Here is a 98,057-nt window from a genome sequence, read left to right as displayed (position 1 = left end):
CATCGGCGTCGCCCGCGGCGCTCGCCCTTCCTGGCGGACAGGCGCAGGGCGGGCCGCTGGCTTCCCTGCACCCGTCGGGGGCAGAGGCTGCGCAACCTCTGGCCGTTGCCTCGGCGCCGCCGCCGCCACCGTCTGCCGCACCGCCGTTTCGCGCCGCGCCGCCCGATGCCACCTTGCGTGCCGTGCTGGCACGCTGGGCGGATGCCGCGGGCTGGACCTTCCAGCCGCAGCACTGGGCGGTCGATGTCGATATCCCGCTGGCCGCCACGGCCGATTTCCCGGGCGATTTCAAAGCCGCAGTGCGCGGCTTGCTCGCCTCGACCGAGTTGGCGGACAAACCGCTGCAGCCTTGCTTCTATGGCAATCGGGTATTGCGCGTTGTGCCGCTGGCGCAGTCGTGCACCCGGTCTATCGCTACCCCGGGGGCCGCATGAACCGCCGCCCGCTCATCATCCTGGCGCTCTTTGCCCAACTCGCCGGGTGCGCACTGACCCAGCAGGTCACCGACCTGCGCCGCGCCGCCGAGCGCAAACAGGCCGACGCTGGCGCGCGCCACCAGGCGTTTGCCGACAGTCTCACCGACCGCAATGCCCGCCAGTCCGCCCAAGAGGTGGCCACGCCCTGGCTTGCCGGCAAGCCGCAACCGTTGGCGCGAGACGTCTCCCTGCCGCCGGCCTTGCGCGAAAACGTGCAGACCACCCTCATGCTGGCCGACGATGCCGACTTGTCCACGGTGGCCCAGCGGCTGGCCGCGGCCACAGGCATGCCGGTGCGTGTCCGCCCCGATGCGCTGCTGCCGCTGGATCTGTTCCTGCCGCGTCTGGCCGTCAATGGCGCCCTGGACGCTGCCGTTGCGCAACGCTTTGAGGTCCGCGCCGGCGCGCAACCGCTGGCCGACCTGCTCGATGTCGTGGCGGCGCGCTATTCCGTGCATTGGCGCTATGAACACAACGCGCTCGAGTTCTACCGCACCGATACCCGGGTCTTCGATCTGCGCGCCTTGTCGCTGGCCAGCAAGGTGGATGTCCGCCTGGGCCGCGCGGGCCGGGCCGAGGCCGAAGGCTTCGAGAACACCTCCAGCACATCGCTGTCGGGCGGCGAACATAAAGCATTGGCCATCCTGCGTGCGCACGCGCAGGCATTCCTGACCCGTTCGGGCGTCATCGCCGATCCGGTCGAAGGCGAAACGGCGCTGGTCATCACCGATACGCCCGAGGCCCTCGAACGGGTAGGGCGCTATTTCGAGCGCGAGAACAAGGCGTTGACGCGCCGGGTCAGGCTCGTGTTCGAAGAAATCACCGTGATTTCCCGCGATTCGGCATCCGGTGGCATCGACTGGAACGCGGTCTATGCGGCAGCAGGGGGCGCGGCACGCCTGGCCATGCCGGCAATGCCGGTAGCCGGCGCCGGGGCACTGGAAGTGGCTGCCGGCCGCGGTCCGTTCGATGCGTCCCGGGCCATTCTTTCCGCGCTCAGCGCCTCGGGGGCAGTCGTGCGGCACAGCAGGGTGCCTGTGCTGACCCTGAACCGCCGGCCCGTCACGCACGCCGTGCGCACTACGTTCTCGTATATCGACCGCGTCCAGAGCACGGCCGTGCCGGGCATGACGGCGGACGGCGCCAACAGCTCGCTGCCCGCGGTGTCCATCAGCCAGAAAGAAGAAACCGTCGGTTCGTTCCTGACGTTGGTGCCGGATATCCAGGAAGACGGCCAGATCCTGCTGTCCATCGCCTACGACAACGCGGTGGCCCAACCCCTGAAAACGGTCACCTTCGGCGAACGGGGTAACCAGGTCCAGGTGCAGCAGATCACGGTGGACGGCAATGGCACCGTGCAGCAGATCGAACTGCGGCCCGGTCAGCCCGTCATCGTCTCCGGCTTTGATCGCAGCCAGGATCAGCATGACCGTCAGCGCCTGACCCCGGGGGCACCGTTGGTGGCGGGTGGCCAGGACAGCGCTACCTCAGAGCGCGTGACCACCCTGATCCTGGTCACCGCCCAGGTCGAAGAGGGTTTCTGATGCCCACACTCTCCAGGACGTCGGTATGACGCGCGCTCCGCAATTCCACCTTGTCGACTGCCCAGGCACGGATCGTGCGCTGGCGTTCGGTTTGCGCTGGCACGCGCTGATCGGCACCGACGTGGCCGCGTTGGCCCGTTCGCGCGGCCGCCGTCTGCGAGCGACTCATTACGTCGTGGCAGGCTCGCCCGCCACGGTCGCCGGGTATGGCCGCGGCGCGGTGCGCCGGGCTTGGCGCTGGCGCCGCGCGGGCGCTGGCAAACCCGCGCCACGCTGGCTGGCGGCCGCTCAATTGTTCGCGCTGCGCTACCCCGATGGCGGCCATAGCCTGGTTCGCCTGCCGGATGGGCAGCATTGGCTGGTGGCGGCTTATGCCGGCACGGTGCTGTCGCAGGCCGATCGCCTGTTCGGGTCGCACGACGAGGCGCTGCGCGAGCATGCCCGCCTGTTGCTCGCGCGGCCCGAGTTGCCGGGCCGCGATGGCGGCGACGTTTACGCCGCGTTGCTGCCGATGGGAGATGCCGCCGCACAACTGGCCGCGCTGCCGTCGCGCTGGAACACGCTGCCGCGGGCCTTGCGTCTGTTCCTGGCGTGCCTCGCGCTGTCCGTGGTTGCGCCTGCCTTGTGGCGGCAATTCCTTGCGCCGCCTCCGCGCACGACGGCGCCGCCTGTCGCGCCGCTGGAAGCGGCCGAGGTTGCCGCCCGCGCACGGCTTGCCCTGTTGAACGCGATTCCGGTCCATGGCCCTAATGAAATCGCCCGCGTGCTGGTGGGGTTGGTGAAGGTGCCGATCGAAGTCCAGGGGTGGGCCCTGCGGCGTGCGCAGTGCGATGCGCAGGCCCGGCACTGGACCTGCCGCGCCGACTACGCCAGAGCGCATCCGCAAGCGACCAACCAGGGCCTGTTCGCCCGGCTGCCTCGTGGCTGGCGCGTGTCGTTCAATCCGCTCGAAGACGCCACGCTCTCCTGGCAGGTGGCATCCGATGCCAGGACCCTGGCCGATCTGCCGCTGCCCACGCCCTTGCAGGTCGATACCGGCGTGGCCGTGACGCTGCAGCAATTGCGGCCGGCGTTCAGTTCGATCGTCATGGCGCCCGCGGTGCTTGCGCTGCCGGCAGCGGCAGGCATGGCCGCGGCGTCCGCTGCCGCCGCCGCGCCGATGCCCGCGATACGTTCCCGGGCGATCACGCTCGCCGGGCCGTTGCGGTCCTTTGCCTTGTTGCCGGGCCGTCTTGGCGTGGCGCGCTGGTCCCGGCTGGCCTTGAACATCCAGCCTCAACTTCGCTCCAGCCTCGCTGCAAGCACGCTGGTCGCAGAACTGCAGGGAGTCCTCTATGAACAGGAATAAGCTTTGGCGGCGGTCTTGCCGTGCCATGCCATGGCGTGGGGTATGGGCTGTCGCAGGCGCCGCGGTGTGGGCCGCGGGGGCGCAGGCGCAGCCCGCCGTTGACGCTGCCGACCCGCAGGCGTGGCCTGAAGCCGAGACGGTGCGCACCCTGTTGCGCGCCGACGCCGCCGCCGCGCTCACCGAGTGCCGGGTGCCAGGTATCTGCCCGGCCAACGGCGCCACGGCATCGCGCGCGCCCATGCCCGCGCCGGTTCCCGACGACGTGCGCGTGGCGGCCATCTTCGGCGTGGCGCGGCATCTGCAGGTCGACCTGCTCGTCAATGGCGCCTTGTTGCGCTACCAGGCTGGCCGGGCCGCGCCGGTGGCCGGGGCCCGGGTGGCGCAGGCGTATCAATTGGTGGCGGTCGACGGCGGTTGTGTGCGGCTGCGCCGCGACGACCGAGATGTCCGCGCGTGCCTGGACGCCGGGAGCCCCACGCCATGAATACGCCGTCCGCTTTCCCAGGCGCGCTGGGCGCTGCCATTTGCCCGCTCGATGCGCCCGAAGACATCGCGCGGCTTGACCCCGCGTTCTCGCGGGCCCTGGGCCGCGAGTTCGACCTTGCCGCGATGGCGGGCCGGTTATGCCCGGTGTTGCTGGAAAACGGCGATGTCGCGATCTTCGCCGTCAAGGAATTCTGCGTGGGGGACGCCATCGACGAGGTCGAGCGCATGGTGCGGGCGCAGGGATACCGACTTGCCAAACCGTCACGCTATCTACTGCCGGCCGCATTGCTGCTGATGGTCGCGCGCGGCCAGCTGGCCGCCCAGGGCCTGTCGCGGCGCGACGGCAGCCGGCAGGCCGCACGCACTTCGGCGTTGGCGGCGCTGTTCCTGGACATCGTGGCGTGGGGGGTCACCCAGGGCGCCAGCGATGTGCACATCAACGTGAACCAGCGGCGCGATGGTTGCGAGATCCGCTACACCATCCATGGGGAATACGTCGTTGCGGAACGATTCTCCGGCTTGTCCAACGCCACCTTGCTGGAAGTATTGGCCGTGGCCTGGATGGATGTGCGGGGCGGCAACGGCGCGGTGTTCGATCCCGCGCTGGAACAACAGGGCCGCATCGCGCTGGAGCTGGCCGGTACGCCGGTGGTGTTGCGGTGGGCGTCACTGGCCACCGACGCCGGGCCTTCGGTATGCCTGCGCATCCTGCGGCTGGACGCTGCGGGCGGGCACGACCTGCACGCGCTTGGCTACCTGCCGGGCCAGGTGGCGACCCTCATGGACGCGCGTGAACGCGAAGGGGGCGCCATCGTGCTGGCCGGCGTCGTGGGGGCGGGCAAGTCCACCACGTTGGCCGCGCTGATGCGCGGCATCGAACCCACCCGCAAGGTCATCACGCTGGAAGATCCGGTCGAATATGTCATCGGCAACGCGTTGCAGAACAGCCTGGGCGGCGCGCTGGCCGTGTCCGGCTGGCCCGCGTTCGACGCCAAGCTCAAGACCATCAAGCGCTCGGCCTTGAACGATCTGCTGATCGGCGAAATCCGCGATATCGACACCGGCCGCGCCTTCATGGACCTGGCCAGTTCCGGCATCAGCCTGTACGCCACCACGCATGCGGGGTCCGCGGCAATGATCCCCGAGCGGTTGGCGTCCGAGGCCGTCGGCGTCTCGCGTGAGCTGCTGGCGGCGCCCGGCATTCTCAAGCTGCTGGTCTACCAGACGCTGCTGCCCAGGCTGTGCCCGGCCTGCGCCTGGCCCGCCGCCCAGCTCTGGGGCGCAGCGCAGCGGCGCCATGCCCCCGGCCAGGCCGAGCACTGGCGACACTGGATGGCAGTCCTCACGCGTACCTTCCTGCTTGATGCGGCCGCGCTCAAGGTGCGAAACCCGGACGGCTGCGCCGATTGCCGCCGGCCGCACATGCCCGAACTGAACGGCACGATCGGGCGCAGCGTGGCGGCCGAAATGATCGAACCGGTACGTGCAGCGGGTTTCCTGGACTGCGTGCGCAGGCGCGACTACGGGCCATTGCGGCCCGCGGCCAGGGCGGTGCCCGACGCCTCCTGGCGTGACGAAGCCACGCGTGGCGCCAAGGCGCTCAACAGCGCGCTGTTCAAAGTGGCTCAGGGCGAAGTGGATCCGCGTGCGCTACCCCGGCGTTTCGATCTGGCGCTGCCTGTCGGCGTGGCAGGCCGGCCGGAGGCCGCGCATGGCTGACTCTCTACTGCGGGCGCTGGCCTGGCGCCGGCATTTCAACATCAACCTGGGCCTGCGCTGGGATGCATGGCGCTTTCTGCCGCACCGCGCCGATTACTACGAATACCTGGCCGACCTGATCGACGGACTGCAGGGCCGCCGGACCCTGCGAGACCTGTTCGAGGACGATGCGCGCCGCTACGGTCCCGGTACCGCCCGTGGCCGCCTGTCGCAGTATTGGGCCGGTGCCTACCAGGATGCCGGCGGCGATCTGGGCGCGGCCTGGCAGGGCACTTTGCCCACGGCGGAATGCCTGCTGCTGGCCTGTGTGCAGGACGAGGGCGGCGATCTTTCCGCCGCGCTGCGTGATCTGGCGCGGGCGGCCAGGCTGGCCGCCGAAGCGCGCTTTGCCTTGGTGTCCACCGCCGCCGCGGGCGTGGTGGCTGCGGTGGTGGCGCTCGCCATGCTTTGCGCTATTCCGTTGTTCACCGCGCCGCGCCTGCAGCAGGTGTTCCAGGCGTTGCCGGCAGAAGACTACGGCCGGCAGACGCGTGCGCTGTTTGCGCTGGCCGCGGCGGCCCGCCAGTGGCTGGCGCCGTGGCTGGTCCTGGTGGCGGGCCTGGGCGGACTGACCCTGTGGTCATTGCCGCATTACACGGGTGCGGCCCGGGCCTGGCTGGACAAGCGGCTGATCTGGCGCCTGCATCGGGATTTTCAGGCCATCCGCTTTCTTTCCCTGCTGGCTGTGCTGGTGCGCCAGCATGGCGCCGCCGATACGCGGCTGCGGCGCGCGCTCACCGTGCAGGGGCGGGGCGCGCAGGCCTGGCTGGCCATGCATCTGGAACGCATGCTGATGCGCATCGACGCCGGCGCGACGGATGCGCAGATCTTCGATACCGGCCTGCTGGACGCGGAAACCTGGTGGTTCATGGCGGACATGATGGGGGCGCTAGGCATGGAGGCGGGACTCGAACGCGTGCGGCACCGGGTTGAATCCCGGCTGCTGGCGCGGGTACGCCTGCAGGCTGCCGTGTTGCGCTGGGCGTTGCTGATCGGTTCAGTCGCCACCGCGTTGGCCATCACGTTGTGGCACTACGCCGTCATCGACGAATTGCGCCTGGCGCTCACGAATTTCTATGCCAGCCGCTGATCGCGGCAGGACTCATTGCGGTAGCGGTTGGTTTTTCACCATGGAGAGGCGAATGGAACAGTTCAGGGCAGGCGTCGCGGGCGGCAGGCGCGAGCGGGGTTTTTCGTTGGTGGAGGTGTCCATCGTGACGGCGATCGTTCTATTGATCGCCATCGTCGGCATTCCGGCCATCGGCAGTTATGTCATTGAAAACAAGGTGCCCAAGGTCGCCGAGGAGTTGCAGCGCTTCATCGTCAGCATGCGGGTCAACGCGCAGGGTGGCGGCGTCACCCCCTATGCCGGCCTGGATACCGGGGCCATGGCCAACATGCTGCGCGACTCCAGCGTGCTGTCGGTGCAGGGTAGTGGCCCGTCGGCGCGCATCGCGCATGGGCTGGGCGGAAGCGGCACGGGCAGCAGCGGCGTGGTGCAGGTGGCTGCCACGTCTCTGGCCGGTGCGGGCGTGGGGGCGGCGTTCACCGTCACCTTGAACAACGTCAGCAACGCTGCCTGCCCGGCGCTGGCGTCCGTGCTGCAACGCGTGTCCGAGGTCATCTCGATCGAAGGCGATAACGGCTCCGGGGTGGTCAAGAATGCTCTGGCCGTGCCGGCCGTGCCGTATCGGGCGGCCTTGGCCCAGACCCGTTGCAGCCAAGGCGACACCAATACCTTCGTGTTCACCGCCAAATGAGTGCCCGCATGAGCGCCAGCACGAGGTTCATCGGTCACGCCGGGGGAACTGGCGAGTCCCCCGGCGGCGCCCTGCCGCGCTCCAGAGGCCGGCAGGGCGGTTTTTCGCTGCTCGAACTGGCCCTGGCGTTAGCGCTGACGGCCATGATTGCGATCTGGGCCTCCAGCCAGGTGGCGCATCGCATCGAAGATTCGGCGTCGCGCGCGACCGGTGTCTGGCTTGCGCAGGTCCGGGGTGCGATGGAACAGGTACTGCTGCGGCATTTCGATCCCTGGGCCGACGGCCGGGGGCCGGCTGCCGCGGACGGTTCGCCGCTATTTGCCGATTCCCTGGCGCCCTCGCTGGATGAGTTGCGCCGGGCCGGCGCGTTGCCCGCCGGCTTTCCGTTGCAGTCCGCCCTGGGCTTCGGCGCGCGTATCCAGATCGTGCGCACGGCCACATGCCCGGGGCAGCCTTGCCGCCTGGACGCGCTGATCTACAGCGACGGGCCGCTCTTGAAATCAGGGACGCAATCCCCCGACCTGGCCGCCCTCGCGGTCGTGATCGAGGCCGCAGGCGGGTACGGCGGTGCGGTGTGGCCGACGGCGCCCGCCGCGTTGCGAGGCGCCGCCTTCAGCTTCGGCAATCCCGTTGCACCGGGCGGGGCGGCCTATCCGGCGGGCACGGTCGCGTCCTGGGCCGGCCTGGAGCGCTCCGAGGCGGACAAGTTCGTCAAGCTGCGCGACGCCCGTGATCCCGACCTGCAAGGCGGCCTGACCGTCGCCGGCCGGCTCAAGGGCGGAGAATACCTGGAACTGCAAGGGCTGGCCGGCGCGGGCCAGGACTGCCGCATGGCGCCCGCGGGTATCGCTCGCGCGGCGTCGGGCGAATTGCTCAGTTGCCAATCCGGCCTATGGCAAGAGGCCAGCGGCGGCGGGTTCGGCGGCGCATTCAGCATCAATCACCCGCGTGGCTGCTTCCAGGTATCCGGCGAATCCACGGCCAATCCGCGCACCGGCACCTGCAACTGCCCGGCCGGCTACTCGGCGGTGATGGTGTCGGCAGGCGGGGCCTGGGATGCCGAAGTGGGCTGGACGACGGGGTATATCTGCATGCGCTGAGGGGCGGGCAGGCCCCGGCAGCGCAAGCCGCCGACTACCCTCTATAATCAAAGATTCGCCTAAATCCTGCTTCATCCAAGATGAAATCCTCCGAGATTCGCCAGCAGTTCCTGCAATTCTTCAAGTCCAAGGGACACACCATCGTTCCTTCGTCGTCGCTCGTGCCGGGCAACGATCCGACCCTGCTCTTCACCAATTCGGGCATGGTCCAGTTCAAGGACGTGTTCACGGGCAAGGAATCGCGGTCGTACACGCGCGCCACGTCGTCGCAGCGCAGCGTGCGCGCCGGCGGCAAGCACAACGACCTGGAGAACGTGGGCTACACCGCCCGTCACCATACGTTCTTCGAAATGCTGGGCAATTTCAGCTTCGGCGACTACTTCAAGCGCGACGCCATCCAGTACGCCTGGGAGCTGCTCACCCAGGTCTACAAGCTGCCCGCTGAAAAGCTCTGGGTCACCGTCTACCAGGAAGACGACGAAGCCTACGACATCTGGGCCAAGGAAGTCGGCGTGCCGGCCGAGCGCATCATCCGCATCGGCGACAACAAGGGCGCCCGCTACGCCTCGGACAACTTCTGGCAGATGGCCGACACCGGCCCCTGCGGCCCCTGCTCGGAAATCTTCTTCGACCACGGTCCCGAGATCTGGGGCGGCCCCCCGGGATCGCCTGAAGAAGACGGCGACCGCTACATCGAAATCTGGAACCTGGTGTTCATGCAGTTCGAACGCGACGCCGCCGGCAACATGCCGCGCCTGCCGCGCCCCTGTGTCGATACCGGCATGGGCCTGGAACGCATCGCCGCCGTGCTGCAGGGCGTGCATTCCAACTACGAAATCGACCTGTTCCAGCACCTGATCGCCGCCGCTGCCCGCGAAACCGGCGTCAAGGACCTGGAAAACAACTCGCTCAAGGTCATCGCCGACCACATCCGCGCCTGCTCGTTCCTGATCGTCGACGGCGTGATCCCCAGCAACGAAGGTCGCGGCTATGTGCTGCGCCGCATCGTGCGCCGCGCGCTGCGCCACGGCTACAAGCTGGGCCAGACCAAGCCGTTCTTCTACCGCCTGGTGCCTGATCTGGTCGCCGAAATGGGCGAAGCCTACCCCGAGCTGACCAACACGGCCGAGCGCGTGGCGCAGGTGCTCAAGCAGGAAGAAGAGCGCTTCGGCGAAACCCTCGAACACGGCATGCGCATCCTGGATACCGCCCTGGCCAACGTGCCCAAGGGTGGCCAACTGGATGGCACCACGCTGTTCACGCTGTACGACACCTACGGTTTCCCGGTGGACCTCACCGCCGACATCTGCCGCGAACGCGAAGTCGACGTCGACATGGCCGGCTTCGAAGTCGCCATGGAACGCCAGCGTGACCAGGCCCGCGCCGCCGGCAAGTTCAAGATGGCCGAAGGCCTGAGCTACGAAGGCGCCGAAACGCGCTTCGAAGGCTACGAAAAACTCGAACTCGACAACGTCAAGGTCACGGCCCTGTATGTCGACGGCACGCAGGTCAAGCAGGTCCAGGCCGGCCAAAGCGCCGTCGTGGTGCTGGACGCCACCCCGTTCTACGCCGAGTCCGGCGGCCAGGTGGGCGATACCGGCCTGCTCGAAGCCGCGGGCGTGCGTTTCGCGGTGGGCGACACCCTGAAGATCCAATCGGGCGTGTTCGGCCATCACGGCACCCTCGAAGAGGGCACGCTGTCGGTGGGCGATACGCTGCTGGCGCGTGTTGACGCGGTGCGCCGCGCCCGCACCGTGCGCAATCACTCGGCCACCCACCTGATGCACAAGGCCTTGCGCCAGGTGCTGGGCGCCCACGTGCAGCAGCGCGGTTCGCTGGTCGATCCCGACAAGACCCGTTTCGACTTCGCCCAAGATGCGCCCCTGACCGCCGAGCAGATCGCGCGCGTCGAAGCCATCGTCAACGCCGAAGTCCTGGCCAACCAGCCCACCGTGGCCCAGGTCATGGCCTACGACGACGCGGTCAAGGGCGGCGCCATGGCGCTGTTCGGCGAAAAATACGGCGACACGGTGCGCGTGCTGGATATCGGTTTCTCGCGCGAACTGTGCGGCGGCACCCATGTCAGCCGCACCGGCGACATCGGCCTGTTCAAGATCGTGTCCGAAGGCGGCGTGGCCGCCGGCGTGCGCCGTATCGAGGCCATCACGGGCGACAACGCCCTGGCCTGGGTGCAGAACCAGAACGCCTTGCTGACCCAGGTGGCCGGCATGCTGCGCAGCACGCCCGCCGACCTGCCGGCCCGCATCGCCCAGGTGCAGGATCAGGTCAAGCAGCTCGAAAAAGACCTCGAGCAATCGCGCAACAAGCTGGCTGCCAGCGCCGGCAACGACCTGGCCAGCAGCGCCGCGGTCGAGGTCAAGGGCATCAAGGTCCTGGCTGCAGGCATCGGCGATGTCGATCCCAAGGCCCTGCGCGGCATGGTCGACAACCTGAAAGACCGCCTCAAGCCCGCAGTCGTGCTGCTTGCCACCGGCTCGGCCGATGGCAAGATCAGCGTGGTGGGCGGCGTGACCGCCGACCTGACCGACCGCATCAAGGCCGGCGACCTGGTCGGCTTCGTCGCCAGCCAGGTGGGCGGCAAGGGCGGCGGCCGCCCCGACATGGCCATGGGCGGCGGCACCGACATCGCCGCCTTGCCGGCCGCGATTGCCAGCGTGCAGAAGTGGGTCGATGAGCGCCTCTGACATGGTTGCCGAGTCCGGCGCGCAAGCGCCGTCCTTCGACCAGGACGTGGATGCCAGCGGGCTGACCTGCCCGCTGCCCATCCTGCGCGCCAAAAAAGCCTTGGCGCAGATGGAAAGCGGGCAGGTGTTGCGCGTCATCACCACCGACCGCAATGCCATCCGCGACTTCCAGGCCTTTTGCCGCCAGACCGGCAATGCCCTGGTTGCCCAGCACGAAGCCGACGGCCGTGGCGTGCACTACCTGCGCCGACGCTAGTTGCTATCCGTCCCCATGAAAAAGGCCAGCCTTTGTCGGGTTGGCCTTTTTGTTTTCCGGCGACGCGCCTATTTGTGAATGGCCGCGGCGACTGCCTGGGTGATGGTGAAGTCCACCAGATCGCCTTCTTTCAGCTGTGCCAGCCGCGCCTGCATGGCGGGGTCCTGCACCTGGATCGTGCGCAGAGCGCCTTGCGGGCCCTTCAGGGTGACCAGGTTGGCGCTTTTGTTGATGTGCCAGATCTCGGCCGTGATACGGGTCTGGCGGCCGGCGGCGCCACCGGGCTTGGCGCCCTTGGCGCTACGGGTGGCGGCGGTTTCGGTGACGACTTCGGGGGCGCCCGTGCCGGCCGGCCGCACGTCCACAGCCACCGATTCGTAGTAGTCCAGCGTCAGCGTGTCGCCGGGCTTGATCTGCTTGAAGTTGCGCACGTCCGGGCCGGCCTGCACGTCGACGACGTTGCCGTTGTTGCCTTGCAGTGTGATGGTCCGGGTAGCGGGGTCTACCGCCGTGACCTTGCCCGTAGTGGTGGTCAGCGCTGCGCCGAGCACCCGGGCCGACGCCGTCAGCGGCATCGCCAACATGCCCGCCAGCAAACCTGTCAAAGCCAGTCGTGCGACAGGGGTGAAGACAGCTTTACGGTTCTTCATGTTGCACCCTCCGGAAGAGGAAGTTTGAGGGAAACGCCGATTTCTACAATCAGGTATATTCTTCAAACGCGCTGACAGGCAGCACAGGGGCGCCCAACGGGCTACACTCTGTCTGCGGCGGGCTCCGGCCCGTATTTAGGGATTTCTAGAATACCCGCATGTGGTGTTTTAGAACACAAATCCCGCGCGACTCCCGATTTTTCAGCACCTGCATTTGCCAGCCGGCTTGTTTAAGTGCTAGAATTTCCCGTTTTTCACAACTAATTCAAGGGATTACCTATGGTGGTGATTCGCCTGGCCCGCGGTGGGTCCAAGAAGCGTCCGTTCTACAACCTGGTGGCCACCGATTCGCGTAACCGTCGCGACGGCCGTTTCATCGAGCGCGTGGGTTTCTACAACCCCGTTGCCAACGAAGGTACGGAAAACCTGCGCATTGCGCTGGATCGCGTGCAGCACTGGACCAGCAACGGCGCCCAGCTGTCGCCGGCTGTCGAGCGTCTGGTCAAAGACTACTCGGCCAAGGTTTCCGCCGCGGCTTAATTGCCCGCGTCGTTTAGCCTGAACCCTGCTAGTTTTTACTACGCTAGATAAAACCGACTGCCCGATACATGTCTGATGCCGCAACTTCCAACGCGGCGCCTGCGGACTTGATCGAGCTGGGTCGCATCACTGCGGCCTACGGTGTGAAAGGCTGGGTCAAGGTGCAGCCGCATTCGGCCAACGCCGAAGTGCTGCTCTCAGCTTCTCAATGGTGGTTGACTCGCCCTGTGCCTGAATTGGCGCGGGGCGCTGTCGCGTCTGCGCCTGTCGCATACAAGATCGTGCAAGTCCGTTCGCAGGGCGCCACCGTGGTGGCGCAGTTGAGCGGCATCGCCGATCGCGACCAGGCCGAAGCCCTGCGCGGTTTTTCCGTGCAGGCGCCGCGGGGTTCCTTCCCCGCGCCCAAAGAAGACGAATACTACTGGGTCGATCTCATTGGCTGCTCGCTGTACACCACGGCGAGCGGCGAATCCGCGCTTATCGGCGTGGTGGACGAAGTCCTTGATAACGGCGCTCATGCCGTCTTGAAGGTCTTGTGCCAGAAGGTGGGGGCCGACGGTCCCGAAACGCTTCTGAACGCCAAGGGAAAGCCCGCCGAAATGCTCGTTCCGTTCGTACGCGCGCACATACAAGCCGTCGACCTGGCCGCTCGCCGCATCGATAGCGACTGGCCCGCGGATCTCTGATGCGCATTGACGTCGTTACGCTCTTTCCCGAAATGTTCGGGGTAGTGCGCGACCTGGGTGTCACCGGCCGGGCGCATGCCCAGGGCCGGTGGTCCCTGCATGCCTGGAATCCGCGCGATTTCACGCACGATATACACCGTACCGTGGACGACCGCCCTTATGGCGGCGGCCCCGGCATGGTAATGATGGCGGCCCCGCTCGAGGCCGCCGTCGGCGCTGCCCAAGCCGCACGCGCGGCACAAGGTCTGGCGCCGGCCCCCGTGGCGCTGTTGGCGCCCGTGGGCAAGCGCTATGACCAGGCCGGCGCCGAGGCCTTGGCCGCCAGTGATGGCCTGATCCTCATCTGTGGCCGCTACGAGGGCGTGGACCAACGCTTCATCGAACGCTGCGTCACGCATGAAATCTCGTTGGGCGACTTCGTGTTGTCCGGCGGCGAAATCGCGGCGCTTGCCGTCATCGACGCCGCCGTGCGCTTGTTGCCCGGCGTCCTGAACGACGGCGATTCTGCCCTGCAGGATTCCTTCAACGACACCTTGTCCGGCTTGCTGGACAGCCCGCATTACACGCGGCCCGAGGTGTACGAGGGCGCATCCGTGCCCGCGCCGCTGCTCAGCGGCCACCACGCAAATATCGCGCGCTGGCGCCGCGAGCGTTCGCTGGCGCTGACGGTCACCCGCCGGCCCGAACTCATCGAATCGGCCCGCGCCCAAGGCTGGCTGACCCTGGCCGACGAGCGTTACCTGGCCGAACTGGCCGGCGAACCCTTGCCCGAGCCGAAGAAAAAGCGTCGTTTCTCCAAGCCCAAGACGGCTTGATCCATTGCCGTGCACCGTGCGCCGTGCTGGCGCACGCGCAGTCCTGCCATGGCCGCGGCGGGCTACGCTGAGGGCACCCTGGTGCCCACCCCCCCCAATCCGAGTTGCCCCACCGCTAGGGATGTTCCTAGGTTGTGGCGCTTGGTCGCGCTCCTTAGTATTGAAAATTATATAAAAATGAAATTTTCATATGAGCCGATCCTCTTCCTCGTTGCGCGTGGATGCGCCGCTGCCCAAGCCGGTGGCGTTGGCGGGGCGTCCCGAGTCCGCGGTGGATCTCTGGCTGGGCCAGCAGTTGCGTCAATTGCGCAAAGGGCAGGGCCGTTCGCTGGCTGATGTCGCCCAGGCCTGCGGAATGTCGCTGGGCCTGCTCAGCCAGATCGAGCGGGGTTTGAGTTCCGCCTCGGTCAAGACGCTGCATCAACTGGCGCGCGAGTTCGGGGTATCGGTCAATGCCTTGCTGCGCAATGCCGAGCACACCGAAGGCGAAGACGGCGGCCGCGTTGCCCGGGCCGGCACGCACCGCTATATCGACCTGCGCGAGAAGGGCATCGTCAAAGAGATGTACACGCCGCCGGCCTGCCGCAGCATGGACCTGTGCCGCTGCACCATCGAGCCGGGTGGTTCGACCGGCAATGAGCTGTTCGTGACGGGGCAGGGCGAGCAGATCGGCGTGGTGCTAAAGGGTTCGCTCGAACTCTGGGTGGGCGACCGCGTCGTCCTGCTCAATGAAGGCGACAGCTTTTGCTATGCCAGCAGCACGCCGCGCCGCTGGCGCAATCCCGGGTCGCAGGCGACCGAGGTCATCTGGGCCATTTCCAATATCACTCAAGCCGCGGGGGACGAGACGCAACGGGCGCCTTGAGCGCGCGGGCAGTAAAGCGGCGCGATGACACTGGGGATCATCCGCCTTCCGGGCAGCGCCCGGAACTCTTTGCCACGATGAGGAAATGTCATGAAATTCAAGACTCTGGTTGTCTCTGTATTTGCAGCATTGTCCACGGCCGCGGGCGTGCAGGCCCAAACGGTGGTGAAGGTGGGGTCCACGCCCACCGGCAGCCCGTTCACGTTTCTCGATACCAAGACCAACAGCATCGAAGGCGTGATGGTCGACATCGTGAAAGCGGTTGGCAAAGAGGCCGGCTTCGAGGTGCAGATCGAACCCATGGCGTTTTCCGCGCTGATCGGCTCGCTCACGTCCAAGCGCATCGACATCGTCTCGGCGGCCATGTTCATCACGCCGCAGCGCCAGCAGGTCGTGAGCTTTTCCGAACCCGTATATCGCTACGGCGAAGGGTTGATGGTGCTCAAGACCGACAACAAGGAATACAAGTCCTTTGCCGACATGCAGGGCATGACGGTGGGCGTGCAGGTGGGCACGGCCTTTGTCGAACCCATCCAGAAAAGCGGCGTGTTCAAGGAAGTGAAGCTCTACGACAATCCGCCGGACATGATGCGCGATGCCAATGCTGGCCGCATCCAGGGTGGCTTCATGGACTTCCCCATCGCCGCCTACATCCTGACCCAGGGCAACTATCCCAACCTGAAAATGGCGCAGTCCTACCAGCCCACCGTCATGGGCAGCCTTGGGCTGGCCACGCGCAAGGACGACACAGCCTTGCTGGACCGCATCAACAAGGCGCTGACCAAGCTGAAGGCGGACGGCTCCATCGACCGCATCCTGAAAAAGTGGGGCCTGGGCGCCTGACGCCGGGGTGAGGGCGGGGCCGCCTGGGCATGCGCCCGACCTGCGTGCAGCGTGCGCGCGGGCGGGCCTGCCATGGCCGGCGCTCGCAAGCGCAGTCTTGTTGGGGTGATGAGGCATGACGGAATTCTTCAAGGACGCGGCGGAATACCTGCCGATATTGCTGCAAGGCGCCAAGCTCACCATTTTGGTGACGCTGGGCTCGCTGGCCTTGTCCACGGTGCTGGGGCTGGTGTGGGCGCTGATGCGCGTCTCGGGCAACAAATACCTGGCCAAGTTCAGTGCCGGCGTGATCAACCTGCTGCGCGGCATCCCGATCATCGTGCTGCTGTTCTACATCTACTTCGTCATGCCGGACATGGGGGTGTCGCTGACGGCCGTGCAGGCCGCCATCATCGGCCTGGGCGTGGCGTATTCGGCCTACCAGGCCGAGAACTTCCGCGCCGGCATCGAGGCCATCGACCGCGGCCAGATCGAAGCCGCCATGGCCATGGGCATGAGCTGGAGCCTGACCATGCGCCGCGTGGTGCTGCCGCAGGCGGTCAAGATCGTGCTGCCGCCTTACGGCAACATCATGATCATGATGCTCAAGGACTCGTCGCAGGCGTCCACCATCACGGTCGCCGAACTGGCCCTGCAAGGCAAGCTGATCGCGGTGTCCACTTTCAAGAACGCCACGGTGTTTTCGCTGGTGGCGTTGATGTACCTGGTGATGTGCGTGCCGCTGATCCTGCTGGTGCGGCACCTGGAAAAAAGGAGCGCCGCCAAATGATCGAACTCAAGGGAGTGCGCAAGAGCTTCGGTTCGCTGGAAGTGCTCAAGGGCATCGATGCCGAAGTCACCAAGGGCGAGGTCGTGTGCGTCATCGGGCCGTCTGGCTCGGGCAAGTCCACCATCCTGCGCTGCATCAACGGCCTGGAACGCTACAACGCCGGCAGCATCACGGTGGATGGTGAGCGGGTGGACTGCGACGCCGCGTCCATCGTCTCGATCCGCACGCAGGTGGCGATGGTGTTCCAGCGCTTCAACCTGTTTCCCCACCGCACCGCGCTGGAAAACGTGGTGGAAGGGCCGATCTACGTGAAGAACGAACCGCGCGCGCAGGCGCTGGAATGGGGGCGCGAGCTGCTGGCCAGCGTCGGGCTGGCCGACAAGGCCGATGCCCATCCGCCGCAGCTCTCCGGCGGCCAGCAGCAGCGCGTGGCGATCGCGCGGGCGCTGGCCATGCGGCCCAAGGCCATCCTGTTCGACGAGCCGACCTCGGCGCTGGACCCGGAACTGGTGGGCGATGTGCTGGGCGTGATGCGCAAGCTGGCCGAGGCGGGCATGACGATGGTGGTCGTGACGCACGAGATGAGTTTCGCCCGCGAAGTCGCGGACCGCGTCATGTTCTTTGACGGCGGCGTGATCGTGGAGCAGGGCGCCGCCCGTGAAGTGCTGAATCATCCGCAGCACCCTCGCACGCAGGACTTCCTGCGCCGCGTGCTGCATCCCATGTAAGGAACCGCCATGTCGCAGACGCCGTTTCCCCTGTCCCCGTCGCTCTGGGCCGCCACGGCCGCGCCGCCGCCCGATACCCAGCCGCTGACGCAGTCGACCCAGGCCGACGTGTTGGTCGTCGGGGGCGGGTATGCCGGCTTGAGTACCGCGTTGCACCTGGCCGAGCAGGGCGTTCGTACGGTCTTGCTGGAGGCGCGCGAAATCGGTTTCGGCGGTTCGGGCCGCAACGGCGGCCAGGTCATCCCGGGGCTGAAATACGATCCGGATGCGCTGGTTGCCATGTTTGGCGCCGAGGCCGGCGAACGCCTGGTGCGCTTTGCCGGCGCCACTGCGGATTCGGTCTTCAATCTGATCGAGCGCCATGCGATGGACGTGCCGCATGTGCGCCAGGGCTGGATCCAGGGGGCGCACAACGCCGCGGCGCTGGAATTGGCACATGCCCGCGCGGCGCAGTGGGCCCGCCACGGCGCCGATGCGCAGCCGCTGGACAAGGCCGAGGTCTCGCGCCTGATCGGCACCGACCGCTATCTGGGCGGCTGGGTCGACCGGCGCGCAGGCGCCATCCAGCCCCTGAGCTACGCGCGCGGCCTGGCCCGGGCAGCCTTGAATGCCGGCGTTGTGATCCACACCGATACGCCCGTTGCCGGCCTGCGCCGCGAGGGCGGCAAATGGACCGCCACCACGGCGGGCGGCGCGACCGTCATCGCCGACCGCGTGGTGATGTGCACCAACGCCTACGGCGCCGACCTGCTGCCGGGCCTGAAGCCCTCGATCATCGACGCCAATACCTTCCAGGTCGCCACCACGCAGCTGCCCGAACGCCTGCGTGCGGGCATCTTCCCGGAAGGCCATGTCACGTCGGATACCCGCAATCTGCTGCTGTACTTCCGGCTGGATCACCAGGGGCGGCTGCTGATGGGCGGGCGCGGGCCTTTCCGTGAACCCAAGGGCCCTGAGGACTGGGCGCACCTGGAGCGGGTGATGGTGAAGATGTTCCCGCAGGTGGCGGGCACGCCGTTCGAGTACCGCTGGTGCGGCCGGGTTGCCATCACCCGGGACTACCTGCCGCACCTGCACGAGCCCGAACCCGGCTTGTTGGTGGATATCGGCTGCCAGGGGCGTGGCGTGGGCCTGCAGACCAGCATGGGCCGCGCGATGGCGCAATACCTGGTCAGCGGCGATGCGAAGGCGCTGCCGGTGCCGCTGTCGCCCGTGACGCCGTTTCCGCTTTACGGCTTGCGCAGGTTGTACGTGAATGCCGTGGTGACCTGGTATCGAATGACCGACGGCGGCGTCTAGCGCGGTGATCGCAAGGCGGATTCAGCGCCGGCTTCGATGGACGAAAAAAAGCCCCGGACCGGGTCCGGGGCTTCGGTGTGCATCAGGCGTGGCGCCCGCCAGGCATCAGTTGCCCAGCTTGCCGCGCTGCTCGCGCACCTTCTGCAGCGTTTCACCGAATTGCGCGACGCGGGCCTTTTCCTGTTCGACCACGGCCGCGGGGGCGCGTTCGACGAAGCTGGCGTTGGACAGCTTGGCGTTGGCCTTGGCGATCTCGCCTTCCAGGCGCGCAATTTCCTTGTCCAGGCGGATGCGTTCGGCCGCCACGTCGATCTCGACGTGCAGCATCAGGCGGCTGGCGCCCACCACCTGCACCGGCGCGCCGGCATCGGGCAGGGCGTCCAGCACGTCGACCTGGCTCAGCTTGGCCAGCGCGGCCAGGTAGGGTGCGTTACGCGTCAGCGTGGGCGCATCGCCCTGGGCGCACAGCGGCACCTTCTGGGCGGGCGACAGGTTCATTTCGCCGCGCAGCGCGCGCACCGCTTCGACCTGGGCCTTCAGTTCGGCCACATCGGCTTCGGCGGCGGTGTCCACGGCGGCAGGGTTGGCCTGCGGGTAGGGCTGGACGCTGACGCTGTCGGCGACGCCTTCCTTGCGCTTGCCGGCCACGACCGAGACCTTCTGCCACAGTTCTTCGGTGATGAACGGAATGATGGGGTGGGCCAGGCGCAGCACGCCTTCCAGAACGCGGATCAGCGTGCGGCGCGTGCCCAGCTGCTGGGCCGGCGTGCCGGTCTGGATCTGGACCTTGGCCAGCTCCAGGTACCAGTCGCAGTATTCGTCCCAGATGTAGCGGTACAGCGCGTTGGCGATGTTGTCGAAGCGGTAGTCGGCAAAGCCGCGTGCCACGTCGGCTTCCAGGGCCTGCAGCTGGCTGACGATCCAGCGGTCCACGAACGACAGTTCGCCGGTTTCCGTGCCGGTGAGGTCATGGCCTTCGGTGTTCATCAGCACGAAGCGGGTGGCGTTCCAGAGCTTGTTGCAGAAGTTCCGGTAGCCCTCGCAGCGCTTCAGGTCGAAGTTGATGTTGCGGCCCAGGGTCGCGTAGGCGGCCATGGTGAAGCGCAGTGCATCGGTGCCAAAGGCCGGGATGCCGTCCGGGTATTGGCGGCGCGTGGCCTTTTCAATGCTGCCCGCCTGCTTGGGGTTCATCAGGCCGTAGGTACGCTTGGCCACCAGGCCGTCCAGGTCGATGCCGTCGATCAGGTCGATCGGGTCGAGCGTGTTGCCCTTGGACTTGCTCATCTTCTGGCCGTCTGCGTCGCGGATCAGGCCGTGCATGTAGACGTGCTTGAACGGAATCTGGCCGGTCAGGTGCGTGGTCAGCATGACCATGCGCGCCACCCAGAAGAAGATGATGTCAAAGCCCGTGACCAGCACGCTGGACGGCAGGTAGCGTTCCAGGTCGGCCGTCTTGTCGGGCCAGCCCAGGGTGGTGAAGGGCACCAGGCCCGACGAGAACCAGGTGTCCAGCACGTCCGGGTCGCGCGTGAGCGCGCCGGTCACGCCGGCAGCGCGCGCCTGTGCTTCGGCTTCGGCCTGGTCGTGCGCCACGAACACCTGGCCGTCTTCCGAGTACCAGGCGGGAATCTGATGGCCCCACCACAGTTGGCGCGAGATGCACCAGTCCTGGATGTTGTTCAGCCACTGGTTGTAGATCGTGGTCCAGTTGTCCGGGTAGAACTGGATGCGGCCGTCGGCCACGACTTCCAGCGCCACTTCGGTGATGCTCTTGCCCGGGTTCAGCGTGCCTTCGGGGGCCGGCTTGCTCATGGCCACGAACCATTGGTCGGTCAGCATGGGTTCGAGCACGACGCCGGTGCGGTCGCCCTTGGGCTGCATCATCTTGTGCGGCTCGACCTTGACCAGGTAGCCCTCGGCTTCCAGCTGGGCCACGACGGCTTTGCGGGCCTCGTAGCGTTCCATGCCCTGGAACTGCTTGGGGCCGTTTTCGTTGATGTGCGCATCCAGCGTGAAGATGACGATCAACGGCAGATCGTGGCGCATCGCGCAGGCGTAGTCGTTGAAGTCGTGCGCGCCGGTGATCTTCACGCAGCCCGTGCCGAATTCAGGGTCGACGAAGTCGTCGGCGATGATGGGGATGTTGCGGTCGCACAGCGGCAGTTCGACCTGCTTGCCCACCAGATGCTTGTAGCGCGGGTCTTCGGGGTGCACGCACAGCGCGCCGTCGGCCAGCATGGTCTCGGGGCGGGTGGTGGCGATGGTCATGCCGCGCAGCGTCACCGTCTGGCCGTCCTTGTCGACGATGGTCTGCGGGCCGTCGACGAAGGGGTAGAGGATGTGCCACATGTGGCCGTCGGTTTCTTCCGACAGCACTTCCAGGTCGGACACGGCGGTCAGCAGCTTGGGGTCCCAGTTGACCAGGCGCTTGCCGCGGTAGATCAGTCCCTGTTTATGCAGGCGGACGAACGTTTCCACCACGCCGCGCGACATGCGGTCATCCATGGTGAAGTATTCGCGCGGCCAGTCGGCCGACGCGCCCAGGCGGCGCACCTGGTCGGTGATCGTGCTGCCCGATTTTTCCTTCCATTCCCAGACTTTTTCCACGAATTTCTCGCGGCCCAGGTCGTGGCGCGAAACCTTCTGGGCGTCCAGCTGTCTTTCAACCACGATCTGCGTGGCGATGCCGGCGTGGTCCGTCCCCGGAATGAATACGGTGTCGTCGCCCAGCATGCGGTGGTAGCGGATCAGACCATCCATGATGGTCTGGTTGAACGCGTGGCCCATGTGCAGGGTGCCCGTCACATTGGGCGGCGGGAACTGGATGGCGTAGGGCTTTGATTCCGTCCCCGTTTTTACGTGCGAACCGGCAGCGAAATACCCGCGCTTGTCCCACTCGTCATACCAGCGGGATTCAAGTTCGGCGGGTTCGAAGCTCTTGGAGAGTTCCTGGGAGTCGTTCGCGGGATTCGCGGCGTTCGGGGGAGCGGCTTGGGTCATTACAGGGTTCCGGCAGACAGGGCGCCCGGTCGATGGATACGGGCAAGCAAACCGCTCATTTTAAGATGTAATGCGGTCGTATCGGCGTGTTAGAATACCGGGTTACTGTAAACCTTTTAGAAGTCCCTGAATTCATTGAAGTTTCGCCAAAAATTTGGGGGGCTCAAAGTCAGAGGCTCAAAGGGTAGGCAGTGTCGAATCCCCGCCTGGGTCATCGTCACAGGCGGCCGGGCCGGTCCGGGGCAAGCATTTGTTCCGAACCGCTTCTCGCGCCCACAGCGCGATGCGCCTTGAAGGGTGACACCAACAAGCGCAGGCCGCACCAGGCAATCATAGAAACCAGTCAGCAATCAGTTTTCGGAGTTCTCATGTCCATCCAACGTACCCTCTCGATCATCAAGCCCGACGCCGTCGCCAAGAACGTCATCGGCCAGATCGTCGGCCGCTTCGAGCAAGCCGGCCTGAAGGTCATCGCCGCCCGCCTGGCCCAGCTGTCGCGCGCCGACGCCGAGCGTTTCTACGCCGTGCACAAAGAGCGCCCCTTCTTCAAGGACCTGGTCGACTTCATGATCTCCGGTCCCGTGTTCGTGCAAGTGCTGGAAGGCGAAGACGCCATCCTGAAGAACCGCGACCTGATGGGCGCCACGGACCCCAAGAAGGCCGCCCCGGGCACCATCCGCGCTGACTTCGCCGACAGCATCGACGCCAACGCCGTGCACGGCTCCGACGCTCCGGAAACGGCCGCCGTCGAAGTGGCTTTCTTCTTCCCCGAAATCAACATCCACAGCCGTTGATTTCCCGGAATACGTTTTAGATATTTAGCGTTACCCAGGTCATGGAATCCGTCGAACGAATCAATCTGCTGGGGCTGGACGGCTCCGCCCTGTCCGAACTCGTCGGGCAGTGGGGCGGCAAGCCGTTTCGCGCCCGTCAGCTGCAGCGCTGGATGCACCAGCGCGGCGCCGATTCGTTCGACGCCATGACCGACCTGGCTCGCGACTTCCGCGGCCAGCTCGCATCGAATTGCCGCATCGAGGCCTTGCCCGTCAATATCGAGCAGCGCTCGACCGACGGCACGCGCAAGTGGCTGTTCGACGTGGGACAGGGCAATGCCATCGAAACCGTCTTCATCCCCGAAGACGACCGAGGCACCCTGTGCATTTCCAGCCAGGCCGGCTGCGTGGTCAATTGCCGCTTCTGCTCGACCGGGCACCAGGGCTTCAACCGCAACCTGAAGACCAGCGAAATCATCGGCCAGCTGTGGTGGGCCAAGCGCGTGCTCGAAGCCGACATCGGCACGGCGCGCCTTGAAGGCGCCCGCGCCACCGAAGACACCCGCGTCATCAGCAACGTGGTCATGATGGGCATGGGCGAACCCTTGCTCAACTACGACCAGGTCCTGCCGGCCCTGCGCCTGATGCTCGACGACAACGCCTATGGCCTGTCGCGCCGCCGTGTCACGGTGTCCACCTCGGGCGTGGTCCCCATGATGGACCGCCTCTCGCAAGACTGTCCGGTGGCACTGGCCGTATCGCTGCACGCGCCCAACGACGCGCTGCGCGACGAGCTCGTGCCGCTGAACAAGAAATACCCCCTGAAGGAGCTGCTGGCCGCGTGCGAACGCTATCTGGCGTACGCCCCGCGCGACTTCATCACTTTCGAATACTGCATGCTGGACGGCATCAACGATACCGACCAGCACGCCAAAGAACTGATACACATTGCACGCCAGATTCGCTGCAAGCTCAATCTGATCCCGTTCAATCCCTTCCCCGCGTCCGGCCTGAAGCGCTCGTCTTCGGCACGCGTCAAGGTGTTTGCCCAGCGTCTGATGGACGCCGGCATCATCACGACCGTACGCAAGACCCGGGGTGACGATATCGATGCCGCTTGTGGTCAACTGGCGGGAGAAGTGCGCGACCGTACCCGAATCACTGAACGGAACGCCGCGCAGCGCCAGACCATACCAATTAAACAGGTGCATGCATGACGCAGGATTTCGCTTCTGCAGTTTCAGAGACGTCCACGGGCGCCGCAAGCGGCTCGGGCAATGTGGGTTCGGCGCTGCGTACGCTGCGCCAGTCCAAGGGTTGGTCGCTCGACGAAGTGTCCAGCCGCATCAAGTTTTCCACCAAGCAGATCGAGGCCCTTGAAAACGAGCAGTGGGCCGATCTGCCCACCGGCGTTTCGCTGCGCGGCCTGATCCGCAACTACGCCCGCCTGCTGGGCGCCGATGCCCAGGCCATCGTGGATTCGCTGGACCCCAAGGCCCGCGCCACCGGCCCCGTCAAGCTCAGCCCGGGCGCGCTGCATTCCGCGCATTCCATTCCCCAGTCCAGCGCCGACGACGACCGCTCGTCGTCCACGTCGTGGGGCTGGCTGATCGCCATCGTGCTGGTGCTTGCCGCCGGCGTCGCCTATGCCTTCTGGCAGGGCTGGCTGCCGCAGCACTGGCTCGCGTTCGACTGGCTTCCCAAGCTGTCCAAGTAATTACCGGTTCCGCCGATGCAAGATTCCTCTCTGCCTTGCCAGGATGCGCCGCCGCCCTCCGTGGGCGCGGCTTCCCGCCGACACACGCGTGCGGTGGCGGTCAAGTGGGGCGACCGTACGGTCATGGTGGGCGGCGATGCGCCCGTCGTGGTCCAGTCCATGACCAACACCGACACCGCCGACGCGATCGCCACGGCGATCCAGGTCAAGGAACTGGCGCTGGCCGGCTCCGAGCTGGTGCGCATCACGGTCAATACCCCCGAGGCGGCCAAGGAAGTCGTGGCCATCCGCGAACAGCTCGACCGCATGGGCGTCAACGTGCCCCTGGTCGGCGACTTCCATTACAACGGCCATAAGCTCCTGACGCAGTTTCCGGAATGCGCGCAGGCGCTGTCCAAGTACCGCATCAACCCGGGCAACATGGGCGGGGGCAAGCGTCGTGACGACAATTTCGCCCAGATGATCGAAGTGGCTTGCCGCTACGACAAACCGGTGCGCATCGGCGTCAACTGGGGCAGCCTCGATCATGAGCTGATGGCCCGCAAGATGGACGAGAACAACCTGCGCGCCCAGCCCTGGGAAGCGCAGGCCGTCATGCGCGACGCGCTGGTCGTGTCCGCCATCAGCAACGCCCAGCGCGCCGAAGAACTCGGCCTGCGCCGCGACGCCATCATCCTGTCCTGCAAGGTCAGCCACGTGCAGGACCTGATCGCGGTCTATCGCGACCTGTCGGCGCGCTGCGACTACCCGCTGCACCTGGGCCTGACCGAAGCCGGCATGGGCAGCAAGGGCATCGTGGCGTCCACCGCCGCGCTGGCCGTGCTGCTGCAGCAGGGCATCGGCGATACCATCCGCATCTCGCTCACGCCTGAACCCGGCGGCGACCGCAGCCGCGAAGCCGTGGTGGCCCAGGAAATCCTGCAGACCATGGGCCTGCGTGCGTTCACGCCCATGGTGGTGGCCTGCCCCGGTTGCGGCCGCACCAGCAGCACATTCTTCCAGGAACTGGCCGACAGCATCCAGTCCTACCTGCGCCGGCAGATGCCGGTATGGCGGGCGCAATACCCCGGCGTCGAAAGCATGAACGTCGCGGTCATGGGCTGTGTGGTCAACGGGCCTGGCGAAAGCCGCCACGCGGACATCGGCATCAGCCTGCCGGGCACCGGCGAGGTGCCAGCCGCGCCGGTATTCGTCGACGGCGAGCGCACGGTCACCCTGAAGGGCGACCATATCGCCGAAGAATTCCAGGCCATCGTTGAAGACTACGTCGCGCGTCGCTACGGCGCGCTCGCCTCTCATTAAAGAAAGGGTGTCGCCGCCAGCGCGCTTGCCAGCGCGTGATGCGGCATGATCAAGATGACTCAAGCTTTCCAGAAAGTCGCCGCCATCCGCGGCATGAATGACGTGCTGCCCGGGCCCAGCGCCCGCTGGGAGCAATTCGAGGAAATCGTGCGCGGCTGGCTGCGCGGCTACGGCTATCGCAATGTGCGTACGCCCGTGCTTGAGCATACGCGCCTGTTCACGCGCGGCATCGGCGAAGTGACGGACATCGTCGAAAAAGAGATGTACACGTTCACCGATGCGCTCAACGGCGAATCGCTCACCATGCGGCCTGAAATGACGGCCGGCATCGTGCGCGCCTCGATCGAGCACAACATGCTGTACGACCGCCCGCAGCGCGTCTACTCCATCGGCCCCGTGTTCCGCCACGAGCGCCCGCAGCGCGGCCGCTACCGCCAGTTTCACCAGATCGACGTCGAAGCCCTGGGTTTCGCCGGCCCTGATGTCGATGCCGAACTCATCGTCATGCTGGCCCGCCTGTGGAAGCTGCTGGGCCTGACCGACGTGCGCCTCGAACTCAATTCGCTGGGGCAGCCGGCCGAGCGCGCCGCGCACCGCGCCGCCTTGATCGCCCACCTGGAAAAGCACAGCGACATCCTCGACGAAGACGGCAAGCGCCGCCTGTATACGAATCCGCTGCGCGTGCTGGACACGAAAAATCCCGCCATGCAGGAAATGGCCGACAGCGCGCCGCGCCTGTTCGACTTCCTGGGCGAGGAATCCCGCGCGCACTTCGACGGCGTCTGCCAGCGCCTGACCGACGCCGGCATCGAATACCGCCTGAACCCGCGCCTGGTGCGCGGTCTCGACTACTACAACCTGACCGTCTTCGAATGGGTCACCGACCGCCTGGGCTCCCAGGGCACGGTCTGCGGCGGCGGCCGCTACGACGGCCTGATCGAACTGCTGGGCGGCAAGGCTGCGCCCGCCGTCGGTTTCGCCATCGGCATGGAGCGCCTGCTTGATCTCTGGGAACAGAGCGTGCAAGTCGAAGCCCCGGCCGAATGCGACGTCTATGTGGTGCACCAGGGTGAAGACGCCCAGCGCCTGGCCGCCCGGGTTGGTGAAGACCTGCGCGATGCCGGTCTGTCGGTGGTCGTGCACGCCGGCTCGGCCAGCTTCAAGTCCCAATTCAAGCGCGCGGACGCCAGTGGCGCCCGGGTTGCGGTTATCCTTGGCGCCGATGAAGTGGCCTCGCAGACCGCCAGCGTCAAATTCCTGCGCGCCGACACCCAAGGCGACGCCGCGCAGCAGCAAGTCCCGTTGGCGGCCTTGGCCGAAGTATTGAATCACAAGGGTTAGGCATGGCATACGATCTCGAAGAACAGGAAAAACTCGACGCCATCAAGGCATGGTGGGCTCGTTACGGCACCTTGATGGTGTCGCTGCTGACGGCCGTGGTGGTGGCGTGGGGCGGCTGGTGGGGCTGGAAGGCCTATCAATCGCACCGCGCGAACCAGGCCATGGGCTACTTCGAAGCCCTGGAAGATGCTGCCCGCCTGGGCGGCGCCGATTCGTCCGTGCGAATCAAGGCGGCTGCGGCGACCTTGCGTGACCAATACGGTTCCACCGGTTACGCCGCCCGCGGCGCCCTGGTGGCGGCCCAGGCGCTGCAAGCCCAGAAAGACCTCGACGGCGCGCGCCAGCAGCTTGAGTGGCTGGCAGGGCAGGCCAAGAACCCAGCCATGCAGGCCGTGGCGCGCCTGCGCCTGGCGGGCCTGCTGCTCGACCAGAAGCAATACGATGGCGCCCTGGCGCAGTTGAACAACGCCCCGGCGGCCTTCGCGGCCTTGTTTGCCGACCGCCGCGGCGATATTCTCGCTGCGCAAGGCAAGCGCGATGAAGCGCGTGCCGCATGGCAAAGCGCCATCGATGGCCTGGGTACGGCAAATCCGCTGACCCAGGTTGTGCAACTGAAACTGGATGCCCTGAGCGGAGCCTGACTGTAATGCGTAAATTTGCCTTTGGCCGTACGTGGCGTGGCGCGGTTTGCCTGACGGGCCTGCTGGCCCTGGGTGGCTGCGGCCTGTTTTCCCATGACGACGGCCGCTACGACCCCGCTCCGCTGACCGAATACAAGGCCGGCATGTCCGTGCGCCAGGTCTGGTCCACATCCATTGGCAGCGGTTCCGGCCTGGGCTTTGCGCCCACCGTGCTGGGCAGCGCGATCTACGCCGCCACGCCCGACGGCTCGGTCGGCAAGTTTGACCTGCAAAGCGGCCGCCCCATCTGGAAGGCCCAGGCAGGCGTCAAGCTCACCGCCGGCGCCGGCAGCGACGGCACCACCACCGCCGTGGCTTCGCCCGACGGCGACGTGGTCGCTTTCGACGACACCGGCAAGGTCAAATGGAAGGTCCGCGCCACCAGCGACGTCAATATCTCGCCGGTGGTGGGTTATGGCATCGTCGTCGTGCGCAGCGGCGACTATCGCATCCAGGCCTTCGACGCCAATAACGGCGAGCGCCTCTGGAGCGTCCAGCGCCCCGGCCCGGCTCTGGCCCTGCGCAGCGTCGCGCAGATGGTCCTGGCCGAAGGCCTGGTCATCACCGGCCTGCCGGGCGGCAAGCTGATGGCCATCGCCTCGGATAGTGGTAACGTCCAATGGGAAGGCACCGTGGCCACCCCGCGCGGCGCCAGCGACCTCGAACGCCTGACCGACGTGGTCGGCGCGCCCCGCATTGCCGGCAACCTGCTTTGCGCGGTGGCCTACCAAGGGCGTATCGTGTGCTTTGACGTCACGGCTGGCGGCCGTCCGATCTGGGCCAAGGATTTCTCCAGCGTCTCCGGCATGACCCTGGACGAGCGCTTTGCCTACTCGGCCGACCAGAACAGCGTGGTCAACGCCTTCGCGCTGGATAACGGCGGCAACGTCTGGAAGCAGGCTGCGCTGAAAAACCGCCAACTGACGGCGCCTGCCGTGTTGGGCGGCGCGCTGGCAGTCGGCGACCTGGACGGCTATGTGCATTTCCTGTCGCGCAGCGACGGCAGCCTGATGGCGCGCCTGTCGGTTGGCGGCGGCGCCGTCGTGTCGCCGCCCCAGACGACTCCCCAAGGTGTGCTGGTCCAGACGGGCAATGGCAATCTCGTCCTGATCGGTACCAACTAAACCCTAAAAAACAAAGCCTTACACCGTGTCCTTCAAGCCTGTCGTTGCCCTGGTCGGTCGCCCCAATGTGGGTAAATCGACCCTTTTCAACCGCCTGACGCGATCGCGCGCCGCGCTGGTGGCCGATTTTTCCGGCCTGACCCGCGATCGCCACTATGGCGAGGGCAGGGTGGGCGATATCCCGTTCATCGCCATCGACACGGGCGGTTTCGAACCCGTCGCCAAAGACGGCATCCTGCTGGAAATGGCTCGCCAGACCCGGCAGGCCATCGCCGAGGCGGATGTGGTGGTGTTCCTGGTGGACGCCCGCGCGGGCCTGAACGCCCACGACCACGAAATCGCGACCTTGCTGCGCAAATCCGGCCAGCAGCGCGTGCTGTTGGCGGTGAACAAGGCCGAAGGCATGGGCCTGGGCCCGGCCATCTCCGAGTTCCACGAGCTGGGCCTGGGGCAACCCTATCCCATCTCGGCCGCGCACGGCGACGGCATCGTCGACCTGATCGAGCTCGCGCTCAAGGATCTGGCCGAACCGCCCGCCGAAGAAGAAGTCGCCGAAGAGGGCGAGCACGATCACCGTATCAAGCTGGCCATCGTGGGCCGCCCCAACGTCGGCAAGTCCACGCTCATCAACACCCTGATGGGCGAAGAGCGCGTCATTGCGTTCGACATGCCCGGCACCACCCGCGATGCCATCGAAATCGATTTCGACCGCGATGGCCGCCGCTACACGCTGATCGACACCGCCGGTCTGCGCAAGCGCGGCAAGGTGTTCGAAGCCGTCGAGAAGTTCTCGGTCATCAAGACGCTGCAGGCCATCGAGGCCAGCAACGTCGTGCTGCTCATGCTGGACGCGCAAACCGAGATTTCCGAGCAAGACGCCCACATCGCGGGCTTCGTGCTGGAAACCGGCCGCGCGGTGGTGGTCGCCGTCAACAAATGGGACGGCCTGGACGGCGAAGAAAAAGAACGCATCGAGCGCGAATTCCAGCGCAAGCTGCGCTTCCTGTCGTTTGCTCGCGTGCACACCATTTCGGCGTTGCGCGGGCAGGGCATCAAGCCGCTGCTGAAGTCGATCAATTCGGCCCACGCGGCCGCGTTTGCCAAGCTGTCCACGCCCAAGCTCACGCGCGAGCTTCAGGCCGCCATCGAGCAGCAGCAGCCGCCCCGCAAGGGCATCTTCCGTCCCAAGATGCGCTATGCGCACCAGGGCGGTCAGAACCCGCCGCTGGTCGTCATCCACGGCAACGCGCTGGACGCCATTCCGGATTCCTATCGCCGCTACCTGGAAACCCGTTTCCGCAATGCGTTCGATCTGGCCGGCACGCCCCTGCGCATTGAATTCAAATCCTCGCACAACCCCTACGCGCAGGAAGACTGACCCATGAGCCGTTTCTGGAGTCCCGTGGTCGGGACGCTCAGTCCGTATGTTCCGGGCGAGCAGCCCAAGCTTCAGAACCTGGTCAAGCTGAACACCAATGAGCATCCTTACGGGCCGTCGCCCAAGGTGCTCGAGGCGATCCGCGCGGCAAGCGACGACACTCTCAAGCTGTATCCGGACCCGTCTTCCGATCGCCTGCGCCAGGCGATCGCGACCACGGTCGGCGTGGAACCGTCCCGCGTGTTCGTCGGCAATGGTTCGGACGAAGTGCTGGCCCATGCCTTCCTGGCGCTGCTCAAGCACGAGCGTCCGCTGCGTTTTCCCGACATCAGCTACAGCTTCTATCCCGTCTATTGCGGCTTGTACGGTATTGCCTACGAGACCTTGCCCCTGACGGACGATTTCCGTATCGACGTCGAAGACTACCTGCCGGCGCGCCATGGTCAGGCAGGCGCCATCATTTTCCCCAACCCCAATGCCCCCACGGGTCGAGCGTTGACGGTCGCGGAAATCGAACGCATCGTGGCCGGCAACCCGGACGCCGTGGTGGTGGTGGACGAGGCCTATGTCGATTTCGGCGCCGAGTCCGTCATTGGCCTGACCGCGCGCTACGACAACCTGCTGGTGGTCCAGACGCTGTCCAAGTCGCGCTCGCTGGCCGGCCTGCGGGTAGGCTTCGCCGTGGGCAGCCCCGAGCTCATCGATGGACTGGAGCGGGTCAAGAACAGCTTCAATTCCTACCCCGTGGATCGCCTGGCTTCGGCCGGGGCGGTGGCGGCGCTTGAGGATACAGAGTATTTTGAGCAAACCCGCCAGGCCGTGATCCAGACTCGCGCACGGATGGCGGCGGGTCTGGTATCGCTGGGCTTCGAGGTGCTGCCGTCGAGCGCGAACTTCGTGTTCGCGCGGCACGCATCCCGGGACGCCGCGGAACTGGCCGCCGGGCTACGCGCACGCAGCATCATCGTGCGCCATTTCCGGCAGCCACGCATAGACCAGTTTCTACGTATTACAGTGGGCACCGATGAGCAGTGCGAACTGCTTCTGAAGGCGCTCTCCGAGGTCGTCTAAACCACGGCCAGCAAGGCTTTTCCGGCGGAAAACTCTGGTGTCATCTTCGCTTTCGACACAAGTGGCACGGGCCGGGAAAACCCTGTAGAGTACATGTTTCGGCGTGCTCCACCAGTACACGGCGCGCCACCACTCAATAACAAACAAATGGAGCCTGGCCAATGAGCAATAAAGGGCAAACTCTGCAAGATCCGTTCCTGAACACCCTGCGCAAAGATCATGTGCCGGTGTCGATCTACCTGGTGAACGGCATCAAGCTTCAAGGGCAAATCGAATCTTTCGACCAGTACGTGGTGCTGCTGCGTAACACGGTCACGCAAATGGTCTACAAGCACGCCATTTCCACCGTTGTTCCCGCCCGCGCCGTGAATTTCCAGGTGGAAGTCCCTGCTGAGTAATCTCGCTCCTGAAGTACCTTTTATTGCCCGCCGGACGGTCGACGTCGGCGGGCATTTTCGCTTTGGCTCCAATATGGTGCATGTATGCGCGCACTGATTATCAGCGTGGATCTCGGTGATCCCGACTTCACGGCCCACGCCGAGGAATTCGCCATGCTGGCGAAGGGGGCGGGCGCCGAAATCGTCGGCACCCTGACCGCCCGCCGCGACCGCCCCGACGCCAAGTTCTTCATCGGTTCCGGCAAGGCCGACGAAGGCGTCGGCATGGCCCAAGCGCTGCTCGCCGATATCGTGCTGTTCGATCAGCCCCTGTCGCCCGCCCAGCAGCGCAACCTGGAACGCCTGTTCAACCTGCGCGTGGTGGATCGCGTCGCGCTCATCCTCGATATCTTCGCGCTGCGCGCCAAGAGCCACGAAGGCAAGCTGCAGGTCGAACTGGCGCAATTGCAGCACTTGTCCACGCGCCTGACGCGCATGTGGAGCCACCTGGAACGCCAGCGGGGCGGCATCGGCATGCGCGGCCCCGGCGAATCCCAGCTCGAAATGGACCGCCGCATGATCGGCGCCAAGGTCAAGACGCTGCGCGAGCGCCTGGACCGGGTCGAACGCCAACGGGTCACGCAACGGCGCGCGCGCGCACGTGGCGGCGCCTTGTCCGTGTCGCTGGTGGGCTACACCAACGCGGGCAAGTCGACCCTGTTCAATGCGCTGACCCGGGCCGACACCTATGCGGCGGACCAGTTGTTCGCCACGCTGGACACCACCACGCGCCGCATCTGGATCGAAGGGGCGGGCAACGTCGTCGTATCGGATACCGTGGGGTTCATCCGCGACCTGCCTCACGACCTGATCGCCGCTTTCCGCGCCACCCTGGAAGAAACCGTGCATGCCGACCTGCTGCTGCACGTGGTCGACGCGGCCAGTCCGCAGCGCGACGAGCAGATTTTCGAGGTCAATAAAGTCCTGGCTGAAATCGGCGCTGCCAACGTTCCGACCATTCTGGTATACAACAAGATCGACCGGGCCGGTTTGGAACCCCGAGTGGAGCGCGACGCCCATGGTACGATTGCGCGAGTATTTGTAAGCGCCACCGAGCGCGCCGGTCTGGACGCGTTGCGCGGGGCAATGGCGGAGACCGGACAGATTGTGGGAAACAATGCCTCGAATTATCAAACTCTTCAATCTGAATGACCCCGGTTGGGGTCGTGGAAACAACAATGGCTCCGAGCCGCCGCCCAAGCGGCCTCAAGGCAACGGAGACGGTCCTCCAGACCTCGATGAGGTCTGGCGCGATTTCAATAATCGCATCGGATCGTTATTCGGCCGTAAAGGCGGGGGCGGCAACAATCGCCCGGGCGGCAATCGGGGCGGCATGACGCCGCCTTCGCCGCGTGGCGCACGCATCGGACTGGGAGTGATCGCCCTGGTCGCGGTCGGCATCTGGGCGGCCAGTGGCTTCTATATCGTCCAGGAAGGCCAGGTCGCCGTCGTCACCCAGTTCGGCAAGTACAAGAGCACGTCGCAGGCCGGTTTCCAATGGCGCCTGCCGTATCCCATCCAAAGCCACGAAATGGTCAACGTGTCGCAGCTGCGCACGTTCGAAGTCGGTTTCCGTGGCGGTTCGCGCAACAAGGTCTTGCCTGAAGCGCTGATGCTCACGACGGACGAGAACATCGTCGACATGCAGTTCGTCGTGCAGTATCGCCTGCGTGCGGATGGCGCACCCGACTACCTCTTCATGACCCGCGACCCGGACGACTCCGTGCGCCAGGCGTCTGAAACCGCCATGCGCGAAGTGGTCGGCAAGCAGTCCATGGACTTCGTCCTGTACGAAGGCCGTACGACCGTTGCTTCGCAGGTCCAGACGCTGATGCAGCAGATTCTCGACCGCTACCAGACCGGTGTGCAGGTCAGCACGGTCGCCATCCAGAACGTGCAGCCGCCCGAACAGGTGCAAGCCGCGTTCGACGACGCCGTCAAGGCGGGCCAGGATCGCGAGCGCCAGATCAACGAAGGCCAGGCCTACGCCAACCAGGTCGTGCCGCTGGCCAGCGGTCAGGCCTCGCGCATGACCGAACAGGCCGAAGGCTACAAGGCCAAGGTCGTGGGCGATGCGCAAGGTAATACGTCGCGCTTCACCAGTATCCTGGGCGAATACGAGAAGTCACCCGTGGTCATGCGCCAGCGCATGTACCTGGAGAGCATGCAGGACATCTTCACGCGTGCCAGCAAGGTCATGGTCGACACCAAGAGCAACAACAACATGCTGTATCTGCCCTTGGACAAGATCATGCATCTGGCGGCTCAAGACGCCAGCAAGTCCGCGGTAGGCAACCCCGGTTCGCCTGCATTGATCAGCCCGCCCGTCCAGCCGCCTCTGCGTGGCAATGCGGTGCCGGTGCCCCAGCCTTCCGGCAGCAGCAATAGCAACGCGCTGCCCCGCGACCGTACGTCGCGCTAACCCGGAGGAGTCCTGATCATGCAACGTCTTATGCCTATCCTGGTCGGCCTGCTCATCGTGCTGGCCGCCCTTTCTTCCTGCGTGTTCGTGGTGCGCGAGCGCGACTACGCCCTGGTGTTCTCGCTGGGTGAAGTGCGCAAGGTCATCAATGAACCCGGCCTGTACTTCAAGGCGCCGCCGCCGTTCCAGAACGTGGTGACGCTGGACAAGCGCATCCTCACCATCGAAACCAACGAAGCCGAGCGTATCCAGACTTCCGAAAAGAAGAACCTGCTGATCGACTCGTACGTCAAGTGGCGCATCGCGGACCCCCGCCTGTACTACGTGACCTTCGGCGGCAACGAGCGTGCGGCGCAAGAGCGCCTGCAAGCTCAGATCCGCGATGCCTTGAACGCCTCGGTCAACGTGCGCACCGTGCGCGACGTGGTGTCGACCGAACGCGACAAGATCATGGCCGAAATCCTGACCAACGTCGCCAAGCGCGCCGAGCCGTTGGGTGTGCAGATCGTCGACGTGCGCCTGCGCCGCATCGAGTTCGCACCCGAGATCTCGGAATCGGTGTACCGCCGTATGGAAGCGGAGCGTACGCGCGTCGCCAACGAACTGCGTTCCATCGGTGCCGCCGAGGGCGAGAAGATCCGCGCCGAGGCCGACCGCCAACGCGAAGTGATCGTGGCCCAGGCCTATGCCAAGGCCCAGGGCATCATGGGTGAGGGCGACGCCGCCGCCGCCGCGATCTATGCGCAGGCCTATGGCAAGAACCCGCAGTTCTACACGTACTACAAGAGCCTGGAAGCCTACCGCGCTTCGTTCTCGAAGCCGGGTGACGTGCTGGTGGTCGACCCCAGCTCCAGCTTCTTCCAGTTCATGAAGGACCCGGCTGGCCAGGCCCTGGCGCCGGTCACCGTGCCCGCCGCGAAATAAGGCTTTACCGCCCGCGGCAACGCAAAAGCCCCTTGGTCAGCCAAGGGGCTTTTTTCTGGCAGATTGCGCAATAGGGGACGGCGTTACGCCCTGGATACCCCGGCTGGCGCTCACCGCTGAACCATGTACAATACCGCGTAAGCTAGAAAACATTCCGCAGCGGCTGAGCGGGCTTACGCCCCCTCAGCCGCTTTTTCGTTTGGGCGACGCCCACGCATCTCTAGGCGTTATTCAGGTAAACATTCATGGGTAACTGGTTGCTGCCCGAGAGCCTTGCCGACGTACTTCCGGCAGAGGCCCGGCGCATCGAGGAATTGCGCCGCGAACTTCTCGATCTGTACCGTACTTACGGCTTCGAGCTGGTCGCGCCGCCCCTGGTCGAGTACATCGATTCATTGCTGTCCGGTACCGGCAGCGATCTGGATCTGCGTACCTGCAAGCTGGTCGACCAGCTGTCGGGCCGCACGTTGGGCGTACGCGCCGACATGACTCCCCAGGTGACGCGCATCGACGCACACTTGTTGAACCGCGCCGGCGTTACCCGCCTGTGCTATTGCGGCAACGTGCTGCATGCCCGCCCGGCGGACTTGCTGTCCAGCCGCGAGCTGCTGCAGATCGGCGCCGAAATCTACGGCCATGCCGGCTTTGAAGCCGACCTGGAAATCATTCAGCTGGTGCTGGAAACGGTCGCCATCGCAGGGGTACGCAATCCCCGGCTGGATCTGTGCCATCCGGGCGTGCTGCGCGGCATCGTCGAATCGGATCCCGCTGCCGCGGCCGTGTCCCAGGACATCATCCGCCTGATGCGCGAAAAAGACGTGCCGGGGCTGGTCGAGCTGGCAGAGCGCAAGCCCGGCATGCGGGCCGAAACGCTCAAGGCGCTGCAACTGCTGCCCAAGCTGTATGGCGGCCCCGAAGTGCTCAAGCAGGCGCGCCGCGAGCTGCCTTTGCTGCCGGATGTGGCTGCCGCGCTGGATGCGTTGCAGGTGCTGGTGGATGCCATGCCCAATGTGGCGTTCGGTATTGACCTGGCCGACGTCAATGGCTACGGCTACCACTCGGGCGTGAAGTTCGCGCTGTACGCCGAGGGCTGGCGCGATGCGCTGGTGTCGGGTGGCCGCTACGACGATGTCAGTCGGGCGTTCGGGCGTGCGCGTCCGGCCACCGGCTTCAGTCTTGATTTACGCAAACTGGCGGCGGGTTTGCCGCCAGCGGAACGGGCGCGTGCAGTTCGCGCGCCCTGGGGGCAAGCCCCCGCCCTGACCGAGGCGGTTCGCCGTCTGCGCCGGTCGGGTGAGATTGTCGTTCAGGTATTGCCCGGTCACGAGCAGGATCAGGACGAATTCGTTTGCGATCGCGAGCTGGCGCTGCAAGACGGCGCCTGGACGGTCAGAACGCTGTGACTAACTCCCTCTCGGTAACGAGGGGGCCGCGGGGAGATTTCCGGATTTCCCGAGAAACTCGATATTGATTCGTAACATGAGCAAGAACGTAGTCGTAATCGGCACCCAGTGGGGTGACGAGGGCAAGGGCAAGATCGTTGACTGGCTGGCGGAATCCGTCCAGGGCGTGGTCCGCTTCCAGGGTGGCCACAACGCTGGCCATACGCTGTGGATCAATGGCAAGAAGACGATTCTTCGCCTGATTCCGTCCGGCATCATGCATCCCGGCGTCACGTGCTTCATCGGCAACGGTGTCGTGCTGTCTCCGGAAGCCCTGCTCAAGGAAATCGAAGAGCTCGAGGCCGCCGGCCTGGACGTGCGCTCGCGCCTGCGTATTTCCGAGATCTGCCCGCTGATCCTGCCGTACCACGTGGCCGTCGACAAGGCGCGCGAAGCGCGCAAGGGCGAAGGCAAGATCGGCACGACCGGTCGCGGTATCGGCCCGGCCTATGAAGACAAGGTCGCTCGCCGCGCGCTGCGCGTGCAGGACCTGTTCAACCCCGCGCTGTTCGACGAAAAGCTCGCCGAAGTGCTGGATTACCACAACTTCGTGCTGACCCAGTACCTGGGCGCCGAAGCCGTCTCGGCCAACGAAGTGCGCGATCAAGCCATGGCTCTGGCCCCGGCGATCGCCCCGATGGTCGCGGACGTTTCCAGCACGCTGTTCGCCATGCAGCAGGAAGGCAAGCGCCTGCTGTTCGAAGGCGCGCAAGGCGCATTGCTCGACGTCGACCACGGCACCTACCCCTTCGTCACCAGCAGCAACTGCGTTGCGGGCGCTGCTTCGGCGGGCGCGGGCGTGGGTCCCCAGTCGCTGGACTACGTCCTGGGCATCACCAAGGCTTACACGACGCGCGTCGGTTCTGGCCCGTTCCCCACGGAGCTGGTCGACGAAATCGGTACGCGCCTGGCCACCATCGGCAAGGAATTCGGTTCGGTCACCGGCCGTCCGCGTCGTTGCGGCTGGTTTGATGGCGCCGCCCTGAAGCGTTCGGTGCGCCTGAACGGCATCACCGGCCTGTGCATCACCAAGCTGGACGTGCTGGACGGCCTGGAAACCATCCAGCTGGGCGTCGGCTATCGCGTCAACGGCGAGTTCCGCGATGTGCTGCCCTACGGCGCCCACGCCGTGGCGCAAGCGCAGCCGGTGCTGGAAGAGCTGCCGGGCTGGAGCGAATCGACCGTCGGCATCACCGAATACGACAAGCTGCCTGAAGCCGCCCGCCGTTACCTCGAGCGCGTGGCCGAAGTCTGCGGCGTGCCGATCGACCTGGTGTCCACCGGCCCCGACCGCAACGAAACCATTGTGCTGCGTCACCCCCTGAAGGGCTGACATCGGGTTATTATTCCCAAGGCCGCCGCCGGTCTCATACCGGCGGCGGCCTTTTCGTATTTTCACGCAGGAGATCCTTGCCTATGAGCGCGCCGACCAATGACGATAGCCATCTGTGGGTGACGTGGGACGACTACAACCGTTTGATCGAACGCCTGGCCTTGCAGGTGCATCAATCGGGTTGGGAGTTCGACAAGATTTTGTGCCTGGCGCGCGGCGGTATGCGTGTCGGCGACGTTATGTCCCGTATTTTTGATGTGCCGTTGGGCATTCTGGCGACCAGCAGCTACCGCGAAGCGGCCGGCACGAAGCAGGGCGACATGGATATTGCGCAGTTCATCACCATCACGCGCGGCACGTTGTCCGGGCGGGTGTTGCTGGTGGACGACATGGTCGATACCGGCAAGACGTTCATGAAGGTGTACGACCACCTCAAGAGCCAATTCGCCGACATCACCGAATTGCGCAGCGCCGTGCTGTGGTGGAAGGGGCATTCCCAGGCGCAGCCTGACTATTACGTCGACAAGCTGCCGACCAACCCCTGGATCCACCAGCCGTTCGAAGACTACGACAGCCTGCGTCCGCATCAGCTCGAGGCCTGGATCCGCAAAGGGTCGAAGGGTTGACGTGTTTCAGGGGACGGAATGCCTGGCAATGTATGGCGCCAGACCGTTCCCCTGGTAGTCAAAACGGCCATGACCATGCTAGAATCGCTGGTTATCGCTAAACCGAACTTGGCTTGTTACTCTTTGGGTAGTCTTTGGGTAACGGAAACAGCCAGCCAAAGTTAGCACTGCAAGGCGTCTGGGGGCAGGGTTTGTCCCCTGCCGGAATCCACACGAAACCATGCAGCGCTGCTGGCAAGCAAGCCAGGTTTGTCATCAACTTTTGTTACCCTACAAGCAGGCCAATCACTTTATGCCTATCGTTCGACTGAAGGAAAACGAACCGTTTGAAGCCGCTCTGCGCCGCTTCAAGCGCACCATCGAAAAGACCGGTTTGCTCACCGAGCTGCGTTCGCGCGAGTTCTACGAGAAGCCCACGGCCGAGCGCAAGCGCAAGCATGCCGCCGCTGTGAAGCGCCACTACAAGCGCATCCGTAGCCAACAACTGCCCCCGCGCCTGTATTGATCTTTGATTCCAGAATCTATTGATTCCAGAATCATTCATCCAGGAACTACTCGCCCGGGTCGACGTCGTCGACGTAGTCGGGCGGTATGTGCAGTTGCGAAAGGGTGGGGCCAACTTGCTTGGCCTATGCCCCTTTCATAACGAAAAAAGCCCGTCGTTCACTGTCAGCCCCACCAAGCAGTTCTATCACTGCTTCGGTTGCGGAGCGCATGGCAGCGCCATCACCTTCCTGATGGAACACACGGGCGCCAGTTTCCCCGAGGCCGTGCGCACGCTCGCGGCTTCGGCGGGAATGACGGTCCCCGAAGAAAATCGCAGCCCCCGCCAACAGCAGGAAACCGCGCGCCGCAAGGCCGAGGAGTCCCGCCATACGCAGGTGCTGGACGCCGCACAGGCCCACTATCTGAAGCAGTTGCGCGCATCGCCTGCGGCGATCCGCTATCTGAAGCAGCGTGGCCTGACTGGCGAAATCGCGGCGCATTTTGGCTTGGGCTGGTCGGGTACCGACCGGCACGGGCTGTCCCAGGTTTTTCCCAATTACGAAGACCCCACCTTGGTGGAGTCCGGGCTCGTCATCGAATCCGAAGACGGGCGCCGCTACGATCGCTTCCGCGAACGGGTCATGTTCCCGATCCGCAATGCGCGCGGCAGCTTGATCGGTTTCGGCGGCCGCATCATCGGCAAAGGCGAGCCCAAGTACCTGAATTCGCCCGAAACCCCGCTGTTCTCCAAGGGCCAGGAGCTGTACGGCCTGTGGGAAGCCCGCCAGGCGATTCGCCAGGAAGGGCAGATCATCGTGGTCGAAGGCTACATGGACGTGGTGGGCCTGGCGCAGCAGGGCATCGCCAACGCGGTGGCTACGCTGGGCACGGCCACCACGCCGGATCACGTCAAGAAGCTGCTGCGTTCCAGCGACAAGGTCATCTTCAGTTTTGACGGCGACGGCGCGGGCCGGCGTGCCGCGTGGCGCGCCCTGCAGGCTTGCCTGCCGGTGTTGCGCGACGATATCGCCATCCGATTCCTGTTCCTGCCGACCGAGCACGACCCGGATTCGTACGTCCGCGAGCTGGGGCCTGAGGCCTTCCGTGCGTGCCTGGGCGAGGCGGTGGCGTTGTCGCGCTTCCTGCTCGACGAATTGGCATCGCGGCACAACATGGACGAGGCCGAGGGTCGAGCCAGTTGCCTGCATGAGGCCAAGCCCTTGTTGGCGGCCATTCCCGAATGCGCCTTGCGCGTGCAGATCGAACGCGAGATGGCCAAGCTGGTGCAACTGACGCCTGAAGAAATGGCGCAGGTGCTGGCGCAGCAGCCGGCCAAGCCTTTCGGTGCACCGGCCAAGCCGGCGGCCGGCGAGACGCATGCGGCCGCGCCGCAGCACGATGGCGGCCATCCGGACGCGGGCTACGATTTTGGCGGCCACGATTTTCATGACATCCCCGCCGACGACGGCGAATACGTCGATGTCGGCCAGTTTTCGTCGCCGGGCGGTGAGCCGGGTGGCGGGGGCAATTGGGGCGGCGGTTCCGGCAAGCAAGACTGGAAAGGCCAGGGCGACTGGAAAGGCAAGAGCGACTGGAAGGGCAAAGGTGACTGGAAAGGCGGCAAAGGCAACTGGAAGCGTCGCGACGACGTTGGCGGCTTCGAAGGCCGCCGCACCATGCCGTCACTGGCCAAGCGCTTGTTGGGACTGCTGCTTGCTCACCCCGAGCTGGTGGACTCCATGGGCGACCAGCAGCTTGAAGTCATCGATCATGGCCCCCATCTAGGATTGGTAAGGGACTTGATCATGCTGGCGCAATCCAGCGGGGCCCGCCATGTGGGAGCCTTGTTGGAAGCGGCCGAGCCGGATTCTGATCTGGCGACTGTGCTCAAGGGGCTGCGTGCCGACATCCTGTCGCAGGAAGATCTGCCTGATCCGCAGACCGAGTGGGACGACGCCCTGCGCAGGATCGAATTCGATTCGGCCAAGGCCGAAATGGCGAAATTGGCGGCCACGGGTTTGACGACGGATGAGCAGCGCAAGCGCTATCTGGAGCTGTCCAGCCGCATGACGGTACTGAAAGGTGCCGGTGTGCGGTAAATGCGGTAAAATCAAGGGTTTTCCGCAGCAAACAGGCGTTGGTAGCAGATTTTGCAGTACTGAATATCAGCTGAATCTGTTGGGAAGCGTCGGGCAGTAGCTCGAGAGTAGAGAAAAGAGAGCAGGGAAAGAGAGCAGGAAAAAATACGGTGAGCGGAATCTATTGCCGCCGCCGGAATCTAATAGTTATGCAGTTTGACGGGCAGGCAGGCTGAAGTATCCGCCAGCAGGTATTGGCCAGCAGTAATGGCAGTAGTGCCTAGTGTCGCCGGTGGCATCGCCAGTAGTTCGGGCGAGAGACCCGGACCAGTACCGGATGATCGGGAAAGTCCCAGGGCGACGCAGCGGAAAAAAAGCGGACGTGCGCGTCAAATTTGTTACATAGTTAATTACTATAGCTGAGCGGTGAATTACGCAGTTCGGCGACGGGTATCTCCGTGTAGCGTTTGTGGTTTGGGTGCTGTGTCTATCTAGCTGCCAAGGGCAATGACCCGTTAGCAAGCACAGCCTATTTATAGGCAGACAGCCCCCCCAACGCCCGGGTTCCGCCGCCGGATGAGGCCATGCACGTCAGGCGCCCAGCCGGTATTGCACCGGAACGGCGCCAAGCGGGCTCGCAAGAGCTGGCGCTGCGAACAACGCAGCCGCAGGGCCTCAGCCGATTCACCAGTTTTACCCGTATTGACGCCGCAAAGGGCCTTTGCCCGGAGGCGGCGTTGTACGGTGCAACATGCCCAAACGGGTTGCGACGACCACGGAAGCGACTATGACCAAATCCACCGGCAAATCCTCCTCTGCAATTGATGCGACCGATACGCAGGCCACGACGGCCAAGCGTGTCGTCAGCATGGCGGCGGAAAAAGCGCCCGCCAAGACGGCGGTGAAGGTCGCCAAGCCTGCAGCCAAGACGGCCGCCAAGAAGGCGGCGGCGAAGACGGCAGCGGCAGACAAGCCCGAGAAGGTGACCAAGGCTCGCGCCAAGAAGGCCGAAGACAAGCTCGCCGACCTGGTCGGCAGCGCGCGTCCGGTCCCCAGCGGCCGCCGCCCGGGCCGTCCCGCCAAGAACGCGAACAACGATTCCGACGGTTTCGATGACGCGATGGACGGCGAAGGCGAAGTGTTGCCTGACCTGAAGCCGCCCAAGCGCGGTGGCAAGCGCGGCAAGGCAGATCCCAAGGATCTGATCGCCCGCGGTCCCGTCACGCCCGAAGAATACGAAGCCCGCCGCAACCGCCTGAAGCAGTTGATCAAGCTGGGCAAGGATCGCGGCTACCTGACCTACGGCGAAATCAACGACCACCTGCCCGACGACCTCGTCGATGCGGAAGCCATCGACGGCATCATCAGCACGTTCAGCGACATGGGCATCGCGGTCTACGACCAGGCGCCCGATGCCGAAACGCTGCTGATGAGCGAAAACGCGCCGGTCGCGTCCAACGACGATGACGTCGAAGACGAAGCCGAAGCCGCCCTGACCACCGTGGACTCCGATTTCGGCCGCACCACGGACCCCGTCCGCATGTACATGCGTGAAATGGGTTCGGTGGAGCTGCTGACCCGCGAAGGCGAAATCGAAATCGCCAAGCGTATCGAAGACGGCCTGAAGCACATGGTCATGGCCATCTCGGCCTGCCCGACCACCATCAACGAAATCCTGGCGCACATCCTGCGCGTTCGTGATGGTCAAGCGCAGATCGACGAAGTGGTCGATGGCCTGGTGGATCCGGAAGACGGCGAAGAATACGCCGGCGCCGGTGTCACCGCCGACGAAGACGAAAGCGACGACGGCCCCGCGGGCGGCATGTCCAGCAAGCAGCTGGAAGACCTGCGCGTGAAGGCGCTGGCCAAGTTCGACGAGGTCAGCAAGCAGTTCGACAAGATGCGCCTGTCGTACGAGAAGGACGGCTACAAGTCGGACGTCTACGTGCGCGCCCAGGAATCGATCCAGAACGAACTGATGGGCATCCGCTTCACCGCCAAGATGGTGGAAAAGCTGGCCGACACGCTGCGTAACCAGGTCGAAGAAGTGCGCCAGCTTGAACGCGCCGTCCTGCACACGTGTGTGGACCGTGCCGGCATGCCGCGCACGCACTTCATCAAGGTGTTCCCGGGCAACGAAACCAATCTGCAGTGGGTCGTGGACGAAGTGGCCGCCGGCCATCCGTACGCCGAAACGCTCGAGCGCCAGATCCCCGCCGTTCAGGAACTGCAGCAAAAGCTGATCGACCTGCAAACGCGCGTCGTGCTGCCGCTCAAGGACCTGAAGGACGTCAACAAGCGCATGGCCACCGGCGAAGCCAAGGCTCGCAAGGCCAAGCGCGAAATGACCGAGGCCAACCTGCGTCTGGTAATCTCGATCGCCAAGAAGTACACGAACCGCGGCCTGCAGTTCCTGGACCTGATCCAGGAAGGCAACATCGGCCTGATGAAGGCGGTGGACAAGTTCGAGTACCGTCGTGGCTACAAGTTCTCGACGTATGCAACGTGGTGGATTCGCCAGGCGATCACCCGTTCCATCGCCGACCAGGCACGCACCATCCGTATCCCGGTCCACATGATCGAAACGATCAACAAGATGAACCGGATCAGCCGTCAGATTCTGCAGGAAACCGGCGCCGAGCCGGATCCCGCGACCCTGGCGCAGAAGATGGACATGCCCGAGGACAAGATCCGCAAGATCCTGAAGATCGCCAAGGAACCGATCTCCATGGAAACGCCGATCGGCGACGACGACGATTCGCATCTGGGCGACTTCATCGAAGACACCTCGACGCTGGCGCCTTCCGATGCCGCGCTGCATGGTTCCATGCGCGACGTGGTCAAGGAAGTGCTAGACTCTCTGACCCCGCGGGAAGCCAAGGTTCTGCGCATGCGTTTCGGTATCGAAATGAGCACCGACCAGACCCTGGAAGAAGTGGGCAAGCAGTTCGACGTCACGCGTGAGCGCATTCGCCAAATAGAGGCTAAAGCGCTGCGCAAGCTGCGTCACCCGAGCCGGGCCGACAAGCTGAAGAGCTTCCTGGAAGGGCAGTAAGTTTCCTGGGCCTCTAGCTCATGCCTGGTTAGAGCAGCGGACTCATAATCCGTTGGTGCCGAGTTCGACTCTCGGGGGGCCTACCAAAGAAAGACGCGGGTCTTGGAGGAATCCAAGACCCGTTTTCTTTTCCGCAATCCTGGGCCTTTTCCGCAAATCGGCTTACCGCGTAGGCGCCGCCTTGTCGCCCTTGCGGCGCCGGACGTACTTTTCGGTCGTCGTGACCGAGCCATGGCCGAGCTGTTTCTGGGCCTGGCGGATGTCGCCCGCGGCTTCGGTCTTGTCGGTGCCGGCCTTGGCGCGCAGGTCGCGGAACTGGAACGCAGCCTTGGGTACGCCGGCCGCCTGGCGGGCCTTGTCGAACCGGTCGCGCAGCGCGCCTGGCGTCAGCGGAAGGCCGGATTCGTTCACCACCAGGTACAGGCTGACCACCTTGTTGTCGGCGCGGTAGCGGGCCTTTCTGGCCTTGATCCGGTCGACCACCTGCGCCAGCTCGCCGGTGATCTCGATGCGCAGCTTCTGGGCCGTCTTGCCCTGGCGCACATGCAGGAAGCCGTCGCGCATGTCCGTCTCCAGAAACCGCAGGGTGTCGGCCGGCCGCTGGCCCGCCAGGTAGGCCAGGTCCATGGCGTCCTGCAGCGGCTCGTCGGCGGCCTTCCAGACCTGCGCATAGGTGTCGTCCTCGACGTAGGTGTCGCGGCCGCGCTCCTTGTTCTTGCGCACGCCCTGGGCAGGGTTCGGCGCGTCGGTCAGGCCGATCTCGCGGGCGTAGTTGAAAATGGCGCTGAACAGCGCGATTTCGCGGTTGGCGCGCACGTGGCCGGCATCGGGCGGCACGGGCCGGCCCTTCTCGCGGAACCAGTCCGCCGCTTTCCCCATGCGCCAGCGGATGTAACGGGTGACGTGGACAGGCTTGATCAACTCCAGCGCCACCGGCGGCTTGTCGAAGATCTCGCACAGGAATTCGAGTTCGATCTGGTTCCCGTCCTGCGTGCGCGGTGCCTTCGTCGGCACGATGTCGGCGAAGTATCGGTTGGCGGCCTGGCGGAAGGTTACCTGGCCGGCGGCGCCGACCGACTGCTGCGTGAGCTGGCCCCAGCGGCGCATGGCCTCGACGAAGTCGGACCCCAGCGGCTCTTCCTTGCGCGGCTTGCCGCCCAGGTCGAAGTAGTAGTACGTCTTGGCGCCGCGGTGGCGCGCGCGCATGCCAGGCGGCAGGCGATTGCGGGTAGGCTTGCGCCCCATGCTCATGCTCTCCAGGCGTCAGGGGTCCATTCGGCGTTGGCCGGCTCGGCCGCGCGCTGGCGCTGGCCATCCACGGCGCTGCGCGCGACTATAGCCCGGCCGGCCCGGTTCACATGCGCCGGGTATCCGTGGGCGAGAAGCCATTCCACCTGCAGGACAGGGTAGGGCTTGCCCTTCGTGCCGCGCCGAATACCGGTCATCTCGGCGACCTCGGCCGGGCTCAGGAACGTCTCGGTAATGGCGCGTTCGGTCATTGGTTCACCTCGTCCGGTTGCATCTGCAGCACGCGCCTGGCCGCCGCGATGCGGATTGCCTGCATGTCGCGGAGTGCCCAGTAGCATCCCAGCGTGGTCCGCTGCACAGGCTCGATGCCAAGGGCTAGCAGGTCGCCGACAGAGGGCTTCATGCCCAGGCGTTCGCCGACCTGCGTGGTGGTCAGTACGGGAATCCCGTTTTGGATCTCGATTTGCGGTCGTCGCATCATTGCTCCTTCGGCGCCGCGGCCGGAGCTTGGTGTTGGGCTGCGTGTGCCATCTACATCTCCTTCTTGTCGGTGTCCGGCTTCATAAACGTCAGCCAGTGGGTCTTTTCGCGCTTGCCGGACTTGTGGCCAAACAGCGGGCGGTGCTCGGTCAGCGCCAGGATCTGGCTGACGGGGATTTGCACCTCGGCCCACTTGAAAATCAGCACGCCGGCCGGCTTCAGCACTCGGAAGCACTCGGCCAGGCCGCGCCGCAGATCATCCTGCCAGTCGTCACCCAGGATTCCGTACTTGGCGCGCAGCCACGAATCCCGGCCGGCGCGGCGCAGGTGGGGCGGATCGAACACCACCAGGCTGAATGAGTCGGCGGCGAACGGCATGGCGCGGAAGTCCATGTTCAGATCCGGCGTGATGTTGAAGGCCCGGCCGTCGCACAGGGTGTGTTCCTCGCTGCGGATATCGCCGAACAGGGCGCGCTGATCCTGGCGGTCGAACCACATCATCCGGCCGCCGCAGCAGGGGTCCAGGATCGCTACGTCACTCATCATGTACCTCCAAAGCCTGCCCCGAGATGCGCCCGGTTTCCTTGAGGGCTTCGAGTTGCAATTGGGCGTGTTCATCGCTGATGGCGTAGATGTGGCATGCATAGGTGCCATCCGGGCTGTCGAAATCGACCGCGTAGGGATGCCACACGCGGCCCTGGGCGTCCTTGCAACTGGTCGGGTAGGGGATGTGGTCATTCATCGCGTTCCCCTTGTTCGGGCTGGGTGGCAGAAAGGGCGGAGCGCTGCCGACGGTGTATTTCGTAGTCGCTCACGAACTCGCCGCAGTCCGGGCAGGCGTAGCCCTGACGATCACCAGCGCGATAGACGCGAGCGTGCTTGCAGTCATCCCCGGCGCGCTGCTGGCCGCCGTCCTTGTCCGCCTGGGTCTTGAGTGAGCGGATAGCTGCGTCGATCAGGCTTGGCGTGCGGTGTGCAGGGTCGGGCGTGTCAGCGTCCGGCATGCGGATGTAGCCAAACTCGATGCCGTTGCGGATGAATCGCTGCGCAGACTCCAGCGCTGCCAGCACCTGGGTGCGCACCGCCTCGCTGGCCTGGGGCGCGGCACGATGAGCAATATGCTTGCGCCAGATCGTGGCCGCCGCGTACAGATCACTTTGCGCCTGTGACCCCGGCGGCTGGTCGTCGGCCATGTTGTCCAGCCGCTCGGCCACGTTTTCGCCTGGGTAGTTCTTCGCCTCCCCGGCTACAGGGGCGCTATCAGGCAGCGTCGGATCTTTCGGCAGCACCCACGGTGAACGCTCGCGTTCCTGGCGGTGGATTTCCTCCATCGTGCCCGGCTCGGCTACAGGGGCGCTTGCCACGGGTGCGGCGAGCCGGCACGACGGGCACCCGGCACCCTGGAACACCGCACCGCAGTTGGCGCAACGATGAGTCAACGGCACATCGGCTACAGGGGCGCTTGCCAGGGCGGCGCGAAACTCGTAGACGGCCTGGCTGATGGTGCAGAGGTTCTCGCTTCCGACCCGCGTTGATTTTCCGCGATAGACGGCGCCCCGCTTGGTCGTGTAGGCGACAGGAGTAAGGGCCAGTGCGAAGCGTTCGGCGAGCGTATCCGCCGCCCGCTCATCGGCTACAGGGGCGCGCACCTGGGACAGCGCCTGCTCAACATGCGAGCGCACGGTGGCGCAGGGTATCGTGGCGTTCGGCCAGGGTTGCGTGAGGCGCATCAGCTCGTTCAGGTGATGCTCTGCCGTCAGCTCGCGCTGGGTGATGTCGTCTTGTTGGGTCATGCTGCTTTCCTTTTCTCAATGCGGCAGCGCCGGGCTACCTCGATAAGCCACGCGGCCAATTGGGGGGGGGTATGCTCACGTTCCGCCTTGGTAATGTGCGGGCGGTAGTCCTGACGCTTGCGGGACTGCACGACGTGGCTTGCTTCTCCCAGAACCAGGGGGACGGGTGGCATATCGACAGGCGCTACACCCACGATGTAGAACCAGGTCGCTTTCTCAGCCTTGTGCCCCCACCACATCTGCGGTGCGGCAAAGGTCCAACCGCCGTACTGATCACGGGTGCCACCAGGCCGCGGCAACATCTGGGCATCCAACAGCGTGCTGCCAGCTGGATGCTCCAGGACGCCGCCGAATTCGCGCACCAGGGCCACGGCTAAGCGGGCAAGGTTCATTTCGTCTGGGCGAGGATTAGCGAAGGCTCGGAGACGGCCCCATGCACGACACGGCGGGTGCGCCACCACGGGCATGCCGCCCTGAAATGTTCGGGCGTCGCGTTCGATGTCGAATACGTCCACGCCGGGCAGCGTCTTGTAGGTACTGTCCTGACGAGCGAACAAGACGGCTACGTCCATGCTCACCTCCCCGCGCCCTGGCCGCTCTGCTGGGCCGAAAGGGCGGCTTTCATTTCGTGCAGTTCGTCTACCGCCCGCTGCAACAGTCGGCCGTAGAAATCAGCCTTGAATTCCGCGACAGACAGGCGATCGGCTAAAGCGGTGGATTTGCGGCCCGCGGCGTACCCGGAGGAATAGCCGTTTTCGTAGACCCGCTCGCTCCTGCTTTTCGGCGTAGAGGCCATCACGCATCCCCCTTACGTTGGGCTGCAATGGCGGCGTCGATGGCCGCGTCGCAGAACTCGGCGACGGCCGAACCGGGTTCAGGCCATCCTGGTATCGAAGCCGGGAGATTGATCGCCTGCATGGCGCACGTTCCATCACCGTTTCCGGTCAGGCACAGCTTGCGGCGAACGAATCTCCACCGAGCCGCATCCAGCGCATCGCCAGCAGCGGGAGCGGCAACGGCAGGCATGAATGCGCCCGGCCAGGTCGCGTTCAAGCGTTGGCAGATTTCCTCCAGGCCATACTTTTTGTCGGGCCAGTTGTCGGCGATGTAGTCGGCCAGCCGGTCGAGAGCCACGGGGCTATCCTGCGAATCCTCTACCGTGGATACGGGGGCAGCAGGGGCGGCGCCAGGCTCGGCTGGCAGCGGCATCCAGTGCGTGGGTGTGATTCGCCAACAATTCGGAATTTCCTCGGCTTCGACGGCGGTTTCGAACCAACCTTCCTCAACATCGTCAGGATCTTCCCAGTGGTTCGCGATGTAGTCGAAGGACATCCACTGCCCACGAACCGTGCGCCATTTGCCGAGGGAATTCCGGTAGCCAAGCAGCAGCGTGCGGCCCGTTTTGGGCGCGCTCTCGATGGGCAGCCAGCCATCGGCCGGCACCGCGGGCGCGGCGCAGTCCGGGCACGGTTCGGCGTTCAGGATGATGCCAACTGCGCCCTGGTCGTTGCAGGTCAGGCAGGCCGGTGCAGCAGGGGCGGCGGCAAGCATGGCGGCGTAGATGAAATACGGCTCGTCCTTGTGCGACAGGCCGGCGTTCACGCCTTCAATGACCATCGCATCAGTCGGTTCAATCGGAACCAGCTTGAAGCCGGCGGGAATGGTGGTCATGTCAGGCTCCAGTGGCGCGCGCGGCGTCCAGTTCGGCAAGGATTTGGGTTTGGCGCAGCAGGTCGGACGCGTCAGCCTGGGTCAGGCCGGCGCCGATGCGGCGAAGGGTGGGTATCTCGGCCTGCAGGGCGGCCATCAGGGGCCCGTCGATGGGCATGCCCACGTCCAAACGGTTGGCAAGCTGGCGCAGCGCTGCGGCCTTGAACGGGCTGCCGTGGCGGGTGGCCCACATATCGAAGAAGTCGGCCATGCCCGAGATAGCCGGCGCGCTGGCGTACCATTCGCCGTCGGCGACGCAGTGGAAAATCGGCGTGCCGCGGGCGTCGGTGGTTATCGTGCCGTCGCGCTCGATCTGGTCGATGATCGCTTCCAGCGGCGCCAGGGTCTGCTGGGCCTTGATCAGCATCGGCAGGCGGGCCGGGCTGTCCGGCCGGCGAGTGGCGCGCACGCGGGCCTGCTGCTTTTCGAGCATGCGGCGCTGCTGGCGGTTCATGGAGGGGTTCATGATCAGCAGGAGCAAGTGAAGAACGAGCCGCGGTGGTCTTCCTGGACCGTTTTGCCGGTCACTGCTTCGTAGTGTGGCCAGAAGGCATTGGGTACGCTTTCACCCTCAAGCAGGCCGCCGAAGCACAGGTATTCACCCCATCCGCCGCGCTCTTGGCTTTCGACGTAGTCGCGCGCGCCGTCCATGACGATGTTGTAGTCAAGCGGGATGGTTGCGCACCAGTCTCGGATCCACTTTTCAGACGGATGCATGCTGGCCGACGCAGCATCAGCGCCTGTTTCACCGGATGCCGGAAAGCTGGGATGCTCCCAGACGTGACGCAGCGAGGTAATCTGGCGCGGATACACCACGAGCCAGAATCGTTCGCCCGTCGATACGGGGCCTTCCAGGAATGGGTCCACGATGCCGACCGGATTGCCGCGCGTGCCGGTGTACGCTTTGCCATCGATGATGCAGATGTGCTCGCCGGGGGAAAGGCGGCTGCCGGCCTCGATCGGCTCCACGCCCAGGTGGATCGCGTCGCGCTTTTCGGCATGCTGGTGGATTTTGCCCAGGGTTTCCAGGGCGTCGGTATGAGGGGTGCGGGTATCTGCGCTCATCGTCGTTCTCTGTGTATGGTGGCCGGCGGGGAGCGCCGCGCCGGCCGTGGGGTTACGCCGCTTCGGGTTCCAGGTTCAGGCCCAGCGAGCCCTGCTTGTCGACGGCGGGCGTGACGCTGATATCGACCTCGCCACCCAGGACCTCGTACAGGCGCTTGATCTGCTCGCCCGTGGGGTTGCACTTGACGCGGAAGCCATAGCGAGCGCTGCCGCCTTCCATCAGGTCCACCGAGAAGTGGTCAACGTCGGCCGTCTCGAAGTCGATGTCGGACGCGCCGCCCAGGCCAAAGCCGATCACGACCTGCGCACCCTTCAGTTCGTGCTTGAGGCGCAGCGCGCCGATCAGGTCGCCGAACTTGCGCACGGTCAGCGCATCAGCCGGGCTGCCTTCGAAGATTTCTTCCTGTTCAGGCGGCGTCTCTTCGCGGCGATACAGCGCATCGCGCAGCACAGGGTGGAACATGGCCAGCAGGCCATTGCTCTCTGTGAAGGCGATCTTCAGGTCCGCGCCGCCGACTTTCTCGTCGCCGTGGTTCTCGGGGCGCACGTTCAGGTGCGCGAGGGTGACTTTCTGGCTTTCCAGGCTGAACATTCGTCAGTCTCCTAGGTTGTGCTGCTGGGGAAGGGTTAGGCGGCCTTGCGGCGCAGGGTGTCGACCATTTCGCACAGTTCAACTTCGAACTGGAGCAGGGCGGTCAGCAGGGTCTTGATGTAGGCCTCATCGCGCGGGATGCGCTGCACGTACAGGCGCCATGGTTCGGCCATGCGCGGGTCGTAGCTGATAAAGTCCCACCACTGGCGGCCGGTCACGAACATGTTTCCCTGCACCTGGGGGATGTGGCCTTCGGGCATGCCCTCCAGCCACGTCTGGATGTGCACCTGTTCGTCGTGCGGGCATTTCGATTCGATGCCGCCGTCTGCGCCGATCAGGCCGTCAGGGCTGGCGCCGATGAACGAATGCACCGGGTGAAGCACGAAGCCGCTTTCCTCCACCAGCGCGCCCTTGTCGACCATGTAGGCTTCCTTGGCGGCGTCTTCCAGGTCGCGGCCCCACGACAACGACTTCGCGCCAACTTCGCGCTTGGGGATGCCTGCCAGGCGCTCGAAGGCCAGCGTGCGCATCAGGCGCGTGCGCTCCAGCGTCGGTTCGGGCTTCTTCGGCTGGCCCTTGCGCGGGCCGGTCTTGTAGACACCCTCGCCGGGCGTGACCGCGATGGCCGCGGCGAAGTTGCTGGCGGTGATCTTGCCCGCGCGTTCCTGCCGCCATTCCTCGGTGCGTTGTTCGGCGGGCGCGTTCATTCTTGGACGCCTTCGAAGGGGTTGTCATCGGTGGCCTGCGCATCCGGCGCGGCGTCCGGCTGTGCGGCCTGCGTGGGCGTGGCGTCCTCGGCGGCGGCCAGGGCCTTGAGGCGCTTGATTTCATCCGCGCCCACTGCCGCGCGCTCGTCCTTGCTCAGCTTCTTCCAGGCAGATTCAAGATCGGCGATGCGCTGCGGCGCGGCGTCGTCGCTGCGCGCGATCATTTCCAAATCGCGGATGACCTGGTCGCGGTCGACCTGCGCTGCCGGCTGCGGCTTAGCAGCCTGCGCGAATTCGGCGGCAGTGCGCGGAGTGATGTCGCGCTCGCGCGGTTGGACGTCTACCAGCTCGTCGGACGTGTACACGCCCAGCAGCGCGCCCGGGGTGTAGGCGCGGGTCCAGTTCTTGACCTGCAAATAGCCCATCTGCTGGCGCGGGTTCGTCTTCCAGAGCGGGGAGTTCTTGGTGGTGACGTCGGAGACCTTGAGCCATTCGCCCCACGTGATGTCCGCTTCGCCAGCAATGACCGCGCCGACGCGGCATTGCAACCCGTTGCCGTCGCCCTGGTATTCGTAGTGGAAACGGCCCGTGATGGCGCCAGACGACTGCACCACTGCGTTGACCAACTGTGCTTCATAGCCAAGCTGCCCGTTCACCAGGTGCGTCTTCTGCGCCACCACGAAGGGGTTCATGTTCCACTGCATCGCCTGCATGATCACGGCCATGCAGTCGGACGGGCTGCCTTGCAAGTGCTTCGGCACCGTGGCGCGCCCGGCTGCCATCATTTCGGCGGCGCGCATCATGCTGTCCATGTTGTCAGCGTGCAGCACCAGCCCGCTGGTGGTGGTGTTGGCCGCCGGCAGGTCCAGGGCGGTGGTTTGGGATTCGATCGTGGTGGCTTCAGACATTGCTTTCTCCTGCCCGAGACTCGGCCGGGCGTAGTGGATGGTTAGGCGGCCAGATCGGCCATTGCGGGGTTGGTGAACTTGGCCAGCCAGGTCAGAACGTGCTCGGGCTCGACGCCGTAGTGCTGCGCCAGCACGGCGACGATTTCGGCGTTGCCCGGGCCGTTGGCCAGAAACTCGGCCTCTTCGCGGCGCGCTTGCTCGGCGAGGCGTTCGCGCTCGGCCGCTTCAGCCTCGGCGCGTGCTGCGGCTTCCTTTTCTTGCTGGGCACGGGCGGCGGCTTCGGCCTTTTCCTGCTCAGCGCGGCGCACGGCGGCCTGCTGCGCTTCGAACTCGCGGCGCTGGCGGTCGATTTCTTCCTGTTGGGCGCGCAGCACGGCGGCGGCCTCATCCTGCTGGCGCTTGAGTTCAGCGGCGGCAGCTGCATCCTTGCGGGCCTGCTCGGCGCGGGCGGCTTCCTGGCGCGCGTCTTCGGCGGCGCGCTCGGCTTGCAGGCGGCGCTGCTGCTCTGCCAGTTCGGCGCGCTCCTTGGCCAGCCGTTCGTCTTCAGCCTTGCGGGCAGCGGCGGCTGCGGCTTCCTGTTCCAGGCGCTGGCGTTCCAACGCGGCGCGCTCTTCGGCCAGGCGCGCGGCCTCTGCTTCCTGCGCCATCGCGGCGGCGTGCATCTGCTCCAGCTTGGCGCTGGTGTCCGCCTGCAAAGCCATGGCTTCGCCCGCGCGGTGTTCGTACAGTTCGGTGGTGATGGGCAACTCGGCCACGGCGGCGAGCAGCGCGGCGATGTCGGCGGCGCTCTTGCCAGCGGCCTGCACCGGGTACTGGCCAATGGCGTTGATGCGCGTCTGGATCGCCTGCTGGCGCGCCAGTTCGGCCGCTTCCTTCGCCGCCTTGATTTCCGCCTTGCGGGCCTCTTCGGCCTTGATCTGCGCATCGATCGGCTCTTCAACCGCCTTCACCTCATCCTTGATGCTGGACAGGATGGCGCGCATTTCGCGCTGCTTGGCCAGCATCGGCTTATTCCAGCCTTCATAGGCGGCATCGGCCGACGTGCGGATGCTGACGCAGCGCGAGCGCGCAGCACGCGCCGCCTTGTCGCCGGCCGTGGTGCTGACGTCGAACTGCACTCCGGCCAGGTCTTTGCGAAGCTCTGCCAGGCCTTTCTGCACGGCGTTGTATTCGGTGATCGCGGCGGGCGCGTCCAGGACTTCGTCTGCAACATTGCTCATGGTGGTGGTCTCTCAGGGTTGGCGGGCGGCGTATGCGGTCTTGCTGCCGCCGTCCTGGGTGGTGTGGGTGGGGGATTGGGCTTGCTCGTCGCGCTGCTGCCGGTCTCCGTAGCCGAAGATCACGGCGGTCAGCACGGCGGCGACGATGAATGCGGACAAGCGGGCGTCGCGGTCACGCAGGAGGCGGCGGATCATTTGGCACCTCGCGCGGCCAGCAGAGAATCAGCCATGCGCCAGCATTTCTGTGCCCAGGCGGCATACTCTTCGTCGGTTTCGGCGCGACCCATGTAATCGGTTGGCGGCTTGATAACTGTGCTGGCCTTGGCCGCGAAGTAGTCGCGCACGCTCAGCCCGTTGAAGTCCGGGTCGTCTTGCAGGCCAGGAATCGGGAAGGCGTTGCCGCCGTCTTTGTCGGTGTTCATGCTTCGCTCCACGGATCGAGGCGGACGTGCAGGCGCGAAAAGAAGTCGCCCACACGGCCCAAGGGGTAAGCGGCGATCAGGCCGCACAGGATGAAGAGGGGGAGGGTCATTTGCGCGGCGCCAGTTCGAACGACACATCAAGCTGGCGCTCGGGATCTTCAATGGCGTCCGCCAGCGTCTCCACGTAGTGCGCGCTCGCGCCGTCCATGAACTTGCTGAACAGCTCGCCGATCCGGCCGAACGTGTCGCTGTGGGCATAGGCCTTGGCCACCGCATCGAATGCCTCGACCAGGGCCTTGTTGCCGATGCTGTCTTCGTAGATGGCGTGCGCCACCGGCTGGCGGTTCGGCTCGGCCACGGCATAGCGCACGACCTCGTGCAGCCCGTCGCGCAGCGCGGCGCGCACGTCGCCGGCCAGGTCCATGCGCAGTTCCTGCGCGGGCGTGATCTTGGGTTGGGCGTAGGCCATGGTCAGTTCCTCCCGGCCAGTTCAGCCTCGCGCGCCAGGCCCTGGTAGTGCGCCAGGGTGGCGGCGTCCGCGCGGTAGCGGTCGAACTCCGGCCGGAATGCTTCCTTGAGGCGCGCCTGGTTCATCGGGTCGGCCGCCTGCCAGGCCAGGCCAACCAGCCGCATGAAGCTGCCGCCGTACGTGACCATCGCCGCCGCGGCATCGCCGTCGGTCGACATGGGCTTTTGCGTGATATCCATGGTTGTCTCCTTGCCCCGGCACCCGGGGCGGGTGAGGAAGGTCAGGCGGCTTCTTGCTGCTCGGCCGGCTTCTCGCCGCCAGGCACGGCCGGCGACATCGTGACAATCGTGTGCAGTACCGGCTTCCACTTCGACCACCACGCCAGCGCCGACGAATCCATGCGGCCGATCTGCTCATCGGTGAACGACCACCAGCGCTCCAGTTCATGGAACTGGCAGCCGATCTGCATGTGGGTCGCGGTGTAGGTGACGGGCCACGTGTCGCACTGGATGGCCTTGATCTCGCGCAGGTTGCCGCTTGTGCCCCAGATGCCGGAGAGGTCGCCCAGGTTGGCACCGCCCAGGTTGGCACCGCCCAGGTTGGCACCGCGCAGGTCGGCACCGCGCAGGTTGGCACCGCCCAGGTCGGCACCGCGCAGGTTGGCACCGCCCAGGTTGGCACCGCGCAGGTCGGCACCGCGCAGGTTGGCACCGCCCAGGTCGGCACCGCGCAGGTTGGCACCGCCCAGGTCGGCACCGCCCAGGTTGGCACCGCCCAGGTTGGCACCGCGCAGGTCGGCACCGCCCAGGTTGGCACCGCGCAGGTCGGCACCGCGCAGGTTGGCACCGCGCAGGTTGGCATCGCCCAGGTTGGCACGGGCCTCCACGGCCTGCTCCAGCGCCACGCGGGTAATCAGCCCACTCTCGGTGCCCTCGGGCACATCAGCCGTGAAGAGCACGGCGCCGGTCCAACGATTTTTGATCTCGTGCTTCAAGGCTTTCTCCCTGTCTTCTCCCCGGGGTGGGGAGGTGTTGGGGGAAATATAGCAACGCTACAGTTTCTGTGCAATAGCTATGCTACAGTTTTTTGTAACGAGCGCAAAAAAGCCCGCTCGTGGCGGGCCGGGAATGGAGGAGGTCGGGTTTAGGAGGGCATATCGATGCCCGCTGCCTTCAAGGTGGCAATTCCCTGACTCAGCTTCTGCGGAAAGTCTTTGGCACTCGTAACCCGGGTAATCGCCTTCAAACATGTCGCGCCTGCTGCAGAGCATTCGGACGGTTTGAGCGCGCTGCTGATGGCTACAACAGCCGCTACAACCTGCGCGGCAGATGGATTGGTGCGAGCATTGCTGAGCAGTATGTCGGTTTGACGAGTGAGCTTGGTTACCTCTGCTTTGGCGACAACCTCGGCCGGAGCGCATTCTTTCAGCATTGCGGCGCCGAGAGTTGCGCCACCACCGTTGCAGACCAGACGCACGCTCTGACCGCGTTGCGCCGTCGCTGCGAAGTCGGTGGAATCCTTTCGAATGGCGGCTTGCGGCGCATCCAAACCCGACCCAAGGACAAAGTAAGGTGCGTCGCCGATGCCGGAATTGATCGATCCGACGCGCCCCGTCACAAGCAACTGTTTGCCTTTGTACGCCTTGTCTGCCGCTACTTCGTTCGATTTGTATGCCTTGGCCAGCGTCTCGCTGGAGACAGCAATGGCGCCGAGACGGGCCCCGATGAGCGAATCCCTGCCGGCCGTGAAGTTCGCCGCCTCATCGTTGACGAGCGTCTTGAACACTTCATACTCTTGCGTCGACAACTGGTATTTGTGCCGCTTTCCTGCCGAAAACTCGCTGATGGTCCGCTCTTGGGCGGTTACCGACAGCGGCGACATCGCCGAGATCGCCAGTGCCGCAATCGTCAAGGAGCGCGAAACAGTGGAGAGGGTATACACGGGTTTTATCTCCCGAGGCTATGGATGTTTGATTGTAGACGCGCCTCGAGGTCTTTCGAGGCAGTCACGTAAGCCTGGTGCCAGTCCACACGACCCGGCCTAAGAGCTGCACCGATACGCCGTTCTCGAGCGTCACATCTCGGTATTTTGGGTTGAGAGACTGCGCCACCCATTTGCCGGTCAGCTTGTCCTTCGCTACCCGCTTTACCATCATCTTGCCGTCGTATCTGATGGCGTAGATGCCCCCGGCGACCAGATTGCGGACCGTCAGGTCTTCCTGAAGAACAACCAGAAGTGCGGCGCCGTCGTTGATGAACGGTTCCATGCTGTCGCCTTTCGCATATACGACACGCCCGCGACTTCCGTCAGCTCCAACGGACCGTAGGAATGATCGACGGAATGGCATTACTCCCGTCTGTTGCTCGGACTCGTTTTCGTGGCCTTCAATGCTGGCGGCCAAGCGGACGTCGCCCAACTCGGGGACGTCGACCAAATCGTCATTTGCAGGGTGAGCCTCTGCGGGCCCTATGTTGGAAACGGCGCCCGATACTTGGGGTGGCGATCGCCGGGCAGCGTCTTCCATTTGCTTGGTGGTTGGGCCGCCATCCCATGGTGGTGGGATTACTGACGCCGGCGGCGCGAACTCATCTGCAACCGCGTCCATATCGACCAGACCGGCAGGAGCAGTGCGCGATGAGGACGTGTGCGCAGGCGATGGCCCAATGCCCAGCTTGAGCTGAGCTATTGCAAGGGCGAGGGCACCCTCCAGGGCATTTAGCTGTGCAGGTGCCAGACTGCGGATCTCCGCTTCAGAGATTGTGGAGAAGGGCCAATAAGGCGCAGAGGGAATTGGGACGATGGGCTGTTCAGACGATAGCGCGGCAGCTTTCTGCGCCTCTATGGCAAGTCGCGGGCTGATCTCCTCCAGCGAGCATTTGAAACCCGCAGCGTAGGCCATTGCCGCTTCGATGCTAATGGGGCGCCTGCCAGTGATGTGCTGGTAGATCATCGCCTGGCCGCCCTTGATCTGATGATCGCGAGCAAATGCGGCACGGTTCACGCCCTTAAAGCGTTCGCGCAGCGCTGTGGCCTCTTCTTCAATCGTCCAAACTTTCATATAGCAATGCTATTCAAATTAATCTGTAGCATGGCTTGCGCTAAAACTGTAGCAACGCTATAGTTTCTGCCATGGACCTGAACAGCTACCTGAACCGGGATGATGCGAGCAGCGCGGCAGCGCTTGCCCGCCATGTGGGCGTTTCCCCAGCGCTCGTGTACCAGTGGCGCACTGGGCGCCGGCCTGTTCCCGTGGAGCATTGCGCGGCGATTGAGCAGGTAACCGGCGGTGACGTCTCCCGTCGAGACCTCCGTCCTGATGATTGGCAACGCATTTGGCCCGAGCTGGCCACGCCCGCGCCGGTCCAGCAGGAGGCGAGCCATGCGTGATCTCCGTCCTTTGCCATCTACTGCCGGGACGTCGATAGTTGTTGTTCGGGATCGTTCTGCTGGTGGAGAAGGCGGGCCAGGTCGATCGCCTGCACGTGGTTTATCGAAAACCCCATCCATCCCAGTCCCGGGTGCCGATAGCACACGACCGATCCATCGGCGAAATCTGGCTGCACCCACCATGCCGGAAAAGCCGCGATCTGCAACGGCTTGCCGATGGGCACTGCCGTGGGCACTGGGGGCTGCATGCGTTCTCGTAGCGCTGAGAGCGCGGCGATGATCTGCTCGACTTCCCCTGCATCTAGCTCGCTTCCGCCCTCGTTGTGCACTCGCACATCGCCCGTTTTTCGCGAGAACGTCAGGACTATTTCTTCCATGGCCGGCTCCTTTGCCGTTGGTGAGTGTGAGAACCACCAGTGTACGGCGCTGGGTTCGGCCGCCAATTTCCGCCGTCATAGCTCAATGCACCGTCGCGCCGACGCGGTCATCGGTGGCCCAGGCCATGCGGTCGCGCTCGATGCGCAGCTCTTCAAAGATGGCCAGGACGGCCGCTTCGCTCGGGTCCACGAAGGTCCTGCGGGCGATGTCCTGGGCGTTTTGCAAAAGCGCTTCGGTTTCGGTGATTTTTTTCATGCCGCCAGTGTGCCCGGCGGCCTATTCCAGGGCATTCCTTTCCTTTTGAGTAGCCATGATTCCCATTGAACCGGCCGGAATGTCCGGTCCCCACATCATCGAGACGGCCTTGCGCTTGGCAATGGCCAACCAGGCCCAGCGCCAAAAGCTGCTGGATGAAACGGGCTGGGACGCCAGCATGCCTTCGAAGATTTGTTCTGGCGCCACCGGCATTACGCTGGAAAAGCTGGATTCGATGTGCCGGGCCCTGGGCCTGACCATCGTCGAGGTCGGCTACATGGACTATCTGGCGCGCGGCAATGAGATTGGCTCGCGCTGCTGCAAGGCCCGGCTGAGCCTGGGCAATTGCGGGGCGAGGTAGGCATGCGTTTTCCGCTCAACCAACGCACGCGCCAGCGCGCGCACCAGGCGATCGACGCCGCGCCCGATGGCTTCTTCTTTGCGCCGCCGGTGGAACCCACCCGCACGCTGGGCCAGTCGGCCAAGCTGCACGCCATGCTCGCTGATGTTGCGCGCCAGGTTGAATGGCCGGTCAACGGCAAGATGGAGCGCTTGACCGTCGATGACTGGAAGTCGGTGGTTGTCGCCAGCCTCATGCAGGAAAAGCGCATGGCGGCCGGCCTGCGCGGCGGCTTCGTCATCCTGGGCAAGCGCACCAGTTCGATGTCGATCCGCGAGATGTCCGAGGCCATCGAGTTTCTGTACAGCTTCGGCGCCGAGAACGGCGTTACGTGGTCTGAGCCGGTTGAAGTACCGGGCTGGGTCCGCTGATGCTGCGCCGCTCGCCCCTGACCCGCAAGACCCCGCTCAAGGCCACCACCGGCCTGCAGCGCACCGCATTCAAGCGCCGCGCGCCGAAGAAGCGCCCTGGCCACGAACCAAAGTACCTGGCCGCATGCCGCGGCGAACCTTGCTACCTCCAGATCCCGGGCGTCTGCCGCGGCGCGTGCGAGCGCGACACCGTGGTGCCGTGTCACGCGAACTGGAGCGACTACGGCAAGGGCATGGGCATCAAAGCCCCCGACATCTACACCGTTCCCGGCTGTGCGCGCTGTCACGCCAGCCTTGACCAGGGCATGACCCTGACCAAGGCCGAAAAGAAGGCGACGTGGGAATGGGCCTACACACGCTGGTCCGCCGCGCGCGCCAGCAAGCTTCTGGAGGCGGCATGAGCCACCAAGCCGTCGAATGGGCGCTTAGCCAGCCCATCAGCCACGCGCCCGCCAAGCAGATTCTGACGGTGATGGCGCACTATGCGCACAAGGATCAGCGTCCCTGGACTGCCTATCCGTCCGTCACACAACTCGTGCGCGATACCGGGCAAGACCGCAAGACGATCCTGGCAAACCTGCTGCGCCTGGTTGAATGTGGCGCACTGCGCGACACCGGCGAGCGCGCCGGCATGACGAAATCGGTCACGGTCTACGAACTTTCCGAGCCGACAAGCGATACCAAAACCGGTACTGCTTCGAGGGTCAAGAGCAGTCCCAAATCCGGTACTACTTCGAACACCCAAGCAGTACCAAAATTGGAACTGCTAAGCAGTCCCGAAACCGGGACATCTTCAGGCGATGGAAGCAGTACCAGTTTTGCTGGAAGCAGTACCAGTTTTTCCGGGAAGCAGTCCCAAAATCCACCCGAAGCAGTACCAGTTTTCCCTACAGAACAGGTAGAACAGGTATTAGGAACAGGTATAGGAACAGGTAATCGCGCACCTGCGCGAGCCCCTTCCGAAAAGGCCCAACGCAAGACCAAACTGCCAGACGGCTTTGGACTCTCTGAACGCGTTCGCCGCTGGGCGGCCGAGAAGGGTCACACGAACCTGGATCGCCACCTCGAGCACTTCATCGGCAGCGCCAAGGCGCGCGGCTATGCCTACGTCGACTGGGACGAAGCCCTGATGAACGCCATCCGCTCGAACTGGGCCAAGGTGCCCGTGGCCAACACGCGGCCCGGTTCTGGCCTGCCGCCCGCGAACACCGAAGCCATCAACGCCGAAGCCAAGCGCCTGCTGTTCGGCGCCGGCGCGCGTACGCAACAGCAGCAGGAGGTCATCGATGTCTGAGGACGATTTCGACCAATTTGCGCAGATCCTGGATGACGTGGCCGCGCTGCGCCAACTGCCGACGCTGACCGCGCGCGGCAAGGCGCTGTTCTTCCAGGCGGTGAGCCGCTACCCGATGCACCTGGTCGAGAAGGCGATTCAAGCGCACCTGATCGACCCGGATGCCGGCAAGTTCAAGACCATGATCCAGCCCGCGCACATCGTGGCGCAGATTGAGGGCGCGGCCGCGCAGGACGGCCGGCCAGAAGCGGACGAGGCGTGGTCGATCGCCATGCAGGCCGACGACGAGGCGGTCACGGTGGTATGGACCGACGAAATCGCCGCGGCGCTGACGGCGGCCCGGCCTGTGCTGGCCCGCGGCGATGAGGTTGGCGCCCGGATGGCGTTCAAGGCTGCCTACGGCCGGATGGTCAGCAAGGCCCGCGCCGAGTTCCGGCCGGTGCGCTGGATCGCATCCCTGGGCCAGGATGCGGCGCAGCGCGCGCAGGTGCTGGAATCGGCCGTGCGGCTGGGACAGTTGCCCGCGCCACACGTGGCCGGCCTGCTGCCGCCACCGGCGGCCGAGTTCGGCATTCCCGACGACGAGGTCGCGGCCGAGAACATTCGCAAGTTGCACCAGATGCTGGCCAAGGCCATCACGCCGTCGGAGAAGCGCCGCCGCGAAGCCGAAGCGGCCAGCCAGGCCGAGCGTGACCGTCTGGACGCCCTGAAAGCACAGACCGCCGCGAAAGTCGCCCAGCACCAGCAAGGGGCCCGTGCATGAGCGCCTACGCCGAAGCCAGCGCCGCCGTGGGCGGCAATGAAAGCGGGGGCTATGGCATCTGCGCTGCCTTCGGCTGTTGCCTGCCGGGCACGATGACCGCCAGTACCCAGGGCACCAAGGACTGGCACTGCCGCCTGCACTTCGGCGCACCTCGCTCGGAATTCGACGACATCAGCGCCCGGGCCCAGAACCGCAAGGCCCTGTTCACCGCCGCCTACTGGCTGGTGAATCGCCCCAAGGGCGAAGCCATCAGCCCCAGGGTCTTGGATCGCATTGAGGCTCTGGGGCGTGCTGACCTGCTCGGTGGCGCCGCCATGGTCAACAAGCCGACCTCCTACCACCTGGGCGCCCACATGCTCCGCGTCCTGGGCGACGAATGCCGCCAGCCCCAGGCGCACATGGGCACCCCCAAACCCGCCGGCCAGGGATCGACCTGGCTGGATCACAACCAACCCGAGGAAGCCGACGCATGACCGCTTCACACAACCTCACCGAAGCCTACGACCCGATGGCCGGAACGCTTGCGAAGCACGCCGAAGTCCTGGCCATTGCCTGCGGCGGATACGCCGCAACTGATTCGGACAGCTTCGCGCGCGTGCAGGGCGAAATTGCCAATTTGCGCAATTCGTCAAGTTCGGCCCCGGGCGTGAACGTCAACATCTTGGCGCTAGACCTGGGCACGAAGCTGGGCTGGGCGGTGCGCAACCGAGACGGCCGGATTGCCCACGGCACCGAGATCTTCACCCCACGAAAGAGCTGGACGCCGGGCCAGCGCTGGCTGCGCGCGCGGTCTTTCCTGACGGACCTGATTGTGCGACACCAGGCCACGGTCATTGCCTACGAGGACGTGAAGCGCCACGCCGGCACCGACGCGGCCCACGCCTATGGCGCCTTCTTGTGCCTGGTGCAGATGGTCGCCGACAGCCACCGCGCCGCGCTCATACCAGTGGGGGTGGGCACGATCAAAAAGCACTGGACGGGGAAGGGCAACGCCGACAAGGCCGCCATGGAGGCCCAGGCGCGCGCCCGAGGCTTCCGGCCCGAGACCGACAACGACGCCGACGCCCTGGCGATCCTGCACTGGGCCGTGGCGCAGGAGCGCAACCAATGAACACCACCCACGAACAGACCGCGCGAAACGCGGAGATCGTCTCGCGGCGCCTGGCCGGCGAAGGCACGGCCGCCCTGGCGCGCGAATTCGGCGTGACGTCTACACGCATCGCGCAGCTGGTGCGCAGGCAGCGGGAGAAGATCGGCGAGATTCCGACCCGGCCGCGGGTCAAGGCCAAGCCCAGAAAACGCGAGCCGCGCGAGGTGAAAGCCGCAGGGACGCCGCGGCGCCGCGCGACCGAGGTGTCGGCGCCCATCTGGCCAGACGTGCCCTATACAGGCCCGGTGACCGTGGTGCCCGGCACTCAGGTGGCGGCGCGGCCGTTCTCCATGTCGCCAGCCATGGCGCTGGCCGCCGCGCGCGCCCGCGCCGAGCAGGAACCGCTGCGCTCGCTGGCCGGGATCAGGGAACGGCGCATATGACCTGGGCCCACCAAACCGAGCGCGGCGACCCACTCAAGGTGCTGGAGCGCCGCCAAGAGCCACCGCCGGCCCGCACGTGCGCGGGCTGCACAGAAATCCGCCTGATCACCAACCCCTTCGGCGGCCGGCGCGTCCTGCGCTGCGCCTTGGGCGAAGAGATCGGCCAACGTTGTTCGAAGTACGAGGAGCGCACCGCGCCATGACCATTCCAAGGCTGAACTACGCGCGGCTCAAGGAGCTGTTGCGATATGACGCGGAGACCGGCGAGTTTCGGTGGACGTCTGCCCCTGGTGTGCAAGCCCGCATGAAGGGGAAGCGAGCCGGTTTCTACGAAGCCAGTACTGGCTACTGGCGAATCAATCAGGGCGGAGTCACCTACTACGCCCACAGGCTGGCATGGATGTACATGCACGGGGCGTTTCCAGCGCACGACAGCGACCATCTCAACGGGAACCGCCTGGATAACCGGATCGCAAACCTGCGAGATGTGCCCCGGAGGATCAACACCCAGAACCGCCGGCGCCCCTTGGCTCGTAGTAGCACGGGATTGCTGGGAGTGACGGCAAAGCCGGGCGGCCGCTTCGCCGCCCAGCTCACATACCAGGGGAAAAACCTGTACCTAGGCCGATTCCCTACGCCAGAAGAAGCCCACGCTGCCTACCTGAAGGCGAAGCGCCAACTGCATGAAGGATGCACCCTATGACAGTCTCTCGCTTGCTTTTGGACCGGTTGCCGGCCGATTTCCATGAACGGCTTTGCAATTGGGGGGAGGTGATGCGAAGCCGCGGCGGCTACGGCGTCTCACCCACCTACGAGATCTGCCGCATGCTGGCCAAGCAGGCCGGCAAGCTGGCCGAGGTCGAGGAGCCGCAGAAAGAGGTGGACGAGGCCGACGGCGCCTTCATCGAGGCGGCCTGGCGCAACGCCGTCTACCGGATGTTGCACCAGCACCGCGAGCTGCTGCGGGCCCATTACGTCCAGCGCGCCTACTGGAAGGCCACGTGCCGCGCTCAGGGCATCAGGTTGCGCGAGTACGACGACATCCTGGTGCGCGCCGTGGGCAACTTCGAAGATTTTGTTGCGCAGTACGCAAGCCGGGTGCATAATCGTCGCCAAGACAACTTGACTACCGTCTAACGACGTGACCCGATGCCCATGGCGGGCGTCGTGCGTCCGAAAGAATCGAGCCCCGAGCGAAAGCCGGGGCTTTTTTCATGCCTGTTTCCAGAGAGCAGGGGCCAGAGAGAACCGTCCGCCGGGCCGCATGGGCACCGGCCGGCAGACGTCACGCTGCGGCCTCTGCTCTGTGGGAACAGCCGCCGCAATCGACCAGACAGCAGTGAGCCGCCGCGGCCGCTGCGCGCGGGGATGACCCCGTAACACTGGCTCCGACCGGCGCCGCCTAACAAGCCCCTAACGGTCCAACCAGCGCGCACTCACGCGCGCCAAGGGGTGGGCTCCCACACCCACAACACCCCCATGAGTCGCCTCAGCAGGCCTGGCGCCCGCGCAGGGGCAAATGCGCGGGGCACTTCTTTCCGGTCTTGTCGCCGGCGGCCAGCACGACGAGAACCGCCGCGCCCAGCCCGCCGTGGCGGGTAGTCGGATGGGGGCAACCACACCGAGAACCGAATGACACAGCCCAAGAAGGCGCCACCCGACTGGGAGCGCATCGAGGCGGGCTACCGCGCGGGCGTCATGTCCTTGCGCGAACTCGCCACCCTGCACGGCATCACCGAGGGGGCCATCCGCAAGCGTGCCAAGCGCGACGAGTGGCCCCGCGACCTGAACGCCAGAGTCCAGGCCAAGGCCGACGAGCTCGTGCGCCGGGAGGAAGTACGCAGGCTAAGTACGCAGTCCACGGCACGCAGCGAATCGAGTGCGCACCGGGTCAAGGAAGAGATCGCCATCGGCGCGCAGGCCCTGGCCGACGTCAAGCTCAAGCACAAGTCGACCATCCGTCGGATGCGCGAGGCCACCGAGGCCATGCTGGTGGAACTGGAGGCCGAGACCGGCCACCCCGAACTGTTCCGCGACCTGGCCGAGTTCCTGCGCAGTGACGAAGACGGCGCCCAGGGAAAGCGAGAGACGGTCTACAACCGCGCCATTTCCATGGCATCCCGCATTGACGGGCTGAAGAAGCTGGCCGAAACGCTCAAGGTGCTGATCGCCCTGGAGCGCGAGGCCTACGGCATCTTGCCGACGCCGCAGCAGATCAACCTGAACACGACGCAGCGAAAGGCCGATGACCTCACAGACGAAGAGCTACTTGCCCTCGCGGCAGGAAGCGGCCCGGGAGCTGCTGATCCGGAGGCGGGCGAGGGCTGACATCCTCCAGTACGCCAACGCGATCGAGGTGCCAGGCCGGCCGGTGGACGAGGAAGACCCGGACGCCGAGTTTTTCGAGCCCATCGAGACCACCATGGCAGTGCACCACCGGCTGCTGCTGACCAAGCTGGAAGAGACCAGCCAGCGCCGGCACGGCCGGATGATCGTTTGCATGCCGCCGGGCAGCGCCAAGTCGACGTATGCGTCGGTGGTGTTCCCCTCGAAGTATCTGGGCGCCACGCCCGGCCGGCGTGTCATCCTGGCCAGCTACGGCGACGACCTGGCCCGCAAGATGGGGCGCCGGACGCGCTCGATCATCAAGCAGGCGCGATACCGAAACATCTGGGGCGCGGCCCTGGTGTCGGATTCGAATGCCGCCCAGGAATTCGCGCTGTCCAACGGCAGCGAGTACATGGCCTGCGGCATCCTGTCCGGCATTACCGGCAACCGCGCGCACGGCATCATCATCGACGACCCGATCAAGGGCCGCGAGCAGGCGAATTCGGAGACGATCCGGAATAAGACCTGGGATGCCTACGAAGACGACCTGAAGACGCGCCTGATCCCGGGCGGCTGGATTGTCCTGATCACCACGCGGTGGCACGAGGACGACCTGGCAGGCCGGATTCTGCCGGATGACTGGAAGGGCGAAAGCGGGCTGATCCGCTGCAAGGACGGCAACGACTGGGAAGTGCTGTGCATCCAGGCGCGCTGTGAGGTCGACAGCGATCCGCTCGGGCGCGCCAGGGGCGAATACCTCTGGCCGGAATGGTTCGATCGCCAGCACTGGGCGCAGTTCGAGAGCAACTCGCGGACCTGGTCGTCGCTGTATCAGCAGCTTCCGACGCCGCTGGACGGTGACCTGTTCAAGCCCGACCAGATCCAGGTCATCGACGCGCTGCCCGCCGGCCGCATCGACTGGGTGCGTGGCTGGGACTTCGCCAGCACGGACGGCGCGGGCGACTTCACAGCCGGCCCGAAGCTGGGGCGCCTGCCGACCGGTCAGTACGTGATCGGGGACATGGTGCGCGGCCAGTGGGGCCCGGACCGCCGCGACAAGGCGCTGGAGAACACCGCGGCGCTGGACGGCCGGCAGGTGCGCATCAGCATCCCGCAGGACCCGGGCCAGGCCGGCAAGACGCAGGTGCTGTACCTGACGCGCGGCATGCCCGGCTACCGCATCGTGAGCAGCCCGGAAAGCGGCGACAAGGTCGTGCGCGCCGAGCCGTTCGCCGCCCAGGTCAACGTCGGCAACGTGCTGATGGTGCGCGGCGAGTGGAACAAGCCACTGATCGACGAGTTGCGGACGTTCCCCAATGGAAAACATGACGACCAGGTCGACGGGCTCTCACGGGCTTTCGCCGAGCTGATCTCAGCAAAACGCGGATTCTTCGGATGACCTTTCTTCGCAACCTGTTCGGCCGCGGCCAGCAGCCGGAAGGCGGCAAGCCCATGGGCGTCCCGCCGACGCCGCGCCGTCGTGCCGGCCTGTTCTCGACTCACCCGCTGGGCGAGAAGGTCCGGCCGGCGTTCGAGTTCCCGCAGTTCGAGCAGCCCCAGGGCGCGCCCAGCGTGGCATCGGACAACGGCTACATCGGCGAGCGACCGACACCCAAGATGGCCAGCTTTACGCCGGTCAACGAGGCGCAGCTGGGCTTCTACGCAGCCGGCGCCATGTTCATCGGCTACCAGGCCTGCGCCATGCTGGCAACGAACTGGCTGATCGACAAGGCCTGCAACATGCCGGCGCGCGATGCTGTGCGCAATGGCTACCTGCTGATGTGCGGCTCGGAAGAGATCGCGGCGCGCCTGATGGCCCAGGACAAGAAGTACGCGGTCAAGCGCCACCTGCGTGAGCTGGTGCACTTCGGCCGGGTCTACGGTGGGCGCATCGTGCTGTTCGACGTCCAGTCGGCCAACCCCGAGGAGTATTACAAGGCGCCGTTCAATCTGGACGGCGTGCAGGCCGGAACGTACCGCGGCATGTCCCAGATCGATCCGAACTGGCTGACGCCGGTGCTGACCGAGGACAACCTGAACGACCCGGCCAGCCAGAGTTACTACGAGCCGACGTTCTGGCGCATCAAGGACCGGCTGTACCACAAGTCGCACCTGCGCATCTTCGTGCCGTACCCGGTGCCGGACTACCTGAAGCCGCACTATCGGTATCTGGGTGTCAGCGTGCCGCAGCGAATAATGGAGCGGGCATACGCCGCCGAGCGGAGCGCCAATGAGGGTCCGCAGTTGCTGATGACCAAGCGGCTGACGTCGATCGGGGTTGGCGACGCGGCGCTGGGCAATCGCGAGGAGCTGGAGCAGAACCTGGCACGGTGGGTGGCCTTCCGCGACAACTACGGCGTTCGGGTCGGTGGTGCAGATGAAACCATCCAGCAGTTCGACACGGCGCTGGCGGACGTGGACACGGTCATCATGACCCAGTACCAGCTGGCCTCGTCGGTGGCCGAGGTGCCCGCGACCAAACTGCTGGGCACTCAGCCCAAGGGGTTCAACGCCAGCGGCGACTATGAGCGATCGGTGTACCGCGAGCATCTGGAGAGCATCCAGACCAACGACATGACCCCGCTGCTGGAGACGCACTACCAGCTCCTGGCAAAGTCCGAGGGAATGACGCTGCCGGCGGAAATCGCCATCCAGTGGTTGCCTGTGGACAGCCCGACCGCCAAGGAATGGGCCGAGATCGACAACCTCAAGGCTGACCGCGACACCAAGCTGTTCAACATAGGCTCCATTGACGCAGAAGACGTCCGCAACCGCCTGCGCGAAGACCGCGAGGGCGATTACCACAACATCGAAGAAGCCGAGTTCGTTGATGGCCAAGAAAATGGTAACGAAGCGGCGCCAGGCCTGGGGGCAGCAGCAGCAAGCAACCCAGTTCAAGGGCGCGACGCTGGCCTACCCGGTAGCAGTTGAGGGGCGCTACCGGGCGAGTCTGGCGTCGATGATCGACGGCATGCTGGCCGAGTACGACAAGGCGCTGCGAGGCCTGTACAAGGCGAATCCGGAGGTCACCCAGGACGAGAGCGTTACCACCCAGGCGCGGCGCATCTTGGCCGATCTGGGGCGCAAGTGGGCTAAGGTCTTTGCCGAGAAGGCGGGCCCGCTGGCGAATCGCACCATCGGCCAGGTCGACAAGTTCTCCAAGCAGAACCTGGGCGCGTCACTGCGGGACATGTCCGGCGGGCTGACCATCAAGACGTTCCAGATGCCGGCGGCGCTCTACGACAAGGTCCTGGCCAGCACCGCGGAGAACGTCGCGCTGATCAAGAGCATCCCCGCGCAGTTCCAGGAGCGCATACAGGGCATCGTCCTGCGGTCCATTCAGTCCGGGGGGCAGGGCGCCAAGAGCATTTTCGACGAGATCCAGTCCCTGAATCACGTGACGCGGGATCGTGCCAAGCTCATTGCCCAGGATCAGACGAGCAAGATAACCAGCGCCATGAACGGCGCTCGGATGGCGTCGGCCGGGGTGAAGAAATTTGAGTGGATTCACAGTGGTGGCGGTGCTGAACCCAGAGAGCTGCATGTGAGCTACGACGGGCAGATCTTCGACCTGGACAACCCACCGATCATCGATAAGCGTACCGGGCAGCGAGGCCTTCCTGGTCAGCTGATCAAGTGCAAGTGCAAGATGCGCCCCGTGATCGACTTTACCCAATACCTCGATGAGCAAGCGACAAACTGACGTCAACGGCTACCTGCTGGTGCGCGACAACCCGATCACCAAGGTCGGGGTGTTCCCCTACCTGGGCCGTGAGATCGGCGCGCCCGATCCTGACCGCATCTACCAGGTGTACCGGCCCCAGGAGGAGTTGGAGAAGCCCGAGACGATCGCGTCCGCCAACCTGGTGCCCTGGATCGACGAGCACGAGTTCCTGGGCAAGGACGGGACGCCGGCCGAGAAGAAAGGCGTGCAGGGAACGACCGGCGAGACCGCCCGGTTCGAGTACCCGTACCTGCGCAACAGCATCCGAGCCTACTCGGACTTCATGAAAAACCTGATCGACCGCGGCAAGGTGGAGCTTTCGCCCAGCTACCGCTGTCGGTACGAATTCAGCGAAGGCGTGTTCGATGGCAAACGGTACGACGCCATCCAGCGCGACATTCGCTTCAATCATCTGGCATCCGTGAAAGAGGGCAGGACGGGGCCGGACGTGGCTGTACAAGACTGCCTCACCATTACCTACGACTCAGCGGAGTTCATCAAAATGGAATTGACCCCCGAAATCCTCGAACAGATTCGGGCGTTGATCGAGCAGGTGCTGGCGGACAAGGCCGCCGCCGCTGGCTCGGACAACGACCCCGAGAAGAAGCCCGGCGCCGACGCCGAAGCGCCGGCCACGCCCGGAGCGGTGACGCCGGAAGCCAAGGCCGCTGTCGAGCAGACCGCCAGCGCGGCCGAAGAAGCCTCCAGCGCTGTCGAGTCGGCCGAGGCTGCCATCCAGGAAGTGCAGACCGCGCTCGAGGAAGTGGAAGCGGCCGCCGAAGAAGTGAAGGCCGCCCCGACTGCCGACAGCCGCAAGGCGCTGGACGCGGCGCTGGCCAAGCTGGGCGCCGTCAAGAACAAAATCGCGGCCCGTGCCGCCGACGCCCAGGTCATGGGCATGATCGGCACGCTGCAGACCCAAGTGAAGGCCAATGACGCCGCCGCTGTGATCAAGCAGATCGCCGACCGCGACGCGCTGGTCAAGCGCGTGACGCCCTTCATCGGCGCCTTCGACAGTGCGCTGCTGGTATCGGCGGACCACGTCGCCAAGTACGCGGTCAAGAGGCTGGGGCTGAAGGCGCAGGACGGCGCCGAGCTGGCCGTTCTGGATGGCTTCCTGCAGGCCGCCAAATCCGACGCCGACAAGATCGTCAGCGATTCCAAACCGGTGCGCGCCGAAGACACGGCCGCCAAGCTCTGGAGCGACAAGAAATGATCCCGAACACCGCACGAACCTACCTGCTGTCCGGCATCCCGGGCAACATCAGCCATGACGGCCCGACCCGCGCCGCCTCGGCCGTGATCGACTCGGCCACCGAGACCAACAACGTTTTCGGCCGCGCCTTCACCTACAAGGCCGGGACCGATGACGTCGAAGTCGGCGGCACCGGTGCCTTCGCCGGCATTCTGATCAACCCGAAAGCCTACGCGATCGACGTCGAGTACGCGCGCAACGCCACGGTCGGCGAGTTCCTGACCATGGGCGAGGTCTATGTCCAGTTGGGCAACGACGGCAACATCGGCGACCCGGTGTCGTTCAACGCGACCACCGGCGTGATCTCCGCCGGCGAAACCGGCACGGTCATTCCGGGCGCGCACATCGCCCGCCACGAACCCAGCGCCGAGACGCCGCGGCTGGCGGTGATCGCTCTGAACGGTCTGGTGAAGCTGCCGACCCCGCCGGTCACGCCCTAATACAAGGAAACTACCATGGCACAAACTCAATCCAAGGTGCACATGCACATGAACGGCCGCCTGGCCGTCCAGCGCGGTGCGGTGAAGGTCGGCAAGGACGCCAAGATCGGATTCGAAGACCTGGACAATCTGGGCGTCGGCCTGCGCGCGATGGATTCGGCCCTGACCGGCCCGGCCGTCACGAACGGTGCCATGCTCTCGCACATGCTGCAGACCTGGCTGCCCGGCACGCTGCGGGTGGTCACCCAGGTGCGCAACATCGACGAGATCGCGGGCATCACGACCGTCGGCCGATGGGAAGACGAGCTGATCAGCCTGCGCGTGGCCGAGCCGGCCGCCAAGGCCGAGCTGTACGGCGACACCACCAACATCCCGCTGGCCGACTACCGCCAGTCCATCGAATCGCGCGGCATCGTGCGCTTCGAGCAGGGCTTCCAAGTCGGCAAGCTGGAAGACGCCCGCCAGGCGGCGATCGGCTACCAGGCCGCCGACGAGAAGCGCCGCGCCGCGACCGAGTCGCTGGACATCAGCCGCAACCAAGTGGGCTTCTACGGCTTCAACCAGCCCGACACGAACGTGTACGGCCTGCTGAACGATCCCAGCCTGCCGGCCTTCGTGTCCGCCACCACGCCCTGGCTGACCGCGAACTTCGATCAGCTGGTCGCCGAGTTCACGGGCATGTACAACCAGCTCGAGACCCAGATGGGCGGTGAACTCAAGGACTCGGCCAAGCTGGTCCTGGTGCTGCCCACCGGCTACCGCTCGATCTTCAGCGTGTACAGCCCCGCAGCCTCGGGCATGACGTTCCGCCAGTGGCTGAACGAGAACTTCCCGAACACGCGCGTGGTGTCGACCGCTGAATTCAAGGATGCCAACGGCGGCCTGGACGTGGCCTATCTGTTCGTCGAGAACGCGGCCGAGCAAGACGACTCGGACATCACCAGCGCCAGCTTGATCCAGGCGGTGCCGGTGCGCTACCAGGTCCTGGGCAGCGAGAACCGCATCAAGGGCTACATCGAAGACGCCATCAACGCCACGGCGGGCATTTTCGTTCTGCGCCCCTGGGCCTTCGCGCGCAAGACCATCAGCGCCTCCTGATAGGCGCCCATCGAACGAGGGCCGGGGAAACCCGGCCCTTTTCATTTCCGGAGTTGAAATGGACCGCATCTATATCTACAGCACTCTCAGCAACGACCAGCGCTACCAGCTCAAGGATGGCCGCTCGGTGCTGATCGCTGGCAAGGCCAACGTCGCCAACAAGCAGCTGGTGACGCCCAAGGGCATGGCCACCGCCATCTCCGAAGACGAGTTCAACCTGCTGCAGGACAACATCGTTTTCAAGGCGCACGCCAAGAACGGCTTCGTGGCGGCCAGCCACGATCGCGTGGACGCCGAGACGTTCGCCGCGCGCGAACTCGCCGGCGCCGACAAGTCCGCCCAGGACACGCCGGCCACGGCCAAGAAGCGCAACGCCGGCGGCGCCCGGGTCCAGAGCGCAGAGGGCTGACATGGACTTCCCGCTGGCGAAGTTCCGGATCCTGTTCCCCATGTTCAACGCCATTCCTGACGACGTGGTGCTGGCCGTGGCGGAGTGGGCGCAGTGCTACACCAGCGGGCGCGGCTGCAAATGCGACGAACAGCTGTGGATGCTGATCACGGCCCACCTGCTGCAGCTGCGGCTGAATGCCGAAAACGGCAATGGCGCGGTTCCCGGAGCGCTTGCGTCGGCCACCATCGACAAGGTCAGCGTGTCGTTTCAGGCGCCGCCGGCGACGGATTCGTGGTCCCACTGGCTGAGCCTGACGCCCTACGGCCAGCAGTTCCTGGCGCTGTCCAAGAGCTGCGCGGCGGGCGGCCTGTACGTGGGAGGACTGCCCGAGCGCGCGGCGTTCCGCAACGTGGGCGGCCTGTCCATTCGAGGCGGGAGATTCCGATGAAGGTGGTCCGCAAGGGTGGCACGGAGAAGATCCAGGCCACGCTCAAGAACGTAGGTGCCAAGCAAATCCGGGTCGGGTTCTTTCCAGAGTCGAAGTACCCGGACGGCACGCCGATCGCCTACGTGGCCGCCATCCAGGAGTTCGGCTATCCGCAGGGGAACATCCCGGCGCGGCCCTTCATGCGGCCCACCGCCGAGCAGAAGAAGTCGGAGTGGGGTCGCCAGATCGCCGGGGCGGTGCGCGGAGCGATCGACGGCAAGGTGGATGTCGTCCAGGCCTTCGAGGCGCTGGGCGCGCGCTCGGCCGGCGACATCGCACGCACCATTTCGCGGGTTACCAGCCCGCCCCTGAAGAAGTCGACGTTGCAGGCCAGGCAGTCGCGGAAGAAGACGCCGGGGGTCTCCAAAAAGCCCCTGGTCGACACCGGCCAGATGATCCAGGCGGTAACGCACGTGGTGGAGGATAAATCGTGATTCCAGGAATCAACCTGCTCGGCATCGCCGCCGGCGTGATCGCGCAACAGGCGCCGGTCTGGCTCAAGTTCAAGGCCCGCACGCAGAACGAGCGCGGGCAATGGGTCAACGAGTACGAGCCTCCCCAGCCCATCCAGGGTTCCTGGCAGCCGGTGGGCGAGTCGACGATCCGCGACCTGGGCCTGGACACGGCCAAGCGCTACCACAACCTCTACACGTCGCATCCCATCGAGAACGTGCAGCGGGGCGCGGCGCCGGACCAACTGATCTACGGGGGCCGGCGACATGACGTCGTGGGTGGTGCCGACTGGTACACCCAGGACGGGTGGCGCGGCATCCTGTGCGTCGATGTGGGGCCAGCATGAAACAGAAGCAGCTCGAGGCGACCGTCCGCGGCGCGCTGGTGACCTTGCTGGCCGAGCAGGGCGTCGATCTGCCGGTCATGGCTGCATTCCAGCCGTCCAAGCAGGGCCGCGTCGACGACGGCATCTACTTCTTCCCGGTCAACCGGGGAAAGCGCGGCTGGCAGTCGCGCAAGTACCAGGACGACGGCCACGCGCTGACTGCGACGGAATCGCAGATCAACGAGTCGATGTATCAGTTCCAGGCGTTCGTCGAAGACGACGTGACGGCCCCGGCGCAGCTTCTGGCGCCTGACGTGCTGGCCATCCTGCGCGGCGTTGTCCAGTCCATGCGCTTCGCCCAGGCGATGACGGCGGCAGGAATCGGCGTCCAGCGCGCGACCGACATTGTGATGCCGTCCTTCGTCAACGAGCGCGACAACTTCGAATTCAACCCGAACTTCACGGTCATCTTCACCCACCACCGCAGTATCACCCAGGCCACGGCGCACATCGAGCAGGTTGTGTCGGGCATCCATCGCATTTGAGGAAATGACATGTCCATCAAGATGACTCGCTATGTCCGGATCATCAGCGCGGTGATCGGCGCCAATGCCGTCGCGCAGCAACAGCTCACCGGCCGGCGCTTCACCACCGATCCGCGCGTCCCGGTCGGGCAGATCGTCTCCGTCCGCCCTGGCGGTGCGGATGACTACTTCGGTTCGGACTCGCCCGAGGCGGAGTTCGCGCGCGAGTATTTCTCCTACGTCAGCCCCGCGCCGGCGTCCCAGGCCCCCGAGCTGCAGTTCGCGGCCTATCCCGATGCGGCGCGCCCGGGGCGCCTATACGGGTTCCGCATCTCGGCTAGCCTGGCGGACTTTCAGGCCGTCACCGCCGGCGCGATGAACATCAAGGTCGGGGAGTTCGCCTACGCGCTGACCGGCATCGATCTGTCCGCCGCCACCAGCTTCACGAACATCGCTCAACTGGTGACCACGGCCATTGCGACGGCGGCCATTGCGACGGCGGCCACGGCGGCGTCGGGCACGGCGGCGACGGTTTCCTATTCGGCGCTCGCGGGTGCCTTCATGGTCGAGTCGGCCGTTGCTGGGCCCGGCGCCATCGTTGTGTCGCCGGCCGCCGGCTCCGACGTTGGCGTCATGCTGGGGCTGCAGGGCGCCCAGGCGATCAGCTCTCCCGGCTCGGTGGCGATGACGCCCCTCGAGGCGTTCCGCGCGGCGGAGAACGTGACCGACTCGTTCGGCTCGGCGTCCTTCGGTCCGGCCATCGACCTGGCGGACGCCATCCCCCTGGCCGAGTACGTGTCGGGCGAAAACGTCAAGTATCAGATGTACTGGTCCGTCGACTCGGTGACCGCCGACGCCTGGAACGCAGCCATGATCGGCACCGCGTCCAATGGCCTGGTCTTGAACGGCACGGTCGGCGAGTACAAGGAAGCCCTGCCGATGGCCGTGATGGCGGCGACGGACTACGACCGGACCAACGCCACCATCAACTACATGTTCCGGCAATCGGGCGTGACGCTCACGTCTGACGTGACGGACGACCAGATGGCCGACTTCTACGACGCGCGCCGGGTGAACTACTACGGCCAGACGGCCAGCGCGGGGCAGAAGATCTCGTTCTTCCAGCGCGGCTACCTGATGGGCGGCGTCACGGCGCCGCTGGACATGTCGGTCCACGCCAATGAGCAATGGCTGAAAGCGTACATGACGGCCCAGGTGATGAGCCTGCTCCTGACGACCAACAAGATCCCCGCCAACAACGACGGCCGCGGCATGATCATGGCGATCATCCAGGGCGGCGTGAACAAGGCGTTGACGAACGGCACGATCCTGATCGGCAAGACGCTGACCGAGCTGCAGAAGGTGGCCATTGGCCAACTCACCAATGACCCGCTGGCCTGGCACGACGTGCAGGACAACGGCTACTGGTACGACGTGCAGATCGAACAGGCCACTGGCCAGTCCGGCGTGACCGAATACACGGCCAAGTACACCCTCGTCTATTCGAAGGGCGACATGATCCGCAAGGTCGACGGCTCGCACAACCTGGTGTAACTGGCCAGACAACGTTTCAGGGCGGCTCAGGCCGCCCGCTTCCATTTGAGGATCTGACATGTACGATACTTCCGCTATCGGCGTCGCCCTGCGCTGCGTGGCCAGCGAGTCGTTCCCCGCCGGCTTCACGATCACCGAGTTCGCGGACGACGCGGACCCGTTCGATATTCCGGCCATCGACATTGCCACGCCGGCGATGAACGTCAACGGCGATCTGGTGGTGTTCAGCGCGCCGACGCCCATCACCATCACCATCAGCGTGATCCCGGGCAGCGACGCAGACAACAATCTGGCGGTCATCTTCGAAGCGAATCGCGCCGCGAAGAACAAGCGCCACGCGCGCGACGAGATCACGCTGGTGGGGACCTATCCCGATGGCTCCAGCCTGAAGCTGAGCGAAGGCAAGATGACCAACGGCATGCCCGGCAACTCGCCGGCGTCTGCCGGCCGCATCAAGTCGAAGACCTACACCTTCGCATTCCAGAACCTCTCCCGCACCCGCGCATAAGAGGCCGACATGGCTGACCTGATCAAACCCCGCGTCGTCATGGTGAAGAACCGCGATGGCGTGGAGAAGGCCTTCACGATCTCCCGGCTGCCCGCCACGGCGGCGCGGGAGGTGATCGCCAAGTACCCGCTGTCGAACATTCCCAAGCTGGGCGACTACCAGACCTCGGAAGAGGTCATGAAGAAGCTCATGAGCTATGTGGCCGTGGACTTGGACGGACGTGAACAGCGCTTGACCACAGCCGCCCTCATCGACAACCACGTCGACGACGGCATTCAGCTGATGCGGCTCGAGATCGAGATGATCGAAGAGAACACGGGTTTTTTCGGACTCGGCGGGCAGCGCGGTTTCCTCGACTGCCTGCTGGAAAAGTTTCTCCTCTCGATTACGCCAATGCTGACCCCTTTATTGGAGCAATTGTCAGCTCCGGGCTCGCCCGACTCGTCGAGCTCAAAACCGAAATAGACCTGGAGGAGGCGATGGACCTCTGGGAAATCGCCACGACCAACAAGGTCAACGAGATCCGCGCGATGGAAGCGGAGAAGAGGAAATGACATGGCCTTGCTGGATGCCCTGACGTACATCATCGGCGCTGACAACTCGAAGCTGGACAAAGAGATTGACCAGTCCGAGAAGAAGGTGGACGAGTTCGGCAAGACGTTGACCTCGGCCGAAGGTCGGGCGCAATTGATGGAAGAGAACATCAAGGGCGCCTTCACTCGCATCGGCGGGGCCATTCTGGCAGCGGTTGCGGCGTCGCGGGCGCTTGGTGCCGCGGTGGAGCGCGCTCAGTTTATCGAGCAGATCCGCACAGTCAGCGAGGTGTCGGGCGCCGCCGTAGACGACGTGGACGCTTTCGGCAAGTCAGTCGAGCTTCTGGCGGGCGACGCCGAGGGTGCGCGTAGCTCGCTGGAAGGGTTGGGGCGGTCAGCTTATGACGCGATGCAGGATGTAAACAGCTCGCAGGCCAAAGCGTTTGCAGATCTGAAAGTCTCGCTGAAGGGTGCTGACGGCCAGATCAAGGGAACCATGGAACTGATGGGAGACCTGGCCGACGCCATCCAAGGGAAGGACCGCCGCAAGGCTGAGGGGATGCTGGCGGGCGTGGGCATCACCGACCGCAAGACGATTGATCTCCTTTTCAAGGGAAAGCAGGAGCTTTCCTCGTTGATGCGGGCCCAGAAAGAGCAGGGCGTCGTGACAAAGGAGTCGGTCGAGCGCGCGCGCGACTACACGGTGGCCATGGCCAAGCTGCGGCAATCGACGGGCGCAGTGCGAGATGGCATATCCGATTGGCTGTTGCCGGCAATCACGTGGGTGATCGAGAAGTTCGATGGGTTGGTCCGTTGGTTCCGCCGACATGAGACGTTCGTCCAGGGCTTTTTTATCGCTTTGGCAGGCGTGCTGACAGTGACATTCCTGCCGGCGGTTGTCGCCGCCGCTGGCGCGGTGTGGGCGCTGATCGCCCCTTTCCTGGCGGTGGCCGCGCCCATCGCCGCGGTGGTGGCGCTGTTCGCACTGCTGTACGACGACGTGATGAACTTCCTGGACGGGAATGATTCCCTGATCGGCCAGATCTCGGAGAAATACCCGATCGTCGGCGAAACGGTGAAGGCGATGGCCCAGGCGGTAAAGGATGCCTTTCAGTGGATCGTTGATGCACTGGCCGTGTCGTGGGAGGCCATCAAGGGCTTCCCCTCGAAGGCGCTCGGGGCATTTTCAGCGATGGGGGCCGGCATTAGCAGCATTTTCGGGGCAATTGTCCGGGTAGTGAAAAGTGCCTGGGACTACATCGGCAGCGTCTTCGACAGCGTTTCGTCGGTCATCAAGAAGATCGGCAAGTGGCTGGGTTTCGGTGGCGGCGACGATATCCAGGTGACGACGTCCAACGTTAACAAGGGGATTGCCGACGCTGAAGCGAAGGCCGCCGAGAACATGCAAGCGGCGCAGGCGCAGCTTGACCAAGCGTCGGCGAACCCCATGAATTCGATCACGTCGAACGCGATCTCGAATGCCAGCAACACGCACACCGAGACGAACGTCCAGATCGGTCAGGTCGCCGTACAGACCCAGGCAACCGACGCCCAGGGCATCAGCCAGTCGATCGGCGGCGGTTTGAAGGACGAGCTCAAGAACCTGCAGGCTGATTCCGCCAGTGGAGTGAAACGGTAATGCAGCTATCAGACAGCCTTTCCACCTCGACGCAGCAGCGTGTGGCAATCCTCGACGCTGACAGCCTACAGGTGCTGTTTGCGTCCGCCCAGCCGATGCGTGTCGCGGTCAGGGAAGCGAAGCGGGCGACGAAGTTCGCGGTCGAGGACGGAACGGAGCGATCGGACCATGTGGTTCGAGAGCTGAACGAGATCCAGATCGACTTCGTGCTGGCCGAGGACACTCGGAATCAGTTCGAGGCAATCAGGCAGGCCTTCGAGCAAAACAAGCTGGTGACGGTCCAGACGAAGGTGCGCAGCTACCCGAAGATGCTCATCGTTGACGTTCCTCACGATGAGACGCCGGAACTCGGAACTGCGGTCAACGTGCCGATCCGATTGCAGGAGTGGATTGAGGTCAAGCCAGAGTTCGGGACGCTGCCGCCGGAGAAGGTCCAGAACAAGAGCCAATCCAGTACGGTCAAGAGGGGCCAGCAAACCACACAGGAATCCAAACGCGGCGGTAGCGTACTGAGCGGCGTGAGCGGGGTATTCAAGTGAGAGATATATCGCTCCTGGCGGTCCCGAATCAGTCGTTCTCGGCCACCATCGACGGCGTTGTGTGGGATCTGTCCATCAAGGTGGCGCGCGGCATGATGCTGGCCGATGTGAAGCGCGATGGCGTCGACCTGGTGGTCGGGCAGCGCATCGTGGCAGAGTTTCCCATCCTGCCGTACCGCTACTTGAGCCACCAGGGCAATTTCGCCATCCTGACCCGGGATGGTGATCTGCCATGGTGGGAGGAATTCGGCCGTTCTCAGTCGCTGGTGTACCTGGAGCCTTCGGAGGTTGGTATCAATGATTGATCTACGCGCCATCCGGGTCGGAATCGAGGTTTCGGGCCGGATGAACTACTACAGCGCCGCGGACGGAATGCAGATCAAGGCGAGCGGCACGAAGTACGCCAACGCCACCCAGAACGAGTGCAGTGTCACGATCTCCAACCTTCGACGCGAGACACGCGACTTCGTGCTCACCGAGACCAGTCCGTTCAACAAGAACCGGACGCCCAAGCGGCTGGTGGTCGAGGTCGGGCGCGTGTCGACCGGCCTATTCAAGGTGTATACGGGCGACATCATCAGCGCGGAGCCCAGCAGCCCGCCCGATGTGGACATCGTCCTGAAGTCGAAGACGGGAAACGCTTCGAACAGCGTCGTGGTATCCAAGAGCGCCCAGGCGACTTCCAAGCTGTCGGCAATTGCCGCCGCGGTGGCATCGGATATCGGCGTCACTCTGGATTTCCAGGCGCTGGACAAACTCGTCGCCAACTACACCTACACGGGCGGGGCACTGGGCCAAGTGAACCGCCTGGCCGAGGCCGGCGGGGTGCGTGCGTTCGTGGACGACACCAGATTGATCATCCAGGACTTCGACAAGGCCGTGCGCGGCCGCGTCAAGATCCTGAACATGAACAGCGGCATGGTCGGCATACCGAAGGCAACGGAGAAAGGCGTGGAGGTGACCTACCTGATCGACGGGGAGTCGGTTCTGGGCGGCACCCTGCGTTTGGAAAGCAAGTTCAACCGGTCGCTGAACGGCGACTACAAGATCGACCAGCTGAAATTCGACGTGGCCAGCCACGAAGACCCCTTTTTCTATCAAGCGACATGCAGCCGACTGTAGCCCCCAACATCGACGGCGCCGACGACGGTAGCCTGTCTGGCGTTCTGAAGTCGTGGATCCGGTCGTTTATTCGCGAGAACCTGGACGACATGCTGCCGGCGCAGGTGGTCTCCTATGACGACGCTTCGAACCGAGCCGTGATCAAGCCGTTGATCATGGTGGGTACGACCGAGGGCAGGAAGATCTCGCGCGGCGCCATTCCGAACATCCCCATTTTCCGGTTCGGCGGTGGCGGCTTCTTCATGCGGTTTCCGATCAAGCCTGGCGACTTCGGCTGGCTCAAGGCAAACGACCGGGATGTGTCGTTGATGTTCCAGCGCGGCGGCCGCGAGGACTGGCCCAATACCGAACGGCTGCATTCGTTCTCTGACGCGATGTTCTTTCCTGACACGATCAAGGACTGGGCGATCGAAGGCGAGAACGCCGATGCGCTGGTTCTCCAGTCGATGGATGGGGTTGTGTGCATCTCCCTGCACGCCGGTGAGGTGCGGATCAAGGCGCCAAGGGGAAAGATCGAGATCCCGGAAACGGAATGGATCGGAAACATCGAGTTCAAGGGCAATGTGGCCACCAGCGGCGGCAACGTGGCGATGTCTGGCGGCACCCTGACCCACAACGGCAAGAACATCGGCGACACGCACACCCATAGCGGGGTTCAGGTGGGCGGCGCAAACACGGGAGGTCCGAATTGATCACATTCAAGACCGACGAGAACAACGACTTCGTGACGTTGCCCAACGGCAACCTGGCGATGGAGCAGGACGTGCAGGCGGTGGCGCAGGAGGCCAAACACTTCGCGGCAACGGCCCGCGCCGAGATGATCCATGCCTTCGACGAGGGCATCCCGTTTCTGCGGGAGGCGTTCAGCAAGCAACCGAACCTGGCGCAGTTCGAAGCGGCGTTGCGCCGCCGGCTGCTGGAGACACCGGACGTCACTGGAATTTTGAGTCTGGACACGCAGGCAGAGGGCGAAGCGCTGAAGTACACGGCGGCGCTGCAAACCACATACGGCACGGTGGCAATCAATGGCTGATTACAGTTTCATCGTCAACCGAGGCGTCATCGTCCCGGACACCGCCACCACGCGCGCACAGGTGGAGGCAGAGTTCCGCGCGGTGTTCGGCGACGACATGCCCACCGATCCGGCGACGCCTCAAGGCCTGCTGATCACTCGGATCACCGAAGAGCGCGACGCGATCGCGCGCAATAATGCTGAGCTGGCCAACCAGATCAATCCGGCCTTGTCCGGTGGGGTGTTCTTGGACTCGCTGATGGCCCTGACGGGCGGGCGCCGGCGGAGCAGTGTGCGGTCTCTGATCGTGGGCGCTGTCCTCGGTGGTGTGCCTGGCACGAACGTTCCTGCCGGCTCGATTGCCGAGGCCGAGCAGGGCGAGCAGTTCGAGCTGGTGAACACGGTGGTGCTCGATGCGACCGGCTCCGCTGCCGGCAACCTTCGCGCGCTGCAGGATGGCGAGATCATCGTCCCTGCGGGCGGCCTGAACACCGTTGCATCGAGCGTCCTTGGATGGGAGACCATCACGAATCCGGCTGCGGCGATACCGGGGCAGCGCGAAGAGAATGACGTCTTGCTTCGGCGTCGGCGCGCGCAGACGCTGGCGCTACAGACGACGTCGATCAACGAGGCGATCGTCTCGCGGCTTTATGACATCGAGGCTGTCCGGTCCTGCTATTACCTGGAAAACTTCGAAGACGTCAATCGAGTGGTCGACGGCATCACAATGCGCAAGCACAGCATCTGGGCCTGCGTCGAGGGCGGCACGGATATGGAGGTCGCACGGGCTCTTTTCGAAACGAAGACGGTGGGTGGCGGCTACAACGGGGCGGTCGTGGTGCAAGTTCCTGATCCGATCAACGGTCGCCTGTATGAGGTCAAGTTCGATCGGCCGCAAGAGGTGACACTGCTGATCAGGGTGACCGTGCGTTCGAGCACTCTCGATGTGCAGCAGCTGATTCCGGACTTGGTCATGAATTACGTGAACGGCGAGACCGACGGTGACGTCAGCTTCGTGGTTGGCAGTGACGTTTCCACCTTCGAGATAGCCAGCGCGATTAACCAGCAGGAGCCTTCGATCTTCGTCAAGAAGGTTGAGTTGTCGGTCGTCGGCTCCGGCACCTGGTCGGCGGACACGATGGTGATCGCTCCGAACCAGATCGCTCGCACGCAACGCAGCTCGATTCAGGTGGTGATCTCATGAGCGGAACCCAAGAATTCGACTTCTCGGTCGATCTGATGCGCTCCATCCTGTGGCAGTACGAAGGCGCCCCGCGCGCGGTGGCGCTGGCAAGGAACGACCAGGCCTGGCTTGATAGTCACCAGGCAAAGTTCTGGCAAGACTGGCATCGGGACGTCTTCGATCTAGACTCGGCCAACGAATTCGGCCTGGCAGTCTGGGCCCGGATTCTGGGCGTGTCGCTCGAAATCGGTGAGCCGCGCCGGGTCGAGGGCGTCTTCGGATTTGGTCCGGCGAACAAAAACTTCGGCAATGGAAACTTCGGGCGCGCTGCCGATAGGCAGGTCAGCCTCGACATCGAGTCGGCCCGCAAGCTCTTAAAGCTGCGTTGGTTCCAGCTGACGATGCGGCCAACTGCGCCGAACATCAATCAGGCGATGGCCAATGTGTTCGGTGAGGGCGTCGCCTATGTGGCGGACAGCTACGACATGACGCTGGTGACGTTCTTTTTCACCCAGGCGCCCGACTACAGGTTGCGTCGTCTGCTGGAGAAGACGGATATCTTGCCCCGGCCGTCCACTGTGAAGGTGGGCTGGAAAGTGCAGGTCAAGCCGTCATGGGGCTTCGGCCAAAACCACCTCAATTTCGAAAACGGAAACTTTGGAGCTTAAATGGCTACCAGGATCTACAAGACGCCGTTCGCGGCAACGGGTGACAAGGAAGTGCTGGCGACGGCCGATCAACCGGACGGCAAGGTGTCGCTTTCGGCTGGATGGACGCCCGATTACGAGCTTCCCAGTGACAACCCGAACTATCGCCCGGTCGGCCGGGCCGAGATGAACGGTGTGATCAACGAGGTAACTGAAGCCCTCGGAGGCGTGCAACTCCACGGATTCGCCACCTGGCAAGACATCGACGGAGGATGGCCGAGCGGTGCTCACGTGCTTTCCGGCGACACCGTCTACCGGTCGGACGTGAACAACAACACGACCAACCCGGGCACGGGCGGCGCGGGTTGGTCGCAGCCGTTTGCCGGCCGCCTGCTCAACGTGCAAGTCTTTCCCACGGCAGGAACTTTCACATATACCCCGACGTCCGGAACTCGTTCAATCGTGGTGGAAGTTCAGGGAGCGGGCGGAGCCGGCGGAGGATCTCAGGCGACAGGTGCATCTACTGTGAGCACATGCCCTGGCGGGAACGCCGGAGCATATGGGAAATCGCGAATTGTGACGGGCTTTGCCAGTGTTTCTGTCATGGTCGGGGCGCCGGGGTCTGGCGCCCTGGGCGCCAGCGGCGGGAGTGGTGGCGCATCTTCCTTCGGAGCGCTTGTGTCCGCCCCGGGGGGGCAAGGCGGCCAATCCTATACCGCTGGCGCAGCTCCGGTTTTCTGCATTAACAACAGCGCGCAGACGAGCGCCACTGGTGGGAATATCGTGAATGCATCGGGCGGCCGGGGACAACCTGGCGCGGCCACTAGCGTCACGTTTGGAGGCAGTGGCGAGGGAGGGGCATCGGTCTACGGCTCTGGAGGCCGGGCCATCGGTGTGTTCGCGACGCCCACGAACGGTGTCGCAGGTGTAGCACCGGGAAGCGGCGGGTCCGGAGGCGCTGGTGGTGCGGGGGCTGGCGCGACTACTGGCGGCACTGGCGCGCCCGGGATTGTTATCGTTTGGGAGTACGCATGATGCGGACTTATGCTCTTATCATTGATGGTGCGGTGGCGGAACTACTGTCAACCGAAGGGGATATCAAGAAAATGTTCCACCCAGATTTATTGTGGGTGGATATCACGGACGTTGAGCCAACGCCAGCAGTAGGTTGGCTTCATATGGATGGCACCTTCCATTTGCCTCAGAAGCCGCCGCCATCTGAGGCAGAAGTGTTAGCCGAAATCGATTCCCGGCTTGGCAATGCGCTTTTACGCGTATTTCCACTGATGTTCATGGTCGAGTCCGGTGAGGCGTCGCCAGAAGAGGTGATGCTGCTGAAGCGCTGGAAGCGTTACACAGTCGACGTCAGCCGTATTGCGAGTGATCCGGCATTCCCCGCGAGGGTGAAATGGCCTGAAGTTCCAGTTTAATCGGTGGAACGGCAATGGCTACGACGAAGGAACATTGACCCCAAAGCGTTTGGCGACCTAGAATCGCGGCCTAACTGCGAGAGGTAAAGATGGCGAGACTCCCAATGATTGATGGCTTACGTGGTCTAGCCATTGTCGCTGTTATTTATCAGCATACTGTGTCGCTGCGCGTGGATGCTTCTGGGTTTCCTGTTCTTTCCGTGCTGTCGAACAGTGGCTGGCTGGGGGTCAATCTTTTCTTCTTCCTGTCCGGATTTGTTCTATATCTGCCATACGTTTCAGGAGAGCGCAGGCTGTCATGTGCTCATGATATTTGGCAGTTCTACAAGCGGCGCGCAATGCGTTTGCTGCCCTTGCTTGGGCTCTGTGTTCTGATGCTGTCCGTTTTCTATGCCCCCTTGGATCTAAGCAGTCCTGCTGCCTACCTTGACCTTCTCAGGTACATGACGTTCACGACCTGGTTTTCGGAGCGTATGTTTTTCCCCGGCGTCAATTGGGTGCTTTGGTCCCTGGTGGTGGAAATTTGGTTTTCTATCCTGTTCCCTTTTCTTCTGTTGTTTATTAGACGATTTGGGTGGGGGCCGGTTCTGGCAGTAGGTTTGTCTCTTTCGACGGCCACAAGGATTTTTGGAGAGTGGCTTGTGGTCGGCCCGAGACTGCCTTTGAACTTCATATCAGACTCGGTGATCGGGCGGTTGGATGATTTTTTGTTTGGAATGTTGGCAGCTCATTGGAGCTTGCGTACCGATGATCCTAGATGGGCGGTGTGGAAGTTTGTCGGTGGCGCCGTTCTAATCTATTGCGGCATGGCCCTCTGGACTGCTTGGCTTTCTGGCCGATTTCCGTCGTGGACCGCCGGCACGTTCAATACGCTGTTGTGCGTCGGGATGCTGCTTTGCACTGTTACGTTGCTTAGATCGAAGTCGTCGCTAACCAGAGTCTTTACCTCATGGCCCCTGCAGATGATGGGTTTGATGAGCTATAGCCTATATTTGTGGCACGGTGTAATAGCGGTAAAGCTGGCACCCTTCGTCACTGGATTTTGGCCGTATATCGGCTATTTGGTTTTGACGTTTTCGATATCTTGGTACACGTACCGATACATCGAATTCAGAGGGGTGCCAGATTGGCGGCAACTACTTCCTGTTGGGCGATTCTCGCCGTTTGGAATGTGCCTCTCGACTCCCGACCAGAGTAGGCCAAACCATGCTGAGAGGTTTAGATAAGCCTCGGCTAGGCTTTCTCATGAGATTTTCATTGACCCGCTTCGGCGGGCTTTTTTTCGTTTATAGGGGACGCGATTGAACATCCAAGACTTCGACGCCTTCGCGGCAAAGTTCGCTGGCGTGCTGGGCGCGGCTGTGTCCATGCGTTACCTGCAGGGATCCTGGCCGGCGCGCTTGAGCATGGCCGTCAGTGGATCTCTCGTTGCCTACTACGGGGCTCCATATCTGTCTCTGCTGCTGGGCATACCGGAGGGCCTGGCGGGCTTCTTGACCGGCATGTTTGGCATGGCGATCGTTTCGCGCGCATGGGAGGCCGTCCAGGCTGCGCCCATCGGGGCGCTGTGGCAGGCCGTGATTGACCGCGTGCGCGGCAAAGGGGCATGACATGGACAGCACCATCTACTTGACTCTCTGGGCCGTGTTGGCCTTCGTGAGTTGGCTCATCGTCGCCGGCGGCGCGGTGCTGGCCATATTCTCGCGCGCCATCAAGGACACGACCTTCGAGCGGATCGGCCTGGCCGCCGTCAGCCTGACCGCCACCGGCGCCGCGTGCCGGATATTCATCGCGGGCTGGGCGAGCGCCGGTGATGCCGCGCTTGCCGCGTCGGCCGCCTTCTACGTTGCCGCCGTGACGGCAAAGCACATCAGGAAACCCACGCTATGACCCTGGATACCATCGTCTCTGACGCAATCACCCCGGCGCTGGCGCTGCTGCCGGCGCGCATGGACACGCCGGCGGCGCGCGTCATGCTGCTGGCCATCGGCCTGCAAGAAAGTCGATTCACGCATCGGCAGCAGATCGGCGGGCCGGCGCGCGGCTTCTGGCAGTTCGAAAAGGGCACGCGCGCCAGCCGCGGCGGCGTGTGGGGCGTGTTCCTGCACGCGGCGAGCAAGGACCACCTGGTGGCGCTGTGCAAGGCCCGCAGTGTGGCGTGCGACCCGGACGCCATCTACGCCGCGCTCGAGTATGACGACGTGCTGGCCGCCGGCGTCGCGCGGCTGCTGCTGTGGACCGATCCGAAGGCGCTGCCGCCGGTCGGTGATGCTGACGCCGGCTGGGCGCTCTACCTGCGCACCTGGCGCCCGGGCAGGCCGCATCCCCAGACCTGGCCAGTTCTCTACCGCCAGGCCGTCGCGCAGGTGCAGCCGTGAACCCGTTCCTGCGCATGGCGCTGCCCTGGATCGGCGGCGCGGCGGTGGTGATGGTGCTGGGCGCCGGCGTCGTGCTCTATGGGCATTCTCAGCGCGTCGCCGGCCGGGAAGAGTGCCAGGCAGCCCATCGCCTAGCCGAGCTGGAAGGCTTCAAAACCGAGGCCGAACGGCTGACCGGGCTGTCCGGCGGCATCCAGGCCCTTATCGACCAACTCGCCGCGACGCGGCCGCAGGTCATCGAGAGGTACACCCGTGAAATCGTTCAGCGCCCTTTGCCTGCTGACTGCGTGCGCGACCCTGGCCGGGTGCGCGCAACCAACGACGGTATCGATGCGGCCAACGCTGCCCGTCAATCTCAGCGCACCGTGCCCGCCAATTCCTCGCGTTGATTCGCCGTCCTGGGATGACCTTGCGCAGGCGCACGTGGCGCTGGCGTTCCAGTATGCGGAGTGCGCCGCGCGCCACCAGGCGGTCGTGGACGCCTGGGCCAGGCCCTAAACCGCGTCCGCCCGCTTGGCCGACCAGAACCAGTGGGTGTGTTTTGCCCGCTTGGCCTTCTGGCGCCGGAAGGTGAGGCGCACCAGGCCGGCGTGGCCGGCGTCGATCTCGACCGGGTAGTCGCGGTCCTCGGCGGTGGCCGCCGGCGGCAGGGTGAGGGCGGCCTGGGCCACGTACTGGCCGGGGACCCGTTCGAGGATTCCGTTGTCTTCCATGCGCCATCCCCCCCCAAAAAACCGTTCCGCAATCGAAAATCGGTGATTGATTCTAAAGGGATTTTTCGGCGGTACGCCAATATGATTGCGGAACGGCTATTGGCCGGGAACCCGCATAAAACCTGGATTCCTCGGCAGACTCATAATCCGTTGGTGCCGAGTTCGACTCTCGGGGGGCCTACCAAGAATTAGCGCGGGTTTGCGGGCAGTTTACGCAACCCGCGCTTTCTTTTGCGTGGGGGGGGGGCCGATCTTCCCAAGAGCTTGTTTGATCGACTCGGCAGCCAAGTGGCTGTAGTGTTTCGTGCTCGCTGCGGACTTGTACCCATCCTAACAAAGGTTAGGGCGTGGGAGGGGCGGAGCGACCAGAGTCGATGCTGGACTTAACAAGGTGGCGGAACCGGCGCCCTTTGAATTGTGATTGTCTGGAATCGATGTTATTGACCATGAACCTCCATCGGAGGTCTCGGATCTGTACGATTGGGGCAGCTTCAATAGGCCCGTTCCGCTATCGCCAGCCTGCTCTACAGCGAAGCGCGTTGCGGCCTGAGCGTTGGGGCTTTCCATCTCATCGTCAGAACATGGTTCAGCCATGCTGAACCGGGGGTCTCAACGTAGCGGAAAACAACTGCGGCAAAGAACAGGGCGAAAATTGGGTTAACCCAGAAGTGCCATTGCGGCAGCTGGTCTCCGTCTGTCCAGCCTAGCTCCTGGCTGAGCATGTTCAGTATTTTGAATACGAATAGATGGGTCAAGTAAAGGGAATAGGAGATTTTCCCAAGCCACAGGGACCACGTCGGGACCCCCAGATGAGCGACCTTGCTGAGCATCGCAATGCTCAGGAAAAGCAGAAATACTCCTCCCCCCCAGCCGAGTGGGCCATGGAAGGTCGTAATACCTGCGGCCGATAGAACGACTATGAGAATCGCCGCCGCGGCTGTGAGGCCCAATAGCACGTAACGATTCGGCAGCCAAACGTTCGACAGGTATACCTTGCCGACAAGCATGCCCAACACGAACTCAATCACGATGGGATTGACGGCTAGATTCGCATACTTGAAGTCGAGGTATCTATGATTGTCAGTGACGCTAAGGTTGAAGGTTCCGGTCGACATAGGAATTGCGACGACCGTCAACATGAACCATACTGAGAGCGCTACCCAGCGGCCGTTCTTGAAACACAGAGATAGGGCGAAGACTACATAAAAATAGAATTCGAAGCATAGCGTCCATGCCACGGGGTTAGGCAGTGAAAAGTATGGTGGGGATGTCGGATTGACGGGAATAAAAAGCAGACTCTCAATAAATATTCTGTATTCAGACAGCGGCAGAGGGAACGCAGAAGAGTAATGTGCTAACGCCAAAAATAGGCAGCATGTGAAGGCGTAGACGGGCCAGATCCGTGCTACACGCCTATATAAGAAACGATAGGTGTACCTCCAGCTTCCATCACTATCGGTCGTTGTAAGGACCATGAGAAAGCCACTTAGCATGAAGAACAGATCGACCCCCATCGCGCCAGGATAGAAAAAGGTCTTGGCTACGAATTCGCCCGTTTCGCCGCGCAGATAGAGGCGAGCATGCACCATGACGACCATCAGTGCGGTGATTCCACGCAAAGCTTGTACCCACGGCAAAAAGTTTTTCTGATCTTTCATGGACAGTCTCGAATGCAGGGCGATAGGGAGCCGGATTGTATCTCTCCTAAAAGAACCTCCATAGGCTGAAGCTGCTGTCCAGCAACAATTGAGTAGAACGGCTCCTGTGGCCTTTTTTCGTCCAAAAAGAATGCGCATGGACACGCCGCAATACGGCGATCTTGTGAGTTACGTTTCGGTGCTTGAGAGGCGCGTTAACAGTTTGTACGCACTGGGGTGTCGCCGCCTTTCTCACGGATTCGCTTTTGAGTGTGCTCGTTACGGAGCTCCCACTTACGCGCCGTCTGCAAACTGGCGGCCCGGCGCGGGGTTTCTGGCCCAAGGAGTTCCGGCTACAGTCGATGTGGCCCAAGCCGCTCTAAACCAGGACGACAATGCTCAAGCTAAAATCGATCGTATGCCCTATTGCGGCTCTTTTGCTGGGCTTCGTCGCAGGTGGATCCGAAACCGGGAGCCGGAGAGCAATGGCTTCCGCGTGCAGTCTAGCCCTGCCTTCATCACCTGAGGGGCAATCTGACCCAGCGCACCGCCGATAGAGTTTCGGCCCACACTGAGCTGAGCGCGGGGCTTTGCGTCTGGCCAGAGGCTGGCGATGGAGGCCCCGCGGCTAGCTGGCAGTTTTATTTCGTGGTCAGCGCTAGGCTCACGCATCCAGCTACCGCAACCTTCGTACGGGAAGGTTGCTGCAATCGGGAAATCGGGTCTCTGCGACAGAATGAACGGTGCGCTCGTCGGCGGTTTCTCCGTGTCAACGAGTGCAGTCCAGTAGCGTTGTGCCTACCCGCTCTACCTATGCGAGGTCATGCATGTTCCATTCGGTGTACCGATCAGGCAACCGGCTGACGCTCGTCATCTTGCTGATCGCAGTGGTCGTGTTGGCGGCTCTGGCCCGTATTGATTGGCTGATGGTCGGGCTGGGGCCGTACTTCCCGGCGTATTGGACAGCTGTGCTGGCTTGGCTTGTCTGCGTGGGGCTGGTCATTCGCCGGCAGCGGCGCTGGTGGGTGCTGGCTACAGCGGTTGTGGTGCTTTACCCGGCGGCTCGGGTGGCGGGTTTTCTGTATGAATGCTCGCAGAAGGCGTGCATTTTCTGAGGGTCCGATTGCGGCCTGATTCAGCATCTCGGGCGTTCGGCAGGTGACTGAGTGCCCAGATCCCAGCCTATTTCCATCGAAGTGCTAATTTTGTCTGTTTAAGAATTAAAAAGTTACAAAAACAGCAAAGAACTTAACAAAGCTTAAACAAGTACTCCAACTTGGGCCTGGGGGCACGCCTATATTCCTGGCTTATTGCTGAATTTAACAAAAATAGCGTTTCAGTCGATTTCGAGAGGGTTGCGGCCTTCCGAGACAGACAACAGGAACGCAGTTTACCAAGCGCGCCCACTCATGTTGTTGCGATCCCTTCGGTTTTTCCGTGGTCTTTGCCGCGGTGCATTGCTATCGATCGCCATGCAGCGGGGGACGGGACAGGCGCTGCTGTCGCTATCTCGGCCGGCTCATGCCGGCCGCTTGTCTTTGTACCCGTAGGTCCCCCATGCAAATCCTGCACACCCTTTCCGGCCCTAACCTGGGCGGCATGGAGTTTCGCGTCCTGGATCAGGCGCGCTGGCTTCGCGAGCATGGCCACGCCGTGGCGATCGCCGCACCGCCGGCCAGCGAGACGCTGAAACTGGCTCGTAGTTGGGGGCTGGCGACGATCGGCATGGATTTCAGTGCGCCGTATTCGTGGTCTGGCGTCATGTTGCTGCGCCAGATCGTGAAGGACCTGCGCATCCAGGTCATCGATGCCCATGGCACGCCCGATGCCAAGGCCAGCGCGCTGTGCCGCGATCTGTGCTCGCTGGTCAGGACCTGGCACTTCTCCCGTCCGTTGCGCACGTCATGGCGCCGTCGGCTGGAATGGCGCCTGGGTTGCCATCGCGTGATCACCACCAGCGAAGGTGGCGCGCAGGACATCGTCACGGCGGGCTTCGCGGGACGTGAGCGGATCAGCGTTGTAGGCGAGTGGGCCGAGCACGGTTTTTTCTCTGACACCGACAAGCCGGCCGTGCGCCAATCCCTGCGCAAGGAACTGGCCGTGAACCCGGCCGCGTTCGTGGTGGCGACCATCGGCATGCTGCGGCCCGACAAGCGCCAGGAAGATCTGCTGCGCGTCGTGAACGTATTGCGGCAACGCGGTATTCCGGCGCACGCGTTGGTTGTGGGCATGCCCACGGGGGCGACGGCGGCCTACGGGCAGCAGCTGCGCAACCTGGTGACCGAACTCGGGATGGGTGACCACGTGACCTTTGCCGGCCATCGCGAAGACGTCGCCAATGTCCTGCATGCTGCTGACGCCATACTGGTGCCGTCCGTGAACGAGGCCTGGTCGCGGGTTGTACCGGAAGCCTTTGCGTCGCGCTGCCCCGTGGTGGCCAGTGCGGTGGGCGGCTTGCCCGAGATCGTGCACCCCGGCGAGACCGGCTGGCTGGCGCCGGCAGGCGACGTGGTGGGCTTTGCGGATCATCTGGCCTGGATCTGGGCCAATCCAGGGCAGGCAGCCCAGATCGCGGAACAGGCGCGCCGCTATGCCGACCGGCATTTCATGCTGCCTCAGAAAATGGCGGAAACGCTGGGGGCGTATCAGGTCGCGATGGAACACGCGAAGCTCGCCCGTAACGTCGAGGCGGTTGCCTGACGCCGCGTCGATAGTCGTAGCGGCTTGTGCGTAGACAACAAGGCCGGCTTGCCGATGATTCGGCAGCCGGCCTTGTCACGTTGTGGCTCAGGGGTGCTGGCGGTGCACCATGCGGCCAAAACAGCGCATGACGGCCGAGACGGTGGTGGCTTCGCGCCAGTACTTGCGGCGCATGGTGCGCAAGGGCAGCCACCACGGCTTGACGATGATGTTGGCGGCCCACGCCGGGCGCCAGCGCGGCATGTTGCGGGGACGATCAACGATGGTAACGGTAGGCAGGCCGCAGCATGAGGCCAGGTGGCCGATGCCGGAGTCGGTGCCGATGAACCAGCCGGATTCATAGATTTCCGCGGCGACGCCTTCGATGGAGGGCGCCTGGACGTGCCCGGCATGCGCGGGCTCCAGCAGCGGCAACCAATATTCGCGTTCGGACGGGGCCAGCACGAACACCGGTTCGTAACCCATGGCGCGCAGGCGCTTGGCGACGATGACGTACTTGCCGGGCGTCCAGCAGCGTTCCGCCTCGCTGGAGGTCGGATGCAGGATCACCCGCTTGGGGTGACGGCGCGCCTTGAAGCGGGCAGGGGCCTGCAGTCCGTTGTCGTCGCTCCAGTGGGTCAGGCCAAAGGCATCGAAAGAGAATCTGCGGAATTCATCGAGGATGCCGTTGGGCGAGCTGTGCTTGCGCGGCGTCGGTTGGGCCTGGCCCCACGCCTTGGTACTGAGAAAGCGCTTGCAGACGCGACCGAGACCGTCGAACGGGCTGTCCGGGTCCATCTGCACGATGGTGTCGTAGCCCGCCAGGTTGGTGATGTCCGACGGCAGGGGCTGGATGTCGAAATCGGGAAACCATTCCCGCAGGGCATAGCCGTGGACGCCATAGACGGAGATATCCCGACCTGCCTTGCGCAGGTTGTTGGCGATGGTCATCTGGTACAGCGAATCGCCCAGCCGGTTGGACAGCACCAGGGCCGTTTTTTCGGCCGGGAGGGGATGAGCGTGGCTCACGGCAAGTCTTCCAATTTTTCGATGACCCGGAGGATAACCGATCGTTGGCCGGGCATGAATCGGCTTGCACGTTGTGGCGCTGTCAGCGGCGCGTTGGCTGCCCGGGAGTACGATTCAGGCATGCCCGCACCTTCTTCGCAACGCGCCCTGCTCTGGGTGGTCGCCGCCTGTTTTTTCATGCAGACACTGGACACCACCATCGTCAATACTGCCTTGCCCGCCATGGCGCGCAGCCTGGGCGAGGACGTGCTGGCGCTCAAGCCCGTGGTGGTGGCGTACACGCTGACGATGGCCATGCTGACACCGGCATCGGGTTGGCTGGCGGACCGCTACGGCACGCGCCGCGTCTATCTGGCGGCGATCCTGGTGTTTGCGGTGGGGTCCGTGTTTTGCGGCCTGGCGCAGAGCCTGACGCAACTGACGATCGCCCGCGTGGTGCAGGGCGTCGGCGGATCGATGCTGTTGCCCATCGGGCGCCTGGCGGTGCTGCGGCGGGTGCCGGGCGACCAGTACATCTCGGCCCTGGCCTTCGTGTCCATCGCGGGGCAGGTCGGGCCGATCTTCGGGCCGACGCTGGGTGGGCTGCTGGTGCAGGTAGCCAGCTGGCATTGGATCTTCATGATCAATGTGCCGATCGGCCTGGCGGGTCTGTTCGCCGTGCGTCGCTATCTGCCGGAGGACGCGTTGGCCGATGTTGCGCCGTTCGACGTGCTGGGCTGCGGTTTGCTGTCGTTGTGCATGGTGGCGTTTTCGTTGGCGCTGGACCTGCCTGCCGGCGAGGGGCGGGCGGCCTGGTCGGCCGGGCTGTTCGCGCTGAGCGCACTGACGGTGGCGCTGTATGTGGTGCATGCTCGGCGGCGCGACAACCCGCTGTTTCAACTGCGCCTGTTTCGCGAACCCAATTTCAGCGTGGGGCTGATCGGCAACCTGGTGTGCCGCATCGGCAGCAGCGCCGTGCCCTTCCTGTTGCCGCTGCTGCTGCAGTTGCAGTTGGGCTATACGCCGCTGCAGTCCGGCCTGATGATGCTGCCGGCCGCGATTGCCGGCACGGTGTCCAAGCCCTGGATCGCGCCGCTGGTGCGGCGATTCGGCTATGACACGTTCCTGCTTGCCAACACGGTGCTCGTGGGGGCGTCCATCATGTCGTTCGCGGCCATCTCGCACGGCTGGCCCATGGCGCTGCAAGTGGTGCAACTGGCCTTGTTCGGCGCGGCCAACTCGATGCAGTTCGCGGCCATGAACAGCGTCACCCTCAAGGGACTGAGCACGCGCGACGCGGGCAGTGGCAACAGCCTGTTTTCGATGGTGCAGATGCTGGCCATCGGTTTGGGCGTGACGATCGGCGGCGGCCTGGTGGGCGTGTTTTCCGGGCCGGGCAATGCCGCGTTGGGCTGGGCGTTCACGCTGACCTTCCTGTGCGTGGGCGCGATCACATTGCTGTCGGCGCTCGTGTTCAGGCGCCTGGATGCCGACAGCCTGAACGGCTCCACGGGCGGTCGCGCCGCAGCTGGCTGACGGCTGCCCGCGATGGCGCAGCGGGGAATTCACCGCAGGGCAACCCACGCGGGCCGCATCAGCCAGCGCCGCATGGGGGCCGAGTAATAGCGGGCCACCAGGCCGCCCAGCATGGCGGCCAGCAGGATCGCCAGCACACTGGCCGCCGTCAATGCGCCTGCGCGCCACCAGGTGGATACGGCGCCGCCGGAATTGCGGCACGAAGCGGCCGCCAGCAGCAGCACCGGGAACATGTGCGTCAGGTAGATCTCGTAGCTGTTGTGACCGATCCAGCGCAGCGCGGCCATCGCGGGGTTGTGCCGCGGCGGGTGGGATGTGCGCAGGCTCCAGCCGATCAGCAGGCAGGCCACGCCGATTTCCAGCAGCGTGACGTTCAGTCCCAGGGCGGTCAGCCCCAGCGAGGACGTCGCCTTTCTAAGCAGGAACACCAGCGCGAACAAGGCGATGCCCGCGAGCAGCAGGCCGCGGCGGTACGAGTGGCGAGCGCGGTTCAGGCGGGCTGCGGCCAGCGCGGCCAGGCAACCGATGGCGATGCCGTCCATGCCCGAGAGATACGAGTGATCGGCCCAGATCTCGTTCTGGGTAAAGGCAACGCGGGCAAACGGGCCGAGCACCACGAACAGGAGCAGCGTCAGCCGCAACGCGCGCGGCCCCACTGCCAGGGACAGGAGGCAAAGCAGCGGAAAGGCCAGGTAGAAGGCTTCTTCGATGGAGAGCGACCACAGCACGTTCCAGGCTGCGGGCAGATAGCCGACCTGGGCCTCCAGCCAATTCAGGTGCAGCGTCACTGCGGCCGCGCTGGCGCGTGCCAGGGAAGTGTCTTCGATCACGAAGCCGGGCATCTGCGCCCAATGCAGGCCCGCCAGCACCAGCAGCAGCAACAGCAGGCAGGGATAGATGCGGGCGAACCGGCGCCACAGAAAAGGCGCCCACGGCACAGCGGCCAGGCTGCCCCAGCGCGCCAGGCAAGTGCGCGTGATCAGAAAGCCCGAGATGACGAAGAAAATGATGACGCCGTAGTAACCGCTGCGAAAGACGATGTTGAACAGCGGTGCGGGCAGCACCTTGCCCAGCAGGCTTTGTTCTTGCGGAATGTGGATCTGCACGTGCAGCAGCACGACGCACAGGATGGCGAGGCCGCGCAAGGCGTCGATGGCGGGGTTGCGAGGTTCGCCCGGCTCGGGGCGTTTGGCCCTGGGCATTGGGGCGTAGGCGGGCATGAGTCGGTCTGTCCAGGGGAAAACCGCCATGCTAGCCACGGCCCTGTCAGGGAATTGGGCGACTGTGTATAGATTTTGTAATGCCGAGGCCGGGGCAGGAGCCCGTTTGCCGGCCCTGGAAATGGAAGAGCGCCTCAGCTCGAGATGAGTCTGAGGCGCTCCTGCCCGGCTTCGCACGCGATGGGTGTCAGACAGCCCGGCAAGTCCAATCTACTGCTGCCCCTATGCCCGGGCAATAGGGAAAACCCCAGTGAAATTAGGGGGTTACAACATTTTTTTCGGTGCGGCCCAAGGCGGGCAGCTTGCGCGGCGAGTTCGTCAAGACTGTCGCGCCGCATTTGTCCGCCTCGGCATCCGCGAATTGTTGGCCCCTGCGGCCAAGCCGACACTGAGACCCTCATTCACAGCGAGCAGAGGTTGAAAATGTTGGCATTTCGCAGGCGTCAGACAGGGCAGGGCATGACCGAGTACATCGTGGTCGTGGCCCTGGTGGCGGTGGCGGCTATCGCCGTGTACCAGTACTTCGGACAGGTCGTGCGGTCGCAGACCGCGGCAATGGCGCGCGAGCTGGCCGGCGAAGACGGCACCAAGCAGTCGGGCGATGCACAGAAGGCCGCGCAAAAGGCCGCCGCGCAGACCAAGGCGCGGTCGCTCAAGTCCTTTACCGGCAACGCCGCGGCCGACAAGTGAACGCCAGGCTCGAGCGCGTTGCGCCATTCGCCTCGCAGCAAGGCCAGGTCTTGGTGCTGGGCATGCTGCTGGCGGCCACGGTATCGGTGTCGCTGGTCATGCTCTACAACCTGGGGCGCACGGTAGAGTCGCGCTCGAGCCTGACCCACGCCGCGGACGCGGCAGCTTACAGCGGTGCGCTGGAACAGGCGCGTCAACTGAATTTCCTGGCCTACGTCAACCGCACCCAGATCGCCCACCAGGTGGCGATGGCGCACCTGGTCACCCTGGGGACCGGGGCGCAGTACCTGCGCACGCTGGCGGGCCAGCGCAACCGCAACAACCCGCCCATGGCGCTGATAGCCATGCTGTTCGGCCCCGATGCCGGGCTGGCCTACGCGATGGCTCGGGGGCAGCCTGGCGCAGAGGCCGATCTGGCGCGCGCCTATGCCGAGCACGACCGCATCGTGCACCGGGTGCTGGATGCCGGCGCGGCCGCGGCGGTGAAGCATTTGCCGGCATCGCGTGATCGGCTCATGCGCGCCGTGCTGCACGACAACTATGCCGATGCGGGCGGCAGCTTTGGCCTGAATTCGTCGGCGCGGGCTGAGCCCGTCATCCGGCTGCTGAGCGACGGTTGGCCGGGTTTCGTTGCGCGCCACGCCGCCACGCGCCAGGGTGGCCTGCGTCCGGCGGTGGAGCAGGCAGCAGGACGCTTCGGCTTCCTGGATCGCCGCAACGAGACGCGCCGCAACCTTTGGCCTGTCAGCATGTATTGCCCGATCTTGCGCCATGAACTGCGGCGGCGCGGATCGACCTGGCTGGGGCCGGACGGTCGGTGGGGGGCGCTGGACACGCAATCGTTTCATGCGTTGCGGTCCAACCGGTGGGTTGGGTGTTACTACCGCGAATACGCCATGGGCTGGGGCACGGCGCAAGGCCAGAAATCCAGGCCGCCGCCCGATCTCGATTACGTGGAATCGCCGCCCGAGGATTTTTCCGCGCAGGATTTCTGGCGCTGGGTGGAACTGTCCACGAACTGGAACATCTTCGACGGCGCAACCAATCCCATGGCCAATTCCTATGCCATGGCGCAGGTGCAGCGCTGGCCTGGCCTGGGGCTGCCCGGGTATCGCGAGGTCGCACGGAGTCGCCGCGAGGCGCCCTTGCGCTTTGCCGTGGCGGTCAGCCTGGCAGGGCGAGCGTTGCCCACCACTGACGCCGCCAGTACGGTCGCTGCGCCGGTGGGCCGGTTTCGTCATGCCGCTTTGGGCGGGGGCGGAACGCTGACGGTCACCAGTGCCGCCGAAACCTATTTCGCGCGTCCGCAGGCACGGGGCGACGGGCGTGGCGAATGGGCCACGTTGTTCCGTCCGTACTGGCAGGCACGGCTGTCGGCCGTCACCCTGGCCGAGGCCCTGGCGGCCAAGGGGGCGCCATGATGCCCGCCTATCTTCGTCAGCGCGGCCAGGCTCTGGTCGAGGCGCTGCTCATGTTGCCGTTGTTGACGATGGCCTTCCTGGCCGTGGCCTGGGTGGGCAAGTTGCAGTTCGCCGCACAGGAAATGGCGCAGGCCAGCCGCCGGGCAGTGATGGCGTCCGCCGCCGGGGCGCCCCTGGCACGTCCGATTGGGGCCGGGGCACAGTCGGGCCGCTCGCAATCGATGCCGGGCGCCGCAGCGTCCGGCAATGCCGGTCTGCAAGCGGAATGGTTCGGGGCGGACCTGCAACTGTTGGCTGTCACGGCCGGGACGGCGTTGTCCGGCTCGGCACTTTGGAATGCCGCGCGCATCGCGCGCCGCACCAGTGTTGCGGCGGGGGCGGGATACGCGCATGGCGATGACGACGCGCAGCGTCGCATCGGGGCCGCCCCGACGGCCTGGAGGCAAGCGGCCGATCGTTCGTTGCCCTTGGCGCGCAGCATCGGGGGCAGGGTGGGGCGCGTGGATGCGCCCTGGGGGCGGCCTGCGATCACCACGGATTGGCTGTCGTCCTGGGCGGATCTGGTTCCCGCCGATCGCCTGGGCAAGCGCGGCAGGATGACGCCATGAGCACGCCTTCCCTGACGCGATGCGGTTGGCGTGGCGGCCCAATGGCGGGGGGCTGCACCCGTCGTTCATGGCGTGTGTGGGTTGCCGCTGCCTGGCTGGCCTGGCCTGCCGGGCCTGGCGTGGCCGCGGGCGCCGTACGGCAGGCAATGGGGCTACACGTGGC

The 98,057-nt window shown here is 64.6% G+C and carries 116 protein-coding genes, 1 tRNA gene and 1 pseudogene (1 of these 118 running past the window's edge); 88 read left to right on the top strand and 30 right to left on the bottom strand.

What is annotated here, in order from left to right; genetic code table 11:
- The 10 genes from HV798_RS10575 to HV798_RS10530 form a co-directional block, all read left to right on the top strand.
- Nucleotides 1-434, top strand: a 434-nt coding sequence (locus HV798_RS10575) for a toxin co-regulated pilus biosynthesis Q family protein (protein ID WP_175216405.1), incomplete at its 5' end; no start/stop codon positions are given.
- Nucleotides 431-2,020, top strand: a complete 1,590-nt coding sequence (locus HV798_RS10570) for a hypothetical protein (RefSeq protein ID WP_175192648.1) — start codon at nucleotides 431-433, stop codon at nucleotides 2,018-2,020. The genes HV798_RS10575 and HV798_RS10570, both read left to right, overlap by 4 nt.
- Nucleotides 2,021-2,045: 25 nt before the next feature.
- Nucleotides 2,046-3,368, top strand: coding sequence for a type IV pilus inner membrane component PilO (locus HV798_RS10565; protein WP_246288679.1), 1,323 nt, complete (start codon nucleotides 2,046-2,048; stop codon nucleotides 3,366-3,368).
- 64 nt (nucleotides 3,369-3,432) lie between these two features.
- Nucleotides 3,433-3,852 carry a hypothetical protein gene (locus tag HV798_RS10560; RefSeq protein WP_246288677.1) on the top strand — a complete coding sequence of 140 codons (420 nt, stop codon included), beginning with the start codon at nucleotides 3,433-3,435 and terminating at the stop codon, nucleotides 3,850-3,852.
- The gene (locus HV798_RS10555) at nucleotides 3,849-5,573 is read left to right on the top strand and encodes an ATPase, T2SS/T4P/T4SS family (RefSeq protein ID WP_175192646.1); all 1,725 of its coding nucleotides are present in this window, start codon (nucleotides 3,849-3,851) and stop codon (nucleotides 5,571-5,573) included. Before HV798_RS10560 ends, HV798_RS10555 begins: the two co-directional genes overlap by 4 nt.
- Complete coding sequence (locus HV798_RS10550; RefSeq protein ID WP_175192645.1) at nucleotides 5,566-6,702, top strand: general secretion pathway protein; 1,137 nt, start codon at nucleotides 5,566-5,568, stop codon at nucleotides 6,700-6,702. Before HV798_RS10555 ends, HV798_RS10550 begins: the two co-directional genes overlap by 8 nt.
- 52 nt (nucleotides 6,703-6,754) lie before the next feature.
- Complete coding sequence (locus tag HV798_RS10545) at nucleotides 6,755-7,372, top strand: type 4 pilus major pilin (protein WP_175192644.1); 618 nt, start codon at nucleotides 6,755-6,757, stop codon at nucleotides 7,370-7,372.
- An 8-nt stretch (nucleotides 7,373-7,380) separates the two neighbouring features.
- Complete coding sequence (locus HV798_RS10540; RefSeq protein WP_246288675.1) at nucleotides 7,381-8,472, top strand: shufflon system plasmid conjugative transfer pilus tip adhesin PilV; 1,092 nt, start codon at nucleotides 7,381-7,383, stop codon at nucleotides 8,470-8,472.
- Between the two features lie 80 nt (nucleotides 8,473-8,552).
- Nucleotides 8,553-11,177 carry an alanine--tRNA ligase gene (gene alaS, locus HV798_RS10535; protein WP_175192643.1) on the top strand — a complete coding sequence of 875 codons (2,625 nt, stop codon included), beginning with the start codon at nucleotides 8,553-8,555 and terminating at the stop codon, nucleotides 11,175-11,177.
- Nucleotides 11,164-11,433, top strand: a complete 270-nt coding sequence (locus HV798_RS10530) for a sulfurtransferase TusA family protein (protein WP_175192642.1) — start codon at nucleotides 11,164-11,166, stop codon at nucleotides 11,431-11,433. The genes alaS and HV798_RS10530 overlap by 14 nt, the downstream gene beginning before the upstream one ends.
- A 68-nt stretch (nucleotides 11,434-11,501) precedes the next feature.
- Here HV798_RS10530 and HV798_RS10525 read toward each other — a convergent pair whose 3' ends face one another.
- Complete coding sequence (locus HV798_RS10525) at nucleotides 11,502-12,083, bottom strand: hypothetical protein (protein WP_175192641.1); 582 nt, start codon at nucleotides 12,081-12,083, stop codon at nucleotides 11,502-11,504.
- A gap of 279 nt (nucleotides 12,084-12,362) precedes the next feature.
- Here HV798_RS10525 and rpsP point away from each other — a divergent pair, with 279 nt between their 5' ends.
- The 8 genes from rpsP (at nucleotide 12,363) to HV798_RS10485 (ending at nucleotide 18,628) form a co-directional block, all read left to right on the top strand.
- Entirely contained in the window at nucleotides 12,363-12,623 is a 261-nt protein-coding gene (rpsP, locus tag HV798_RS10520; RefSeq protein WP_025135207.1) for a 30S ribosomal protein S16, read from the top strand.
- A gap of 68 nt (nucleotides 12,624-12,691) precedes the next feature.
- Nucleotides 12,692-13,309 carry a ribosome maturation factor RimM gene (rimM, locus tag HV798_RS10515; RefSeq protein ID WP_175192640.1) on the top strand — a complete coding sequence of 206 codons (618 nt, stop codon included), beginning with the start codon at nucleotides 12,692-12,694 and terminating at the stop codon, nucleotides 13,307-13,309.
- Nucleotides 13,309-14,124: a tRNA (guanosine(37)-N1)-methyltransferase TrmD gene (trmD, locus tag HV798_RS10510; RefSeq protein WP_025135209.1), complete on the top strand. Its 816-nt coding sequence runs from the start codon at nucleotides 13,309-13,311 to the stop codon at nucleotides 14,122-14,124. The genes rimM and trmD overlap by 1 nt, the downstream gene beginning before the upstream one ends.
- 190 nt (nucleotides 14,125-14,314) lie before the next feature.
- The gene (locus tag HV798_RS10505) at nucleotides 14,315-14,989 is read left to right on the top strand and encodes a helix-turn-helix domain-containing protein (protein ID WP_175192639.1); all 675 of its coding nucleotides are present in this window, start codon (nucleotides 14,315-14,317) and stop codon (nucleotides 14,987-14,989) included.
- A gap of 90 nt (nucleotides 14,990-15,079) precedes the next feature.
- Nucleotides 15,080-15,832: an ABC transporter substrate-binding protein gene (locus tag HV798_RS10500; protein ID WP_175192638.1), complete on the top strand. Its 753-nt coding sequence runs from the start codon at nucleotides 15,080-15,082 to the stop codon at nucleotides 15,830-15,832.
- 115 nt (nucleotides 15,833-15,947) lie between these two features.
- The gene (locus HV798_RS10495; protein ID WP_025135212.1) at nucleotides 15,948-16,601 is read left to right on the top strand and encodes an amino acid ABC transporter permease; all 654 of its coding nucleotides are present in this window, start codon (nucleotides 15,948-15,950) and stop codon (nucleotides 16,599-16,601) included.
- The gene (locus tag HV798_RS10490; RefSeq protein ID WP_175192637.1) at nucleotides 16,598-17,329 is read left to right on the top strand and encodes an amino acid ABC transporter ATP-binding protein; all 732 of its coding nucleotides are present in this window, start codon (nucleotides 16,598-16,600) and stop codon (nucleotides 17,327-17,329) included. Before HV798_RS10495 ends, HV798_RS10490 begins: the two co-directional genes overlap by 4 nt.
- Nucleotides 17,330-17,338: 9 nt before the next feature.
- A complete protein-coding gene (locus tag HV798_RS10485) occupies nucleotides 17,339-18,628 on the top strand; it encodes an NAD(P)/FAD-dependent oxidoreductase (RefSeq protein ID WP_175192636.1) in 1,290 nt (429 codons plus the stop codon).
- 105 nt (nucleotides 18,629-18,733) lie between these two features.
- Here HV798_RS10485 and HV798_RS10480 read toward each other — a convergent pair whose 3' ends face one another.
- Entirely contained in the window at nucleotides 18,734-21,628 is a 2,895-nt protein-coding gene (locus HV798_RS10480) for a valine--tRNA ligase (protein WP_175192635.1), read from the bottom strand.
- Nucleotides 21,629-21,996: 368 nt separating this feature from the next.
- Here HV798_RS10480 and ndk point away from each other — a divergent pair, with 368 nt between their 5' ends.
- The 20 genes and pseudogenes from ndk (at nucleotide 21,997) to HV798_RS10380 (ending at nucleotide 43,903) form a co-directional block, all read left to right on the top strand.
- Nucleotides 21,997-22,422: a nucleoside-diphosphate kinase gene (gene ndk, locus HV798_RS10475; RefSeq protein WP_006393972.1), complete on the top strand. Its 426-nt coding sequence runs from the start codon at nucleotides 21,997-21,999 to the stop codon at nucleotides 22,420-22,422.
- A gap of 41 nt (nucleotides 22,423-22,463) precedes the next feature.
- On the top strand, nucleotides 22,464-23,618 hold the full coding sequence (gene rlmN, locus HV798_RS10470) for a dual-specificity RNA methyltransferase RlmN (protein WP_175192634.1): 1,155 nt from the start codon (nucleotides 22,464-22,466) through the stop codon (nucleotides 23,616-23,618).
- Nucleotides 23,615-24,118 (top strand): helix-turn-helix domain-containing protein, encoded by a 504-nt coding sequence (locus tag HV798_RS10465; protein ID WP_025135217.1) that lies wholly within the window; start codon nucleotides 23,615-23,617, stop codon nucleotides 24,116-24,118. The genes rlmN and HV798_RS10465 overlap by 4 nt, the downstream gene beginning before the upstream one ends.
- A 15-nt stretch (nucleotides 24,119-24,133) precedes the next feature.
- Nucleotides 24,134-25,420, top strand: a complete 1,287-nt coding sequence (gene ispG, locus HV798_RS10460; RefSeq protein ID WP_025135218.1) for a flavodoxin-dependent (E)-4-hydroxy-3-methylbut-2-enyl-diphosphate synthase — start codon at nucleotides 24,134-24,136, stop codon at nucleotides 25,418-25,420.
- Between the two features lie 54 nt (nucleotides 25,421-25,474).
- Nucleotides 25,475-26,761 (top strand): histidine--tRNA ligase, encoded by a 1,287-nt coding sequence (gene hisS, locus HV798_RS10455; RefSeq protein WP_175192633.1) that lies wholly within the window; start codon nucleotides 25,475-25,477, stop codon nucleotides 26,759-26,761.
- Between the two features lie 2 nt (nucleotides 26,762-26,763).
- Nucleotides 26,764-27,402, top strand: coding sequence for a YfgM family protein (locus HV798_RS10450; RefSeq protein WP_025135220.1), 639 nt, complete (start codon nucleotides 26,764-26,766; stop codon nucleotides 27,400-27,402).
- Nucleotides 27,403-27,407: 5 nt separating this feature from the next.
- Nucleotides 27,408-28,565 (top strand): outer membrane protein assembly factor BamB, encoded by a 1,158-nt coding sequence (gene bamB / locus HV798_RS10445; RefSeq protein ID WP_175192632.1) that lies wholly within the window; start codon nucleotides 27,408-27,410, stop codon nucleotides 28,563-28,565.
- 25 nt (nucleotides 28,566-28,590) lie between these two features.
- Complete coding sequence (der, locus tag HV798_RS10440; RefSeq protein ID WP_025135222.1) at nucleotides 28,591-29,943, top strand: ribosome biogenesis GTPase Der; 1,353 nt, start codon at nucleotides 28,591-28,593, stop codon at nucleotides 29,941-29,943.
- Nucleotides 29,944-29,946: 3 nt separating this feature from the next.
- On the top strand, nucleotides 29,947-31,014 hold the full coding sequence (gene hisC / locus HV798_RS10435; protein ID WP_175192631.1) for a histidinol-phosphate transaminase: 1,068 nt from the start codon (nucleotides 29,947-29,949) through the stop codon (nucleotides 31,012-31,014).
- 161 nt (nucleotides 31,015-31,175) lie between these two features.
- Nucleotides 31,176-31,412, top strand: coding sequence for an RNA chaperone Hfq (gene hfq / locus HV798_RS10430; RefSeq protein WP_006218585.1), 237 nt, complete (start codon nucleotides 31,176-31,178; stop codon nucleotides 31,410-31,412).
- An 81-nt stretch (nucleotides 31,413-31,493) separates the two neighbouring features.
- Nucleotides 31,494-32,603 (top strand): annotated as a pseudogene (gene hflX, locus HV798_RS10425) (GTPase HflX); the annotation flags it as partial.
- A complete protein-coding gene (hflK, locus tag HV798_RS10420) occupies nucleotides 32,569-33,873 on the top strand; it encodes an FtsH protease activity modulator HflK (protein ID WP_025135225.1) in 1,305 nt (434 codons plus the stop codon). The pseudogene hflX and the gene hflK, both read left to right, overlap by 35 nt.
- 18 nt (nucleotides 33,874-33,891) lie before the next feature.
- Entirely contained in the window at nucleotides 33,892-34,797 is a 906-nt protein-coding gene (gene hflC / locus HV798_RS10415; RefSeq protein ID WP_025135226.1) for a protease modulator HflC, read from the top strand.
- Between the two features lie 245 nt (nucleotides 34,798-35,042).
- Nucleotides 35,043-36,200, top strand: a complete 1,158-nt coding sequence (locus HV798_RS10410; protein ID WP_175192629.1) for an ATP phosphoribosyltransferase regulatory subunit — start codon at nucleotides 35,043-35,045, stop codon at nucleotides 36,198-36,200.
- Nucleotides 36,201-36,276: 76 nt separating this feature from the next.
- Nucleotides 36,277-37,572 carry an adenylosuccinate synthase gene (locus tag HV798_RS10405; RefSeq protein ID WP_029953375.1) on the top strand — a complete coding sequence of 432 codons (1,296 nt, stop codon included), beginning with the start codon at nucleotides 36,277-36,279 and terminating at the stop codon, nucleotides 37,570-37,572.
- An 83-nt stretch (nucleotides 37,573-37,655) separates the two neighbouring features.
- Nucleotides 37,656-38,198: a phosphoribosyltransferase gene (locus HV798_RS10400; protein ID WP_025135229.1), complete on the top strand. Its 543-nt coding sequence runs from the start codon at nucleotides 37,656-37,658 to the stop codon at nucleotides 38,196-38,198.
- A 292-nt stretch (nucleotides 38,199-38,490) separates the two neighbouring features.
- The gene (gene rpsU / locus HV798_RS10395; protein WP_006218592.1) at nucleotides 38,491-38,703 is read left to right on the top strand and encodes a 30S ribosomal protein S21; all 213 of its coding nucleotides are present in this window, start codon (nucleotides 38,491-38,493) and stop codon (nucleotides 38,701-38,703) included.
- 19 nt (nucleotides 38,704-38,722) lie between these two features.
- Complete coding sequence (gene dnaG / locus HV798_RS10390) at nucleotides 38,723-40,783, top strand: DNA primase (protein WP_175192628.1); 2,061 nt, start codon at nucleotides 38,723-38,725, stop codon at nucleotides 40,781-40,783.
- Between the two features lie 766 nt (nucleotides 40,784-41,549).
- The gene (gene rpoD, locus HV798_RS10385; RefSeq protein ID WP_025135231.1) at nucleotides 41,550-43,817 is read left to right on the top strand and encodes an RNA polymerase sigma factor RpoD; all 2,268 of its coding nucleotides are present in this window, start codon (nucleotides 41,550-41,552) and stop codon (nucleotides 43,815-43,817) included.
- Between the two features lie 7 nt (nucleotides 43,818-43,824).
- A tRNA-Ile gene (locus HV798_RS10380) sits at nucleotides 43,825-43,903 on the top strand.
- Nucleotides 43,904-43,979: 76 nt separating this feature from the next.
- Here HV798_RS10380 and HV798_RS10375 read toward each other — a convergent pair.
- The 22 genes from HV798_RS10375 to HV798_RS10270 form a co-directional block, all read right to left on the bottom strand.
- Nucleotides 43,980-45,062 carry a tyrosine-type recombinase/integrase gene (locus HV798_RS10375; protein WP_175216404.1) on the bottom strand — a complete coding sequence of 361 codons (1,083 nt, stop codon included), beginning with the start codon at nucleotides 45,060-45,062 and terminating at the stop codon, nucleotides 43,980-43,982.
- A 2-nt stretch (nucleotides 45,063-45,064) separates the two neighbouring features.
- On the bottom strand, nucleotides 45,065-45,316 hold the full coding sequence (locus HV798_RS10370; RefSeq protein WP_175216403.1) for a DUF4224 domain-containing protein: 252 nt from the start codon (nucleotides 45,314-45,316) through the stop codon (nucleotides 45,065-45,067).
- Nucleotides 45,313-45,543: a hypothetical protein gene (locus tag HV798_RS10365; RefSeq protein WP_175216402.1), complete on the bottom strand. Its 231-nt coding sequence runs from the start codon at nucleotides 45,541-45,543 to the stop codon at nucleotides 45,313-45,315. The genes HV798_RS10370 and HV798_RS10365 overlap by 4 nt, the downstream gene beginning before the upstream one ends.
- A 53-nt stretch (nucleotides 45,544-45,596) precedes the next feature.
- Complete coding sequence (locus tag HV798_RS10360; RefSeq protein ID WP_175216401.1) at nucleotides 45,597-46,088, bottom strand: class I SAM-dependent methyltransferase; 492 nt, start codon at nucleotides 46,086-46,088, stop codon at nucleotides 45,597-45,599.
- Nucleotides 46,081-46,287 (bottom strand): hypothetical protein, encoded by a 207-nt coding sequence (locus HV798_RS10355; protein WP_175216400.1) that lies wholly within the window; start codon nucleotides 46,285-46,287, stop codon nucleotides 46,081-46,083. The genes HV798_RS10360 and HV798_RS10355 overlap by 8 nt, the downstream gene beginning before the upstream one ends.
- On the bottom strand, nucleotides 46,280-47,338 hold the full coding sequence (locus tag HV798_RS10350; RefSeq protein ID WP_175216399.1) for a hypothetical protein: 1,059 nt from the start codon (nucleotides 47,336-47,338) through the stop codon (nucleotides 46,280-46,282). The genes HV798_RS10355 and HV798_RS10350 overlap by 8 nt, the downstream gene beginning before the upstream one ends.
- The gene (locus HV798_RS10345) at nucleotides 47,335-47,910 is read right to left on the bottom strand and encodes a hypothetical protein (RefSeq protein ID WP_175216398.1); all 576 of its coding nucleotides are present in this window, start codon (nucleotides 47,908-47,910) and stop codon (nucleotides 47,335-47,337) included. Before HV798_RS10345 ends, HV798_RS10350 begins: the two co-directional genes overlap by 4 nt.
- A gap of 2 nt (nucleotides 47,911-47,912) precedes the next feature.
- Nucleotides 47,913-48,134, bottom strand: a complete 222-nt coding sequence (locus tag HV798_RS10340) for a hypothetical protein (RefSeq protein WP_175216397.1) — start codon at nucleotides 48,132-48,134, stop codon at nucleotides 47,913-47,915.
- The gene (locus HV798_RS10335) at nucleotides 48,134-49,009 is read right to left on the bottom strand and encodes a hypothetical protein (RefSeq protein ID WP_175191961.1); all 876 of its coding nucleotides are present in this window, start codon (nucleotides 49,007-49,009) and stop codon (nucleotides 48,134-48,136) included. The genes HV798_RS10340 and HV798_RS10335 overlap by 1 nt, the downstream gene beginning before the upstream one ends.
- Nucleotide 49,010: 1 nt before the next feature.
- The gene (locus HV798_RS10330; RefSeq protein WP_175216396.1) at nucleotides 49,011-49,502 is read right to left on the bottom strand and encodes a hypothetical protein; all 492 of its coding nucleotides are present in this window, start codon (nucleotides 49,500-49,502) and stop codon (nucleotides 49,011-49,013) included.
- A 14-nt stretch (nucleotides 49,503-49,516) separates the two neighbouring features.
- Entirely contained in the window at nucleotides 49,517-50,113 is a 597-nt protein-coding gene (locus tag HV798_RS10325; RefSeq protein ID WP_175216395.1) for a hypothetical protein, read from the bottom strand.
- 52 nt (nucleotides 50,114-50,165) lie between these two features.
- Nucleotides 50,166-50,705, bottom strand: coding sequence for a hypothetical protein (locus HV798_RS10320; RefSeq protein ID WP_025137741.1), 540 nt, complete (start codon nucleotides 50,703-50,705; stop codon nucleotides 50,166-50,168).
- A 35-nt stretch (nucleotides 50,706-50,740) separates the two neighbouring features.
- Nucleotides 50,741-51,412, bottom strand: a complete 672-nt coding sequence (locus HV798_RS10315; RefSeq protein ID WP_175216394.1) for a lambda exonuclease family protein — start codon at nucleotides 51,410-51,412, stop codon at nucleotides 50,741-50,743.
- The gene (locus HV798_RS10310; RefSeq protein ID WP_217481163.1) at nucleotides 51,409-52,320 is read right to left on the bottom strand and encodes a RecT family recombinase; all 912 of its coding nucleotides are present in this window, start codon (nucleotides 52,318-52,320) and stop codon (nucleotides 51,409-51,411) included. Before HV798_RS10310 ends, HV798_RS10315 begins: the two co-directional genes overlap by 4 nt.
- A 41-nt stretch (nucleotides 52,321-52,361) precedes the next feature.
- A complete protein-coding gene (locus HV798_RS10305) occupies nucleotides 52,362-53,540 on the bottom strand; it encodes a hypothetical protein (protein ID WP_175216393.1) in 1,179 nt (392 codons plus the stop codon).
- Between the two features lie 12 nt (nucleotides 53,541-53,552).
- Nucleotides 53,553-53,735: a hypothetical protein gene (locus HV798_RS10300; protein ID WP_175216392.1), complete on the bottom strand. Its 183-nt coding sequence runs from the start codon at nucleotides 53,733-53,735 to the stop codon at nucleotides 53,553-53,555.
- Entirely contained in the window at nucleotides 53,732-53,962 is a 231-nt protein-coding gene (locus HV798_RS10295; protein WP_175216391.1) for a hypothetical protein, read from the bottom strand. Before HV798_RS10295 ends, HV798_RS10300 begins: the two co-directional genes overlap by 4 nt.
- Nucleotides 53,963-54,068: 106 nt before the next feature.
- Nucleotides 54,069-54,431: a hypothetical protein gene (locus HV798_RS10290; protein ID WP_175216390.1), complete on the bottom strand. Its 363-nt coding sequence runs from the start codon at nucleotides 54,429-54,431 to the stop codon at nucleotides 54,069-54,071.
- A gap of 2 nt (nucleotides 54,432-54,433) precedes the next feature.
- Nucleotides 54,434-54,670 carry a hypothetical protein gene (locus HV798_RS10285; protein WP_175216389.1) on the bottom strand — a complete coding sequence of 79 codons (237 nt, stop codon included), beginning with the start codon at nucleotides 54,668-54,670 and terminating at the stop codon, nucleotides 54,434-54,436.
- 41 nt (nucleotides 54,671-54,711) lie between these two features.
- A complete protein-coding gene (locus tag HV798_RS10280) occupies nucleotides 54,712-55,389 on the bottom strand; it encodes a pentapeptide repeat-containing protein (protein ID WP_246288673.1) in 678 nt (225 codons plus the stop codon).
- Nucleotides 55,390-55,574: 185 nt separating this feature from the next.
- A complete protein-coding gene (locus HV798_RS10275) occupies nucleotides 55,575-56,372 on the bottom strand; it encodes an OB-fold protein (protein WP_175216387.1) in 798 nt (265 codons plus the stop codon).
- Nucleotides 56,373-56,436: 64 nt separating this feature from the next.
- The gene (locus tag HV798_RS10270) at nucleotides 56,437-57,489 is read right to left on the bottom strand and encodes a S24 family peptidase (protein WP_175216386.1); all 1,053 of its coding nucleotides are present in this window, start codon (nucleotides 57,487-57,489) and stop codon (nucleotides 56,437-56,439) included.
- A 71-nt stretch (nucleotides 57,490-57,560) separates the two neighbouring features.
- On the opposite strand from HV798_RS10270, the gene HV798_RS10265 reads away from it, so the two are divergent.
- Nucleotides 57,561-57,818: a transcriptional regulator gene (locus HV798_RS10265; RefSeq protein WP_175216385.1), complete on the top strand. Its 258-nt coding sequence runs from the start codon at nucleotides 57,561-57,563 to the stop codon at nucleotides 57,816-57,818.
- A 17-nt stretch (nucleotides 57,819-57,835) separates the two neighbouring features.
- On the opposite strand, the gene HV798_RS10260 is transcribed toward HV798_RS10265, so the two are convergent.
- Nucleotides 57,836-58,195 carry a hypothetical protein gene (locus tag HV798_RS10260; RefSeq protein ID WP_175216384.1) on the bottom strand — a complete coding sequence of 120 codons (360 nt, stop codon included), beginning with the start codon at nucleotides 58,193-58,195 and terminating at the stop codon, nucleotides 57,836-57,838.
- 82 nt (nucleotides 58,196-58,277) lie between these two features.
- Nucleotides 58,278-58,451 carry a hypothetical protein gene (locus tag HV798_RS10255; protein WP_175216351.1) on the bottom strand — a complete coding sequence of 58 codons (174 nt, stop codon included), beginning with the start codon at nucleotides 58,449-58,451 and terminating at the stop codon, nucleotides 58,278-58,280.
- Between the two features lie 79 nt (nucleotides 58,452-58,530).
- Here HV798_RS10255 and HV798_RS10250 point away from each other — a divergent pair, with 79 nt between their 5' ends.
- From HV798_RS10250 to lysC, 42 genes are all read left to right on the top strand, one after another.
- Nucleotides 58,531-58,812: a hypothetical protein gene (locus HV798_RS10250; protein ID WP_054461394.1), complete on the top strand. Its 282-nt coding sequence runs from the start codon at nucleotides 58,531-58,533 to the stop codon at nucleotides 58,810-58,812.
- Between the two features lie 2 nt (nucleotides 58,813-58,814).
- Nucleotides 58,815-59,222 (top strand): recombination protein NinB, encoded by a 408-nt coding sequence (locus HV798_RS10245; RefSeq protein WP_175216383.1) that lies wholly within the window; start codon nucleotides 58,815-58,817, stop codon nucleotides 59,220-59,222.
- Nucleotides 59,222-59,623 carry a nuclease domain-containing protein gene (locus tag HV798_RS10240; protein WP_175216382.1) on the top strand — a complete coding sequence of 134 codons (402 nt, stop codon included), beginning with the start codon at nucleotides 59,222-59,224 and terminating at the stop codon, nucleotides 59,621-59,623. The genes HV798_RS10245 and HV798_RS10240 overlap by 1 nt, the downstream gene beginning before the upstream one ends.
- Complete coding sequence (locus HV798_RS10235; protein ID WP_175216381.1) at nucleotides 59,620-60,516, top strand: hypothetical protein; 897 nt, start codon at nucleotides 59,620-59,622, stop codon at nucleotides 60,514-60,516. The genes HV798_RS10240 and HV798_RS10235 overlap by 4 nt, the downstream gene beginning before the upstream one ends.
- Entirely contained in the window at nucleotides 60,509-61,279 is a 771-nt protein-coding gene (locus tag HV798_RS10230) for a hypothetical protein (protein ID WP_175216380.1), read from the top strand. Before HV798_RS10235 ends, HV798_RS10230 begins: the two co-directional genes overlap by 8 nt.
- Complete coding sequence (locus HV798_RS10225) at nucleotides 61,276-61,752, top strand: hypothetical protein (protein WP_175216379.1); 477 nt, start codon at nucleotides 61,276-61,278, stop codon at nucleotides 61,750-61,752. The genes HV798_RS10230 and HV798_RS10225 overlap by 4 nt, the downstream gene beginning before the upstream one ends.
- Nucleotides 61,749-62,390 carry a RuvC family protein gene (locus tag HV798_RS10220; RefSeq protein ID WP_175216378.1) on the top strand — a complete coding sequence of 214 codons (642 nt, stop codon included), beginning with the start codon at nucleotides 61,749-61,751 and terminating at the stop codon, nucleotides 62,388-62,390. The genes HV798_RS10225 and HV798_RS10220 overlap by 4 nt, the downstream gene beginning before the upstream one ends.
- The gene (locus tag HV798_RS10215; protein WP_175216377.1) at nucleotides 62,387-62,812 is read left to right on the top strand and encodes a hypothetical protein; all 426 of its coding nucleotides are present in this window, start codon (nucleotides 62,387-62,389) and stop codon (nucleotides 62,810-62,812) included. The genes HV798_RS10220 and HV798_RS10215 overlap by 4 nt, the downstream gene beginning before the upstream one ends.
- Nucleotides 62,809-63,015 (top strand): hypothetical protein, encoded by a 207-nt coding sequence (locus HV798_RS10210; RefSeq protein WP_175216376.1) that lies wholly within the window; start codon nucleotides 62,809-62,811, stop codon nucleotides 63,013-63,015. The genes HV798_RS10215 and HV798_RS10210 overlap by 4 nt, the downstream gene beginning before the upstream one ends.
- On the top strand, nucleotides 63,012-63,515 hold the full coding sequence (locus tag HV798_RS10205; protein WP_175216375.1) for an HNH endonuclease: 504 nt from the start codon (nucleotides 63,012-63,014) through the stop codon (nucleotides 63,513-63,515). The genes HV798_RS10210 and HV798_RS10205 overlap by 4 nt, the downstream gene beginning before the upstream one ends.
- Before the next feature lie 71 nt (nucleotides 63,516-63,586).
- Nucleotides 63,587-63,949: a hypothetical protein gene (locus HV798_RS10200; protein ID WP_234356703.1), complete on the top strand. Its 363-nt coding sequence runs from the start codon at nucleotides 63,587-63,589 to the stop codon at nucleotides 63,947-63,949.
- Nucleotides 63,950-64,444: 495 nt separating this feature from the next.
- Nucleotides 64,445-65,140, top strand: coding sequence for a hypothetical protein (locus HV798_RS10195; protein ID WP_175216374.1), 696 nt, complete (start codon nucleotides 64,445-64,447; stop codon nucleotides 65,138-65,140).
- Nucleotides 65,058-66,539 carry a phage terminase large subunit gene (gene terL, locus HV798_RS10190; protein ID WP_175216373.1) on the top strand — a complete coding sequence of 494 codons (1,482 nt, stop codon included), beginning with the start codon at nucleotides 65,058-65,060 and terminating at the stop codon, nucleotides 66,537-66,539. The genes HV798_RS10195 and terL overlap by 83 nt, the downstream gene beginning before the upstream one ends.
- On the top strand, nucleotides 66,536-68,071 hold the full coding sequence (locus HV798_RS10185; protein ID WP_175216372.1) for a phage portal protein: 1,536 nt from the start codon (nucleotides 66,536-66,538) through the stop codon (nucleotides 68,069-68,071). The genes terL and HV798_RS10185 overlap by 4 nt, the downstream gene beginning before the upstream one ends.
- Nucleotides 67,971-68,843 carry a phage head morphogenesis protein gene (locus tag HV798_RS10180; RefSeq protein WP_246288672.1) on the top strand — a complete coding sequence of 291 codons (873 nt, stop codon included), beginning with the start codon at nucleotides 67,971-67,973 and terminating at the stop codon, nucleotides 68,841-68,843. The genes HV798_RS10185 and HV798_RS10180 overlap by 101 nt, the downstream gene beginning before the upstream one ends.
- On the top strand, nucleotides 68,824-70,080 hold the full coding sequence (locus HV798_RS10175; protein ID WP_175216371.1) for a DUF2213 domain-containing protein: 1,257 nt from the start codon (nucleotides 68,824-68,826) through the stop codon (nucleotides 70,078-70,080). Before HV798_RS10180 ends, HV798_RS10175 begins: the two co-directional genes overlap by 20 nt.
- The gene (locus HV798_RS10170; protein ID WP_053497155.1) at nucleotides 70,077-70,559 is read left to right on the top strand and encodes a structural cement protein Gp24; all 483 of its coding nucleotides are present in this window, start codon (nucleotides 70,077-70,079) and stop codon (nucleotides 70,557-70,559) included. Before HV798_RS10175 ends, HV798_RS10170 begins: the two co-directional genes overlap by 4 nt.
- Nucleotides 70,560-70,574: 15 nt before the next feature.
- Complete coding sequence (locus tag HV798_RS10165; RefSeq protein ID WP_175216370.1) at nucleotides 70,575-71,657, top strand: major capsid family protein; 1,083 nt, start codon at nucleotides 70,575-70,577, stop codon at nucleotides 71,655-71,657.
- A gap of 58 nt (nucleotides 71,658-71,715) precedes the next feature.
- Complete coding sequence (locus HV798_RS10160) at nucleotides 71,716-72,066, top strand: hypothetical protein (RefSeq protein WP_175216369.1); 351 nt, start codon at nucleotides 71,716-71,718, stop codon at nucleotides 72,064-72,066.
- Nucleotide 72,067: 1 nt separating this feature from the next.
- Complete coding sequence (locus tag HV798_RS10155) at nucleotides 72,068-72,496, top strand: DUF4054 domain-containing protein (RefSeq protein ID WP_175216368.1); 429 nt, start codon at nucleotides 72,068-72,070, stop codon at nucleotides 72,494-72,496.
- Nucleotides 72,493-72,969: a hypothetical protein gene (locus HV798_RS10150; RefSeq protein WP_175216367.1), complete on the top strand. Its 477-nt coding sequence runs from the start codon at nucleotides 72,493-72,495 to the stop codon at nucleotides 72,967-72,969. Before HV798_RS10155 ends, HV798_RS10150 begins: the two co-directional genes overlap by 4 nt.
- The gene (locus HV798_RS10145) at nucleotides 72,966-73,334 is read left to right on the top strand and encodes a phage collar protein (RefSeq protein ID WP_175216366.1); all 369 of its coding nucleotides are present in this window, start codon (nucleotides 72,966-72,968) and stop codon (nucleotides 73,332-73,334) included. Before HV798_RS10150 ends, HV798_RS10145 begins: the two co-directional genes overlap by 4 nt.
- Nucleotides 73,331-73,858: a phage gateway protein gene (locus HV798_RS10140; RefSeq protein ID WP_175216365.1), complete on the top strand. Its 528-nt coding sequence runs from the start codon at nucleotides 73,331-73,333 to the stop codon at nucleotides 73,856-73,858. The genes HV798_RS10145 and HV798_RS10140 overlap by 4 nt, the downstream gene beginning before the upstream one ends.
- Nucleotides 73,859-73,867: 9 nt before the next feature.
- Complete coding sequence (locus tag HV798_RS10135; RefSeq protein ID WP_175216364.1) at nucleotides 73,868-75,391, top strand: DUF3383 domain-containing protein; 1,524 nt, start codon at nucleotides 73,868-73,870, stop codon at nucleotides 75,389-75,391.
- 58 nt (nucleotides 75,392-75,449) lie between these two features.
- Nucleotides 75,450-75,899 carry a phage tail fiber protein gene (locus tag HV798_RS10130; protein WP_063570010.1) on the top strand — a complete coding sequence of 150 codons (450 nt, stop codon included), beginning with the start codon at nucleotides 75,450-75,452 and terminating at the stop codon, nucleotides 75,897-75,899.
- 9 nt (nucleotides 75,900-75,908) lie between these two features.
- Complete coding sequence (locus HV798_RS10125) at nucleotides 75,909-76,364, top strand: hypothetical protein (protein ID WP_175216363.1); 456 nt, start codon at nucleotides 75,909-75,911, stop codon at nucleotides 76,362-76,364.
- Nucleotides 76,365-76,454: 90 nt separating this feature from the next.
- Nucleotides 76,455-78,071: a phage tail tape measure protein gene (locus HV798_RS10120; protein WP_175216362.1), complete on the top strand. Its 1,617-nt coding sequence runs from the start codon at nucleotides 76,455-76,457 to the stop codon at nucleotides 78,069-78,071.
- Nucleotides 78,071-78,610 carry a phage baseplate protein gene (locus HV798_RS10115; protein WP_175191999.1) on the top strand — a complete coding sequence of 180 codons (540 nt, stop codon included), beginning with the start codon at nucleotides 78,071-78,073 and terminating at the stop codon, nucleotides 78,608-78,610. Before HV798_RS10120 ends, HV798_RS10115 begins: the two co-directional genes overlap by 1 nt.
- Nucleotides 78,607-78,915, top strand: a complete 309-nt coding sequence (locus HV798_RS10110) for a phage baseplate plug family protein (protein ID WP_175192000.1) — start codon at nucleotides 78,607-78,609, stop codon at nucleotides 78,913-78,915. Before HV798_RS10115 ends, HV798_RS10110 begins: the two co-directional genes overlap by 4 nt.
- Nucleotides 78,908-79,732 (top strand): baseplate hub protein, encoded by an 825-nt coding sequence (locus tag HV798_RS10105; RefSeq protein WP_175192001.1) that lies wholly within the window; start codon nucleotides 78,908-78,910, stop codon nucleotides 79,730-79,732. The genes HV798_RS10110 and HV798_RS10105 overlap by 8 nt, the downstream gene beginning before the upstream one ends.
- Nucleotides 79,717-80,424, top strand: coding sequence for a Gp138 family membrane-puncturing spike protein (locus tag HV798_RS10100; RefSeq protein ID WP_175192002.1), 708 nt, complete (start codon nucleotides 79,717-79,719; stop codon nucleotides 80,422-80,424). The genes HV798_RS10105 and HV798_RS10100 overlap by 16 nt, the downstream gene beginning before the upstream one ends.
- A complete protein-coding gene (locus tag HV798_RS10095; protein WP_175192003.1) occupies nucleotides 80,421-80,765 on the top strand; it encodes a contractile injection system sheath initiator in 345 nt (114 codons plus the stop codon). Before HV798_RS10100 ends, HV798_RS10095 begins: the two co-directional genes overlap by 4 nt.
- The gene (locus tag HV798_RS10090) at nucleotides 80,758-81,948 is read left to right on the top strand and encodes a baseplate J/gp47 family protein (RefSeq protein WP_175216361.1); all 1,191 of its coding nucleotides are present in this window, start codon (nucleotides 80,758-80,760) and stop codon (nucleotides 81,946-81,948) included. Before HV798_RS10095 ends, HV798_RS10090 begins: the two co-directional genes overlap by 8 nt.
- Nucleotides 81,945-82,595, top strand: a complete 651-nt coding sequence (locus HV798_RS10085) for a DUF2612 domain-containing protein (RefSeq protein ID WP_175192005.1) — start codon at nucleotides 81,945-81,947, stop codon at nucleotides 82,593-82,595. The genes HV798_RS10090 and HV798_RS10085 overlap by 4 nt, the downstream gene beginning before the upstream one ends.
- Entirely contained in the window at nucleotides 82,596-83,609 is a 1,014-nt protein-coding gene (locus tag HV798_RS31985; RefSeq protein WP_484456031.1) for a glycine-rich domain-containing protein, read from the top strand.
- Nucleotides 83,606-84,004 (top strand): tail fiber assembly protein, encoded by a 399-nt coding sequence (locus HV798_RS10080; protein ID WP_175192006.1) that lies wholly within the window; start codon nucleotides 83,606-83,608, stop codon nucleotides 84,002-84,004. Before HV798_RS31985 ends, HV798_RS10080 begins: the two co-directional genes overlap by 4 nt.
- A gap of 104 nt (nucleotides 84,005-84,108) precedes the next feature.
- On the top strand, nucleotides 84,109-85,230 hold the full coding sequence (locus HV798_RS10075) for an acyltransferase family protein (RefSeq protein ID WP_175192007.1): 1,122 nt from the start codon (nucleotides 84,109-84,111) through the stop codon (nucleotides 85,228-85,230).
- A gap of 75 nt (nucleotides 85,231-85,305) precedes the next feature.
- On the top strand, nucleotides 85,306-85,614 hold the full coding sequence (locus HV798_RS10070; protein WP_175216360.1) for a hypothetical protein: 309 nt from the start codon (nucleotides 85,306-85,308) through the stop codon (nucleotides 85,612-85,614).
- Between the two features lies 1 nt (nucleotide 85,615).
- Nucleotides 85,616-85,894, top strand: coding sequence for a hypothetical protein (locus tag HV798_RS10065; protein ID WP_175216359.1), 279 nt, complete (start codon nucleotides 85,616-85,618; stop codon nucleotides 85,892-85,894).
- Nucleotides 85,891-86,382 carry a hypothetical protein gene (locus tag HV798_RS10060; protein ID WP_175216358.1) on the top strand — a complete coding sequence of 164 codons (492 nt, stop codon included), beginning with the start codon at nucleotides 85,891-85,893 and terminating at the stop codon, nucleotides 86,380-86,382. The genes HV798_RS10065 and HV798_RS10060 overlap by 4 nt, the downstream gene beginning before the upstream one ends.
- Complete coding sequence (locus HV798_RS10055) at nucleotides 86,379-86,771, top strand: hypothetical protein (RefSeq protein WP_175216357.1); 393 nt, start codon at nucleotides 86,379-86,381, stop codon at nucleotides 86,769-86,771. Before HV798_RS10060 ends, HV798_RS10055 begins: the two co-directional genes overlap by 4 nt.
- Nucleotides 86,713-86,880 (top strand): Rz1-like lysis system protein LysC, encoded by a 168-nt coding sequence (lysC, locus tag HV798_RS31930; protein ID WP_425486136.1) that lies wholly within the window; start codon nucleotides 86,713-86,715, stop codon nucleotides 86,878-86,880. Before HV798_RS10055 ends, lysC begins: the two co-directional genes overlap by 59 nt.
- Here the strand turns inward: lysC and HV798_RS10050 are convergent.
- On the bottom strand, nucleotides 86,877-87,095 hold the full coding sequence (locus tag HV798_RS10050) for a hypothetical protein (protein WP_175216356.1): 219 nt from the start codon (nucleotides 87,093-87,095) through the stop codon (nucleotides 86,877-86,879). The two genes, lysC and HV798_RS10050, sit on opposite strands and share 4 nt — an antisense overlap.
- A gap of 524 nt (nucleotides 87,096-87,619) precedes the next feature.
- Nucleotides 87,620-88,753 (bottom strand): acyltransferase family protein, encoded by a 1,134-nt coding sequence (locus HV798_RS10045; protein ID WP_175192627.1) that lies wholly within the window; start codon nucleotides 88,751-88,753, stop codon nucleotides 87,620-87,622.
- A gap of 806 nt (nucleotides 88,754-89,559) precedes the next feature.
- Between HV798_RS10045 and HV798_RS10040 the strand changes: the two genes are divergently transcribed.
- Nucleotides 89,560-89,847 (top strand): hypothetical protein, encoded by a 288-nt coding sequence (locus tag HV798_RS10040; protein WP_175192626.1) that lies wholly within the window; start codon nucleotides 89,560-89,562, stop codon nucleotides 89,845-89,847.
- A gap of 442 nt (nucleotides 89,848-90,289) precedes the next feature.
- Complete coding sequence (locus HV798_RS10035) at nucleotides 90,290-91,432, top strand: glycosyltransferase family 4 protein (RefSeq protein WP_175192625.1); 1,143 nt, start codon at nucleotides 90,290-90,292, stop codon at nucleotides 91,430-91,432.
- 87 nt (nucleotides 91,433-91,519) lie between these two features.
- On the opposite strand, the gene HV798_RS10030 is transcribed toward HV798_RS10035, so the two are convergent.
- The gene (locus HV798_RS10030; RefSeq protein WP_246288670.1) at nucleotides 91,520-92,440 is read right to left on the bottom strand and encodes a glycosyltransferase family 9 protein; all 921 of its coding nucleotides are present in this window, start codon (nucleotides 92,438-92,440) and stop codon (nucleotides 91,520-91,522) included.
- A gap of 120 nt (nucleotides 92,441-92,560) precedes the next feature.
- Between HV798_RS10030 and mdtD the strand changes: the two genes are divergently transcribed.
- On the top strand, nucleotides 92,561-93,955 hold the full coding sequence (mdtD, locus tag HV798_RS10025) for a multidrug transporter subunit MdtD (RefSeq protein WP_175192624.1): 1,395 nt from the start codon (nucleotides 92,561-92,563) through the stop codon (nucleotides 93,953-93,955).
- 29 nt (nucleotides 93,956-93,984) lie between these two features.
- On the opposite strand, the gene HV798_RS10020 is transcribed toward mdtD, so the two are convergent.
- On the bottom strand, nucleotides 93,985-95,175 hold the full coding sequence (locus HV798_RS10020) for an acyltransferase family protein (RefSeq protein ID WP_175192623.1): 1,191 nt from the start codon (nucleotides 95,173-95,175) through the stop codon (nucleotides 93,985-93,987).
- Between the two features lie 423 nt (nucleotides 95,176-95,598).
- On the opposite strand from HV798_RS10020, the gene HV798_RS10015 reads away from it, so the two are divergent.
- The 4 genes from HV798_RS10015 to HV798_RS10000 form a co-directional block, all read left to right on the top strand.
- Entirely contained in the window at nucleotides 95,599-95,865 is a 267-nt protein-coding gene (locus tag HV798_RS10015; RefSeq protein ID WP_042884052.1) for a hypothetical protein, read from the top strand.
- Nucleotides 95,862-97,286 (top strand): hypothetical protein, encoded by a 1,425-nt coding sequence (locus HV798_RS10010; RefSeq protein WP_343038544.1) that lies wholly within the window; start codon nucleotides 95,862-95,864, stop codon nucleotides 97,284-97,286. Before HV798_RS10015 ends, HV798_RS10010 begins: the two co-directional genes overlap by 4 nt.
- Entirely contained in the window at nucleotides 97,283-97,894 is a 612-nt protein-coding gene (locus HV798_RS10005) for a pilus assembly protein (RefSeq protein WP_175192622.1), read from the top strand. The genes HV798_RS10010 and HV798_RS10005 overlap by 4 nt, the downstream gene beginning before the upstream one ends.
- A 158-nt stretch (nucleotides 97,895-98,052) precedes the next feature.
- Nucleotides 98,053-98,057: the beginning of a hypothetical protein gene (locus tag HV798_RS10000; RefSeq protein ID WP_246288668.1), read on the top strand. The gene runs 598 nt beyond the window's last position; the window shows 5 of its 603 coding nt (coding positions 1-5); it begins with the start codon at nucleotides 98,053-98,055; the stop codon falls past the right edge of the window.

The sequence above is a fragment of the Achromobacter deleyi genome (assembly GCF_902859705.1).
GTDB classification, from domain to species: domain Bacteria; phylum Pseudomonadota; class Gammaproteobacteria; order Burkholderiales; family Burkholderiaceae_B; genus Achromobacter; species Achromobacter deleyi.
Note: the sequence above shows the minus strand (reverse complement) of the source record. Positions and strands in the feature narration are given on the sequence as shown.

What these genes read in the sequence shown, in the direction of transcription:
- HV798_RS10570 (WP_175192648.1), top strand. Translation starts at nt 431, where the DNA reads ATGAACCGCCGCCCGCTCATCATCCTGGCGCTCTTTGCCCAACTCGCC.
- HV798_RS10565 (WP_246288679.1), top strand. Translation starts at nt 2,046, where the DNA reads ATGACGCGCGCTCCGCAATTCCACCTTGTCGACTGCCCAGGCACGGAT.
- HV798_RS10555 (WP_175192646.1), top strand. Translation starts at nt 3,849, where the DNA reads ATGAATACGCCGTCCGCTTTCCCAGGCGCGCTGGGCGCTGCCATTTGC.
- HV798_RS10550 (WP_175192645.1), top strand. Translation starts at nt 5,566, where the DNA reads ATGGCTGACTCTCTACTGCGGGCGCTGGCCTGGCGCCGGCATTTCAAC.
- HV798_RS10545 (WP_175192644.1), top strand. Translation starts at nt 6,755, where the DNA reads ATGGAACAGTTCAGGGCAGGCGTCGCGGGCGGCAGGCGCGAGCGGGGT.
- HV798_RS10540 (WP_246288675.1), top strand. Translation starts at nt 7,381, where the DNA reads ATGAGCGCCAGCACGAGGTTCATCGGTCACGCCGGGGGAACTGGCGAG.
- alaS (WP_175192643.1), top strand. Translation starts at nt 8,553, where the DNA reads ATGAAATCCTCCGAGATTCGCCAGCAGTTCCTGCAATTCTTCAAGTCC.
- HV798_RS10530 (WP_175192642.1), top strand. Translation starts at nt 11,164, where the DNA reads ATGAGCGCCTCTGACATGGTTGCCGAGTCCGGCGCGCAAGCGCCGTCC.
- HV798_RS10525 (WP_175192641.1), bottom strand. Translation starts at nt 12,083, where the DNA reads ATGAAGAACCGTAAAGCTGTCTTCACCCCTGTCGCACGACTGGCTTTG.
- rpsP (WP_025135207.1), top strand. Translation starts at nt 12,363, where the DNA reads ATGGTGGTGATTCGCCTGGCCCGCGGTGGGTCCAAGAAGCGTCCGTTC.
- rimM (WP_175192640.1), top strand. Translation starts at nt 12,692, where the DNA reads ATGTCTGATGCCGCAACTTCCAACGCGGCGCCTGCGGACTTGATCGAG.
- trmD (WP_025135209.1), top strand. Translation starts at nt 13,309, where the DNA reads ATGCGCATTGACGTCGTTACGCTCTTTCCCGAAATGTTCGGGGTAGTG.
- HV798_RS10505 (WP_175192639.1), top strand. Translation starts at nt 14,315, where the DNA reads ATGAGCCGATCCTCTTCCTCGTTGCGCGTGGATGCGCCGCTGCCCAAG.
- HV798_RS10500 (WP_175192638.1), top strand. Translation starts at nt 15,080, where the DNA reads ATGAAATTCAAGACTCTGGTTGTCTCTGTATTTGCAGCATTGTCCACG.
- HV798_RS10495 (WP_025135212.1), top strand. Translation starts at nt 15,948, where the DNA reads ATGACGGAATTCTTCAAGGACGCGGCGGAATACCTGCCGATATTGCTG.
- HV798_RS10490 (WP_175192637.1), top strand. Translation starts at nt 16,598, where the DNA reads ATGATCGAACTCAAGGGAGTGCGCAAGAGCTTCGGTTCGCTGGAAGTG.
- HV798_RS10485 (WP_175192636.1), top strand. Translation starts at nt 17,339, where the DNA reads ATGTCGCAGACGCCGTTTCCCCTGTCCCCGTCGCTCTGGGCCGCCACG.
- HV798_RS10480 (WP_175192635.1), bottom strand. Translation starts at nt 21,628, where the DNA reads ATGACCCAAGCCGCTCCCCCGAACGCCGCGAATCCCGCGAACGACTCC.
- ndk (WP_006393972.1), top strand. Translation starts at nt 21,997, where the DNA reads ATGTCCATCCAACGTACCCTCTCGATCATCAAGCCCGACGCCGTCGCC.
- rlmN (WP_175192634.1), top strand. Translation starts at nt 22,464, where the DNA reads ATGGAATCCGTCGAACGAATCAATCTGCTGGGGCTGGACGGCTCCGCC.
- HV798_RS10465 (WP_025135217.1), top strand. Translation starts at nt 23,615, where the DNA reads ATGACGCAGGATTTCGCTTCTGCAGTTTCAGAGACGTCCACGGGCGCC.
- ispG (WP_025135218.1), top strand. Translation starts at nt 24,134, where the DNA reads ATGCAAGATTCCTCTCTGCCTTGCCAGGATGCGCCGCCGCCCTCCGTG.
- hisS (WP_175192633.1), top strand. Translation starts at nt 25,475, where the DNA reads ATGACTCAAGCTTTCCAGAAAGTCGCCGCCATCCGCGGCATGAATGAC.
- HV798_RS10450 (WP_025135220.1), top strand. Translation starts at nt 26,764, where the DNA reads ATGGCATACGATCTCGAAGAACAGGAAAAACTCGACGCCATCAAGGCA.
- bamB (WP_175192632.1), top strand. Translation starts at nt 27,408, where the DNA reads ATGCGTAAATTTGCCTTTGGCCGTACGTGGCGTGGCGCGGTTTGCCTG.
- hisC (WP_175192631.1), top strand. Translation starts at nt 29,947, where the DNA reads ATGAGCCGTTTCTGGAGTCCCGTGGTCGGGACGCTCAGTCCGTATGTT.
- hfq (WP_006218585.1), top strand. Translation starts at nt 31,176, where the DNA reads ATGAGCAATAAAGGGCAAACTCTGCAAGATCCGTTCCTGAACACCCTG.
- hflK (WP_025135225.1), top strand. Translation starts at nt 32,569, where the DNA reads ATGCCTCGAATTATCAAACTCTTCAATCTGAATGACCCCGGTTGGGGT.
- hflC (WP_025135226.1), top strand. Translation starts at nt 33,892, where the DNA reads ATGCAACGTCTTATGCCTATCCTGGTCGGCCTGCTCATCGTGCTGGCC.
- HV798_RS10410 (WP_175192629.1), top strand. Translation starts at nt 35,043, where the DNA reads ATGGGTAACTGGTTGCTGCCCGAGAGCCTTGCCGACGTACTTCCGGCA.
- HV798_RS10405 (WP_029953375.1), top strand. Translation starts at nt 36,277, where the DNA reads ATGAGCAAGAACGTAGTCGTAATCGGCACCCAGTGGGGTGACGAGGGC.
- HV798_RS10400 (WP_025135229.1), top strand. Translation starts at nt 37,656, where the DNA reads ATGAGCGCGCCGACCAATGACGATAGCCATCTGTGGGTGACGTGGGAC.
- rpsU (WP_006218592.1), top strand. Translation starts at nt 38,491, where the DNA reads ATGCCTATCGTTCGACTGAAGGAAAACGAACCGTTTGAAGCCGCTCTG.
- rpoD (WP_025135231.1), top strand. Translation starts at nt 41,550, where the DNA reads ATGACCAAATCCACCGGCAAATCCTCCTCTGCAATTGATGCGACCGAT.
- HV798_RS10375 (WP_175216404.1), bottom strand. Translation starts at nt 45,062, where the DNA reads ATGGGGCGCAAGCCTACCCGCAATCGCCTGCCGCCTGGCATGCGCGCG.
- HV798_RS10370 (WP_175216403.1), bottom strand. Translation starts at nt 45,316, where the DNA reads ATGACCGAACGCGCCATTACCGAGACGTTCCTGAGCCCGGCCGAGGTC.
- HV798_RS10365 (WP_175216402.1), bottom strand. Translation starts at nt 45,543, where the DNA reads ATGCGACGACCGCAAATCGAGATCCAAAACGGGATTCCCGTACTGACC.
- HV798_RS10360 (WP_175216401.1), bottom strand. Translation starts at nt 46,088, where the DNA reads ATGAGTGACGTAGCGATCCTGGACCCCTGCTGCGGCGGCCGGATGATG.
- HV798_RS10355 (WP_175216400.1), bottom strand. Translation starts at nt 46,287, where the DNA reads ATGAATGACCACATCCCCTACCCGACCAGTTGCAAGGACGCCCAGGGC.
- HV798_RS10350 (WP_175216399.1), bottom strand. Translation starts at nt 47,338, where the DNA reads ATGACCCAACAAGACGACATCACCCAGCGCGAGCTGACGGCAGAGCAT.
- HV798_RS10345 (WP_175216398.1), bottom strand. Translation starts at nt 47,910, where the DNA reads ATGGACGTAGCCGTCTTGTTCGCTCGTCAGGACAGTACCTACAAGACG.
- HV798_RS10340 (WP_175216397.1), bottom strand. Translation starts at nt 48,134, where the DNA reads ATGGCCTCTACGCCGAAAAGCAGGAGCGAGCGGGTCTACGAAAACGGC.
- HV798_RS10335 (WP_175191961.1), bottom strand. Translation starts at nt 49,009, where the DNA reads ATGACCACCATTCCCGCCGGCTTCAAGCTGGTTCCGATTGAACCGACT.
- HV798_RS10330 (WP_175216396.1), bottom strand. Translation starts at nt 49,502, where the DNA reads ATGAACCGCCAGCAGCGCCGCATGCTCGAAAAGCAGCAGGCCCGCGTG.
- HV798_RS10325 (WP_175216395.1), bottom strand. Translation starts at nt 50,113, where the DNA reads ATGAGCGCAGATACCCGCACCCCTCATACCGACGCCCTGGAAACCCTG.
- HV798_RS10320 (WP_025137741.1), bottom strand. Translation starts at nt 50,705, where the DNA reads ATGTTCAGCCTGGAAAGCCAGAAAGTCACCCTCGCGCACCTGAACGTG.
- HV798_RS10315 (WP_175216394.1), bottom strand. Translation starts at nt 51,412, where the DNA reads ATGAACGCGCCCGCCGAACAACGCACCGAGGAATGGCGGCAGGAACGC.
- HV798_RS10310 (WP_217481163.1), bottom strand. Translation starts at nt 52,320, where the DNA reads ATGTCTGAAGCCACCACGATCGAATCCCAAACCACCGCCCTGGACCTG.
- HV798_RS10305 (WP_175216393.1), bottom strand. Translation starts at nt 53,540, where the DNA reads ATGAGCAATGTTGCAGACGAAGTCCTGGACGCGCCCGCCGCGATCACC.
- HV798_RS10300 (WP_175216392.1), bottom strand. Translation starts at nt 53,735, where the DNA reads ATGATCCGCCGCCTCCTGCGTGACCGCGACGCCCGCTTGTCCGCATTC.
- HV798_RS10295 (WP_175216391.1), bottom strand. Translation starts at nt 53,962, where the DNA reads ATGAACACCGACAAAGACGGCGGCAACGCCTTCCCGATTCCTGGCCTG.
- HV798_RS10290 (WP_175216390.1), bottom strand. Translation starts at nt 54,431, where the DNA reads ATGGCCTACGCCCAACCCAAGATCACGCCCGCGCAGGAACTGCGCATG.
- HV798_RS10285 (WP_175216389.1), bottom strand. Translation starts at nt 54,670, where the DNA reads ATGGATATCACGCAAAAGCCCATGTCGACCGACGGCGATGCCGCGGCG.
- HV798_RS10270 (WP_175216386.1), bottom strand. Translation starts at nt 57,489, where the DNA reads ATGAAAGTTTGGACGATTGAAGAAGAGGCCACAGCGCTGCGCGAACGC.
- HV798_RS10265 (WP_175216385.1), top strand. Translation starts at nt 57,561, where the DNA reads ATGGACCTGAACAGCTACCTGAACCGGGATGATGCGAGCAGCGCGGCA.
- HV798_RS10260 (WP_175216384.1), bottom strand. Translation starts at nt 58,195, where the DNA reads ATGGAAGAAATAGTCCTGACGTTCTCGCGAAAAACGGGCGATGTGCGA.
- HV798_RS10255 (WP_175216351.1), bottom strand. Translation starts at nt 58,451, where the DNA reads ATGAAAAAAATCACCGAAACCGAAGCGCTTTTGCAAAACGCCCAGGAC.
- HV798_RS10250 (WP_054461394.1), top strand. Translation starts at nt 58,531, where the DNA reads ATGTCCGGTCCCCACATCATCGAGACGGCCTTGCGCTTGGCAATGGCC.
- HV798_RS10245 (WP_175216383.1), top strand. Translation starts at nt 58,815, where the DNA reads ATGCGTTTTCCGCTCAACCAACGCACGCGCCAGCGCGCGCACCAGGCG.
- HV798_RS10240 (WP_175216382.1), top strand. Translation starts at nt 59,222, where the DNA reads ATGCTGCGCCGCTCGCCCCTGACCCGCAAGACCCCGCTCAAGGCCACC.
- HV798_RS10235 (WP_175216381.1), top strand. Translation starts at nt 59,620, where the DNA reads ATGAGCCACCAAGCCGTCGAATGGGCGCTTAGCCAGCCCATCAGCCAC.
- HV798_RS10230 (WP_175216380.1), top strand. Translation starts at nt 60,509, where the DNA reads ATGTCTGAGGACGATTTCGACCAATTTGCGCAGATCCTGGATGACGTG.
- HV798_RS10225 (WP_175216379.1), top strand. Translation starts at nt 61,276, where the DNA reads ATGAGCGCCTACGCCGAAGCCAGCGCCGCCGTGGGCGGCAATGAAAGC.
- HV798_RS10220 (WP_175216378.1), top strand. Translation starts at nt 61,749, where the DNA reads ATGACCGCTTCACACAACCTCACCGAAGCCTACGACCCGATGGCCGGA.
- HV798_RS10215 (WP_175216377.1), top strand. Translation starts at nt 62,387, where the DNA reads ATGAACACCACCCACGAACAGACCGCGCGAAACGCGGAGATCGTCTCG.
- HV798_RS10210 (WP_175216376.1), top strand. Translation starts at nt 62,809, where the DNA reads ATGACCTGGGCCCACCAAACCGAGCGCGGCGACCCACTCAAGGTGCTG.
- HV798_RS10205 (WP_175216375.1), top strand. Translation starts at nt 63,012, where the DNA reads ATGACCATTCCAAGGCTGAACTACGCGCGGCTCAAGGAGCTGTTGCGA.
- HV798_RS10200 (WP_234356703.1), top strand. Translation starts at nt 63,587, where the DNA reads ATGCGAAGCCGCGGCGGCTACGGCGTCTCACCCACCTACGAGATCTGC.
- HV798_RS10195 (WP_175216374.1), top strand. Translation starts at nt 64,445, where the DNA reads ATGACACAGCCCAAGAAGGCGCCACCCGACTGGGAGCGCATCGAGGCG.
- terL (WP_175216373.1), top strand. Translation starts at nt 65,058, where the DNA reads ATGACCTCACAGACGAAGAGCTACTTGCCCTCGCGGCAGGAAGCGGCC.
- HV798_RS10185 (WP_175216372.1), top strand. Translation starts at nt 66,536, where the DNA reads ATGACCTTTCTTCGCAACCTGTTCGGCCGCGGCCAGCAGCCGGAAGGC.
- HV798_RS10180 (WP_246288672.1), top strand. Translation starts at nt 67,971, where the DNA reads ATGGCCAAGAAAATGGTAACGAAGCGGCGCCAGGCCTGGGGGCAGCAG.
- HV798_RS10175 (WP_175216371.1), top strand. Translation starts at nt 68,824, where the DNA reads ATGAGCAAGCGACAAACTGACGTCAACGGCTACCTGCTGGTGCGCGAC.
- HV798_RS10170 (WP_053497155.1), top strand. Translation starts at nt 70,077, where the DNA reads ATGATCCCGAACACCGCACGAACCTACCTGCTGTCCGGCATCCCGGGC.
- HV798_RS10165 (WP_175216370.1), top strand. Translation starts at nt 70,575, where the DNA reads ATGGCACAAACTCAATCCAAGGTGCACATGCACATGAACGGCCGCCTG.
- HV798_RS10160 (WP_175216369.1), top strand. Translation starts at nt 71,716, where the DNA reads ATGGACCGCATCTATATCTACAGCACTCTCAGCAACGACCAGCGCTAC.
- HV798_RS10155 (WP_175216368.1), top strand. Translation starts at nt 72,068, where the DNA reads ATGGACTTCCCGCTGGCGAAGTTCCGGATCCTGTTCCCCATGTTCAAC.
- HV798_RS10150 (WP_175216367.1), top strand. Translation starts at nt 72,493, where the DNA reads ATGAAGGTGGTCCGCAAGGGTGGCACGGAGAAGATCCAGGCCACGCTC.
- HV798_RS10140 (WP_175216365.1), top strand. Translation starts at nt 73,331, where the DNA reads ATGAAACAGAAGCAGCTCGAGGCGACCGTCCGCGGCGCGCTGGTGACC.
- HV798_RS10135 (WP_175216364.1), top strand. Translation starts at nt 73,868, where the DNA reads ATGTCCATCAAGATGACTCGCTATGTCCGGATCATCAGCGCGGTGATC.
- HV798_RS10130 (WP_063570010.1), top strand. Translation starts at nt 75,450, where the DNA reads ATGTACGATACTTCCGCTATCGGCGTCGCCCTGCGCTGCGTGGCCAGC.
- HV798_RS10125 (WP_175216363.1), top strand. Translation starts at nt 75,909, where the DNA reads ATGGCTGACCTGATCAAACCCCGCGTCGTCATGGTGAAGAACCGCGAT.
- HV798_RS10120 (WP_175216362.1), top strand. Translation starts at nt 76,455, where the DNA reads ATGGCCTTGCTGGATGCCCTGACGTACATCATCGGCGCTGACAACTCG.
- HV798_RS10115 (WP_175191999.1), top strand. Translation starts at nt 78,071, where the DNA reads ATGCAGCTATCAGACAGCCTTTCCACCTCGACGCAGCAGCGTGTGGCA.
- HV798_RS10105 (WP_175192001.1), top strand. Translation starts at nt 78,908, where the DNA reads ATGATTGATCTACGCGCCATCCGGGTCGGAATCGAGGTTTCGGGCCGG.
- HV798_RS10100 (WP_175192002.1), top strand. Translation starts at nt 79,717, where the DNA reads ATGCAGCCGACTGTAGCCCCCAACATCGACGGCGCCGACGACGGTAGC.
- HV798_RS10090 (WP_175216361.1), top strand. Translation starts at nt 80,758, where the DNA reads ATGGCTGATTACAGTTTCATCGTCAACCGAGGCGTCATCGTCCCGGAC.
- HV798_RS10085 (WP_175192005.1), top strand. Translation starts at nt 81,945, where the DNA reads ATGAGCGGAACCCAAGAATTCGACTTCTCGGTCGATCTGATGCGCTCC.
- HV798_RS31985 (WP_484456031.1), top strand. Translation starts at nt 82,596, where the DNA reads ATGGCTACCAGGATCTACAAGACGCCGTTCGCGGCAACGGGTGACAAG.
- HV798_RS10080 (WP_175192006.1), top strand. Translation starts at nt 83,606, where the DNA reads ATGATGCGGACTTATGCTCTTATCATTGATGGTGCGGTGGCGGAACTA.
- HV798_RS10075 (WP_175192007.1), top strand. Translation starts at nt 84,109, where the DNA reads ATGATTGATGGCTTACGTGGTCTAGCCATTGTCGCTGTTATTTATCAG.
- HV798_RS10065 (WP_175216359.1), top strand. Translation starts at nt 85,616, where the DNA reads ATGGACAGCACCATCTACTTGACTCTCTGGGCCGTGTTGGCCTTCGTG.
- HV798_RS10060 (WP_175216358.1), top strand. Translation starts at nt 85,891, where the DNA reads ATGACCCTGGATACCATCGTCTCTGACGCAATCACCCCGGCGCTGGCG.
- lysC (WP_425486136.1), top strand. Translation starts at nt 86,713, where the DNA reads ATGCGGCCAACGCTGCCCGTCAATCTCAGCGCACCGTGCCCGCCAATT.
- HV798_RS10050 (WP_175216356.1), bottom strand. Translation starts at nt 87,095, where the DNA reads ATGGAAGACAACGGAATCCTCGAACGGGTCCCCGGCCAGTACGTGGCC.
- HV798_RS10045 (WP_175192627.1), bottom strand. Translation starts at nt 88,753, where the DNA reads ATGAAAGATCAGAAAAACTTTTTGCCGTGGGTACAAGCTTTGCGTGGA.
- HV798_RS10040 (WP_175192626.1), top strand. Translation starts at nt 89,560, where the DNA reads ATGTTCCATTCGGTGTACCGATCAGGCAACCGGCTGACGCTCGTCATC.
- HV798_RS10035 (WP_175192625.1), top strand. Translation starts at nt 90,290, where the DNA reads ATGCAAATCCTGCACACCCTTTCCGGCCCTAACCTGGGCGGCATGGAG.
- mdtD (WP_175192624.1), top strand. Translation starts at nt 92,561, where the DNA reads ATGCCCGCACCTTCTTCGCAACGCGCCCTGCTCTGGGTGGTCGCCGCC.
- HV798_RS10020 (WP_175192623.1), bottom strand. Translation starts at nt 95,175, where the DNA reads ATGCCCGCCTACGCCCCAATGCCCAGGGCCAAACGCCCCGAGCCGGGC.
- HV798_RS10015 (WP_042884052.1), top strand. Translation starts at nt 95,599, where the DNA reads ATGTTGGCATTTCGCAGGCGTCAGACAGGGCAGGGCATGACCGAGTAC.
- HV798_RS10005 (WP_175192622.1), top strand. Translation starts at nt 97,283, where the DNA reads ATGATGCCCGCCTATCTTCGTCAGCGCGGCCAGGCTCTGGTCGAGGCG.